Genomic DNA, 115,343 nt, shown 5'->3' with positions numbered 1-115,343 from the left:
AGCAAGGCGTTGCGGACCCGCGGCGTCAGTTCGTTCGGGTCGACGGGCTTCGCCAGAAAGTCGGTTGCGCCGAGGTTCAGCGCTTGCGCTTTGGTCGCGCTGTCGCAACTGGCGGTTAGGATCAGCACCGGCATCGGGTCGAGCGCCCGGTCCGTGCGGATGGTCTCGAGGATCTCAAGGCCGCTAACCTGCGGCATCATGAGGTCGAGCAGGAGGATGTCGGGCGGGTTGGCGTAGATCTTCGCGATCGCTTGCGTCGCGTCGGTAACCTCTTCGAACCGCTGATACCCGGCCCGCTGTAGGAACTTCCGCACCACGGTGACGTTGAGCGGCTCGTCGTCGACGATCATCACCCGCGGTTCAGTCATGACCCGCGCGTCGGTAGCGACGGCTGCCAGCGGGGCGGCAGGGGACGCGGTGACGGGGGGAGGGCTGAGCGTTGTCATGTGGATTGGCTTCTAGAGTCGATCTGGTTAAGCAGGGACGCCATCAAGTTTCACAACCAGCCGACGGCGCAGTTGGCGGAGAGCGTCGATCTTCACCCGGACTAGCGCGATGGTTGGCGAACCCTTCAGCGAGTCTTCGAGGTCGCGGGCCGCGTTCGATACGGCCGTGTAGCCGGCGGTGCCGCCCGACCCCTTAAACCAGTGAGCCACTTTGCGCAGCTCTTGCCAATCGCTGGCGTCGACGAGCTTGGCCATCCGCGCGAGCTCGTCGGAGTACTTCGCCAGGAAGGCCGCCGCGACGTCGCAGAACTCTTCGTCGTCGGTCGGCAGCAGGCTGGGGATCGGCTCGTTCGATTCCGGCGCCGCCTCCAGCACTGGCGCTTCGACGGCGATTTCACCGCGCAGTGCGGCCAGCTTCGCCATCAAGCGGGGCGCCTCGATCGGCTTGGTCAAGTAGTCGCTGCATCCCGAGTCGAGACAGCGCTGCTCGTCACCCATCATGGCGTGAGCAGTTAGCGCGATGATCGGACCACCGTAGTTGGCTTCGCGGAGCCGGCTTGCCGCGGTGTAGCCGTCCATGACCGGCATCTGCATGTCCATCAGAATGGCGTCGAAGTCGCACGCCAGGGCGGCGTCGACCCCTTCCTGGCCGTTGTTGGCCATCTCGACCTCGGCGCCGGCCCGGCGGAGCACTAGGCTGATTAGCCGCCGGTTCGTCTCGCCGTCTTCGACGACGAGCACCCGCAGGCCTTCGAGCCCGACTTGGCCGTGTGACTTGCTGTCCGCAGAACGGGTTAGGTGCGAATCGACCGCGTCGCAGACCGGGCGAGAATTCGAGGCGACGCCGGAGAGGTCTCCCGCCGGCAGCCGCAGAGTGAAGCAACTCCCTTGGCCCGGCTTGCTCGTGACCGAGATCGATCCCCCCATCGCCTCGGTGAGCCGTCGGCAGATCGCCAGGCCGAGGCCCGTGCCGCCGAACCGTCGTGTCACCGACGCGTCCGCCTGGACGAACGGGTTGAAGATTTCGCCCAGCTTGTCTTCCGCGATGCCGACGCCGGTGTCGGTGACATCGAGTCGCAGCGTCGCGTCGTCGCCGTGCGCCTCGATCGCGGCGACGACGCGGACGCCCCCGTGTTCCGTGAACTTGACCGCGTTGCCGACGAGATTCACCAACAGTTGCCGCAACCGGGCGCCGTCCGTATGGACGACCGTCGGAGCCGGGGTCCGCCACTCGCAGTCGAGGGTGATCCCCTTCTGGACGGCTTTCACCCGCAGCAGCGACATCACCTCGGCCAGCACCCGATTGGGATCGGTCGGTTCTTTTTCAACGCGGACTTCAACGGCTTCGATCTTCGAGAGATCGAGCACGTCGTTGATCAGTTCTAGCAGGTGCTTCCCGCTGGTTGAGATGGTCTCGATCTGACCGCGCCGCTCGGCGTCGAGTTCGTTGCTGTCGCTCAGCAGCAGATCGGCGAAGCCGAGGATGGCGTTCAGAGGGGTGCGGATCTCGTGGCTCATGTTGGCGAGGAACTCGCTCTTCGAGCGGTTCGCTTCGGTCGCCTTGTGCATGGCCGCTTTGATCGCCTTCTCTCCGTTGCGTTGCTCGATAGCGAGGCTGGCGAGGGAGCCGGCCGACAACAAGAGCCCGAGCTCGTCGTCGTTCGGCTCTCGGCTGTGCTTGTAAAACAGGGTCAGCACCGCCAGCAGACGACCGTCAGCGGTAACGACCGGGATCGCCCAACAGGCGCCGCCGTGGGCCGTCGATTCAAAGCCCGAGGCGTCAACCACAGCGGATCGTTGGTTGTGGAGGTCGAACTCCGGCTGGAGCGTGACGGCCGCTCGCGCCGGGGCGGCGCCGAGTTTGCTGTAGGGGAGCTGACGCAGTCCCTCGCGTTGCTGGCCGCTGATCTGCAGGCCGATCGCGTCGCCGAACCATTCGCTGTTGGCTTCGACAGCCGAGATCGCGACGGTGGTGTTGCCGATGTGGCGTTCGACCTCGCCGATCAGGGCGCCGAGCACTTCGGGCAATGGGGCCCCGCTGGCCAGCAGCTGGAGCACTCTTGTCTGTCCCGAGGCGACCGACTCCGCGTGGCGCCGCTCAAGGACTTCGCGATGCAACTCACGGGTCCGGTCGCGGACCCGGCCATTCAGTTTGTCGTGGGCCTCCTGCAGGTTCCGGTCGGCGGTCTCAACCCGGTCGAGCATGGCGTCGAACACCGCGCAGAGCTTGCCGAGCTGTCCGAGGGGGCGCTCGCCAACGCGGACCGAATAGTCTCCCTCCGAAGAGACGCGTTCGGCGGTCTTCGCGAGCAGGTCGATCGGCCCCGAGATGCGCCGCTGCATCCGCGCCGCCAAAGTCGCCGCTACGGCCAGCGAGATCGTGAAGACCAGGCCAACAATGAACGGATAGTTCGCCTGTTGCTCGTGCAGGTCGTCGTTCGTGGCTTGCAAGTAGAGCGAGCCGACGCGCTGCCCCCGGTGGTGGATCGGTTGAAAGAGTTGCGTCTGGTCGTCGTTGGTCCTCTGTAGCCACGCGCTATCACCGGGCTCGGGGAACTCGTCACCGAACATCTCGTCGCGTAAGTATTCGGCGACGACCCGTCCCTGCGGGTCGTAGAGGCAAGCCGAGGTAACCGTCGGCTCGAGCCGCAACGCGCCCAGATGGAGGTCCGCTTCTTCCCAGGACTCGGCGGCCATCTCGGGGCCGGCGTTGCGCGCCACGACCGCCGCGTAGCGGTAGAGCTGCTGCTGCTTGCTCGTCATCATCACGCGGAGGTCGTTCAGCGTGAACGCCGCGCAGGCGACCGCCAGCGCCGTCGCTGCCGAGAGGGCGGCGAGCAATTGGACTTGGTTGCGGATGCTCCCTAGGCGGTCGCGTAACATCACAGGGACGGCGGAAGAGATACTGGCGGGGTCGGCTTCTCACGCAAAAGCGCATAAGAACCACGAAAGTCTAGCCCGCTCCGCTGGGGGCTTCGTTCGGTCGATCGGGAGCGACCCGCCCCAATCGACCTGCCGCCGTCACGACCCCTTCAATTGTCGTTATCGTCGTCGAAAGTCCCGAAGAGCCGCGCCGCGTCGCGGGGGTCGTCGAGGCTGGCGGCCATCTTCGCCAGGGCCTCGGTTTCGATCTGACGGACCCGCTCGCGGGTCAGCCCCAGTTGCTCGCCAATCTCTTTGAGGGTCTTGGGATCGACGCCCCCGAGCCCGAACCGCAAGCGGAGGATCGTCGCCTCGCGGTCGTCCATCCGCTCAAGCATTTTCAGCACATGGCGGAGCGAGTCGCTCTCGACCATCCGCTCGTCCGGGGAGAGCTGCGATTCGTCCATGACCATGTCGCCCAGGGTCCAGCCCGCCTCGGTCTGGTCGGTCTGCGGCGTGGCGTTGTAGATCTTGATCGCTTTCTTGATGATCGGCAGCTTCTTCTTCGGGAGCCCCAGCACGCGGGCGATCTCTTCGGGGGTCGGCGTGCGGTCGAGCTCTTCGGTCAGCCGGGCCGACGCGCGACGCCACTTGCTCAGCAGTTCCACCATGTAGGCGGGGATGCGGATCGTCTTGCCCGTGTTGATCAGGGCCCGCTTGATCGACTGCTTGATCCAGTAACTGGCGTAGGTGCTGAACCGCGTGCCGACGGCGGGGTCGAAGCCCTCCACGGCGCGGAGCAAGCCGAGGTTGCCCTCTTCGATCAGGTCCTGCAACCCGAGCCCCTTGCCGGCGTAGCCGCGGGCGATATTCACCACCAGGCGGAGGTTGGCGCGGACCATCCGGTCACGCGACGCGAGGTCGCCATTGCCGATGTTGACGGCCAGCTCCTTCTCTTCCGCCGCGGTGAGCAGGCGCGTCTCGTTGATTTCGCGGAGGTACGTCTCCAGCGGCGTCTGGACGGCCGAGTCGGAAAGGGTGCGTTTCTTGGTGGCGGCTGTCATGGGCGGTCGGCTGGCGGGGGCGTGGTGCGCCGGTGCATGGGGGCCGGGAGAGACCGGTACCTCCTCGCCGCGGGGCGAGACGGGTGCTTACAGAGGGGTATCGTCCCCGCCGGTGCGAAGGCTGCACGCGTAGGCAAACCGCGCGTGGTGCGCCGTTTGTGCCGGTCCCCCGATCGAGTCAGTTTTTCCGTCAGGACGAAAGCCACCGGCGCGTGCCTAACAAAAAACGGCGCCGCGTCCCCGGGGGGGCGCGGCGCCGTCGTGTTATCGCAATCGCAGCGGTCGCAACGGCTTTGGTTGGCCGTTGGCGACCGGTCGTCATTTTTCCTCTTCGGAAGCGTCGCTTGCCTCGGCCCCGTCGTCCGACGCCTCGGCCGAAACTTCGGCGGCAGGGGCTTCGGCGGTCGGCGACTTGAACAACGGCCCGTCGCCGGAACCGATGCCACCCTTGAGGTTCTCGCTGCCGGCGGCCGACGCGGACCCGACGGTGACGGCCTCGGGCTCGCCCTCGCCGCCCGCTTCTTCTTCGGCCCAATCGACGCGTTTGCGCGAGAGTCCGATCTTCCGCTCGTCGATGTCGACGCGGAGGACCTTGACCTCCATCTCGTCACCGACCTTGCAGATCTCTTCGGGGTTCTCGATCTTCTGGTCCGACAGTTCAGAGACGTGCAGCAGCCCCTCGAGGCCGTCTTCCAGGCCGATGAAGACACCGAAGTTGGTGATCTTCGTGACGGCGCCCTTCACGAGGTCGCCCGGCTGGTAGCGGTTGGGGATGTCGCTGGACCACGGGTCCTCGTCGAGCTGCTTCATGCCCAGGGCGATCCGGCGCCGTTCGGTGTCGACCGACAGGATCTTGCACTTGAGCAGTTGGCCCTTCTCGACGACCTCGCTGGGGTGGCTGACCTTGCGGGTCCAGCTCATGTCCGAGACGTGGAGCAAACCATCGATGCCTTCCTCGATCTCGATAAAGGCGCCGTAGTTGGTGAGGTTGCGGACGCGGCCCTCGACGTCGGCGCCGGGCGGGTAGCGATCGGCGACCTTGTCCCAGGGGTTGTCCTGGGTCTGCTTCATGCCGAGCGAGATCTCTTGCTTGTCTTGGTTGATGCCCAAGACCACCACCTCGACCTCGTCGTCGACCTGCACCAGCTCGCTGGGGTGGCTGATCCGCTTGGTCCAGCTCATCTCGGAAATGTGCACCAGGCCCTCGATGCCGTCCTCGAGCTTGACGAAGGCGCCGTAGCTCATGACGTTGACGACGTGGCCCTTCACGCGGGTGCCGACGGGATAGGTCGACGGGACCTTTTCCCACGGGCTGGGGCTCTTCTGCTTCAGGCCCAGGGCGATCTTCTCACGCTCGTAGTCGATATGGAGGACCATCACCTCCAGCTCGTCCTCGATCTTCACCATCTCGCTGGGGTGATTGATGCGGCCCCAACTCATGTCGGTGATGTGCAGCAGGCCGTCGATGCCACCCAGGTCGACGAACGCGCCGAAGTCGGCGATGTTCTTCACGACGCCCGTGCGGATGTCGCCGATCGAGAGGGTCTTGAGCAGATCGGCCTTCTTCGAGGCGCGCTCTTGCTCGATCAGGCTGCGGCGGCTGACGACGATGTTGCGGCGTTCTTCGTCGATCTTGAGAACCATGCACTGGATCTCTTTGCCGATGTACTCGCCGATGTCGTGCGGACGGCGGATGTCGACCTGGCTCGCCGGCAAGAAGACGTTGACGCCGATATCGACCAGCAGGCCGCCCTTTATCTTGCGGATCACGGTGCCGGAAACGACGTCCCCTTCGTTGACGTCGGACATGACGCCCAACCACTGCTCGATCCGCTCGGCCTTCCGCTTCGAGAGGACCAGCATGCCACGCTCGTCGTGGCGACCGGCGACGTCCTCGACGTCCTCGACGAGCACGCGGATGATGTCGCCCGGCTTGGGCGGCTCCTCCGGCTCGGGGACTTCGAGGGGCTCGATTTCCGTGGCCTCGGGGTCGTGCCCGTAGGGGTCTTCCTCGATCTCCGGCTCCCACTCGGAGAGGGGGATCAACCCTTCGCTCTTGTAGCCGACGTCGACGACAACAAACTCGTTGTCGATCCGGATGACCCGGCCCTCGACGATCTGATTGATCGAGACGTCTTCGCCTTCTAGCCAGGCGGTTTCGTCGATGAGCTCCTGATCGCCCATCACGGCGACGAGGTCTTCGTCGGTGACGTCGTACTGATTGAGCAGGTTACGGTTGACCATGAAATCCTTACTTAGGCGCCGATCACGGCGGCGGTCTTCAGAGGCGGGCGACCCATGCCAACGGGGAGAAATGGGGTCGCAGGACGGTCGTCGGGCGAGAGAAACTCGTCCCGGACTGGCGCCGCATAGAAGACTGCGCGGGCGGCGACACAGGGGGTTAAGGGTAAAGAAACTGCCCGGGGTTTGCCTCGGCGCCCACGGCCGAGCCCCAAAAGCGGGCGTTAAGCTCCGCAGAATAGCGGTTTGTGCGGGTTGCGGCAACCGCAACACGGCGGATGAATGCCGGCGCAGGGCCTCAACGCCGGGAGTTCAGCGCCCGGGCCTGCTCTACGCACGCGCGGACGCTCGCTTCGGCCAGTCGCACCAGTTCGTCGTCGCTGAGATGGGCGTAGGCGTCGTAGGGCAGGGGCTCGCCGTAGTGCATGGCGACCCGCCCGGTAAGGCGTGGACGGCTCGCGCCTTTCGGCCAAACCTCGTGGACGCCGGCGAAACCGAGCGGCACGATCGTCGCCCGCGATCGGCGGACGAGGGCGACAAACCCCGGTTTGAAGGTCTTGAGCTCGCCCGCGTCGGAGCGCGTCCCCTCGGGAAAGAGGAGCATCGCCCCGCCCTGTTTCAGCCGCTTGAGCATCGCCTTGATGCCGGCAATCCCCGAGCCGTCGCGGTCGACCGGCACCGCGTCGTAGGAGCTGATCAGCCAGCCGAGCGCGCCGACGAACAGGGTGTCGCGTGCCAAGTAACTTAGCTGCCGCCGCGTCGCCCCGCCGACGAGGGGGGGGTCGAAGTGGCTAGTGTGATTGGCGAGCAAGACCACGGGCCCCTCGCTGGGGACCCGATCACGCCCCTCGGTCCGCAACCCATAGAGCAGTTTGGCGACGGCCCAGATTGCCGTGCTGGTGAGCCAGTACCAGAAAGTTTTGACAAGTCCCCGGCGATAGGTCGGGGGAGTCCCCTCCGACGCTTTTGGCGCTTTGCCCAAAGTCACTCCCTCGATCAGTTGGCGGTCGTCCGGCGGCGTTCTTCGACGATCTCCAACAGCCGGTCGACGACTTCCTCGCGGGAAAGCCCATCGGTTGAGACTTCGATGGCGTCCTCCGCCTTGTAGAGCTTGCCCACGGCGCGGGTGCTGTCGCCCTGATCGCGGACCCGCTGTTTTTCCAGCACGTCGGTACGCGTAACGTGCTCGCCACGCTGGACGAGGTCGATAAACCGCCGCTCGGCCCGGACCTCCTCGCTGGCGGTGAGGAAAATCTTGCACTCGGCGTCGGGGAAGACGACGGTCGATTGGTCGCGGCCTTCGGTCACGACATCGACCCCGTCGGCAAGACGCCGTTGGTGATCGACCAACTGGGCGCGGACCCGCGGGCAGTCGGCCGCGTAGCGGGTGGCCGTCGTAATCTCAAGGGTGCGGATCGCCTTGGTGACGTCGCGGCCGTCGAGCAGGACGCGGTCGTCGTCGAGCGAGATCTCGACTTCCTCGGCCACGCCCTCAAGGGCCGCGGTGTCCGTTAGATCGACCCCCCGCTCGAGGGCGGCGAGGGTCACGGCCCGGTACATCGAACCGGTGTCGAGAAAGCGGAAACCCAGCCGGCGGGCCAGCTCGCGGGCGGCGCTGCTCTTTCCGGCCCCGGCGGGACCGTCGATCGTCACGACCATAGCGGGGGCGATCAACGCGGAGCGGGACGGGGGAGCGAAGCCGGTAGGGTCGGCGATGGTCTGGCGGTTGGCCACACCGGAAGTTTAGCAGCATCAGGGCGACGCACACTACCCGCCCGTGCGCGTCGTGTCCGCCGCCTAGCGTAGGCCGGGCGTCCCGTAGCCCGATTGGACCGGAGGGGCGGGTTTTGCAGGCTTTGGAGCGGATCTGCCTACGGGCGCGTCCCGATTGTTTTCACGGAGGGGCCAAAGCGACTAGAATTAGGAATGGACAGAAAGAGGCCAATCTTGCCGCCTCGACCCCGGCCATTGGCTGTGGCGTCGATTAGGATGGGTTCGGCCTGTGTTCAGGCTCTTCCGCAAGAACCCCCGTTGCGTTGTCGGCGATCCGGTCGACGCAGCGTCCCTTAAACCCTAGTCCCTTAAACCCTAGAAGGCGTCCTCCTCCGTGAGGCCGTAAGCAGCGATGGCGAAATCTGGAGCCGTCTGGGGCATCGACATCGGTCAGAGCGCGCTGAAGGCGTTGCGCTGCCGCCCCCACGAGTCGGACGAGGGCCGCCTCGTTGTCGAGGCGTTCGACTACATCGAGTACCCGAAGCTGCTCAGCCAGCCCGACGCCGAGCCGGAGGAGATCGTCCGCGACGCGATCGCGACCTTCCTCGAGCGGAACGAGCTGAAGGGGGACCACGTCGCGATGAGCGTCCCCGGGCAAGCCGGCCTGGCGCGCTTCATCAAGCTGCCGCCGGTCGAGCAGAAGAAGATCCCCGACATCGTCAAGTACGAGGCCCGGCAGCAGATCCCCTTCCAACTGGAAGACGTCGTTTGGGACTACCAGCCGCTGGCGGGCGGCAACCAGGAAGAGGGGTACGCCCTCGAGACCGAGATCGGCCTGTTTGCGATGAAACGCGACCAGGTCGCCCGCTCGCTCGAACCGCTCCGCCGGGCCGGTATCGAGATCGACTACATCCAACTCGCGCCGCTGGCGCTTTACAACTACGTCTGTTTCGACCGGCTCGGTGAGCTGCTGGCCGAGCCCTACGACCCAGAAAACCCGCCGCGGTCGGTTGTCCTGCTGTCGCTCGGCGTCGATACGACCGACCTGGTGGTCACCAACGGGTTCCGGGTCTGGCAGCGCAGCATCCAGATCGGCGGCAGCCACTTCACCAAGGCGCTCACCAAGGAGCTGAAGCTCACCTTCGGCAAAGCCGAGCACCTGAAGAAGAACGCCGCCAAGGCGGAAGACCCCAAGGCGGTCTTCCAGGCGATGCGGCCGGTCTTTAGCGACCTCGTGGCCGAGATCCAGCGTTCGATCGGCTTCTTCATGAGCAACAACCGGGGCGCCGAGCTCTCGGAAGTGATCGCGGTCGGCAACGCCATGAAGTTGCCGGGGTTGCAGCGTTACCTGGCGCAGAATCTCGACATCCCGGTCAAAATGGCCGACGAGTTCGACGCGCTAGCCGGCGGCAGCGTCACGGCCCAGCCCGCCTTCCAGCAGAACCAGCTCAGCTTCCCCGTCGCTTACGGCCTCTGCGTGCAGGGGCTCGGCCGGGCGCAGATGGGCACCAACTTGCTGCCGGACGAGATCGTCATGCAGCGGGTCATCCGGGCCAAGAAGCCTTGGGCCGTTGCGGCCGCCGCGGCCCTGATGGCGGGCCTCGCCATCAACTACAGCGGCTACGTCTCGGCCTACCAAACGGTTGACGTCGAGAACGACTGGAAGCAGGCCCTTAGCCAGTCGCAGCAGGTGGCCCAGCGGACGTCGGGTTGGACCAGTGCGAATCAGGACCAGAAGACGAAGTTCGACGACGTCCTGCAGATCGGCAACAACCTCGCGAGCAACGTCGATGGCCGCCTGCTCTGGCCCGAGCTCTGGTCGGCGATCAACGCGGCGATCCCGCAAGACAAGCGTCCCGAGGAAGAACGCAAGCAGACCGCCGAGGACGTGAGTTCGCGCGAAGAGATCCACATCACGTCGCTCGACTGCAAGCAGTTCGACGATCTCTCGACGTGGTTTGCGACGGTCAGCCCGATCTGGGAAGAGGCCCAGCAAAGCCGCGACCGCGACGCCGCGGCGACGCCCACAACCGACCCCGCCGCCGAGGTCGATCCCGCGGCGGAAGGGGCCGAAGCCGCAGCTCCGGTGGAACCGCCGGTCGATGAGTACGGCGGCGGCGCCGAGTATGCCGAGGCGGGCGGGGCTGGCGCCGGCCCCACGGGACCCGGCTGGGTGATCCAGCTCCGTGGGCACCACTTCCACAACAGCCGTGGCGGGCTTATCGGTCAGCAGTTCGTCCGCGAGACGCTGATAGAGAACCTCATCTCGGGCAAGATTCAGCTCCCCGACGGCGAAATCGGTCCCGACGGCAAGCCCGAACTGATCGACGTGACTTTCGAAGAGTTGGGCATTGGCTACCCCGTGGTGGTCACGAAACGCCGAACCGTTTCGGTCGAGTACGATCCCGAAGCGCTCGAGGGCGAAGAGGCCGGGCGAGGACGCCGAACGGCGCTTGCCGAGTCGAGTCCCCGCCTCGGGGGGCGGCCCGGCGCCGACGCGCCCGCCGTTCCCGAGCTTTGGAAGCTGCAGCGATACGATTTTGTCGTGCAGTTCTCCTGGAAACCGACACTAAGGCACTCGCGCGATTTGGCCCGCAAGGGCCTGGTCGATGGCGCCGCCGAAGCGGAAGGCTACTAGCGAAGTCAGCGACCCCAGCACGCTCCACTCCCCCGTTCACCGTCAACCGATTCAGCCAACGGCCCTCCCATGGACCAGGTTAAAGTCGCCCTCGCTTGGCTCCAGAAGCACCACTTCTGGGTGCTGTCGCTCGTCGTCGTCATCGCCACGCTCGGCGTCTGGTACACGTCGTCGTCGTCGGTCGCCAGCCAGACCAAGGCCGCCCGCACCAAGATCGACGGCGAGTTTAGCGCGGTCGGCTCCATCCAGAATCAGCCCTTCAAGCCGAACGACGACATCAACCGCAAGCAGCAGATCGAGACGCAGAAGCTTGCCGCGGACGTGCTCCGCGAGTGGGAAGACCTCTACCGGGTGCAGAAAGAAAACGTCCTGATCTGGCCGCCCGAACTTGGCGACCGATTCGTCGAAGCGGTAAAGGATGCGAAGTTCGGCGACTCGATCTCTTCGAAACGGCGCGAGGAGTACCTCAACTACATCAAAGAGACCTTTCCCTCGCTGGTGGAGATCGTCGACGCCGAGCTCTACGCCGAAGAGGGCGGAGGCGGTCAGCGGGGCGGTCGCGGCGGAGGCGGCGAGTTCGGCGGGGGCGAGTACAGCGGCGCCGTCGGCGACGACGGCGAGCCGCTCGAAACGCATCTCGTGCAATGGCTTGATCAGGGCGAGTTGAGGGCCCGACTGGTCCCCGAAACAGTCCCCTCGCCCATCGAGATCTGGCTGCTCCAGGAAGACCTGTGGGTCTATCGGACCTTGCTACAAGCGATCGCCGACACGAACGAATCGACCGGCGCCAGCCGACGCGACCGCGCCGCCGTGCAAACGATTGTCGAGATGAAAGTCGGCCAAGCCGCCGGCGGCGGCGACGCCACGGGTCGCACCCTCGTCGCGCCCGACGCCAGCGAGTCGACGAGTGCGGGCGGCTACGGCGGTGAATTCAACGGCGGTGGCTACGGCAGCGAGCTAGGCGCCGAAGGGGGCGGCTACGGCGGTGAATTCAGCCGCGGTGGCTACGGCGGCGAGTTCGGCGCCGAAGGCGGGGGCGGCGGCGCCAACGCCCTGTTGGCCGGCCGCTACATCGACGACACCGGCGCCCCCATCCCGGACGTCCCCGAGGACTTCAAGTTCGGCCGCGAGTTCAAGCGACTGCCGGTCCGGATGACCCTCGAGATGGACACCCGCTACCTAGCGAAGCTCATGTGGGAACTGGCGAACGCCCCGCTGCAGGTCGAGGTCGATCAGGTCCGCTTCAACCCCGAAGGGGAGGGGGGCCGTGCGAGCGGGTCGAGTGTCGGTTCGGGCGAGGTCGCGGTGTTCGACCGCCAGCCGACGAAGGGAACCGTGGTCCTGCAGGGGATTGTTTATATCTTCAATCCACCCGACCCCTCGATCGTCCAGTCCGACGACGCCGGGGCCGTTGAATAAGTTTCGTTGTATCCCTACGGAACGGCGCCTGACCGGTGACGCCTGACGCGTCGCCACCTACCAGCAACTTCACCTCAATCCAACGGAAGACGGCCATGGCCGGCAACCACAAAGGCGGCGGCGTCAAGCAGCTCGTGCTCCAGCACGTCGAAAAGGTCGTCGCGCTGCTGCTGGTCGCGGCGGCCGGCTACCTGGCTTACTCGTCACTCGGCGTGGAGACGCTCAAGAAGTCGCCCGGCGACCTGAGCTCCCAGTCCCAGGCGGCCCTCGCTGCGTGGGAGCGGTCGACACTCGCCGAGGTTCCGAAAGGCGATTTCAAGCCCGCCATTCCGGTTGTCTCCTACAAGCTCGACGAGCTGCCGTTCGCTCCCTACGACCCCGAGAACCCCATCAACCCGCCCGTCGTTCCGCCGACGGTCGATCGGGTCGATCCGAAGCTCCTTGCCGCGACCGATCTGGAAGGGACCGCCGTGACAGCGATCTTTGCTTTTGAGAGCGAAGAGGAACGCAAGGCTCGGTTGTTGGAAGAGCGGCGTAAGGCGGAGCAACTCCGTAAGGAACAGGAAGCGGAACGCGAGAGGGGATCGACCGAATTGCTCGGCGGCGGCCCGGCCGTCGGCGCCGATGGCGAACGCACCGTCGACGACCAGGGACGCAAGATCCGTCCGATTCCCGGCGGCAATCGGCAAGAAGGGGTCCCGACCACCGGCTACGAGCGCTTCCGCGCCTTGTCGGCGGCCTGCGTGCTGGCCAAGGCCCCGATCCTCGATCAAGCCAAGATCTTTGAAGACGCCCTCCGCGACGCCCGCGGCTACAACCCCTCAAGCGATATCCCCTACTACATCGGGCTCTTCGCGGAGCGCGCCGAGGTGACCGGCGAAGAGGGTGAGCTGAAATGGGAGACCGTGAAGTTCGGCGACCTCTCTGGCAAGAAGCCCCGCCCCGCTCTGTCGGAGCGCTTCCTGCTCGAAACGATCGCCGACTGGATCCCCTATCCCGACGCCTTGGTTGACGCCCGCTACGAGCACCCGATCTTGACGATGCCGTTGGCGCCGTTGGTGCAACAAAACTGGGGACCGGATGTCGTCCACAACGACGCCCCGCTCCAGACCGAGACCGACGCGATCGAGGCCGCCAAGGCCCGCGACGGCGATGAAGCCGACCTTCCCGTCGAGCCAGAAGATGGGAACGTGTTCGGCCGTGTCGGCGACCGCGCCGAACGGGGCGGCGGCGAGTACGGCGGACGCGGCGCCGTGTCGCGGCGCGGCGGCGGCGAGTTTGGTGGTGAGTACGGCGGTGGCGGCGGACGCGGCGGCTATGGCGGCGGCGAATACGGTGGAGGCGGACGGGGGGGCTCGGCCCGTGGGGCGACCGGCGAGTTCACAATCAACCCCGACGTCCCATTTGCGATGGTCCGCTTCTGGGACTTCGAGGTCCAGCCAGGCCGGCAGTACCGCTACCGCGTTAAGCTCGTGCTGGAAGATGTCAACAACTTCGTCACCAACCGCTCACTCGACCGCTCCTGGTTGTCGCCCGAGGTGCTGGCGCGGCTCGAGAAGAACAACGCTCGGCCCACCACCGAATGGAGCGAGCCGAGCTCGATCATCTCGGTGCCGATGGCGGGCGACGCTTTCATCGCGGGCGCCAAGCTCCCCAGCGGACGCAGCGCCTACGCCGAGGGAAGCGTCGACCTGCTCGTCCAGTCGTACAGCATCGACGAAGACCGGCGGGCCATTAAGGCGGGGATCGAAGATTCGTTCCCCATCGGCGCGGTGCTGAACCTAGTCGAAGACGCCGAAGTGATCAGCCCGGACGGTCGCTACCTGGTCGAGATGGACTCGTTCAAGTTCCGCACCGGTCTGACGCTGTGCGACTTCAGCGGGGGCGAAGAGCTCCCCGGCAAGATGAAGGCGCCCGCCAAGGCGTTGTTCATGGACGCGTCGGGCCGGTTGCTGGTCCACGACGAGCTCGACGACCGGGCCACCGTGAAGGGCTTCCGCGACACCTTCGACGAGTCGGCGGCGGGCGCCGGCGGCTTTGGAGGCGGTTTCGGGGGCGGAGAATTCGGTGGCGGTCGCAGGCCGTGATAGCTTGACGCCGAGGGGGGCCTGCCGGCCCGGCCTTTGAGGCGGCCACGGCGAAAAACTTTTCGGACTGGTGTTGACCGGTTCCGCTGTAGCGGTTAATCACCCGCCGCTCTTCTACCTCACCGCTCTCCGACAGGTCTGCGTGCGCAAGGTGCGTCACGTGGGCGGGGCGTTCGCGCCCACGGCGAGTGGCTGATAGAGCACGCCAACCGACCCGATCGGGATGCGCTCGGCGCTCGCCGGAGGGTCATTTTGACCACCGCGCGCTTCGCCCGAAGCGATCCAACGCAACAAGGAGAGTTGAGTTGAACGCGACACGGAAGTTCGCCGCCCTAGCGGCCGCCTTGGCGGCCCTAGCGAGCGGCCCGGCCCTCGCCCAGCAAACGACCAATGGGTCGCAGCCCCGTGCGTTGCCCAAGCCAACCGGCGCGACGCCGGCCTCGGGACAGCGATACGCGCTCGCCCCCACGACGCCCGCCCCAACGGCGGGTGACGAAGCCAAGCTCGCGTGTCAGCGCCTGCTCCGAGACGCCCGCGCCGCGATCACCGCGGGCGACACGGCTCGGGCGCAGCAGCTGGTGGCCCGCGCCAGCCAACTCGAGGTCCCGGCCTCGGCGTTCGGCAAGGGTGAGGACACCCCGGCGACGCTCGCCCTCGCGCTGCGTCAGCCGACCCGGTACTACGACCCGGCCGTGACGAACGCCGGCGCCGAATGGTCGCAGGGGTACGACAACTTCGCCCACCAGGCGTTGCACGTCCCCGGGCAAGACGACGTTGGCGTCCAGCCCGCCGCCGCCCTCGTAGCGCCAGACACCCCGCCGGCCCGACTCGCGCAACTGCCGCTGCCGTCCGAACGGGTCCAGGCCGAGCCGACCGCCGGCCCGCGTCTGCTCGCCGAGGGTGAGCAGAAGCTCCGCGAGAAAGACTACGACGGCGCCTTCGAGCGCTTCCAAGCCGCCAGCGAAGTCCGTGGCTCGCTCGACTCCGGCGCCCAGCGTCGCCTCGACGACCACCTGCGGATGCTGGGCGGCACGCCTTCGAGCGAGCCCGCCCCGCTCGCCGGGCACGCGGTCGACGCCTCGATGATCGACGAGGCCGACAAGGACCAACAGGTCCTCGCACGCAAGCTCGCCAGCACGGTGGGCCAGGCCCAGGTCGAGTCGCGTGAGATCCGCGAGTCGGACCCGCGCCGTTCGCTGGAGATTCTCGAAGCGGCCCGCAAGGAAGTTGAGGACTCGGGCGTCAGCCAAGAGTACCGCGACCAACTCGTCCGCCGCGTCGCCCGATCGATCAGCGACACGCAGGACTACATCGAGAGCAACAAGGCTCAGATCGAGCTCGACGAGACGAACGCCGCCATCATTGGCGACATCGACCGTAAGAACGCTTCTGAGCAGCGGAAGCGTCAGAAGATGCAGGAGTTGATCGCCGAGTACAACGGCTTGCGGGACGAGTACAAGCTGGAAGAGGCCGAGGTGGTCGCCCGGCGGCTCAAGGAGCTCGCCCCTGACGATCCGGTCGCGATGCAGGTGTGGGAGAACGCCAAGTTCTTCCGCCGCAGCGTGATCAACTCGGACATCCGCGAGCAGAAGGACCAGGAGTTCTGGAACGCCCTCGCCAAGGTCGACGAGGCGTCGATTCCGTTGGTCGGTGGCGGGAAGGACATTGTCTACGGCAAGAACTGGGGCGACATCAAAGAGCGGTCCAGCATCTCCCGTGAGCGGGGACGCATGTCGCCGCGTGAAGTCGAGATCAAGAACCGTCTGAAGACGCCGGTGCAACTCCGCTACACCGACCGGCCGCTGGCCGAGGTGATGGACGCCCTGGCGAAGATGACCGGCGTCGATATCTACCTCGACCCGCGTGGTCTCAACCAAGAAGGCGTCTCGAGCGACACGCCGGTGACGATCAACATCAACAGCGAGATCTCGCTAGAGAGCGCGTTGAACCTGATCCTCGATCCGCTCCACCTGGGCTACACGATCAAGGACGAGGTGCTGAAGATCACGAGCGAGTCGCTCCGCGACGGCGAGGTCTTCAAGGAGGTCTACTACGTCGCGGACCTCGTGATCCCCATCCCGAACTTCGTGCCGAGCAACAACATCGGCCTGCAGGGGCTGATCAACGACGCTCTGGCGGTCACCAACGCGGGCGCCGGCGGACTGGGCGGCCGTGGACCGATCTCGTTGGCCAACGGACCCGGCGGACCGGGCAACCCGGACGTGCTCGCGCAGAACTTCGCCCCCTCGGGGCAGATCGGTTCGTCTCCGCAGCAGATGACCTCGGGCCCCGGCGGCCTGGGTGGCGCCGCGTCGGCCGACTTCGACTCGCTCATCGAGTTGATCACGTCGACCGTCGCGTCCGACACGTGGGCGGAAAACGGTGGCGGCGAGGCGGAGATCCGTCCTTTCGCGACGAACCTCAGCCTGGTCGTGAGCCAGACGCAGTCGGTCCACGAAGAGATCGCCGACCTGCTCGAGCAGTTGCGCCGACTGCAAGACCTGCAGGTGACGATCGAGGTCCGCTTTATCCGCCTCAGCGACGACTTCTTCGAGCGGATCGGCATCGACTTCGATATGAACATCAACGACCGGATCCTTGGAACCAACGAGCTGACGCAGACCTCCACGCCGATCGCGACCTCGTCGTTCGGCGAGTCGGTCAACAACGGCATCCGTCGCACGCAGAGCGGCGCCACGGTCGGTGTGCAGGCGCCTCTGGTGGGTGACTTGGCGACGGTGACCGCGGACCTCGACCTGCCTTTCCGGCAGGGGAGTTTCCCGATCGCCCAGCCACAGTTCGGCGGGTTCAACCCGACCTCGGCCGCGACGTTTGGCTTCGCCATCCTCAGCGACATCGAGGCCTACTTCTTGATCAACGCCGCCCAAGGGGACACCCGCACCAACGTGCTGAACGCCCCGAAGGTGACGCTGTTCAACGGCCAGCAAGCGTTCGTGTCGGACACGTCGCAGTCGCCGTTTGTGATCAGCGTGGTGCCGGTCGTCGGCGAATTCGCCGCCGCCCAGCAGCCGGTGATCGTGGTGCTGAACGAAGGGACGCTGATGTCGATCCAAGCGGTCGTTTCCGAAGACCGGCGTTACGTCCGACTGACGGTCGTGCCGTTCTTCAGCGAGATCGGCGACGTCGACGTCTTTACGTTCGACGGCTCGACGACGACCAACGCGTCGGCCTCGAGCAGTGCGACCGACGCAAACGACGACGGCACGAACGAGCAGGCGAACGCCTCGCAGAACCAGCAGATCACCACCGCTGGCACCACGGTGCAGCTGCCGACCTTCCAGTTCGTGTCGGTGACAACGACAGTCAGCGTGCCGGACGGCGGTACGGTCTTGCTGGGCGGCATCAAGCGGCTCAGCGAAGGCCGCCGCGAGTTTGGCGTGCCGCTGCTCTCCAAGGTCCCCTACATCAACCGTCTGTTCCGTAACGTCGGCATCGGCCGCGAGACGGACAGCCTGATGATGATGGTGACCCCCCGGATCATCATCCAGGAAGAGGAAGAGCAACGGCTCGGCTTGGCCGGCAACTAATAGCGAGCGTTCGCGGGCGGGAACCCTGATTCCGCCGCGCGAAAGAGAGAACCTGGGCCGTCGGCGAGCAATCGCCGGCGGCCCTTTTTCGTTGGCGGTGGTGAAGCGGCGCCCCCTTCGCGCCTTCGCCCCTTTGCGTGAGGCTTTGTCCATTGGTCTCACGCAAAGGCGCCCCGGCGCGAAGGAACGAGATGCAGCGACTACTCTTGACGGCCGGCTTGTTGGGCGCGACGGCGGTTGGCTTTGGCGCCTACGCGGCGCACGGGCTTGAAGGCGCCCTCGTGGACCTCGGCTACGGAGGCGACGAGCTCGCCCACCGGGTCGATAACTTCGTCACCGGCTCGCGTTACCAACTCGCGACGGCGGCCGCCGTGCTGGCGATCGCCTTGCTGGCGGAGAAGAAGCCCCTGCTGGCGAAGGCGGGTTGGCTGCTAGTCGCCGGCGTGGTCGTCTTCTCCGGTTTGCTCTACGTGCTGGCGTTTGCCGGCGAGGGGTGGCGGTGGCTCGGCGCCATCGTGCCGCTGGGGGGGCTGGCGATGATGGCGGGCTGGGGCGTGGTCGCCTTCGCCGCGATGACGGCGCCCGCGAGAATCGACGACGGCCCCGCCGACGAGCAAAATCTCGCCGACGAAGTGGTGCGACTCGAGGAGGTCATCACCCACCAGCAGCAGCTCGTGCAGGACCTCAACGAAGCCGTCACCGCGATGCGGAACGCCGCCGACCAGACCGCCCGTCGGCAGAACAATATCGAGCAGACGGTCAAACGGCTGGTCGATGTGCAGACGTCAGCGGAGGACCTGCCCGACGAAAAGCCGCCCCACTATTGAAGTTAGGCCTTCTTGCGTCGGGTTTTGGGGGCGGCGGCTTCTTCGGCGTCGTCCTTGACCCGCAGTAGCGTGTTGGCCCAGAAGCCGTCGTACTTGCTGATCCAACGCTCGACGACCTTGCGGAGTGGCGCCGCGTTGAGCGAGTTGATCCGCTTGCGTCCCTCCTCACGCGTCAGCACGAGCCCCGCCTCGCGGAGCACGTCGAGGTGCTTCATCACGCCGAAGCGTGAGAGGTGCGGAAATCGCTCGACAATCTCGCCGGTGAGCTTCGGGCCGTCGCGCAGCGCATCCAGCACCTCGCGCCGGGTGGGATCGGCGAGCGCTTTCCAGATGGCGTCGTTGTCTTGCATTCTTTTTTTGAACCGCCAAGACGCTAAGGACGCCAAGGGTCACTGCGGGGAAGCCTAGGGGGCTAGGTGGATTTCGACGATCGGACAGCCCCTATCGATTCGCCGCCATGTCGTTTGGCTAGTTAGCTTGCTATCGGGTTAATTCTCCGCCATCGCTTTGACGCCATTCAGCAGATGCTCCCAGCCGAAGACGACGCCGCGGCGGTGCTCTTCTTCGACCGGCCCCACGACGCGGTGCCGCATCGCTAGTTCGACGCCGCCGGAGATGGGGGTGAGCCGGAATTGAATGTGCCCGGCGACCGCGTACGACATGAACATCGGCCCGTTGACCTCAAGCAGCGTCGGCGGCTTGATCACCTGGACAAAGCCCCAAAGGTGCCCTTGGCCCCCGTCAAGATCGCGGAACCAGCGCCCACCGGGCCACTCTTCGAGGACCATCGGCATCGGCCGGTTGTCGGGCGTGTTGTTCTCACTCGTTAGGCGGCGGAGCAGCGCGCGGTAGGCGTCGCCGGGAGCGGCGTCGATCTCAATCGCTTGGCTAATGTCGAGCAGCAGGTCGGTGGCGTCGGGCATGGCCGAGTCCTCGGAGGGGGGGCAGCGATGGAAGAAATGGGAACCTCCAGGCGGTTCTTAATATGTTGCTTGACAGTCACGTATTCTAGGGGTAATACTCGGAAAACTCTCAGCATCGAGTCGATCGGCGGTTCCTCTAGCGGTTCCTCTACGTACGTGACCGTTTTTCCCGTGCTCGCGTTCCCCCAAACCGAGCCTTTCGTTCCCCCCGACAGTGGAGTGAAGCGATGCGTAGTTTGTGCTTAGCTGTGGTGCTGATGCTTGCGATCGCGACGACGACGGTCGCCGCCGAGTGGTTTGACGAAGCGTGTGTCTGCTGCAAGCCGATGCACGAGAACCCGACCCTCAAGGCCGGCATGAAGTGGGAGACCCACAAACTGGCGAACGGCTTGATGATGGTGGCGGCGGCGCCGGAGGGGATGCAGGACGAGTTCGAAGCGACTTGCGAGAAAATGCATACGCTCGCGATGGAGGCGTCGCCCTCGGACCTGAAGTGCGGTTTCTGTGAGTCCTTCGGCGCGCTGATGCAGGCGGGCGCCAAGACCGAAGAGGTCTCGACCGGCATCGGAAATGTGACGCTGCTCACGTCCGACGACCCGGCCGTCGTCAAAAAGATCCATGCCCACTCCGATCGGACCCAGCAGGAGATGGACAAGATGGCGGCGGCGACGCGCTGAGCGACTACGGCGCCGGCGGGGCCGGGTCCCAAGCGACGAGGGGGACCCGCCCCAGCGGCGAGTCGTCGCGCGCGAAGAACAACACGTGCTGCCACGGCAAATCGTCGTACTGGCCGACCAGCTTGTAGCCGTTGGCGGCGAACTCCTTGACGCACTGCGCCTGCGTCATCTTATGGAGCGGCTTGATCGGCACGTCGGGGTCCTCGGCGCGGAACTCGACCAGGGCGACGCGGCCTGCGGGACGGAGGCTCGCGTGGATCGCCGCGAGCATCTCCGGCGGATGCGAGAACTCGTGGTAGACATCGACCAGCAAGACTAAATCCACAGCCGCCGGCGGCAGCCGGGGGTCGTCCACGGCGCCCTCGATCGTCTCGACGTTGGGGACGCTCCGCGCCTCGGCGCGCTGGCCGAGCATCTGCAGCATTTCGGGCTGGATATCGACCGCCAGCACTCTCCCCGCGGGTTGGACCAGCTCCGCGAGCCGTAGGGTGTAGAACCCGTTGCCGCAGCCGAGGTCGCAGACGGTCTGTCCGGGCTTCACCCCCAGCGAAGCCAGCAGCCTGGCGGGCTCTTCCTCCCGGTCGCGCGATTCGCGCACCAGCCACGGCGCGCCGAGGTAGTGCATCGTCTGGGCGATCGGTCGGCCCAGATACTCCGTACGGCCCGGCTCGGCGCGCTGCGCTTCGGCGCTGCTCAAGAGAAGGGAACCACAAAGGAACAAAGGAACGACGTAGCGGTCGGCGCCAAAGCCCTTGGTTCCTTCGTTCCTTTGTGGTTCCCGACTCATGCCAGCAAGTTTACCACGCCGTCCGAGTTGGCGTCTCTCGTCGCGTGACGCATAATCGGGTCTCGATCGCCCCGACACCTCCCACCGAGACGCTGCCGTGATCCGCGCCCTCTGGTTGTTGCTTTGCCTCCCCGTTTACGCCGTCGCCGATGAGATCGACCACTGGATCGACGCCGCGGCGCCATCGATGGTGGACCTCTACAAAGACCTGCACGCCTCGCCGGAGCTGTCGCTTGAAGAGCACAAGACCGCAGCGAAGGTCGCCCAAGCCTGGGAACAGGCCGGATTCACGGTGACTCAGGGGGTCGGCGGCACGGGCGTTGTCGCGGTGCTTGAGAATGGCGCGGGACCGACCGTGATGCTCCGGACCGATCTCGACGCGTTGCCGGTCGTGGAAGAGACCGGACTTGAGTACGCCTCGAAAGTCCGCACCACCGACAAGCGGGGCGCCACGGTTGGCGTCATGCATGCCTGCGGCCACGACATCCATATGACCAACTTGGTCGGCGTCGCTCGCTGCTTGGCGGAGAATAAGGATCGCTGGAAGGGGACACTGGTTTGTATCGCTCAGCCGGCCGAGGAATTGGGCGCCGGCGCCGAGGCGATGCTCGCCGACGGTCTCTTCGCCCGCTTCCCGCGGCCCGATTACGCCATCGCCTTGCACGCGGCCAACGACATGCGGGCGGGGCACGTCGGCGTCTGTGCGGGTTACTTCGGCGCGAACGTCGACTCGGTCGACATCACGGTCCGCGGACGCGGCGGCCACGGCGCGGCGCCCCACACGACCATCGACCCCGTCGTGCTCGCGGCGAAGCTCGTGCTCGACCTCCAGACGATCGTTTCGCGCGAGTTGAAGCCGACCGAGCCGGCAGTCGTCACGGTCGGCTCCATCCACGGCGGCACGAAGCACAACATCATCGGTGACGAGGTCAAACTCCAGCTCACGGTCCGCACCTACTCGGCCGACATCCGCAAGCAAATCGCCGAGGCGATCCAGCGGAAGGCGAAGGCGGCCGCGATGAGCGCTGGGGCCCCTGAACCGGAGATCGTCTACAGCGAAGGGACGCCTTCCCTCTATAACGACCCCGACCTGACCGCTCGGGTTGAAGGCGTCTTGAAAGCCACGCTCGGCGACGACGCTGTCGAGGCGGCCGAGCCGATGATGGGCGCCGAGGACTTCAGCCGCTACGGGCGCGCGGGCGTGCCGATCTGTATGTTCCGCCTCGGGACCATCTCCGCCGAGCGGCTCGCCGAATGGAAAGCCGCCGACGTGACTCCGCCATCAATGCACTCGGCCCTGTACTGGCCGAACGCCGAGCCAGCCTTACGGACCGGCGTGCGGGCGATGACAGCGATCGTCATCGATCTGATGCCTCGCTGATTTGGTTTGGCGACGCCTACGGTTGGCGTCACGCTCGTTCGATCTGCTCCACGACGTGGACGGCGCGGCTCTTCAGTCGCGCCGCCCGGCCGCCGCGTTGTGCGAAGACCTGCGTCGCCTCGGCGCCCAGCAGCAAGATCATCGACGAGTAGTAGACCCAGATGAAGATCGCCGCGAGCGACGCGGCCGCCTCACTCACCCGGCCGGCGGGACTGCTGAAGGCGAAGTACTGCTGCATCGCGATGCGGCCGGCGAAGAAGAGGGCCGTTGTAATCAGAGCGCCGACCGCAACGTCACGCCACGCGACACGGACGTCCGGCAGCACCCTGAAAACCGCGGCGAAGGCCACCAACGCGACGAGCGTCTGGACCCCGTAATTGATCGCGGCCGCGGGCGCCCCCTCGATGCCGGTGAGCGTCTTCATCTGGGCGCCCAGATAGGCGATCACGCCAGAGACCAAGATCGACGCGAGCAGCAACGCCCCCAGCCCAATCACCAACAAGAAGGAGACAAGCCGCTTACGGAAGAGATACCTCACGGCGGAGCGATCGGGATCGGGCCGGACCTGCCAGACTCGGTTGAGCGACCTCTGCAGCGCGCCCATGAGCCCCGTGACCGCGATCAAAACCCCAACCACACTGATCGCGGTCTTCCACCATGAGTCGGGGTCGTGGCGGCTCCGCCGGATCATGTCATTGATCGCGTCGGCGGCGGAGAGGTCGCCGACCAACTGGGCCGTCTGCTGCTCCAACGCATCCTGCGCTTTCTCTTCCGCTTCTTGCGAGTCGTACGCGACCGAGAGCCCCGCCGTGACGACCGTCAGCAGCAGGTAGAGCAGGGGCGGGAGCGCAAAGACCGTGTAGTAGGAGAGGGCCGCCGCGAGCGTCGTGCAGTCGTCTTTGAAGAACTCGACGACGACTTGTTTGAGGTAGGTCATGGCGGCGCCTGGTTGGAGAGACCCCTAACTGCGGGGCAATCTTTGTACCAAGCGGCCGGATCGAGGCCAGCTCAGCCGGCGGCGTGCCTCCAACGGCTACTTCTCGCCGAGGAGCCGGGCGACGTGAGGCTCGATCGCGTCGGCCCAAAGCTGGTAGCCCTCGGTGTTGGGGTGGAGCAGGTCGGGCATAACGCTCTTCGGCAGCGTCCCGTCATCGTCGAGGAAGACGTCGTTGATGTCGAGGAACTCGACTCGGTCGCGGTCGCCCAGTTCGGCGATCAACTCGTTGACGCCGTCATTGATCACGCGAAGCGGGTCGTCGGCGTTCTCTCCCCGCGCGAAGATCGCGAGCAGCAGCACCTTGCTGTCGGGAGCCACTTCGAGCAGCCGGTCGACGATCTGCTCGATCCCTTCGGCGATCGCCTCGGGCGGGTCCTGGCGGTGGCCCGTGTTGTTGGTGCCGATCATCACGACGAACAGCTTGGGCGTGAGGCCGGCGATCTCGTTGTTGTTCTTGCCCGACTCGACGCCTAGCCGCCACAGGACGTGCTCGGTGCGGTCGCCGCTGAAGCCGATGTTGAAGGCGCCCCGCGGTCCGAAACGCTCGGCCCAGATCGACTTGCCGCCGTTCTCCCAGCCGTGCGTGATCGAGTCGCCGACAAAGACCAGCTGCAGCGGCCGACCTTCACCGACAATCGCGTCGCGCTCCGTCAGTTTGTCGGCGTGCCGGTGCGGCCACCAACCGGCCCATTCGGAGTCCTGCACGCAGGGGGTCGTGGCGAGTTTGAGCGCTTCGGCGGGCGACTCTTTGGCAAGCACGTACGAGGCGGTGTTCGTGGCGACCAGAGCGAGGGCGATCGATCGGAGCATGATGGAAAGCGATGAGGAGTTTCGGATATCGAGACAGGATTTACAGGATAAACAAGATGAGAATCAGGAATCCTGTCGATCCTGTAAATCTTGTCAAAACTTTATCGGCCCTTCATCCGCGGATCGAACGCGTCACGAAGGCCGTCGCCGAGGAAATTAAGGGCGAACAGCGTCGAACCGATCGCCAGGCTCGGGAAGACGATCAGCCACCAGTAGGTTTTGACCGGCGTGATGACCTGAATCCCCTCGTTCGCCAGCAGGCCCCACGACACGTCGGGCGGCTCGACCCCGAGGCCGAGGAACGACAAGAACGCCTCGAACAAGATCACCCGCGGGATCGTCAGCGTCAGGTACACCAACACGATGCTCAGCAGGTTCGGCACGATGTGGCGGAAGACGATCGCCCCCTGCGACACGCCGAGCGACCGGGCCGCCTCGACGTACTGCTCGTTGCGTAACGAGACAACCTGCCCCCGCACGACGCGGGCCATCGTCAGCCAGTAAATGGCGCCGACGACAAAGTAAAAAATGGTGATCCGGTCAATGCCGTAGCCGGCCAGCCATTCTTTGACCGAGTCCTCGCTGAGGACCGAGATGATGAAGATCACTAAGAACACGAAGGGGATGCTGTAGAGCACGTCGACGATGCGCATCATCAGGTTGTCGATCCAACCTCCGGCGTAGCCCGAGATGGCGCCGTAGCTGACGCCGATCACGAGCGACACGAGCGTCGCGACGATGCCGACGATCAACGAGACCCGCGCGCCCCAGAAGATGCGGCTCAGCAAGTCGCGGCCCAGCTTGTCGCGGCCGCAGACGCTGGCGAGCTGCCACTCACCGAATACCGCGTAACGGGCCCGCACCATCGCCCGGGCGAGGGGGCCGAGCTTTGGGAATCCGGCGTCGGCGTAAGGGCGTTGGATGAGCGAGTCGACATTGGCCCGGGCGCGTCGGACCGTGCGGGCGGCCTCTTCGATTGCCTCCGGCGAAGCTTCCGGTGGACGGAGCTGGTTGAACTCTTCTCGTTGGGCGGTGAACTCGCTACGCGCCTCCGTGATCTCCGCGTCGAGTTGGTCAACCAACTCGGCTTCGAACGCAAACGTGTCTTCCCATATCGGCGACAAGGTTGGCTCGGCGAACATCTGCCGGGTCAAGTCACGGTCGGGGGGCTGTAGCGGCAACAGCGGCGTGAAGAACGCTAGCACCACCACGGCGACCAGCGTCCACAAGGCCGTCATCGCGGCCCAGCTCTTCTTGAGCCGCCGCCAGGCGTCTTGCGTGAGCGAGACGCCGATTTCCTTCGTTCGAGAAGGGGTGGTCGTCATCGGGCCTCCCTCTTAGAGACGAAGTGGGAAGTGGGAAGTTGGAAGTTGGAATCACGGCGTGCCAACCGCGCGAGCGATTCCTTCCCACTTCCGACTTCCCACTTTCTACTTTCCATCACTTCCACTCCACCCGCGGATCGAGCACGCCGTACAGCAGGTCGACGATCAGGTTCATCGAGTACAGCAGGGTCGTGTAGAGCAGCACGAGGCCCATCGCGATCGGGTAATCCTTATCGATCGCTGACTGGACGAAGTGCCAGCCGAGACCGGGGATCGCGAAGATCTGCTCGATCACCGGCGACCCGGTCAGGATGCCCGCCACCGCGGGGCCGAGGAACGACACGACCGGCAGCAGCGCCGTCGGCAACGCGTGTTTGACGACCACTGAGAAGGGCGAGGCGCCTTTGGCCCGTGCGGTGCGGATAAAGTCCTGCCCCAGCACGTCGAGCATGCCGGTCCGCGAGATCCGCGCCACGTAGGCCGCGTAAGGCGCGCCAAGACAGAGGGCGGGCAGCACCAACTGGTCGAGCGACCCCCACCCCGCCGCCGGCAGCCAGCGGAGCGTGAAAACGAACAGGATGATCGCGAATCCCGCGACGACAAAGTTCGGTAGGGCGATGCCGATCGTCGCGATCGACATCAGCGACACGTCGGCGACACTCCCACGGAAGACGGCCGAGACGATCCCCGCGACGAGGCCCACGCTGAACGCGAACGCGAGCGCCAGCAGCCCCAGGGCGGCAGACACCGGCAAGCCCTCGCGCACCAGTCGGTTGACCGTGTAGTCCTTCTTCATCGAGGAACCGAGCTCGCCGCTGGCCATCCCCTTCATCCGCAGCCAGTACTGCTCATGAACTGGCAAGTCGAGGTTGTACTGCCGTTTGATGTTGGCTTCGATCTCGGGCTCAAGCGCGCGCTCCGAGTCGTACGGCCCACCGGGGACCGCGCGCATCAGGAAGAACGACACCGTGAACACTACCCAGAGGGTGATGAGCATCCAGCCGAGCCGGCGGAGGATGAATGAGATCATTGCTCGGCGCCCTCTGGCTCGCGGCGGTTGAGCTTGATCTCACGCACCGGCTCGGAGGACATAAAGTCGTTCGGGCCGGTCGCGGTGCGGTCGATCGAGAGGGCCCACAGCGGGTGGCGGTCTTCGAGGTTGTTGTACCAGCCGTAGACGTAGGGCTTCACCATGCTCCGCGACACGTAGTAATAGATCGGCATGATCGGCACTTCTCGCATTAGGATCCGCTCGGCCTCGGCGAGCATCTCGATCCGCACCTCGGGGTCGGCCTCCGCCTTCGCTTCGCGGATCAGCCGGTCGTACTCGGGATCGCCCCAGCCGGTCGCGTTGTTCTCGCCGTCGGTGACAAACAGGTCGAGGAACGTGTTGGGGTCGAGGTAGTCGCCGATCCAGGCCCGCCGCATGACGTCGTACTTTTGCTGCCGTTGGCTCGAGAGGAAGCTGCCCCATTCTTCGTTGCGGGTCGAGACATCGATCCCCAGGTTTCGCCGCCACTGCTTGCGGATCAGCTCGGCGATCGTTTGGTGCTGTTGCTCGTAGTTGTAGAGGATCTCGATCTTCGGGAAGCCGGTCCCGTCCGGATAGCCGGCCTCGGCCAGCAGTTCCTTCGCCCGCTCGACGTTGGTGTCGGGACATTCCGGTGCGTCGTAATTGGGCAGCCCCGGCGGCGTAAACGACCGCGCCGGTAATTCTCCCGCGCAGGCGGTGGTGACAATCTCTTCACGGTCGAGGGCTAAGACCAAGGCCTGACGGACGCGCGGGTCGTCGAACGGCTTACGCGTCACGTTGAACGCGTAGAAGTAGGTGCCGAACTGCGCGTCGGGGTTGAAGTCGTCACGCGGCGGTTCGGCCTCGAACAACTCGCGGGCGATCAGCGGCGTCACTTTCGTGATCCAATCGACCTTGCCGGTCTCGTAGAGATTGAACGACGTGGTGAGCGATTGCACCGCGAGCGCGTCGATCGTCTCGAGGGCGACGCCGTCGCGGTTCCAGTAGTGGGGGTTCTTCCGCAGGCGGATGCGGTCGCGGAGCCGGCGGAACTCTAATCGGAACGGCCCGTTCGTGACGAGGTTCTCGGCTTCGGTCCACTTCGCCGGGCCGTGGGTCTCGATGCAACGCTGGTTGACCGGCGCCAGTGGGTAGAACCCCAACAGGTTCAACCAGTACGGCGTCGGCGATTCGAGCACCGTCTCGACCGTGTAGTCGTCGATTGCACGGAAGCCGACCTCGGCGAAGTCGAGCGTCAACTGGCGGCACGGTTTGGCGCCGGTGGGGGCTCGCGCGGGGACCCGGTCGCCGATCCGGAACCGTTGTTCCTCTCCGTCGATCGAGACAACGAACGTCCGGTAGTCGATGAACTTGGCCGGGTCGTCGAGCATCTCGGCGGCGACGCCTGGGTCGGTCTCGACTCCCACGAGTTCGCCCCGCAGCACCTCGCCGCGGGCGAAGGGGAGGGCGTCCGCCGACGGCTCGAGCAACTCGACCTCGACGCGGTCGCCGATCTCAACGCCGCGGGCCGCGCGGCTGTAGCGCTTGGCGTTCTTGAGGTACCAAGCCTGATAGGCGTACTCGGCGAGCGTCAGCGGGTCGAGGAACCGCCGCATGCTGTAGACGAAGTCCCGGGCCGTCACGGGCGAGCCATCGCTCCACTTGGCGTCGCGGCGCAGGTGGAACGTGTAGGTGAGGCCATCGTCGGAGACCTCCCAACGCTCGGCGACGCCCGGCATCGGCTTGCGGTCCTTCGGGCCGAGCTTCACCAGCCCCTCGTAGAGCTCGTCGATGATCCGCCCCTCGGGCTGCCCGGTGACGACGGCCGGGTCGAGCGACTCGATCTCGGTGTCGTTGTTGAACGTAAAGTCGGCCGGCGGCAGCTGCCCCTGCTTCACGACAGCAACGACCCCGCCGAGCATCGCGACGAGACAGACGAGGGCAAAGGCGAGGCGGGGCGGCATACGTCCAGCTTAGGAACGCAACCGCTATCACGCCAGGAGTGGGCAGCTTGCGGGAGCGGGCTCGCCTTGTGGGAGCGGGCTCGCTTTGTGGGAGGCGTCTCCCGACGCCGATGACGCGCACCAAGCCATTGCGGAGTGGATACCGCAATCGGCGTCTGGAGACGCCTCCCACAAGACGGACCGTCATCGGCGTCGCCTCCCAGAGGACGAGTGCGATCGTCCTTGGCGGCCCTGGCGGTTACCTTAACGGCATGGAGCACACCCGCCACCGCCCGCCGCGCGAGTTGACCCGACCGCGCGAGCTGGTCGTCGTTTGCGCGCCGTTGCGCAGCAATGTCAACCTGTCGCGCATCGCCCGGGCCGCCGGCTGCTGTGGCGTGACGCGGATCATCGCCACCGGGCGGCCGATGAAGCTCGACCCCGAGGTGGCCCGCGACGCGGCCGACACGATCACGCTCGAGAACCGCCGGTCGCTCGAGCCGGTGCTCAAGGACCTCCGCAAGGAAGGGTTTCGGTTGGTCGGACTCGAGCAAACGACCGACTCGCACGACCTGCACCACTACGCCTTCGAACGGAAGACCGCTCTGGTGGTGGGGAACGAACGGACCGGCCTTACCGACGACGAGCTCGCCCTATTGGATGAGGCGGTGGAGATCCCGGTCTGGGGCCTGCCGCACAGCTACAACGCGGCGACCGCAACCTGTATGACGCTGTACGAGTACTGCCGGCAATGGCCGGAGGGGTAGGGAACGACCAAGGCTCGAAGGACACGAAGGAGAGAGAACGCACGACGGCGCTTTCAAAGTGCTTCCAGGTGTGCTTCGTGGTCAATTATTGCCCCTGGGGTCTCTCGCCAACGTCACCAGCAGTCAGCTCGTTTCTTCAATGGTCGCCGTCATTGACCCCGCGCAGTTCTTCACCGAGTCGTCTTTGCCGTAAGCCAGGATTTGGTCTCGCTTGAATTCGGCGTGCTCTTTGGTGGTGGTCAAGACCACGGCGCGACCGTCCTCATCGACCGTCTTAGCGATTACGACACATTGCTCGTGGGCGTGGCCAAACAGCTCGCGGAGCATTTTTTCGACGTAGTCGAACGTGTGATCGTCGGTATTCCAGAGCAGGACGTTGTAGCGGGGGATCTTCGGCCGGTCACGGCTTAAGCCGGGGCGCCGTTTGGGCTCGACAACCACGGAGACCGACGCGTCGTCCGGTCGGTTGGGGATTTGCTCATCCATAGCGGGGTGGGAATCCTTACGGGGACCGGCTGGTTACGCTCGGGTGAACCTGGCGCCGCCGGTGGTGAAACGGGGGTTTGAGAAGTATATTCGCCGGCTTTGCTGCCGATCAAACGCCGACCCCCCGCTGGCATGAGCCGATCCGAGACGCCCGCCGACCACGACACCGCCGCGACGCCCGAGAAGACGCGGCACGAGGCGGCCTTGTTCGAGCTGCTGCGGATCCCCAGCGTCAGCGCCGATTCGCGGCACAAGGGCGATGTCGACCGGGCGGCCGACTGGGTCGAAGCCCGACTCACCGGCATGGGGCTGACGGTTGAGCGGCTGGCGACCCCCGGCGCGCCGATTCTTTTTGCCCAGTCGCCCCCGGTCCCCGGCAAGCCGGTCGCCCTGGTTTACGGGCATTACGACGTCCAACCGCCTGATCCGCTCGACGAGTGGCTCTCGCCGCCGTTCGAGCCGACCGTCCGCGACGGCAACGTCTATGCCCGCGGCGCCACCGACGATAAGGGGCAGATGCTGACCCACGTCTTGGGGGTCGAGTCGCTCTTAAACGCGGGCGGAGAGCTCCCCCTCCAGGTCAAGTTCCTCATCGAGGGTGAGGAAGAAGTCGGCAGCGAGCACCTCGACGCCGCTGTCGCCGCGAACCGCGACAAACTCGCTTGCGACGTCGTCGTCGTCAGCGACAGTTCGCAGTTCGCCCCCGGCGTGCCGGCCGTGACGTACGGCCTGCGGGGCATCGCTTACTACGAGTTGTTCGTCGAAGGCCCGAAGCAGGACCTCCACTCCGGCTCGTTCGGCGGCGGCGTCACCAACCCAGCCAACGTGCTGGCCAAACTGTTGGCGGCGCTGGTTGATTCGGAGGGGCGGATCCGGATCCCGGGATTCTACGACGACGTGGCGCCGCTCACCGATCGCGAGCGGGCCGAGTTCGCCCGCCTGCCGTTCGACGAGGAGCGATTTCTGAAGCAACTGAACGTCGACGGCGTCTCGGGCGAGGTGGGCTACACGACGCTCGAACGCCGTTGGGCCCGGCCGACCTGCGACATCAACGGCCTCTGGAGCGGCTACCAGGGCGAGGGCGCCAAGACGGTGCTGCCGGCCCGCGCCGGCGCCAAGGTCAGCTTCCGCCTCGTGCCCGATCAAGAGCCGGAGAAGATCACGGCGGGGCTCCGCGCGTTGCTCGAGCCGCTCGTCCCTCCGGGGGCTAAGCTGACGATCAAGCCGCACCATGGCGCCCCGGGCGTGAAGTTCTCGCTGGAGAGTCCCTACATGGAAGCCGCCGCCGCCGCGATCGAGCAGGGGTTTGGCGCCCGACCGGTCTACATGCGCGAGGGGGGCTCGATTCCGATCGTCGGCACGTTCGCCCGCGAACTCGACGCCGACGTCCTGCTGCTCGGCTGGGGCCTCGACGACGACAACACGCATAGCCCCAACGAGAAGTTCAACCTCGGGGACTTCCATCGGGGCATCCAGGCTTCGGCCGCCCTCTGGAAGCAACTATCCGAATGCGGAATGCGGAGTGCGGATCGCGGAATGTCCTAGCGCAATCCGAAAGCCGCCCCGAAATCGATTCATTCCGTAGTCAGCAATCCGAATTCCGCAATCTCATCATGCTCGACCAACGCTTCGTCCTCGAAAACGTCGAACTCGTCCAACAGAACTGCGTCGACCGCGGCGTGAAGGCCGACGTCGCGCGCTTCGCCGAACTGGAGACCCAGCGTCGGGCTTTGCAGCAAGAGGTCGAGGACCTCAATCGCCAAGCGAATGAGGTCAGCAAGTCGATCGGTAAGGCGAAGGACGACGCCGAACGCGAGGCCCGCAAGGACGAGGGCCGACAGCTCCGCGAAGCGAAGGACGCCAAGCAGGCCGAGGTCGATCGCGTCGGCGTCGAGGCCGACCGCATCCTCCGGGGTCTGCCCAACCTGACGCACGGGGCGACCCCCCGCGGCGACGAGGCCGCGAGCAAAGAGCTCCGCAAGGGCGACACCAAGCCGGCCAAGTTCAACTTCAAGCCGGTCGACCACCTCGCCCTCGCCGAGCAGCACGACCTGGTCGATTTCGAAGGGGGGAGCCGCGTCTCGGGCAACGGCTTCTACTACCTCAAGAACGAAGCGGTGCTGCTGGAGTTCGCCCTGCAGCGGTACGCGGTCGACCTGCTGATGCGGGAAGGTTTCACGCCGATGATGACGCCCGACATGGCGCGGGGCGAGATCATCCAAGGCATCGGGTTCATCCCCCGCGGCCCCGAGACCCAGATCTACAGCGTCGAGAATCACGACCTCAATCTGGTCGCTACGGCCGAGATCACTCTGGGCGGCCTCTACGCCGGCCAGGTCGTCGATGAGGCGGAGCTGCCGATCAAGCTGGCGGGGGTGAGCCACTGCTTCCGCACCGAGGCGGGGGCCGCCGGTCGGGCGAGCCGCGGCCTCTATCGGGTGCACCAGTTCACGAAGGTCGAGATGTTCGCCTTCACGACGCCCGCCCAGAGCGAGGACATGCTCAACCTCTTCCTCGAGCTTGAGTGCGAGATCTTCAACGGCTTGAAGATTCCGTTCCGGGTGCTCGACATCGCTTCGGGTGACCTGGGAGGGCCGGCCTTCCGGAAGTTCGACCTCGAGGCCTGGATGCCCGGCCGGGGCGCCAATGGCGAGTACGGCGAGGTGACCAGCACCAGCAACTGCACCGACTACCAGGCGCGCCGCCTCGATATCCGCTACCGGACGCCGGGCGAGAAGGGCACCAACTTTGTCCACACGCTCAACGGCACCGCCGTGGCGTGCGGGCGGGCGATGATCGCCATACTGGAGAACTACCAACAGGCGGATGGCTCGATCCTCATCCCCGAGGTGCTCCGTCCTTACGTCGGCAAAGAGCGGATCGGCGCCGCCGACGATGCGGACACGGAATAACCCGCCGCCGCGATAAGGCCGAAAGGGTCGAGTTAGCCGTTCGGGTCGTCGTCGAAGCAACCAACGATTGCCCCCGTGTGATTTCGCACGGGGGCAATCTCCGTATTGGGGTCGCGCATCGCCTAGCGGGTTCTTTTTCTCTGCCCCCGCCAATCGGGTCGCGCGTCGGCGCGATCGGCACAGCCGGTACGACCGACCCTGACGGTCAGGAAAGCGGGGAGATTTACCTCGGCTAGCCAAAGGGATTCGGCTGCGTCGTCGATATCGATGGCAGAACCGACCAAGCGAACGCTGTCCGCTAGGTCGCCGTCGGAGCGAGGAACCAGGCCGAGGCCGGTCTCCTCCGAGCGGTCAAAGCTGACGGCGGTCCGCGTGAATCCCCTCCCCCCCCGTTTCGTTAAGGAGTCCTACCATGAACTTGCGTTTTGCTGCGATCGCCCTCTGTATGGGCGCGGCCTTGTCGTCGGGCGCTTCGAGCGCCAACGCCTTCGGCTTTGGCCTGTTGGGTGGCTGCGGCTGCGCCGCCCCCGCTTGCTGTGACGCCGAGCCCTCCTGCGGTTGCGAGCCCTCGTGCTGCGTCGCCGAGCCGGTCTGCTGTGACCCCTGCTGTGCGCCGCGTTGCGGTCTGTTCGGCGGCCTGAAGGGCATGTTCAAGCGTCATCACGGTTGCTGCGAGCCGGTCTGCTGCGAGCCCGTCTGCGAGCCGTCGTGCTGTGCGGTTGAGCCGAGCTGCTGTGCTGCCGAGCCTTCCTGCTGTGCCGCTGAGCCCAGCTGTGGCTGCGAAGCCGATTGCTGCGACCCGTGCTGCGCCCCGCGTCGTTGCTGCCTGTTTGACGGCCTGAAGGGCCTGTTCAAGCGTCACCACTGCTGCGAGCCGTCGTGCTGCGTCGAGCCGTCGTGCGGTTGCGCCGCTGAGCCCAGCTGTGGCTGTGGTGGCTGAGCTTGCTGAATCCCCCGCGGCGACCGGCACACCAACCGGCAGTCGGCGAGGAAGCTGATAACGAAACGCCTCACCGCCGTCGGGCCTCATCTGGCCCGGCGGCGGTTGGTGTTTTTACGGGACGCGAGGAATCTGTTTCGCAACGATTTGAATCCCCCTAAAGTCAAAGGGGAGCCGTTAGCGTCAGCGCCCGGAGTGGCGCCGCGATCGACGCGAGCGTTGTTCAACTCCCGGCGCTCGCGCTTAGGGCTCCCTTTGAAGGGAGCAAGCCCTCTCACGACCTGGGCTAGGTGAGGCGAGGCTCGGTCGCGGTTGGGCCCGCGTTACATGGCGACGTCGTTCGGCTGGTCGCTTGGCGAGGCGACGGCTCCGTTCTTTGAGGGCGGCGCGGGGGTCGGACGTCCCTCGGCGTCGTCTCGGTTGGCGTCGTCGGGGTTGGCCTCAACTCGGTCGGCCTGCTCAAGGGCGGCCTCGTCGGCGTCTTGCTCGGTGATGTCCTCCAACGCCTCGGCCACCTTGGCGGTCTGCTTCTTGTAGAGGAAGTAGACCCCCACGCCCATCAGCCCGAGAATGATGACCGCCGTGGCGACCTCCTCGGCGTCGCGGACGATCTTCGTGATCCCGTTGCCGAAGCGGTACCCGAGCCAGAAGACGATGCCAACGACGGTGGTCGCCCCGATCAGGTCCCACAGCAGGAAGCGGAAGTAGGGGACCTTGGCCGCGCCCGCGGCGTAGTAGACGGGCCCGCGGACCCCGACCAAGAACCGCGTCAGCAGCAGCATCTTGAAGCCGTGCCGGCGGACGGCGTGCTCGAACTTCTCTTCCTTGTCGGCGTCGATGAAGCGCGACACGGTCGGGTGCTTGGTGAGCCAGGCGTGGCCGAACCGGCGGCCGATGGCGTACATGATCGAGTCGCCGAGCAGGGCGCCCAACAAGCACGACGAGAAAGCGAGCCACGGCTCGAGGGTCCCCTGCGAGCTCAGCACCCCGGCGAGCACGAGCGGCGCCTCTTCGGGAATCGGCACCCCGCACCCGCACAACGCCAGGAACAGGACGATGCCCAGGTAGCCCAGATGGTGATCAACAAGGAACTGCAGCACGTCGCTAGTCGTCGTTCGTCGGCCGGGCGGGGGGCGACAGGTTCCGCCTGCGTCGCCCCCACCGCCGGGAGGGCCATGGTGGGAAGTCCGGCATTGTAGCGGCCGGGGTCTCTGGCCAGTAGCGTCAAGCCGACGCAGGCCGCCAAGCGGAGTCTTCGAGGTTGATGGCGTGGACGGCGACCACCCCTTCTTCCTCCGGCGCCAGCAAAAGAGCCCGCAAACCGGGGCGACGCCCGCACAGGCGGCGAGTCCCCTCGACCCCCAGCAGATAGGCCGCCGTCGAGAGGGCGTCCGCTTCGGCGGCTGTCGGCGCGATCACGGTGGCCGAATAGAGCCCCTCCGCCGGCCAGCCGGTCCGCGGATCGATCAGGTGGCCGTAGCGGCGTCCCTCGTGCTCGAAGAACTGCGTCCCCGAGCCGCTGGTGCTGAGCGCCTCGTCCCGCAGGACGAACTCCGCCAGGCGTTGCTGGGGGTGGAGCGGGTTGCGGATAGCCGCGAGCCAGCCCCCTCCCTCCCGCAGATGATCGTCGCCCCGCGCCAGCAGGGTGCTTCGGCCGCCGTGCATCAACGAGTCGTGGACCTCCCTCTCGGCAAGGTCTTCAGCAACCCGATCCAGGGCGTAGCCTTTGCCGATGCTGTTGACGTTGATCTCGACCCCGTCGTGAGTGAACCGGACGGTTTGCTCAGTCGCATCGAGTTCGACGTGGCGCCAGCCGACGCGGCCGAGGGCCGCCCGACGCTCGTCGTCGGACGGCATCCGCCCCTCGCGGCGATGAAACCCCCAGACCCGTGAGAGCGGCCCGCTGGTGGGGTCGAACGCCCCCTCGCTGTCAGTATGGATGCGGCCGCAAAGCTCCAACAGTGAAAACAGCCGCGGTTCGACGGCGACCCGCTCGCTGGCGGCGCGGCGGTTGAGATCGACGAGCTCGCTGTCGTCGCGGTAGACGGTTAGCTGGTCTTCGAGTCGTTCGACCCGATCGAGCGCCGCCATCCCTTGGGCGACGGCGTTCTCATCGGCGAGCATCAGCTCAAAGTCGCACGCCATCGCCCGGCGAGAGAGGGTCACGGTCCGCGGGCCGCGGCGGATCGTTTCGGGCGAAGCGGTCCCGCCGAGTCGGCGATCGATGGCGTCGCCGGCAGTTTCGGTCGCCGCGTCGAGGACCGCCTCGACCGCGTCGGCGGCGGCGGCGAGGGCGGCCCGCCCGCGGAGGAAGTCGCGTCGGCTGTGTTGCGGGTCGGCCATCTCCCCAGTATAGGCGGCGGGACGCTGGCGCGGCGTGGTGGGTGAGGTAGAACAACCGGCAAGCCGCTGCGGCGGTCGACGCCTCCCGGCTCGCTTCTTGACGGAACTCCGACGCGTATGTCTCAACCGATTATCAGTGTTTCTGGCCTACGGGGCGTCATCGGCGAATCGCTGACGCCCGATGTCGCCGCCCGCTACGTGGCCGCGTTTGCCGGGTCGCTGCCGCCGGGCAAGGTGCTCGTCACCCGCGACGGCCGGGCCACGGGGCCGATGGTCGCCGACGCGGTCCGGGCGGCGATTGCCGCGGCGGGGCGGACGCCCCTCGACGCGGGGGTCGCCGCGACGCCGACTGCCGGCGTGCTAGTCCGATCCGAGGGGTGCGTCGGCGGCGTCCAGATCTCCGCCAGCCACAACCCGGCCGAATACAACGGCCTCAAACTGTTCGGCGACGACGGCCGCATCATCCCCGCGCCCCGTGGCGAGGAGGTGAAGCGACGCTACATCGAGGGGCCGATCCCCTGGGCGCCGCACAGCGAGGTGGGCGTCGCGGAGACGCTCGCCGATTCGACCAGCGAACACCTGCGGCTCGTGCTGGCGATCGTTGATGTCGAGCGGATCCGGGGGCGCCGCTTCCGGGTTTTGCTCGACGCGAACCACGGTTCGGGGGCCGTCCTCGGGCGCCAACTCCTCGAGGAACTCAGTTGCGACGTGACCGTCCTCGGCGAGGCGCCGACGGGGTTGTTCCAACATCTCCCCGAGCCGACCGAAACCAACCTGACCGGCGTGGCGGGGCGGGGAGCCGCGGGGGGCTTCGACGCGGTCTTCTGCCAAGACCCTGACGCCGACCGCTTGGCGATCATCGACGCCGCGGGCCGCTACTTGGGCGAGGAGCTGACGCTCGCCCTATGTGTCGAGCACCAGTTGCGACAAACGCCGGGGCCGATCGTCTCGAACTGCTCGTCGAGCCGTGTGACGCAGGACCTCGCCGAGCGGCATGGCGTGCCATTCCACCGCTCGGCCGTCGGCGAGGCGAACGTCGTCGACGCGATGCTCGCCAACGGCGCCGTTCTGGGTGGCGAGGGCGCCGGCGGCGTGATCCACCCCTCGGTGGTGCTGGTGCGCGACAGCTTCGTCGGCATGGCGATGGTGCTCGACGCGATGGCGTCCCGCGGCAAGACGCTGGCCGAACTCGCCGACGAACTGCCCCGCTACGCGATCCATAAGACGAAGGCGACGCTCGACCCGGCGCAGCTCGCGGCGACGCTCGAGCGGATGGAGAAGCACTTCGCGGACGCGACCGTTGATAAGATGGACGGCCTGCGCCTCGACTGGCCGGCCGAGCGAAAATGGCTGCTGGTTCGCGCCAGCAACACCGAGCCGATCGTCCGCCTCATCGCCGAGGCGCCCGAGAGGCCGGCCGCTGTGGCGGTGTGCGAAGAAGCGAGTTCGCTGATCGGATGATCGTTGAATCAACTGGAACGTACCGGGGGGCAAGCCCCCGCCTCGCAATCCACCCGCGCCCAAAGCCGACATGATCCCGCGCGACAGCTCGATGAATACGCGTCGATTGGCGATCGTCGTGGCCCTCGTTTTTGCAGCCACCTCGGGCGTCGCCGGAGCTCCTCGGCCCGATTGGCCTGCGGAGCCGGGTTGGACGCCCCAGTTCGTCGGCGTCGACTCGGCGGCGATTACGATCACTGAGCCCCGGCCGCTGCGTGCTTTTGTCTTGCGGGTTGATCTCGACGCCGACGGCTTGTCGCTCGTTACGGACGACGACAACGGCGACCGGCCCGAGGAAGTCGATGGTCTGAAGACGAGCACCTTCCTTCTCCAGAAAAAGTGCCAGGCCGCGATCAACGCCACGGGCTTCTGGCCCGGTCAGAAGGAGGAAGAGCGGCCGCAGAACGTGGCGGGCCTCGTTGTTTCGGCCGGCAAGCTGGTGTCGCCGGTCGATACGGACAAACCACGTGCGGCGCTCGTCGTGCGTGAGAACCGGCGGGCTGCGATCGTGCGGCCGCCGGTCGACCTCAGCGGCGTCGTCACCGCGATCGGCGGCTACGGCGTGATCGTCGAAGGGGGCGCGGTGGTGCGGCCCAAAAACGAGATTGCCTCGTTCATCGATTCGCTCCATCCGCGCACGGCGGTCGGCGTGGGGGATGGCGGTCGGCTGCTTTACCTAGTCGTCGTCGATGGCCGTCAGCCGGGCTACAGCGAGGGAGTCGACCTCAACGAACTCGGTGAGCTACTCCGCCGACTCGGCGCCGACGACGCGGTGAACCTCGACGGGGGGGGCTCAACCACCTTGGTGGTCGAAACAACCGGCGGCGCTTTCCGCTTGGTCAATCAGCCGATCGACGGGAAGGTCCCCGGCACAGAGCGTGTCTCGGCGTGTCATCTGGGCGTGTATGCGTCACCACTTCCGAAGATATCGCCGCAGCCGCCGCAGAGCCCCTAAATTGCCTGTCGGCCATAATTCCGCACCGAAGGTAGGTTTAGCGAAGTCCGCGGCCTGTGACGACCTTGGCAATCGTGCGGGGCAGGGATAGCTTCGGCAGTTTGCGCCCCTTTTGCGGAGGAGCCCTCACGGTCGTGGGGCCGTTCCGTCTTACCTTGTTTACCGCGTCATGCTCGCCAAGCGGTTTGCATCGCTGATCAACCGCCACTGGCTGTGGTTGCTCGTTGGTTGGATCGTGCTGGCGGTCGGGCTGAAGATGATCGCCCCCACCTGGGAAGATATCGCTAAGGACGGGGACCTCGAGTACCTGCCGGCGAGCGTGCCGAGCCTCCGCGGCGAGCGCTTGTTGCAAGAGGCCTTCCCCAACGAGAAGGCCCACAGCCAGGTGAGCGTCGTGCTGTCGCGCGGCGGCGATCCGCTGACGCCCGACGACCGCCGGTTCGGGCTAAAAATCGCCGAGGCGATCCGCACCGACAAACGCCTGCCGCTGGTCGATGTGTGGGACGAAACCACGCAAGTCGTGGGCGACATGCTGCAGGCGAAGGATGGGAAGGCGACCATGGTCGTCGCCCGGCTCACGAGCGGCCTGATGGACGTGGCGAACGTCGCCCTGCTGAGGCGGATGGAGCAGCTCACCGCCGACTTTCGGAGCGAGCAGCCCGAGGGCCTGCGCGTCGACCTCACCGGCTCGGCGATGATCGGCGGCGACATGCGGGCGTCGATCGCCGAGAGCCTCGCCAGCACCGAGGCGACCACCGTGCTGCTGGTGCTCGGCTGTTTGGTCGTCATCTATCGGGCGCCGGTATTGGTGCTGATCCCACTGGCGACGATCGCCGTCTCGATGTCGGTGGCGACCAACGCGGTGGCGCTTCTGGCGCAGCACTTCGGCCCCGAGGCGTACGAGTGGTCCGACTTCAAGATCTTCACGACGACGAAGATCTTTGTGGTCGTAATCCTGTTCGGCGCGGGGACCGACTACTGCCTGTTCTTGATCGCCCGCTATAAAGAAGAGCTGTCGCGGGGCGTTCCCCGCGGTGAGGCGGCCGGGCTCGCCCTGGCGAACGTCGCCGACGCGTTGCTGGGGAGCGCCCTCACGACGATTCTTGGCTTGGCGACGATGGTCTTCGCCCAGTATGGCAAGTTTGTCAGCTCGGGACCGATCGTCGCGGTCTGCCTCTTCATCGCGCTGCTGGCGTGCGTGACGTTCGCCCCGGCACTGCTGCGGGCGCTCGGGCCGCTGGTCTTCTGGCCCTTCGGCAGTCGATTGATCGAGGCGGAGCTCAACGCCGACGGTCAGCCGACCGACGCCCCGCTCTGGGGTTGGATCGCCGACGCCGTGATGAAACGGCCCGCGACGATCTTGGCCGTCACGGTCTGGCTCTCGGCGCCGCTCGTTTACTACGGGGCAGGCGTCGGCGTGACGCACGACTTTATGGCCGACCTCGCCCCCGACCGCGTCTCGGTCGTCGGCGCCGAGACGGTCGGTCGTTACTACGGCAAGGGGACCATCGCCCCGATGAAGGTGGTGGCCAAGCTTGGCGACAGCGTCGCGGCCGACGATGGCGAACCGCTCGACCTGCGGACGCCCGACGGCCGGTTTGCGCTCGCCCCATTGCACTCGATGCTGCACGACCTTGCGCCCGTCGCCGACGTCCGCAGCCTCTACCTGCCAACCGGGGGCGACCCGCGCAACCGCAGCTTCATCGGCAGCTCGGCGTTCCGCGACCTGGCGGCCGCGGGGAGCCCCATCACGGCCGACACGTTTGTTTCGCACACGGCGCCGTACAAGGGCCGGGTGACGCAGCTGGCGGTCGTCCTGGCGGAGAACCCCTTTAGCAAGACGGCCCGCGACCAGATCCCATCGATCCAAGAGGCCCTGGCCGAGTTCGCGAAGCAGCCCACCCTCGACGGCGCGCCGAACCCCTGGCTTGGCGCGACCTTCGAACTGGTCGGCACCACGCCCGGCATGCGCGACCTGGAGGTGGTCACCAACAGCGACCGCATCCGCATCCAGGTGCTGACCGTCACGGCCGTCTACCTCGTGCTGGTTTTGCTTCTCCGCCGCCCGCTGGCGTGTGCGTTCTTGATCGCCACGGTGCTGGTGAGCTATTGGGTGACGCTCGGCGCGACGAGCCTCTTCTTCGAATGGCTGTACGGCGACACCTTCCGCGGCATCGACTGGAAGGTGCCGGTCTTCTTGTTCGTGATCCTCATCGCGGTGGGGCAAGACTACAACATCTACCTCGTGACCCGCGTCTTCGAAGAGCAGCGGACGCTTGGCCTTCGCAAGGGCCTCCGGCGGGCGATCGTCCAGACGGGCGGCATTATCACCAGCTGCGGCGTCATCATGGCCGGCACCTTTATCGCCATGGCGACCGGCACGCTCCGCGGCATGGTCGAGCTAGGCTTCGCGCTGGCGTTCGGCGTGCTGCTCGACACGTTCTTCGTCCGGACGGTGGTCGTGCCGTGCTACTTCGCGCTGCTGGCCCGTCGGGAGCCGGTCGATACGCCGCCGGCCGAAACGATTGAAGCGTCTTCGCCTTCCCCTCGCCGGATCACCGCCGGCGCCGGCGTTTCTTGACGTAGTGGCGGACCGTCGCCGGTTGAAGGAGTCACTTGGATTCGCCTACGGCCCAAGCCTCAAAGGCAGTTCGGGAGCAAGGTCGGCGATACCTAATGCAACTATTAACTTTGGAGTGGCGGAATCCGCGTCGAAGTTTCACGCCGAGGCGTCGAGAGTGGTGGGGTTAATTCGCTGAACTGGCTGTCACTGCCAGGGTCAAGCTTCTATTCGATGGCCCACTGCTCGTAGTCAAGAAATCCATCTATAAACGTGACAAAATCATCTGCGAGCTTGCGAACCGATGGAGGGTGATCTTCATGATCGTAGTACATCACTGGGTATTCGCCGTTCGTCATTCCTTTGGTGACGTCGAATAGAACTTGGTCACCATCAGCCTCCATAAAGAACTCGGCGAAACACAGCATCCCTTGACTTGGGGGCGGCCACGCACCTCCGCTCTTACGTTTAACAACCTGTTTCTGCTGAGGCGTTAGCGCTTCGTACGTTTGAAAATCGTGAAAGAATGGGTGCTGGAAACTGAACTGGATGGATCCGCCGAACAACCAAAACTCCCGACCACATCGGAGCAGCGTCTTGTAGCTCTCCGGCAGCTGGATTCCGAGACGGGATTCCAGCTCAGCCAAATCCAGACTGCTCGCTCCCGCCGCAACGTTCCCAATGTCTGCATCTGAACGTGCGAGCAGTTTTTCAGCGAACTGGGGGAAGTGCTTCGTCAATTCGGTAAGAAATGCGTCGTTCATAGACTCTCGAAGAGCGGGAATGACTTGCGCGGACAGAAGCGATTATGGAGCCTCGGCGAGACAACAAATCAGCCTCGGCTTCATCGTCCGACATATCTTATTGAAGCTTCGTAGCGACACCTCTGGTCACAGCGACAGCGCATGTTCTGAGTGGCGCCGAGGTAGGGTCGCCATTTTCTTGAGCCGTAGGCGCTAGCCTCGGGCAGCCCCTGTTTATCATCTCAGCTCAAGCCGACTCAATATGCCGTGGCGTCATCAAAGACACCACGACGAGAGTCAGGAACGACAGCGGAATCGTCACCAACCCCGGCTGGCTAAACGGCATCGGGGCGTCGCTTGCCGGCAGGCCATAGACCTTCGAGAAGGTGTCGGCCGACAGCAGGATCCACGTCAGCGAGCTGACCATGCCTACCGCCACGCTGGCGATGATCCCTTGCTTGGTGACACGGGGCCAGAAGAGCAGCATCACCAGCGCCGGCAGGTTGGCCGACGCCGCCACGCTAAAGGCCCAGCCAACCAGGTAGCTGACGTTCATCCCCTTGAAGAGGATGCCGAGGGCGACGGCGATCACACCCACCACGACCGAGGCGATCTTGGCGACCGCGACTTTCTTGTCGTCGGCGAGCGGCTCGCTGCGGAAGCTGTCGATCAGGTCGTGCGTCACCGCGCCGGCCGACGCCAGGATCAGGCCGCTCACGGTGCCGAGCACCGTGGTGAAGGCGATCGCCGAGATCACCGCGAAGAGGGTCTCGCTGACGCTCCGCGCCAGCAGCGGCGCCGCCATGTTGCTGTCGGTGACGTCCATCGCGCCGCTCGTCATGGCCCCGAGGCCCAGATAGAGCGTCAGCACATAGAAGAATCCGATGCAGGCGATGCCGACGATCGTGCTCTTCCGCGCGGCCGCCTCGTCCTTCACCGTGTAGTAGCGGATGAGGATGTGTGGCAGCGACGCCGTTCCGCCGAAGAGGGCCAGCATCAGCGACAGGAAGTTCAGCCGGTCGAACCAACTGCCGCCGCGGATGCCGGCGAAGGCCGGGTGCTCACCCGGACGGAGGATTTTGTCGCCCGACGTTGGCTGGGGGTAATAGACCGTGCTAACGCCGCCGTCCGCTTCGTCGACGCGTTGGTTCCGCCAGAGACGCACCTCGCTGCCGCCCACCGTGCGGAAGAACTCGAGCGGGCCGAGCGGGCCGGTCTTGGTCTCTCCCTCGGGCAACCGATCGATACTGCCAACCGGCAGAAGCGTTGCCTCACCCTCGCCCGTCCCCCGCGGCAAGCCCGCGACGAGGGTCTTGCCGTCGGCGGCCTGCGTCACAACCTGGCATTCGTCGAGGTAATGCAGCCCGTCGCTCGCCTGACGCGGCAGCCAGACGTTGATCCGCCCGGTAGCGGTGACGCGGGTCCGGAGGAACGGCGTCCCGTCCCAGCCCCCGGTGGGCTGAAGAACCTCTTCCCCCTCCAAGTCAGGCAGGGCGGAACGGGTCGAGGAGAGCGAGGGGCCTTCGTCGTTGTCGTTGGCCGGGAGCGGGCCGAGCGTCCGCAACGTGGCCGTTTCGGTGGTCGGGTTCGCCTCCAGACCCCGGTTGAGAACGATCATCGACAGCACGGCGCTGAAGATCACCAGCAGCGCGCCCTTGAGGAACTGCACCCACGTCGTCGACACCATGCCGGCCGTGACGACGATCAGGATCACCACCACGCCGACCAGCACCACGCCCGCCCAGTGCGGCAGGCCGAGCAGCGGTTGCACGAGCACGCCGGCGCCGACCATCTGCGGGATCAGGTAGAAGACGCTCACCGCCAGCGTGCTCACGCCGGCGATGATCCGGATGCCACGCGACTGGAACTTGTAGTTCAGAGCGTCGGCGAACGTATAGCGGCCCAGCCGCCGCATCGGCTCGGCGACGACGAAGAGCGCCACGATCCAGCCGGCCAGATAGCCGATCGAGTAGAGAAAGCCGTCGTACCCGTAGAACGCGATCATCCCGCAGATGCCGAGAAACGACGCGGCCGACAGGTAGTCGCCGGCGAACGCGACGCCGTTGACGAACCAGGGGATCTGTCCGTGCGCCGCAAAGTACCCCGCCGACGAGGTGGCGCTGCGGCCCATGTAGAAACTGATGCCGAGCGTGAGGGCGACAAACGCGGCAAACACCGCGATCGCCAGCGGCGAGACTTCGTAAATCATCGCCCCTCCCCGTTCTGCATGTCGCTCGGGGCGCTGCTCGCGGTCACCCCATAGAAGAGCGCCAGCACGAGCGCCAAGACGATTAACCCGAATCCGCTCAGCACGGCCGCGTTGAGTCCCGCCAACGGTTTGGCGTCCATCCAGTCGGCCGCGAAGGCGTTGACCAGCACAAAGGCCGCGTAAAAAACCGCGTAGACGGTAAACAGCACCAAGCCCAATCGGGCGTTCCGGCCAGCCATCGGCGAGAGCCTCAAGGGGAGCAAGAAGAGTCCAGGCGTCACAGAGCAAACGCCCCGCCGCCGCCGGCGACAGGGTAACGGCCCGTCGCGGTCAAGAGAACCGGGGCGGCGCCCCCCGCGACGATTCCGCCACTCCGTTGAGCCCGCCCGCCGGTTAAGCCATATTGGCTGCGACACGACTCGGCCCGGTAGCTCAGTTGGTTAGAGCAGGGAACTCATAATTCCTTGGTCGGGGGTTCAAGTCCCTCCCGGGCTATCTTCAATCAGCGATAAACCCCGCGAAACAAGGTGTTTCGCGGGGTTTTCCGTTTGGAGGGGGCCGGCCCTGGTGCGTTTGACTCTCGAGGCGTGGCCGGACTAGCGAGGTGTGGCCGGACTAGAAAGTCGGCTCGAGGATCCGTCGTGGGTCTGTGCCGATGGCGCCGGAGCTTTCTTCGGTCTCGTCGTTCGAGGGTTGACGCCCTAGCGAGTAATCCTCCCCGTCGCGCTGTGGTGTTGAACGCCCCCCCTGGTCAGCGGCCGAGAGTAGCAACAAGGCGGGCCTGGTCGGAACCGTCCCGGTGCTCAGCCGCGGACGACTCACTCGGGTTTGCGCTGCGAGTGGGTGTCGGGTGGCGGGTTGGAAGGGCGCTCGTAAGTCCGCAAACGCCCGCTCCCGCGGCGCCACTTCGCGACCCTGGTCGGGATCGACAACGGTTGGCTCGCTAGCCGGCACGTGATCTCTCCATATCGAGTAGTCCGCTGTGTCAACGACGCCATCTTGATTCGCGTCGGCGTCGAGCGGTTGCGTCAACGACCAGTCTCCGTAGGCGTTCCGCCAGACTTCGGCGTCGTCATCGTTGACGAGTCCGTCGCCATTGAAGTCGCCCCGCGTCGCGGTTGAGGGACCGATCGAAGGCGCCCGGACCGCGTTCCAAACCTCTGAGTTGGGGTCGATGGCGTAGGCCGGCGTGGCCGGCTCGAAGCGGCCGTTCGCGCCAATCCGATAGAGATAAGCGACGCCGGCGACCTGAAAGACGGCGGTGTCGCCACCGCCCGGCGCCGTGGGGGTGCGCTCAACGGTCACCAACAGCGGTTCTCCTTCAGCGACACCGAGACGGGCCGCCAAATGCTCTCGCGCTGCCGAGAGGGTTTGGCGACGACGGTCTCCCGTCGATACATCGATGGGAGTGGGGAGCGTCGGCGCCGCCACCAGAACGAGGTCGGCGCTGGTAAAGTTCGTTAGATCGAAGTCGGGGATATGCGCGGCAGGTAGCTCGGCCGATGCGATGACGACGCCCGGGTTCGCCACGTCGACCACCTTCACGGCGTCGCGGCCAATCGAGTAGAGCTTGTCGCCGATGTAGCCGCTCCGCTGGACGGTTGCGTCGTGTTCGATCGCAGCGGTGAACTGTAGGCGGTCCGCGGGGACGGCGGCCGTGATGTCGATGGTAAAGATGGCGAGCTCATTCGAATGGACCACCTCGCGGGTTTCGTTGTACCCGTCGCCGTCGAGGTCGACACGTTCGATGGATGTTCCGGCAACGGGGATCGCCAGCAAGCCGTGCTCGTCGAAGTACCCGAAGGCGTGGTGGTCGACCTGCGCCTCGCTGGTTGTGAACCTTGGGAAGGTGTACTCACCGATGCGAAGTGGTTGCAGCAAGTCCGAGATATCGAACAGCGAGACCTGTGTCGGCCCGCCATGGCCGGTCGGCGTATTCATCCCGACGGTCAGCAGGTGGTTCTCGTCCACCAGGTGCATGTAGCTGCTGAACCCGGGCAGCGTCACGTGACCGACCGCCTCGGGGCGTGACGGGTCGGAGAGGTCCAGTGCGAACAGCGGGTCCACCGTGCGGAACGTGGTGACGAACGCCCGGTCGCCGAGGAATCGCACCGAGCGGATGTCTTCGTCCAACGCCCAATTCTTTACCGAACCGACCGCCTCCATAACGCCGTCGTCCTCACGGAGCACGAACAACAGATTCTCGTCGCGGCCCGACCAGTTTCCTGAACCCGTGTTGGTGACGGTCGTGGCGATCCGCAGCAGGCCGTCGGTTTCGTCGACCGCGAACTGGTTGACAATGGTTCCTGGAACGGTGGCGCTCGTAGCGAAGTCGACGCCGCCGCTCGCCGGGTCCCAGTTGAACTTAGCGATCCGCGTCGATTGGCCATCCTCGGCAGACGATTCCGAATCGAGGACATAGAGGCTATCGCGAGTCGCGTAGATCGTCCCGGCGCCGGTGCTGTAGACGGCCGTCGTGTCGGTCAGACCGGGCGTGTCCGAGGTGGCGTCGATCGACACGATCGAGATCAACGTATTGGCCCCATCGACAAGCGGCCTATGGACGGTGTCCGGTGTGTTGAGCAGGCCGGTCCGGACTGTTTCGCCATCGGCTCCCGACGTGGTGTAGCTAGGCAACGCCGCTTCCACGGAGGCGCCGCGGTTGGCCGAGACCCGCGCGACAAACTCTTCCTGGGTCTCGTAGCGATTGGTTGTTTGGGGGTCGTCGTCTTCATCGATAACCCGCAGATCGAACGGCGACGTCGGCGTGTTGCTGACAATGGCGTACACCTGCCCGTCAATCGATCGTGAATCGACGTAGCGACCGTCGAGGGTCGTGGACTGGACGACCTGCGGCGCGTGCCGATCGGACACGTCGATCACGGTGATGACGGTCTGGGACGGGGTCGCCGGGTAGCCCGGCCAGCCGAAACTATCGGAGAACGAGTCGGCAAAGTCGGAGACAACGACCCCACGCGGGTAGTTGAGCAAGTAGGGATTCTGGTTGCCGATTTCTGAAATGACGGTTAGCCGATCGCCATAAAGAAACTCCGCGACGGGGCGGCCCGTGACGTCGATGTTGGAAACGACCGACAATTCGTCGGCGGGCCAAGCGTCGAGGATCGCGACGCCCGAGTCGGTCAGCACATAGCTGTAGTCCGAATCGAACTCGACGACGTCCCCTTCATCGACGCCGGCGACCTGCACGTTCGTCTCGGAGTGCGAGCGAGTAGCGGTCAAACTGTCGCTGTCGTAAGCGAACAGGACTCCTGTCGAGTTCAAGTAAACGGTATTCCAAGCTGCCGCACCAAAAGCGTTGCCGTACCGCTCTAAAGCGCCAGCCAGCAAAAAGTCAAAATAGTCATCGACGCCAGCAAACGTTTCGGCGGAACCCGGCGCGCCGGTGTCGACCACCACCTGGACGGTCGCCTTCAAAACGCCATCAACGGTGTAGCCGAACGAATCGACCCCCGTGAATCCTGGCGCCGGGGTGTAGACGATCGATTGCCCATCAGGACCGATCGAGAGTGACGCCCCCGAAGCCGCGGCCGTGACCCCCGTAATCTGTCCAACGCCGGAATAATTCGCGCCGAAGAGGTCGTTGACGAGCACCGGCAACGTCTGGGCGCCGTCCGCGGCATCGACGCGGAACTTATCGTCGCGAACGCGGCGGATCACATTGACCACGACGGTCTCGGTCCAGACGTCGTCGACCGTGTAGGTGAACGTGTCGCGGCCGTAGAAGTCGGCAGGGGGCGTGTAAAGAACGGTTCGCCCGTCGGAGTCGATCGACACCCCTCCGCCGTTGGTCGACGCCGAGACGGCGGTGACTTTGCGAGGTCCGCTATAGGATTGGCGGTAGTTTTTGAAGTCGTTGGTAAGAACCGAGAGGGCGTGCTCGCCGGAGTTCTGGTCGAAGACGAAGGCGTCCCCCGTCGTCTGTCGCGGGACAGAGAAACTCAACATCGCTTCGTACTTGCCATCGACCGTGTAGCGGATCGACACCCAAGGGCTGTGCGGCGTGATCGAGAGGCGTCCCGAGGCGGTGTACGTGAAGTCGGCCGAGCCGGTGACCAGCTCAACCGCCGTTACCTGTCCGGCTCCCTGGTAGCCGAATTGGAACTTGTCGTTCGCCAGCAGGTCGACGACGAAGCTCTGCCCAAGCGTGTAGTAGCGGATCGTCTCCGAATCGTTGACGGCCAGGGCATGGACGGTCAACTCGGCCGTCGCCGTGAGCGCGCCATCGACGGTGTACTCGAAACGGTCGGGGCCGGTGTAGCCGGCGGCTGGCGTGTAGAAGAGCGTTTTGCCGTCCGACCCAATCCGCAAAGTTCCGCCGTTCTCGGTGGCGCCGAAAGAGGTGATGATCTTGGCGCCCGCGTATCCGTTGCCGAGAAAGTCGTTCGCCAGGACCGCGAGCGCCTGATCGGGCGTGTCCTGGTAGAGGGCGCCAAACTGGTCGTCACGCACGGGTTGGGTGACGTTGACTCGGACGGTCGCCTCGTGCTTCCCGTCGGCGAGGTAGGTGAAGGTGTCGACGCCCGAGAAGCCCGGCGCCGGCGAGTACACGACGCCACGCCCGTCGTCCGAGATGGCCACCGTTCCGCCGCTGTCGGGCTGCGTTACGGCGGTGACGAAATCGACCACGTCCCGATAGCTGCCGCCAGCGTTCCGAAAGCGGTCGTTCTCTGTGACGTTGTACACAAAGCCGGTGCTGTTCTCGTCAACGTCGAACGTGTCATCCACGACGGGGCGGTAGACGATGACGGTCGCTCGTTCTTCATAGAGCCCGTCGACCACGTACGTCACGGTGTCGTACCACCCGGAAGAAGTTTTCGCCGTATCGGGGGTGTAGATCAGCGACTTGCCGTCGGGCGCGATCACGACGGCGCCCTCCGAGCGGCCGGCGACGACGTTCGTGATCCGTCGTTCGCCCGTGTACCCGGTCCAGAAGGGGTCATTCGCCAGCACGTCGAGCCGCGTCGCCGGATCGTGCTGGATCAGCTCGTACCGGTCAGGCTCTAGCGGGTCGGGGATTTCGATCGTCACCGTCGCCGAGTAGAGGTCGTCGATGACATAGATGAAGGTCTCCGATTTGACAGCGTCCAGCGGCGCCGTGTAGCGGATCGACTTACCGTCGTCGGCGACTTCAATCAGGCCGCCAAGGCTCCCGACGCTCACCGAGGTGATCCGCCGTGCGCCGCCGTAGCCCGTCCAGAACGGGTCGTTCTCGAGCACCGGCAGCAACACGCTCTGGCCCGTCGGGAGCACGTTGTAGGTGTCGTCCCCGAGCGGCGAAGTGATGTTCACCCGAACGGTGGCGGTGTGCGCGCCATCGACGGCGTAGTCGAAGGTTTCGACTCCGTCAAAGTCAGCGGGCGGGGTGTACCGCAACCGACTGCCGTCGGGGGCGATCTCGAGGCGTCCCCCTTCGCTGCCAAAGCTGACCGACGTGATTAGACGGCCGCCGACGTAGTCGGCGTCGAAGAGGTCGTTCGCCAGCACATCGAGCTCGACTTGCGGGCCGTTCTCACTCGTTGAGAAGACGTCGTCGCCGAGCGTGGCGCCCTGCACATCGAAGGCCAAGCGGCTCTCAAGTTTTTCGAGCCCGAGACCCCGCCGCTTCTTCCGTTGTTCCACAGCGGCGCGACGCCAGTTCTTTTTCATAACGCGAAACGGTTGAAGCGGAAAAGGCGGCGACCCCAGCTGATCGTTGGAACACCAACGAGAGCCAGACGGGGGGCAGGGACATCCTGGAAACTGATGCACCGACCAGCCCGGCAGGATTGTTCCGGCCCGGCAGGCATCATTGAAAACAGCCCATGCGACTTGTGCTATAGGCCGAGCCGCTGCGGTGGCGCAACGTAAATTGTCGGAATTAGTCGTCGGCAACGATTTTGGCTATTTTGCCTCGGTTTGGAAGGCGACTGGAAGGCCCTGTCGGTATCCTCGGGGCCGCTCAATGCCCCTCGCCGCCCCACGGCTAGGCCCCGCGGCTAGGGGGTTGAAACAACCACGACCCGCGGCCAGCCCTACGTGTCGTTGCTCGCTGAATACCTCCCGATGCGAATGACGGAGGTCTACCAGTTTAACGTTGGTCCCCGAAACCCAAGGCCGCTGCCCGACCTAAGCCCAACTTCTTGGTCCTCACGGCCTCGACCCTCGGGTAAAACCTGCTGTTGAGCTGTCAGACAGAATCGGGAGAGGGATGACCCATTTTCGACACGGCGTGACGCCGGGGCCCTACATCGAGTCTGTCTCGCTCGAGCGGGACCGAATCGTCAATCCCGCGCATTATCCGTTTCAGCTGCCGGCGCTGCGTGAGTTCTCCTCGCTCGATCTGCACCCTCAGGTCACGTTCTTCGTTGGAGAAAACGGGTCGGGCAAATCAACACTGCTCGAAGCGATCGCGATCGCCAACGGACTCTGTGCGGAGGGAGGCAGCCGTAATCTGCGATTTGGTACGCGCGACAGCCATTCCGACTTGCACCAGGCGCTCCGGCTGCGTCGCTACACGGCCCTGGTTCCCGACGCGTGGTTCTTGCGGGCCGAGAGCCTTTATAACGTGGCCACGGAGATCGAACGTGTCGGCTCGCTGGATGGATACAGTGATCGGTCGCTGCATGAGCAGTCCCACGGCGAGGCGTTTCTGTCGCTGGCCGAAAATCGATTCGGGCAGGGGCTCTACCTGCTCGACGAGCCCGAGGCGGCGCTTTCGCCCCAGCGGCAACTGTCGTTTCTGGTGCTGCTCGACGATCTAGTGAAGAAGGGGTCGCAGCTGGTGATCGCGACCCACTCGCCCCTCCTGATGAGCTATCCGACGGCGCGGATCTACGAGTTCAACGGCCGCGGTATCGAACCGATCGACTACGAGCAGACCGAGCACTACCGCGTTACGAGGGCGCTTCTCGAATCACCCGAACGCATGCTACGCCAATTGCTCGGCGACGATTCGGTGTAGTCGTTACGCTTCAGCGCCGATCCGGTTCGAAGGGCTGGTCACGCTGCGCCGTCGCCGAGGAGCCTTCGACGAGGGGCAACTCGACCTCCGACAGTGGGGGCGCCTCTTCGGGGGCGGGCAACGCCGTGGGGGGCGGCGCCGTGCCGGTGACCACAATCACTTCGGGTTGGTTACTCGGCTTCTCGCCGGCCGGGGCGCGCGTCGTGTAGCTATCGAAGTCTTCGTTGCTGGCTTGTTCGACCGGCTCGGCCGACCGCGAGCCGTTGATGACCGCGATGCCGACCGCCAGCACAGCAATCGTGACGATCGACAGGGCGGCGCCGGCGCGGCCCGAATCGGTGGCGTACCAGGGACGGGGGGCGGGTTTGGCGGGGGCGGTCTGCATGGGGCGTCGCTTTTCGCAGCCCCCTTCCTCGGCGTCAACGCCATTGAAGCCGCTAAACGATCCGTTGGGCGACCCGCAGCTTGGCGCTCCGCGAACGCGGGTTTACCGCCACCTCGTCGTCGGTCGGTCGGAGCGGCTTGTTGGTCAGCACCTGGAGGCTTTCGTCGCCGCGGAACGCCTCCTTAACGAGCCGGTCCTCCAGCGAGTGAAAGCTGATGATGACGATCCGCCCCCCCGGCGCCAGCAACGCCGGCAACCGACGCAGCGCAAGCTCGAGTTGGTCGAGCTCGTTGTTGACGGCGATCCGCAAGGCCTGAAACGTCCGTGTCGCGGGGTCGATCCGGGCGTCGTAATTGCGGGGGACGGCGCGACGGATTACGGCAGCGAGGTCACCGGCGGTCTGGATCGGCGCGATGCTGCGGCGTTCGACGATGGCGCGCGCGATGCGACGGCTGCAGCGCTCCTCGCCGTAGCGGTAGATGACGTCCGCCAGGTGTTCGGCCGAGAGCCGGGCGATGAGCTGCGCAGCGGGCTTCCCTTCGGTGGGGTCGAACCGCAGGTCGAGCGGCCCGTCGGCGTGGAAGCTAAAGCCCCGCTCGCGGTCCTCGAGCTGGTCGCTCGAGAGGCCCAGGTCGAGCAGAATGCCGTCGAGCGGCCCGACGCCCGCCTCGGCGAGAACCTCGGGCGCCTCGGCGTAGCTGGCGCAAGCGACGGCGATTGGCAGGCCGCGGAGAGCGGTCTCGGCCCGTTCGACCGCCCCCGGGTCGCGATCGACCGCGACGACGCGGCCATCCGGTGCGACCCGCTCGGCGAGCATCCGGGTGTGCCCCCCTCCGCCGAGCGTGCCGTCGAACATCTGCATCCCTGGCTGAGGAGCAAGTTGCTCAATCACCTCCGCCGGCATGACGGGAATGTGGATCGTGTGGCTCATACGTCGGGGCTGGGGAGACGGTCAGATTGCCCCCGATCGTAGCCGCCCGCCGGCCGGGCGTCGCCGGCCGGGCGACAGGCCGGTGGTCCTGATGACGCCCGAAGGGGCCTACCGACAGATTCACCGTCGTCTTGAGGTGCGGCGGCGTCTACGATGGTTCGCCTTGCACCTTCCCGAAGTCTCCCTCCCGCCAGTATCCGTGTCAGAGAGTGACCCCCTCCTGTTCGACTACGAGCTGCCGCGCGAGTTGATCGCGCAGGAGCCGCTCGCCAACCGAGCCGACGCACGCCTGATGCTGGTCGATCGCCAGAAGCAGTCGATCACCCACTGGCATGTCCGCGACCTCCCCGACTTTGTCGGCGGTGGGGACCGGATGGTCCTCAACGACACGAAGGTCCTCCCCGCGACGCTGACCGGCAAACGCCTCAAGACCGGGGGCGCCTGGCGCGGATTGTTCCTGTCGGCCGAGCCGAGCGGCGACTGGCGGATCGTCTGCAAAACACGCGGCACGCTCGAGCCGTTTGAGAAGGTGGTCTTACTGGACCGCGAGAATCGTGAGGCCGAGCGCCTGTGGCTGGTTGAAAAGCTCAGCGAGGGGCAGTGGGTCGCCCGGCCCGAGAGCGGCGCCAGCGTCGACGAGGTGCTGACGCGGGTCGGCCGCGTGCCGCTGCCCCACTACATCCGCGACGGAAAGATGGTCGATGACGACATCGCCCGCTACCAGACCGTTTTCGCCCGTAAGCCGGGCGCGGTAGCGGCCCCCACCGCGGGGCTGCATTTCACCCAGAGCCTGCTCCGGCAGATCGAGGCGCGGGGCGTCGAGTTCACGGCGGTGACGCTCCACGTCGGCTTGGGGACGTTCAGGCCAATCAAGGCCGACACCTCGGACGGGCACCAGATGCACGCCGAATGGGGAGAGTTGCTCCCCTCCGCTGCCGACGCGATCAACCAGACCCGGGCCACTGACGGCAGGATCATCGCGGTGGGGACCACGTCGGTCCGGACGCTGGAGACCGCTGCGGCGACCGCGCCGGCAGGTCAAGCGGTCGCCCCTTGGAGCGGCGACACCACGCTCTTCCTGAGACCTCCCCATCAATTCAGGGCGGTCGACGCCTTGATGACCAACTTCCATTTCCCCCGCACCACGCTGTTGCTGCTGGTGCAGGCGTTCGGAGGGGTCGAACTGATCCGGGCCGCGTATCGGGAGGCAATCGCCGAACGCTACCGCTTCTACAGCTACGGCGACACGATGTTGATCGTGTAAAAAAAAGCGTGACCCTCGCGCGAGGGACAGAGGGCAGACTGTCCCGGCACGCGAAAGGGTCACGCTGTAAACGCTAGATAGTCTTTAATGGACCGACAGCGGAATCTGCGTTGGGTCTCCTTGCGACGGTATCCGTATCGGCCGGTCCCAATAGAGCCTTAAGTTGTCCTTCTGGGAAAGCCGCAAAACAGGTTGCGGCCCGGGAATCTTTGGACAAATCACCCACTTCGAGACGGTAACCCGCACGAACTCTTTCGTGACGCGCATGCCGTAATCGCGGAGTTGCTCACGAGCCCAGGGCGCTGGTCAACTGCGACGCGGAGTCGTCAAAGCTTTGACCCGCAGCGTTGGACATGACCAAAACCGATCCGATGCAAACGCCGGCAATCAGCGAAAGCATCACCGCGTACTCGACGGCGGTAGCCCCGTCCTCAGAACGCAGCAGGTGGCGTATGACGCTTCGCATGGCGGTCAGAGGGGGGTGGACGAGGGGAATTGGCAGACAAGAGGAACAGGGCCAGAAGCCCGTTCATCTGAAAGCTAACACGCATCCCGCCCGTACGCAGCGAAGGAGTGGCTCCTTGCCGACGAACCGACCGTCTCGCGACCGGCTGGGCCGGTTCTAGCGGTTGAATGAGCCCTTTTCGGCGGGGCCCGCTTTTCGACTAGGCCTGGAACGAACTGCCGCAGCCGCACGATTTCACGGCGTTCGGGTTCTCGAACGTAAAGCCACGCTTCTCGATACCGTCGTAGAAGTCGACCGTCGTGCCATCAAGGTAGAGGGCCGACTTTTTGTCGACAACGACATCGACGCCGTGGCAAGACGCCTTGCTGTCGGCCTTTTCGTCGAAGGTATTGTCGAATCCGAGCGAGTAGCTAAACCCGCTGCAGCCGCCGCCCGTGACGCCGACCCGCAGGAAAGCGCCCTCTTCGAGCTTCTGCTGCTCAACAATCCGCCGGACTTCCTCGGCGGCGCGTTCGGTCAGTACCAAAGACATCGTCTCTCAGCTCCGATTTTCGGGAGGGGGGCGAACGGCGACCCGTCCGCGGCTGCATTCGATTCTCCCAAGTATACCCATCCGCCGGTCGGTGGAAACGCGTTCTTTCTGCGGTGGGGGCAAGAGGACCCCCTCGGCGCGCCGTTTGGGGGAATTCGGCGGGCTACGTGAACGTCCGCTTCGAGGCGGCCTCGCCGCGGTTCCGGATCGCCCCCGCCACCCGCTCGGCGAGGTCGGCTGATAGCGCGAGACGCATGGCGGCGGCCGTTTCGCGGATCTGTTCGGGTCGTTTGGCCCCGCAGAGGACGCTCGTCACGCCGGGTTGGCTGAGCGTCCAGTGGACCGCTAGCTGGGCGACCGTGACGTCGGCGGCCTCGGCGACCGCGCGGAGGGCGTCGAGAAAGTCTTGGTTACGCCGCCACTCGTCCCCCTGGTACATCGGGTACTTGCGGCGGCTGTCCCGCTCGTCGAGCGTGGCGTCACGACCCAGCTTGCCGGCAAGCAGGCCCTTCATCAGCGGCCAGTAGACCATCGCCGCCACGCCCTGCTCCTGACACCAGGGGAGCGTCCGCTCTTCGATGTCGCGTTGCAGCATGTTGTAGGGGAGCTGCACCGCGCTGAGGGGGCAGGCCGCCGCGAACTCCTTCGTCTGCTCCAGCTGTGTGTTCGAGACGCCGACGCTCCGCGTCTTCCCCTCCGACATCAATTCGGCCAAGGCCCCGGCCGAATCGGCGAGGGGGACCTCCGGGTCGGGCGAGTGGAGGTAGAGCAGATCGACCCGATCGGTGTTGAGTCGCTGGAGCAGCTCCTCGCACTCTTGCCGCAACTGCTCGGGATGGCCGCAGGTGACCATCTCGGGCTCGCCGCCGCTGTCGGTCGTGGCGTAATGGACCCCCACCTTTGACGCGAGGACGACCTCATCGCGGCGACCCGCGAGCGCCTCGGCGAGGATGCGGTCGCTCTCGCCATTGGGGCCGTAAACGTAGGCCGTGTCGAGATGATTGATCCCGCTGTCGATCGCGGCCAGCACCGTGGCGACGCCGTCGGCGTGCGTCGCTTCGAGGGTCGTCACCCCCGCCAGCGGCCAGCAGCCCAGAGCAACGGGCGTGACTTCGAGTTCTGTCTTACCCAGCGGTCGCTTCATGGTCGACTTCCTCCCGCGGCGCCGGCGGGGCGCCCGCCGGGCCGCTGGGGCGTGTAGAGGCAGCAGTCTTTCGGGCAAACGTCATGATTCGCCGGGAACCGTCCCACCGCAGGCCGGTCGGGCTTGGCGCCCCGCTCGGTCGCGATCCGCTCTTCGATCAACTCGCGGATCATCCGCACAGCGCGGGGGTGGGTTCCCATCGTCGAAGCCCGCACCAGTCCGACCCCCAGTTTCTCACAGAGTTGCCGCGCCTCGGTGTCGAGATCGAACAGCACTTCCATATGGTCCGAGACGAAGCCGATCGGCAGGATCACCACGTCGGTCAGCCCCCCTTCGGCGTGCAGCGATTCGATTCGGTCACACACGTCGGGCTCGAGCCACGGCTGCTGCGGCGGGCCGCTGCGGCTCTGATAGACGAGTTCCCAGTGGTTGGCGCTGACCGCCTCGGCGGTGAGCCGGCTTGCTTCCAGCAGTTGCCGCTCGTAGGCGCAGTTCTCCGCCATCCCCAGCGGGATGCTGTGGGCCGTGAACAGGACCTTGGCCGCTTCGCGCCGCTCGGCGGGGAATTGGGCGAGGGCGTCGCGCAAGTGCTCGGCGCACGTCTCGATGAAGCCGGGATGGTTGTAGGGCATCCGCAGTTTGTCGATTTGCGGCGCCCCGTCACCGACGGCCTCTTGCGCCGCGGCGAGGTTTTCGCGGTACTGCCGGCATCCCGAGTAACTGCTGAAGGTGCTGGTGAAGAAGGCGATCGCTCGGCGGACGCCGTCATCCCGCATCTGCCGCAGCGTGTCGGGCAGCATCGGCGCCCAGTTGCGGTTTCCCCAATAGACCGGCAGGTGCGGCCCGTGCTCCGCCAACTCCGCTTCGAGCGCCCCAATCAGCTTCCGGCACTGCTCGTTGATGGGGCTCACGCCCCCGAAGTGCTGGTAATGCTCGGCGACCTCGAGCATCCGCTCCCGCGGGACGTTTTTGCCGCGCAGCACGTTCTCGAGGAACGGCATCACGTCGTCGGGCCCCTCGGGCCCACCGAAGGAGACGATCAGGACGGCCTCGTAGGGGAGCGTTTCGCTTGCGGTGGTCATCGATAAGGTGGGCTGAGTCGGGGCTAACCGCCCACTCTAGTAGAGCTCCCCGGTTCGACGAACCCTCCCCTCCTTCAGTTTTCAGCCTCGGGTTTATCTGCGGCGGACAGTCGCGGCGCCGACACCGACGAGGGCGAGCAATGCCCCGACGGGCTCAGGGATCTCTACGATCGTCAGATTGAAGAACCGACGGTTCGTCCCCGTATCGGGTGAAAAGTAAAACTGCCGCGACGTGATAGCACTAAGCGACAGGAAGTCGAGCCCTGTCGGCAGCAGGCCGGGGATCTCCATCACACCATCGAAGCCTTCCGGGTCGTTGTAGTCGACGGAGATCCGGCTCGTCCTCAGCACTTCGGTGGTGGGCGTTACGACGCCGTCAATCACGACGTTCGCAGGGACGTTGATGGCGTCGAGTTGGTTCACCGAGAGGTTGAAGATCGATACGACGCCGCCGGGCGCCTGGCGGGCGTCGATACGAACCGTACCGGTGTTGGGGTCGTACTGCCAATCGACCAGTTTGGGCGCCACCCCATCGAAGACCCAGTCATAGAGTTCGCCGTTGGGATCGTCATAGACCGGCGTCCAGATGCCATGCCCGCCGAGCACTTCGGTGTAGAGAGGGTCACCGCCGGCGTCGCGGATCGCCTGGACGGTCTGCCGCTTCGGCACAACCGGGACGGTGCCGTCCCCCGATCCGTGGAAGGTCCAGACCGGCGTCTGGAGGTAATCGTTGGCGCGGGACGGGTCTCCGTAGCCCGATAGCGGGAAGGCCTTGCTGAACAAGCTCGGCATTTTGCCGATCAGGTCCCACGTGCCGAAGCCGCCCAGCGAGAGCCCGGTCGCGTAACGACGCGACGTATCGACCGCGTACTGCTGCTCGATCTGGGCGATGAGGTCGACGGTCATCTGTGATGGCAGCGACAGGTTCGGGCTGCCGAAGGCGTCCCAGCGCGTGTTGAGCGGCGCCTGTGGGACGAGCAGGAAGGCGGGGTGTTCGGTGCGTGTCGCTTCGATCAAACCGTTGATGTAAGCCAGCTGCGACGAGTTGTTGGAGCCACGCTCCCCCGAGCCGTGCAGGTGCAACACCAGGGGAAAGCTCGCATCCGGAGCGTCGTGCCCCGGCGGCAAGAAGAGGCGGTACGGCAGCGTGTTCCCGAGGCCGTCGCTGTACGTAAGCGCCACCGAGTTCGACCAGTCCTGCGCATCGGCACGGTGATGGACTGCCGCGAGGACGGCGACGATCGCCAAGAATCGGATCGACCTGTGCATATCGACGCCTATGCAATGAAGAGAAGAAGAGTGGATTGAAAGCGCTTGCAGTCGACTGGCGTTATCCTCCCCATGCGGCATCTGGTCAACCAAAAAAATCGAACGGCGCGGCGAGTGCCACGCCGATCGCTATCGCTCTTCAGCCCCATTCGCCCGCGCCTGCCCAGCCCATTGCGGAGCGTGCGGCGCCATTTCGTTTGGATGGCTGATCAGCGAAGACGTTCGACTCGGTTCAGCCAAAGGAGGAGCCATCCTCGCGCTCGTGGGTCGCCTCGCAGCCGGTGAATCGAGTGCAAGCGAGTTCCGGCGGCTGGCGGGCGCTGACCTGCTGGAGGCTGACCTGCTTGAGAAAGGCGACCGAGTCCCGATTCGGATGTCGCTGAGCTCACGTTTTGATCAAAGCCCCTACTTCCCTCGTCGAAGGCTGTGCGGACGTCGAAGGCTGCGGGCCGTGTCGCCGTCCCGCTTTCAATCCGGTCCGGATCTTAAGGACTTGCGCTCATTCGGCCGCCAGCAACGACGACCTGTCCCGGGGGGGACGCCCCAACAAAAAAGGCTCTCCCCACTGAATCATGGGGAGAGCCTTAAGTGACCCCAACGGGGTTCGAACCCGTGTTGCCGCCGTGAAAGGGCGGAGTCCTAGACCACTAGACGATGGGGCCGTGGTTGCCCTGGTGGGGCGAGGACGCTCCTCCCTTCGGTGTGGAAACCTGCAGGGGAGCAGCGGCACGTTTGCTGCCGCAGCGAAGGAAGCTAAGAGCGGCGGGCCGCCGGGTCAACCCGCTAACGACCGATCACCGAATCTTCGTCAAAAAAACGAGGCGATTGGCGACGCAAAGCCGCGAGAAATGGCGCGACCGGACCCTTGGACCCAATTCAAGCCTCGTCTGACACAATCGCCAGAATGCCCAGCGTCAGACAGAAAGCCCAACGCCGGACACTGTCCTCGCAATTGGAGTTTAGGTCTCGGCGGCTTGCGTCTCGTCGGCGGCGGACCCGGGAGCCGATTCCGACTCCTGGCTCTTGCGGATTGCTTCGTAGACTTCATTACGATGCACCGGCACCTCTTTCGGGGCTTCGATGCCGAGGCGCACCTTGTCACCGCGGATTTCTACCACCACGATGGTGATGTCGTCGTTGATGACGATGCTCTCGTTCTTTTTACGAGAGAGGACCAACATTTCGATTCCTTCGCTTGTCGGGAGGGACTTCCTGGCAGCCGCTCGGACTTTCAGATTGGGTATGGCGAGCCGGCTTCATGCTCCTTTGAAGGAGCGTGCTCTTAGCAAGAGCGGTCGGCCTAACTCGCTGGTTCGTTGGGTAGGGCTAGATTCAATGTCGCGTTGTGGGCGGCTCCCTCAACTCCTCACACGCCTGTCGCCGCCAAGCAGACGCCCGGCGGTAACGTATTGCGCATGAGTTCGGACACCACTAATCTACGGTCAGGGGCTTGACAGTCAAGAATCAGGAGGCCTGAAACGGCCATAACGGTCATGCTGGCGGGCCCGATTCACCCAATGAACACCAATTCGGGCCGGTTTTTCGTCTTGGCGAGCTGAGAAAACTTCCTAAAAACCGGCCCCGCTAGCATGTCGAACCGCTCCATCCGCCCGATTTGGCCCTGGTTTACGAATCTCGTCACCGCGGTGACGACGGTCGCCCGCGGCATGTTGGTCACGTTGCGGACCTGGCTAGGGACCCATCAGGCGGGCCGGCAGACCTTCACCGAGGAGTTCGAGTACCCCGAACTTGGCGCCCCCGTGGCGGCCCGCTACCGGGGTTACCACCGCTTTGATCTGACGACTTGCATCGCCTGCGACCAATGCGCCAAGGCGTGTCCCGTCGACTGCATCTACATCGGTAAGGAACGGGCCGAGGGAGCGAAGGGATTCCGCGTCACCGGCTACACCATCGACTACACCAAGTGCATGTTCTGCGCGCTGTGCGTCGAGCCGTGCCCCGTCGATTGCATCTTCATGGGCGCGACGCACGACCTGTCGAGCTACAGCCGCGACGGAGCGGTGGTCGATTTTTCGCGTCTCCCCCTTGAGGTGGCGTGGGGCAAGGCGACACTCAATCCGACCGCAGTCGCCGCCTCGAAGACCGCGACCCGGCCCGCGCCGGGTGGTCTGAACGCTTCGGTTTGATCGTCTCCCCAAGCTCGTACGTTATGGCCACGCCAAGCTCTATCGCCGCCTACCTTGTGCTATTCGCCGCGGCGGCGGTCTTGTTCGTGCTCGTCAACTTGACGCTCGGCCGACTGCTGCGGCCGAAGAACCCCAGCGTCGAGAAGGGGGAAATCTACGAATGTGGCGAGCCGGTGATCGGTTCGAGCTTCGTGCAGTTCGACATCCGTTTCTATGTCGTCGCGTTGCTGTTCATTGTCTTCGACGTCGAGGTGGCGTTCTTCTTTCCGTGGGCGGTGGTCTTCGGCAAGGCGACGCACCTCACGGCGACAGCCGACGCGGCGGTCCACGCCGAAGGCCCCGCGGCCGAGGTGTTGAACCAAGCCCTCGCCGCGCAGCTGAACGAGCTGGGGATGTCGGACGCCGCGGCTTCGGCGGGCGACATTGCCGTCGCTGCCCAGTCGCTGAGTTGGGCGCTGTGTGCGGAGATCTTCGTCTTTTTCGCGGTGCTGATGGTGGGGTTCGCTTACGTCTGGAGCCGGGGCGACCTCAACTGGGTCCGCACCACCGTCAACGCCGCCCCGGGCCGCCAAGACAACGCCGCCGCGCCGCAAGCCGCCTGATCCGCGACCAATCCCCTCGAAAAAGCCATGACGCACGACGACGAAGAAGCGCTGTCGCGACTGCAGGCCAAGTTCGGCGACGGGGTGACGGCGCCCGCCCCGCGCGAGAAGGCGAGCCCGACCTCGGATCCTTGGCTCCTCGTCGAGACGCCGCGTCTCGCGGAAGTGGCGAGATTCCTCCGCAACGACCCGGCGTCGGTGTTTGACTGTCTCAACAGCGTGACGGTCGTTGACTATCTGCCGATCGACAAGAAGCTCGCCGCCGCTGTCGGGGAGGAACGCCTCGAAGTGGTTTACCACCTCACGAGCCTGTCGCGTCGCAAGCGGCTGACGCTCAAGGTGGTGACGCCGCGATCGGTCGACGGCGGGCTCCCCGAGGTCCCTTCGGTGGCGGGCATTTGGAAGACGGCTGATTGGCAGGAGTGCGAGGCGTACGACCTGTCGGGCGTCCGCTTCACGGGCCACCCCAACCTACGCCGCCTGCTTTGCCCCGAGGACTGGGAAGGCCACCCGCTCCGCAAGGACTACGCGATGCCGCTGGAGTACCACGGCATTCGGGGACGCTGAGATCGATTGTGGAATTCGGATTGCGGATTGCGGATTCCTTTCGACTTGCCTTGATCTGGCTTTAATCCGCAATCCAAATTTCGCATTCAGCCTTCCGCAATGCCCACTACGGTAGAAGACCCCCGCACCGTCGAGTTCGACGTCCGTACGGACGAGATGCTCGTCAACATGGGGCCGCAGCATCCGAGCACGCACGGCGTGCTGCGGCTGGTGCTGCGGACGGACGGCGAGGTGGTGTCGGAGGTGACGCCCCACATTGGCTACCTGCACCGCTGCGCGGAGAAGATTGGCGAGAACCTCGCCGTGCGGCAGTGGATCCCGTACACCGACCGGATGGATTATTTGGCGGCGATGAACATGAACCTCGGCTGGTCGCTGACCGTCGAGAAACTCCTCGGGTACGAGCCGCCCGAACGGGGCCGGCACCTGCGGGTGATCATCGCCGAGATGGGCCGCATCGCGAGCCACCTCGTGGGGATGGGCGCCTACGGCCTCGACCTGGGGTCGTTCAGCCCCTTCCTGTACGCGTTCCGTGAGCGAGAACGGATCCTCGACCTCTTCGAGGCCGCCTGCGGCGCGCGGCTGACGTACAGCTACTTGACGCCCGGCGGGGCGACCGCCGATTTGCCGCCCGGCTGGACCGACCGCTGTTTGAAGGTCCTTGAGAACTTCGAGCCGGTCATCGCCGACTATCACACGCTGCTCACTAGCAACGCGATCTTTGTAAAACGGACTGCGGGTGTCGGCGTCTTGTCGCGGGCGAACGCGATCTCCTACGGCACCAGCGGGCCGGTGCTCCGCGCCAGCGGCGTCGATTGGGACCTCCGCCGCGACGGCGAGGCGTGCTACACCCGGATGTACGACGGGTACGACTTCAAGGTCGTCTGCCAACGCGACGGCGCCTACGCCGCTCCGCCGAGCGCGCCGGCGCCCCCTTACGACGCGGTCCTCGGCGATTGTTGGCATCGGTTCTATGTGCGGATGCTCGAGGTGGTCGAGTCGATCTGGCTCGTGCGTCAGGCGATCGACCGCTACCACTCGACCGACAACGACCTGCCCCGCGACCACGGCGTGCCTTTCAAGCTCACCGACAAATTGCCGGCGGGCGAGGCGTACCTCGAGACCGAGTCGCCCCGCGGGCAGATGGGCTTTTACCTGGTGAGCCTCGGCGGCACGCCGATCCCGTGGCGGACGCGGGCCCGCAGCAGCTGCTTCAGCAACCTGTCGACAATCGGCGAAATCGGCCGCGGCTGCCTGATCGCCGACATCCCCGCGATCGTCGGCTCGCTCGACATCGTGATGGGCGAGATCGACCGGTAGCCCCCGCTGAACCAGCCCCAACGCTGTACCGGCACTACAGAAGAGACCTGAGCCGGGGGCGCGAGCCCTCGGAGCTGCGCCGGCTACCCACTTCACTCCGAGGGCTCGCGCCCCCGGCTCAGGGTCCGTCGGTTGGCGATTCGACGGTGCGTCGTTAGCTTTAAGGGCGCTTGCTCAATACCTGCCTGGAAAGGAGTCCCCGATGCCCGCTGTCGCCGAAGAACAGATCCTGGTCGTCCCCGCCGAGGTGCTCGATGAGTTGGGCCGCTTCCAGGGCTTTTCGGCCGACGTCGACCGGTACCTCCAGCCGCTGCTGCGGTGCGAACGGCTCGCTTACAAGCCGCGTGGAGCCATGGAAGAGGACCCGTCCTTCAAGCAATTGATCCCTTACGTGCTCATGGAGCACACCGACGCCGACGGCGTCGTGACGGTGTTCTCCTACACCCGTGGCGGTGGCGGGGGCGAGAAGCGGCTACACGCCAAGCGGAGCGTCGGCGTCGGCGGCCACATTTCGACCGAGGACGCGTCCCACGACGACGCCTGCGCGGACGAAGGGCTCTATCGCCGTGGCCTTGAGCGTGAGCTTTCTGAGGAGGTCCGCATCGAGTCGGCCTTCACCGAGCGGCTGGTGGGGCTGATCAACGACGACGAAACCGCCGTTGGCCGGGTTCATCTGGGCGTGGTCCACGTCTTTGAGCTGCAGGAACCCCGCGTCTCGTCGGCCGAGGCGGACCTTGCCGAAGGGCGGTTCTTGCCCGCCGAGCAACTCGTCGCGGAGATCGACGCCTACGAGTCGTGGTCGCAGATCGCGATCCGGGCGCGCTACGGCGCCGGCGGTTAGGCTGGAGGGCAGGTCCCGCTGCCTACCGAGACTCCCGAGATGATCTACCTTGACAACCACGCCACGACGCGCGTCGATCCTCGAGTTGTCGAGGCGATGCTGCCGTGGTTCACCGAGGAGTACGGCAACCCGGGGAGCGTGGTCCATCCCTTCGGCGAGGCGGCCCGTGAAGCGGTCGCCGAGAGCCGCTCGACGATTGCCGCCGTGATCGACGCCGATCCCGAGGAGATCGTCTTCACGAGCGGCGCCACCGAGAGCAACAACCTGGCGATCCGAGGCGTGGTCGAACGGCCCCGCCAGCGGGGCGACCACTTGGTGAGCGTCGCGACCGAGCACCGGGCGGTGCTTGACCCGCTCAACAAGCTCCGCCAGCGTGGCTATGCCGTGACGCTGCTCGGCGTCGAATCGCACGGCTCGCCTCGGGCCGGCCGTCTCGACCCACAGCAGGTGGCCGACGCCCTCACCGATAAGACGTGCCTCGTCTCGGTGATGTTGGCCAACAACGAGATTGGCGTCCTTCAGCCGATCCGCGAAGTCGCCGAAGCCTGCCGCGAGCGCGGCGTGCTGCTGCACTGCGACGCGACCCAGGCGGTTGGCAAACGGCCGGTTTCGGTCCGCGACCTCGGCGTCGACTTGATGAGTTTCACCGCCCACAAGCTGTACGGGCCAAAAGGAATCGGCGCCCTCTACGTGCGCCGGAGCAACCCCATTGTCCGGCTCGAAGGCCAAATCAATGGCGGCGGCCAAGAGCGGGGTCGGCGGAGCGGCACCCTCAACGTCCCGGGCATTGTCGGGTTCGCCAAGGCGGTTTCGCTGTGCCAAGCGGAGCAACCGGCCGAGGCGGAGCGGCTCGGCGGTCTCCGCGACCAGTTGTTTAGCCGGCTGCGGGATGGAATCGCGGGCCTCGCCTTGGTGGGGCCCGGCCTCGACACGGTCGACGCCTCGGGCCAGCCGTTGCGGCTGGCCCACAACCTGAACGTGTCGCTGCCCGGGATCGACGGCGAGACGCTCATGCTGCAGACGCCTGAGATTGCCCTGAGCAGCGGGGCGGCATGCTCGGCGTCGGACCCCGAGCCGAGCCACGTGCTGCAGGCCCTGGGGATGTCGCCCGACGAGGCCCGCTGCACGCTGCGGATCGGCCTAGGGCGGTTTACGACGGCTGGAGAGGTAGAGGCCGCCGCCGATCGGATCGTCGCGGCGGCGACGGCGCTGCGTGGGCTAAGCTCTCGGTAGAGCCCCCCCGCCCGCAGATCGCTGGCGATTGCCCCCCCGCCTGCGATCGACTCCAATCGTCCCATGCTGCGAATCCTGCTCACCGCGTTCCGGCCGTTCGACGACTGGGACCAGAACGCCAGTTGGCTGGCCCTGCAGGCGCTGACGCGCGACCTGCCGCCGCAACTCTCCGAGGCGGTCGAGATCACGACGCGTCTATACCCCGTCGATTACAAAGAGCTACGGCCCCGTCTAGCGATGGACCTCCAGGCGTCTTACGACGTCGTGCTCCTTATCGGCCAAGCGGCCGGCTCGGCGGCGGTGCGGCTCGAGCAGTTCGCCCTCAACGCCTGCCGCCAACGTGGCGACACGCCGGAGACGGTGCGAAGTCTCGAAGCAGAGGGCCCACCGGCTTACCGCAGTGACTTGCCGCTGGGCGATTGGACCCGTCGGTTACGCGAATGCGGCGTCCCGACGGAACTGTCGCTGCATGCGGGCGACTACCTCTGCAATGCGGCGATGTACTGGTCGCACTACCTGCTCGAGTCGGCAGGCCGGCGCCCGCTCGTCGCGTTCGTTCACTTGCCGCTCGATGTCTCGCAGACGGCGCGCCTCGAACGGCCCCTGCCGAGCCTGCCCAGCGAGATCAGCGCGCACGCCCTCCGGCTGCTGGTCACTTGGGCCGCCGAGACCGTCTCACCGTCGGCTGCGATTGTCTCGGCGATTCCGGCAAAGCGAGGCGAAGCGTGAGCAAGTTTGCTGTGCTCGTACTCGCTGCGGGACGGAGTTCCCGTTTCGGCGACGCCACCGACAAGAAACCGTTCGTGACGCTCGATGGCCGGGCCGTGTGGATGCACTCGGTCGAGCGGTTCGTCGCCCGCACCGACGTCTGCCAGACGATTGTGGTGGTTTCGTCCGAAGACCGCGAGGATTTCCATCGCAACTTTGGCGCGAACCTGCTGTTCATGGGCGCTGACCTTTGCGAAGGGGGCGCCGAGCGGGCCGACTCGGTCCGGGCGGGGCTCGCCAAGGTCTCAGGCGACGCGACACACATTGCCATCCACGACGCGGCCCGGCCGCTGGTGACCGTCGACGAGGTCGATCGCGTCTTCGCCGCCGCCGTCGAGACCGGCGCCGCGATCCTCGCCACACCGGTCACCGCCACGCTGAAACGGGTCGCCGACAACCGAGTCACCGAGACAGCGCCGCGTGACGGGCTGTGGGCCGCCCAAACGCCCCAGGCGTTCGAGCTGGGCCTGTTCCGCCGAGCGGTCGCCGCCGCCGAAGGCGCCGTCGTGACCGACGACGCCCAACTGATCGAACGGCTCGGCGAGCCGGTCGCGATCGTCGAGGGCTCGCCGCAAAACCTCAAAATCACGACACAAGACGACCTGAAGCTCGCCGCCGCGATCTTCGCCGACAAGACGCGCTCGGCTGCAAAAAAGCCGGGTCGGTTAGTCGAGGACGATGATTTCTGGTCGTGACCAGTCCCGAGAGGCGATTGCTCGACGGGACGAAGGGAGCGGATCGACACCGATCGGTTGAGGGCTCAAAATCAGCGGCCAGCCGCTGCCGCCTCGGCGTCGTATCGCGTTCCTTTCTTCTGTTGAGACTATGGACTTCTTCGCCGACCTCCAGGCTCGTGGCCTCGTCCACCAAGCGACCGACCCGAAGCTCGGCGAGTGGCTCGCCGCGAAGCCTCGGACCGTTTACGCCGGTTTCGATCCCACGGCCGACAGCCTGCACGTCGGCAGTTTGCTGGGACTGATTGTGCTGCGGCGCTACCAGAAGGCGGGCCACCGGCCGATCGCGGTCGTGGGCGGCGCGACCGGCATGATCGGCGACCCGAGCGGCAAGAGCGCCGAGCGCAAACTGCTCGACAAGGAGACGCTCGAGCGAAACGTCGACGGTCTCGCCCGACAGATGCGGCGGTTCCTCGACTTCGACCCCGCCGTCACGCACAACGGGCAGGGGCCCGCGCTGGTCGCCAACAACCATGACTGGACCGGCGGTTGGAGTTACCTCGAGTTCTTGCGCGACATCGGCAAGAACTTCCCGGTCAACGTCATGCTCGGCAAGGACTCGGTGAAGAGCCGCTTGGGCGGAGACGCCGGGATGAGCTACACCGAGTTCAGCTACATGCTGCTGCAGGCGTACGACTTCGTTTACCTCGCCGAAGAGTACGGCTGTGAGCTCCAGGCCGGCGGCAGCGACCAGTGGGGCAACATCACTGCCGGGATCGACCTGGCCCGCCGGATGCACTCGCGGCAAGTCTATGGCATGACGTGGCCGCTGCTCACCAAGAGCGACGGCACGAAGATGGGCAAGACCGAGTCGGGCGCCATCTGGCTCGACGCCGATCGCACCAGCCCGTACGAATTCTTCCAGTACTGGGTGAACACCGACGACGCCGACGTAGGGGGCTGCCTGCGGATGCTCACGGAGCTGTCGCACGAAGAAATCGCCTCGCTCGACGCGGCCCGCTCGGAAAACGCCTCAGCAAGAGAGAGCCAGAAACGGCTCGCCGAGGAGCTGACACGGCTGGTGCACGGCGACGCGGGGCTCGCCACCGCCCAGCAGGCGACGGAAATCTTCTTCGGCGCCGAGATCGACGGCCTCGACGACCGCACGCTGGGGCAGATCTTCGCCGACGTGCCGGCTGGCGAAATGCCCAAGTCGCAGCTGGCCGGCGAGGGACTGGCGATCGTCGACGCCCTGGTCGCCGCCGGGCTCGCCAAGAGCAAGGGAGACGCCCGCCGCACGGTCGAGCAGGGGGGGGCATACGTCAACAATCGCCGTGTTGACGGACTCGACCGCACGCTCACCGCGGCCGATTTAGCGAGCGAGTCGGTCATCGTCCTCCGCAGCGGGCGGAAGAAATACGCGTTGCTGCGGATGGTGTAGCCGCGGGTCGCTTGTAAGCCCGCCCCGGCCCCGCGTATAGTGTGAGGCTCGGCGAGGCCGCCTTAACCGATCGATAACATTAGGCGCCCAACCGACTTACAGCTCGCTACCCGCCACCGCTCATCCACCGAGGAACTCGGATGTCAGGCACCTCGCCAGGCACTGCCGTCATCGAGACCCGCGCCCTTTCGAAGGTCTATCGAGACTTTTGGGGCCGGCAAAAGGTCCGTGCTCTGAAGGCGCTCGATCTGGAGGTCTACCAGGGCGAGATCTTCGGCCTGCTCGGGCCCAACGGCTCCGGCAAGTCGACGACGATCAAGCTCTTGCTGGGCTTGCTCTTCCCGACCGACGGCCAGGCGCTCGTCTTCGGCAAAGAGGCGACCGACGTCTCGAAGAACGAGCGGATCGGCTATCTCCCCGAGGAGTCGTACCTTTACAAGTTCCTCAACGCCGAGGAAACGCTCGACTTCTACGGCCGGCTCTTCGACATCCCGGCCGAAGTCCGCAAGGAGCGGATCGAGAAGCTGCTGAAGCTCGTCGGCATCGACCGGGCCCGCAAGCGACAGCTCCGCGAGTACTCCAAGGGCATGACGCGCCGTATCGGCCTCGCCCAAGCGCTGATCAACGACCCCGAGCTGATCCTCCTCGACGAGCCGACCAGCGGCCTCGACCCGATCGGCACGCGTGAGATGAAGGACATGATCCTCCAGCTCCGCGACCAAGGGAAAACCGTCGTCATGTGCAGCCACCTGCTGGCCGACGTGCAGGACGTCTGCGACCGGATCGCCATCCTCCACCAGGGGGAGCTCAAAGAGCTGGGCCGTGTCGACTCGTTGCTGACCGTCGAGGACGTCACCCAGGTGCGGGCCCGCAACCTGAGCGACGACTGCAAGAACGAGCTGCGGGACGTCATTCAGCGGCACGGCGGCGATCTGTTAGAGATGGACAACCCGACAACGACGCTCGAGGACCTCTTCCTCTCGATCGTCCGCGACAGCGAGGAGCGGCCCGGCCGCCGGGTCGTCGGTCCTCAATCAACCGCGGGAGGCGACACCCCCGCCCCCCCCGCTACGGCGAACTGACGCCCCGTTGTCTCACGGTGAACTGATCCCCAGTCGGCTGACCGCCGACAGCCGATAGCTGGCAGCCCCTCCCCATGGTCGTCGAGAACGAAGTCCTCCCCTACCTACAGTGGCTCTGGCGTGGCGACGGCGCCTCGTTTGTCGACGGCAAGGGCGCGCTTGTTCAGTTTGCGATTATCGCGCTGACGATCTTCGTCCTCGGGCTGGTGGGCGGTTTCCTCGTGGCCCTCGTGCGGCAAGGCCCCGTCCGGGCGGGCGAGATCACCTACCGGACGCTGGTGGGCGGCTTCGGCGACCTGTTCCGGCTGTCGTTCCGCCGGATCGCCGCGCTCGCATCGCTGGCGATCAAGGAGTCGCTCCGCCGCCGGGTGTGGGTCGCCCTGGTCGTGTTCGCGATGATCTTGCTCTTTGCGAGCTGGTACCTGGGCGTCAACAACCGCGAGCCGGCCCGTCTCTACCTGAGCTTCGTCACCGCGGCGACCAGCTACCTGATGCTGTTGCTGTCACTGGTGCTGGCGGCGTTCAGCCTGCCGACCGACATCAAGAACAAGACCCTCTACACCGTCACGACCAAGCCGGTTCGCTCCGGCGACATCGTCCTCGGACGGATCTTAGGCTTTACCGTTCTCGGCACCGCGCTGCTGGCGATCATGGCGGCGGCGAGCTGGTTCTTCGTCAACGGCGCGCTCGCCCATACGCACACGGTTGATACGCGGTCGCTCGAAGCGATCCGCGGCGCCGACGGCGAGACGATCGGCAAAGAGGGCGAGACCTCGCGCGACGCCTTCCACACCCACCCCTTCAGCGTGGACGCCGAAGGTTACGGTTTCACCGATCAGGTGAGCGAGCACTCGCACGCCCTCACAGCGGATGGCGACGCGATCGTCGTCGGCCCGGCGGAAGGCTACCTGCGGGCCCGGGTGCCGCTGCGGGGCAAGATCAGCTTCCTGAACCCCCAAGGCGTGCCGGTCGCCAAGGGCATCAGCGTCGGCAACGAGTGGTCCTACCGCAGCTTCATCCAGGGCTCGACCCAGGCGGCGGCGGTCTGGACCTTCGACGGCGTTAACGAGTCGACCTTGATGGAGTACGAGGACGGCTCGAAGTACCTGCCGGTCGCCGCCATCGTCCGCGTCTACCGCTCTTACAAGGGGATCATCGAGCAGGCGATCCAGGGGAGCATCCAGCTCCGCAATCCCGAGACAGGCGTCAAGTCGACGCTGCGGGTCTTCCCGGCGAAGGACTTCGCGATTGACTCGTTCGAATTCGCCAACGAGCAGACCGACACCGACCAAAACGACATCACGATCCTCGACGACCTCGTCACGGAGGACGGCCGGATCGAGGTGATCATCCAGTGCCTCGACCGCGGCCAGTACTTCGGCTTCGCCCAGGCGGATTGCTTTATCCGGCTGCCCGAGGGTTCGCCGCTCTGGAACTTCGTGAAAGGCTTCCTCTCGATCTGGATGCAGATGGTGATCGTCATCGCCGTGGCGGTGATGATGAGCACGTTCCTCAGCGGCCCGATCGCGATGGTGACCGCCATCACCTTTATCGTGCTCGGCTTCTTCCGGACCTTCTTCCTGCAGATCGCCTTGGGCGAATCCTACGGCGGCGGACCGGTCGAGTCCCTGGTGCGGCTCGTGACGCAGATGAACGTGATGAGTCCCTTCGAACGGACCCCCTCGGTCGACGCCATGAAGGCGATTGACGGCGTTCTCAAGGGGGCGATGCGGGCCGTCTCGAACGTGCTGCCCGACTTCAGCACCTACCTCGACCGGGTGCGTTACGTGGCCGAGGGCTTCTCGATCCCGACCGACGCGGTCCTGCACGACCTGACCGTTAGCCTCGCCTACGTCGTCGGCATGGCGATCGTCGGTTATTTCTGCCTGCGAACCCGCGAAGTCGCTAAGTCGTAAGCAAGTAGACGCCCTAACTTTTCCGCTCGTCCGCCCGATCTCGCGACCTCCGTTATGAACCGACGCAGCAGCTTCTATCGCAAAGTCACCTACGGCGTGGTGATCGCTGCGCTCCTGTTCCCGCTGTCGCTGCTGAGCGCGCCGGCGACGGTCGACTCGAAGGGGGGCAAGCTTGCCCAGCTTCGCGCCGAGAACGGCCTCAGCCAAGCCGGCTTGGGCGAGATCGACCCCGCTAGCGAGACGATCAAGCTGGCGACGCTCGGCCTGCGGGGCTTGGCCGTGCAGTTCCTCTGGAACAACGCCAACCACTACAAGAAGGTCGAGGACTGGACCAACCTCACCGCGACCCTCGAGCAGCTCGCGAAGCTCCAGCCGAACTTCATCACGTTCTGGAAGTTCCAAAGTTGGAACCTCAGCTACAACGTCTCGGTCGAGTTCGACGACTATCACGACCGCTACTACTGGGTCCGCCGCGGCATCCAGTTCCTCGAAGAGGGGCTTAATTACAACCGCGACAATCCGACGCTCCAATGGGAGCACGGCTGGGTCCTCGGCCAGAAGATCGGTCGCGCCGACGAGAAGGTGCAGTACCGCCGCCTCTTTAAGACCGACGACGAATACCACCCGGTCGACCGTCCGCCCGCGGAGCGCGACAACTGGTTGGTCAGCAAGAAGGCGTACCTCGACAGCGTCCGCTCGGTCGACGAACTGGGCAAGAGTCTCGGGAAGAAGAGCCCCGCGATCTTCTATTCCAGCGCGCCGAAGTCGCAGATGAACTACGCCGAGGCGATCGAGGACGAAGGCCTCTTCGACACGGCGGTCGCCGCCTGGAAGCTCGCCGGCCAAGATTGGCGCGAGTTCGGCAACATCCCCATCGAGCACTCGACCGGCAAGATCCTGGTCTTTAACGACGAGGAGTACCTGCAGGGTGAGGTCGAGCGGCTGCGCGCCGAACTCGAAGGGATCGCCGACGGGCTCCGCGCGGAGGTCGAAGCGGAAGCCCGCGCCCAACTCACCGAAGAGCAGAAGGTCGCCTCTGAGACGGATCCTAGCAAGCTGACCGAGGAGCAGACCGAAGCCTATTACGAGGCCAAGCAGATCCTGGAGGTGACGCCCGCCAAGCTCGCCGCGAAGGCGGCCGAGCTAGCGCCCGAGAAGGCCCGCGAAGCCAAGGAAATCGCCGCGGAGCTGATGGAGAAAGAGCTGCTCACCCGCTACATCCACAACTACAAAGACACCACGAACTACGACTATTGGGCGCTGCGTTGTGCGTTCGAGCAGTCGAAGCCCGCCGTCGCGGCGCGGTCGCTGCTCTATCGGGCGCGGCGTCAGTTCCTCGAGGAGGCCGACCCGGTCGCTGCGAAGGCCCTCTACGAAGAGGCGTTCGACCGCTGGGCCGAGGTCTTCGAAGAGTTCCCCAAGCTGAAGGACGGCGAGGGGACAACCGGCGACGACGTGATGGTCTTCATCACCGAGTACAACGACGTGCTCGAGCAACTTGACGAAGAGGTCCCCGAGGACTTCCCCCTCTGGGAGATCATCGAGAACTTTGACAGCGAACAGGTCTTCCAGCTGCAGCTCAGGGAACGTCGCCAGAGGCTCGGGGCCATCGAGCAAGAAGACGCTGCCGAGTCGGTCGATCCCTCCACGCAATCCGTCGATCCAGAGGCGTCGGACGATGGCGCCGAGCAAGCCGACCAAGATGACGCGGCCGAAGCGGACGAGGTCGATTAACCACAAAGGAACCGAGGAGTGCTATGAAGGGAATCGATCCCTTGGTTCCGTCGTTCCTTAGTGGTTCGCCTTCTTAGAGCCACTGCCGGCTGTGCTAGCACGGCGAAGCGGCCTTCTCTCGCCAATTCTGTCAGGCGACGGCGACCCCCGCGACGATACCGGAAAGGACTCTGTCTTTTCGGTTGACCTTGCGGGAGATAACGCCGTGCGAATTCCGTCGACCCGAGCCGCCACGATGCTGGCGCTCGTGCTCTGCACGCTGGCGCTCGTGCTCTGCGCTGGCGCTACGCTGGCGTCGTCGCCGGCCGAGAGGCTGGTGCTGCGGATGCGCGGCGCGGAAGCCGACGACAACCGCCCGACGGTCGTCACGGCGGTCGCGATTTCTGGCGACGGACAGCGGATCGCCGCCGGCGGAGACGACCACCACGTCCGCATCTGGAACGCCGCCGATGGCGTCGCGCTCAACAACCTGACCGCCCACGGCGATTGGGTCCGCGGGGCCCGCTTCGCCGCCGACGGCCGCCGGCTCGCGACGGTGTCGGCCGACCATACGGTCTGCCTCTGGAGCCTCGGCGTTGGTTCGCCCGAGTTGGTCGTACGCCGACTGGCTGGCGGCGCGCTGCAAGCGGTCGCTTGGCGCCCGGACGGGCAGGCGGTCGCCACCGCTGGGTTCGGTGATTCGCTGCGGGTGTTCGACCTCGACGCGGCGGACGACGCGGCGCCGGAAGAGCAGGGCTGCGCCTGCGAAGACACCCGGGCGGTGGCGTTCTCACCGGACGGTCGCTGGGTCGCCGCGGCGGGCCGCAACGGGGTCGTGCGGATGTGGGATCAGGTGGCGTCGGGCGGACCACGCGACTTGCCGAGCGATGGCCGCCGCGTCCGCGCGCTGGCGTTCTCGCCGGACGGAGAGACGCTCGCCGCCGGCGGCGACAGCCCCGCGGTGCGGCTCTGGCGTCGCGACCGAGACGGCTTCGGCGGCGTCCCGGACGAACTGCTGGTCCGGCCCGGCAAGGTCCACTCGTTGGCGTTTCTTGACGAGCGGGTGCTAGCGGTCGGCGACACGCAGAACGAAATCACGCTGTGGGACGCCGAGACCCGGGCCGAGCGGACCGTGCTCCGGGGCCACACCGGGACGGTGGCGGCGCTGGCGGTCAGCGACGATGGCCGTCGACTCGTGTCGGGCTCATTTGATACGACGGTCCGGGTCTGGGACCTCGACCCCGCCAATCTGCCCGTCGCGACGACCGCCGCCAAAACGGCGCCAAAAACACGCTGAAGTCGGTCCCTCGGCAAGGACGCCGAGCCCGCACCAGAAACAACCGTACTCACCGCCGGTTTCAAGGACGAAAACCCGTGGGACTATTCACCAAGCTACTCGGCCGCCCCTCGCGTCAGGCGCTACGCGCCCCCCGACGCACGCGCTTCGAGCAGGTGGAGGACCGCCGTATGATGGCGGCCGACGTGCTGCTGGGCTCGGTCTACTTCGAGGAGGCCACCGGTGACGACAGCCGCCCCGACACGATCCAGGTGTCGTTCGTCGGCGGCGCCGCGGGGACGACGCTCGACCGCCTCGTCATCGACGGCGACAAGCTGGGCGACGGCCTGACCGCCGGCGACATCTTCTTCGACACCCTGCCGGCGACCCCGGGCTCGTTCGGCTCGGTCGGCTACGCGGAGGTCGAGAGCGACGGCTTCACGGTGACCAGCGTCGAGGTGCTCGACGGCGGCATGACGATCGTCTTCAACTTCAGCGGCTTCGAGGCGGGCGAGAAGCTGGTCTTCTCGATCGACGTCGACGAGTGGGGCGTCACCAAGCTCGGCCCGAACCCGAACCCGCTCGCCGAGGGCGCCGAGTTCGAAGGGACGACCCTCACCGGCGACTTCAGCGCGCCGGGCTTTGTCGATCTGACGATGGAGGCGTTGTACTTCGACGCGTTCGACGCCAACTTCGCCGCCGAGGAGGCCGCCGCCGGGGCGACGCTTAGCAGGCTACCCAACGACGCCTACGACACGAGCGTCAACTACGTCGACCGCACCGCCGGCGCCGTCGCGCGGGCGCAGCAGGTCGAGCTTGCGCGGATCTCGGGCTACGTCTACCACGACCGCGACGACGACGGCGCCCGTGACGCCGGCGAAGAGGCGATCTCTGGCGTGACGGTCGAGCTGCTCGACGCCGCGGGGCAGGGGACCGGCGTCTACACGACCACCAACGCCCAAGGCTACTACGAGTTCCGCGACTTGGTCGCTGGCACGTACGGCGTCCGCGAGACGCAGCCCACCGGCTGGTTCGACGGCAAGGACACGATCGGCTCGAACGGCGGCGCCGTCGCCAACGACCTGCTGAGCGGCGCCGTCCTCAACTGGGGCGACCGCGCGGTCAACTACAACTTCGGCGAGCTGCTGGCCGGTTCGATCGCGGGCCGTGTCACCGGCCACAACCGTCCCGACTGCGACCCGGACGATCCCGACTTTGTCATTGAAGGCGTTACGATTCAGCTGCTCTCGCCTCAAGGCGTGGTGCTGCAGACGACCACGACCGACGAGGAAGGCCGCTACTCGTTTACCGGCTTGCGTCCCGGCGAATACCAAGTCCGCGAACTGCAGCCGACCGGCTGGTACGACGGCGACGAGCACGTCGGCTCGGCGGGCGGCGTGGTCTCGAGCGACGACCTGATCTCCGGCATCGCCATCGGGTCGGACGAGGACGCCGTCGAGTACGACTTCTGCGAGCACGTCGGCGCGATGCTCTCGGGCTACGTCTATCACGACCGCTCGAACGACGGCTCGCGCGACCCGGGCGAGGAGCCGATCGCCGGCGTGACGGTCAAATTGCTCCGCGCCGACGGGACGGACACCGGCCTCCGGGCGGTGACCGACTCCACGGGCCTCTACAAGTTCAACAACCTCGACCGCGGCACGTACTGTGTCATGGAGGTCCATCCCGAAAACTGGATCGACGGCCTCGACACGGCCGGCACGCTCGGCGGCGACGCGACCAATCCGGGCGACATGATCTGCGAGATCACGCTCGACTTCGGCGACGACGCCCGCGAGTACAACTTCGGCGAATTGCAGCCCGGCTCCATCGCGGGCCGAGTGACGGGGCACAACACGCCCGACTGCGACCCGGACGACCCCGACTTCGTGATCCCGAACGTCACGATCCAACTGCTCGACGCGCAGGGGAACCTCCTGCGGACGACCCAGACCAATGCGGCGGGCGAGTACAAGTTCGACAACCTGCCGCCCGGCGTTTACCAGGTTCGTGAGCTGCAGCCCGCGGGCTACTACGACGGCGACGAGCACATTGGCTCGGTGGGTGGCGTCTTGGCAACCAACGACGTGATCGCCTCGATCGACCTCGGCTCGGACATCGACGCGGTCCGTTACGACTTTTGCGAGCACGTCGGCGCTAGCCTCTCGGGCTACGTCTATCACGACCAGTCGGACGACGGCGTGAAGGACGCGAGCGAGGACCCGATCGCGGGGGTGACGCTCGAACTGCTCGATGCGGCGGGGCAAGGGACCGGCGTTTTTGCGACGACCGACGCGCTGGGCTACTACGAGTTCACGAACCTCGACGCGGGGACCTACGGCGTCCGCGAGACGCAGCCCGCCGGCTGGTTCGACGGCAAGGACACGATCGGCTCGAAGGGGGGCGCGGTCGCCAACGACCTGCTGACCGGCGCGGTGCTGCAGTACGGCGACAACGCGGTCAACTACAACTTCGGCGAGCTGCTGGCCGGGTCGATCGCCGGGCGCGTGCACGCCTCGACCGACGGCGACTGCAGCTTCGATGACCCGGAGATCTTGCTGTCGGGCGTGACGATTCAGCTGCTGTCGCCGCAGGGCGCGGTGCTGCAGACCACGACGACCGACTCGCTGGGCCGCTATTCGTTCACCGGCCTGAAGCCGGGCGAGTACCAGGTGCGCGAGCTGCAGCCGACCGGCTACTACGACGGCGATGAGCACGTCGGCACCGCCGGCGGCGTCGCGACCGACGACCTGCTGTCGAACGTCGTGATCGGCTCGGACGTCCACGCCACCGAGTACGACTTCTGCGAGCATGTCGGCGTTAACTTGTCGGGCTACGTCTACCACGACCGCAGCAACGACGGCGTCCGCGATCCGGGCGAAGAGCCGATCCCGCAGGTGACTCTCAAGCTGCTCCGTGGCGATGGCACGGACACCGGCCTGCGGGCGGTGACCGACAGCCGCGGCTTCTATCAGTTCACGAACCTCGACGCGGGCACTTACTGCGTCATGGAGGTTCAGCCGACCGGCTGGCTCGACGGCCTCGATACGGCCGGCACCGAGGGGGGCGACGCGACCAACCCGGGCGATATGATCTGTGAGATCACGCTCGAGTTTGGCGACGACGCCCGTGAGTACAACTTCGGCGAGCTGCTGCCCGGCTCGATCGCGGGCCGCGTCACCAGCTCGCCCACCGGCGACTGCATGGACGGCAGCCCGCAGACGCCGATCCTGGGAGTCGTGATCCAGCTGCTCGACGCCAGTGGCGCCGTGATCCGCACGACGACAACCGACGCGTCTGGCGCTTATCGCTTCGACAATCTCGCGCCGGGCGTCTACTCGGTCCGCGAGGTGCAGCCAGCGGGTTACTTCGACGGCGTCGAGATGGCGGGGTCGGTCGGCGGCGTCGTCACAAACGACCTTGTAAGCCAGATCACGATTGGCTCGGACATCCATGGCGTCCATTACGACTTCTGCGAGGCCCCTCCGGCGGCGCTGTCGGGCTACGTCTTCGTAGACGGCGGCGCGATCCTGTCGAACAACGGCGCCCTGCCGGACAGTATCTACAACCTGAAGGACGGCCAGCGGACCGCTGACGATACGCCACTGGCGGGCGTTGTGGTGCGGCTCGTTAACGGGACGACGGGCGCCCCGCTCTATCAGCTCAAGCCGGGCGAGACCGAGCTCGACGCGCCGCTTGGCGCCGCCTTGATCGTCGCTTTGCCGGGGACCTACACCGACGGGGTTTTCGAGACCGTCACCGACGCCAACGGCTACTACGAGTTCCTCGGGCTGCCGGCCGGTTCGTACGGCGTTGTCGAGGTGCAGCCGAGCGGCTTCCTCGACGGCCTCGACACGGCGGGGACCACCGGCGGCGACGCCCGCAACCCGACCGACCCCAGCGTGCCGCAGAATCCGATCCCGTTTGGGCTCGATTATGGCGACGACTTTATCGCGCGGATCGACATCACCGCCGGCGATTTCTCTCGAGAAAACAACTTCAGCGAGGTGACGACCTACCGTGGTTGGCTCCCGCCCGACACACCGACGCCCGAGCCGCCCTACACCCCGCCGACAGCGCTGACGCCCGGCACGCCGTTGCCACTACGGCCCTTGCCGCCGCCGCCACGGCCGGGCGAAGAGATCTACGGCGGCTCAAGCCAGGCGGTCGGCTACACGTGGCACCTTAGCGTCGTCAACGCGGGCCAGCCCCGCGCGTACGCTTCGGAGAACACCCCGATGCGGTTTGCGTCGCAATCGACGGACGACCTCTGGCAGGGCTCCGAGCGGAGCGAGTCGCAACTCAGCCAGGCCAAGTGGCGGCTGCTTGCCAACGACGTCGAGGGGACCGAACTGAGCGACCTGCTCTTCGGCTTAGAGGATGCGATCCCCGTGGCGGGCGATTGGGACGGCGACGGCGTCACCGATGTCGGCGTCTTTATCGACGGCGACTGGTACCTCGACCTCGACGGCGATGGCCGGTGGGGCGTCGGCGACCTGTGGGCGCAGCTCGGTTCGCGGGACGACCTGCCGGTCACCGGTGACTGGGACGGCGACGGCAAGACCGACATCGGCATCTACGGCCCCGCTTGGCCCCGCGACCCGCACGCGATCGAGCGCGAGCCCGGCATGCCCGACGTCGCCAACTACCCTGGATCGCACGCCGATCTCGCGAAGAACATGCCGCCGACGCAAGAGAACGCCACCAGCGGCGCCCGCTTACTGGCGCGACTCCGTGAGAAGATTCAGGGCCGGCGCGCCGACCTGATCGACCACGTCTTCCACTACGGCGCCCCGGGTGACGCCCCGGTGGTCGGCGACTGGAACGGCGACGGCGTCCGCACGATCGGCGTCTTCCGCGATGGCTCGTGGAACCTCGACACGAACGGCGACGGCCGGCTCGACGAGCACGACCGCGCGGTCACGCTCGGCCAGGCGGGCGACACCCCGTTGGTGGGCGACTTCAACGGCGACGGCGTCGACGACCTGGGCGTCTATCGCCACGGCCGCTGGCTGGTCGACGCGGACGGCGATGGCGAGCTCGAAGAGATGGAGCTCGCAGCGACCGACCAGGCGCTCGCCGACGGAACGGACGGCAAGCCGGTCGTGGGCGACTGGGACGGCGACGGCCGCGACGAGCCGGCGCTCTACAGCCCGGCCGAGGGCGCTGGTGCGGAGGGCCCGGAGGTGCGCGTGTCGCTCCGCAAAGCGGGGTGAAAGTTGGCGGGGGGGCGCACTCCGCTTACTACGTGCGCGGCTCTAAACAACTTCGCTGACAAATCGGCATAGAGCCGCGCACGAAGTAAGCGGAGAGAGCCCGACTGCGCCGCCGCGTTCAACTCGCCTTCAACTGCGTCAGCTCCGCCTTCAGCGATCCGATCTCGCGCTCGAGCTGGGCGACCTCGTCGGGGTCGTCCATCTGCTGCTTGGCGCCGTTGAGCTGTTGCTGCAAGGTGTCGAGCTTCTTGCGGATGACTTCAACGCGTTTCTTGGCTTTCTTATCCATGCGGCGCCTCCGGGCGGCTTATTCAGGGTCGACAATGAGGGGGTCGCCGAACGCCGGCGCTTCGTCCATCAAGGGCGTCGCGACGCGGGCGTCGGGCAGGTCGCGGAACGACCGGAGCATCGCCCCCGTGACATAGGTCGCCAGGCACAGGACCAGCGCCACGTTGAGCCACAGCTTCAAGGAACCCCGCATGCGTTCCGCCAATGAGGTTTTGCCGGCGACGAGGGCCATGATCACCATGACGCCCAGCGCGAGCAAGAACTTCACACCGAACAACGGATGGTAGAGCGCCGGCAGGTTCTCGTAGGCGCCCACGACGAAGATCAGGTTGTAGAAACCGCTGAGCAGGAGCAGCCCGGTGCAGGCCGCGACGCAGCGGGCCCAGGTCTTGCGGCGATCGGCGAAGAGGGCGGCCTCGGCGCCGTCCGCGGGCGCTGCGGGGGCGAGCACAAACCGCAAGTAGATGAGCCCTCCCAGCAGCGTGCCGGCGCAGGTCGTGTGAACCACGCGTGAAAGCAGGCTGGCGAGGTAGCCGGCGTCGTAAGTCGGCGTCGCAGCGGCGAGGATCGCGGTGATATCCATAGAACGAGCTTCCGTCAGGCGAGGGGCGTGTGAGGGGATCGTAGGGCCCCCGAAGCCGAGCGTCCACGGCCCCCGGGGCGGCGTTTCATGACAGACCTAGCAATCGGAGCGACTGTTGTTTGTCGGTGACCTCGCCATCGAGCTGAGCCGCCCTCGCTTTCTGCAGCAGGGAGCCGAAATCAGGCCCGGGTCGTTTGCCGGCCGCGATCAGGTCGGCGCCGACCAGCAGGGGCGCCGGGTCCAATAAATCGGGCCGCCAGGCCAGGCGCTCCTCGCAGAAACGCTGCGCCGCGTCTTCGGCGCCGGCGGCGCGACGCAGGGAGACCAATGCCGGCCCCCCCTCAGCGGCGAGCAACGGCTGAACCTGCGACCAGGGCGACGACTCGGCTCCGTCTAGTCGGTCGTGATGCTCAACGAGCCAAGCGCCAAGGTCGATCTCTCTATTCGTCCAACGCAGCGAGCGCCCGACCTTTGCAACTTGAGCGGGCTCGGCCGCGTCGAGGAGCGTCGCCGCCAAGGCAAGCGGCGCCGAGGGGCTCTCAAGCCGCCCCAGTCGCTCTTCGGCGTCGGCGATCATTGCTTCACCCGCCGCGGCAAGTGGGGGCAACACCCACGGCAGCAGGCCCGTCGCCGTCAGCAGTCGCACCGCGCGCGGTGGGTCGGTCTCGGTCAGCATCCGCCGCACCTCGACGCCGATGCGTTCGGCGCTGACGTCGCGGATCGCCTCGGCGTGCCGGCGGATGGCGTCGGCGGTCTCCCGGTCGAGCGCAAAGCGGAGCGACGCCGCGAACCGTACCGCGCGGAGCATCCGCAGGCGGTCCTCGGCGAAGCGCTCGTCGGCGTCGCCGATCGCGCGCACGACGCCCGCCGCCAAGTCGACTTGGCCACCAACGAAGTCGATCACCAGCTCGGTCGTCGGATCGTAGAACATGCCGTTGATCGTGAAGTCACGCCGCTTGGCGTCTTCCTCGGCGCTGGTGAACTCGACCGAGTCGGGCCGGCGTCCGTCGCTGTAGCCGCCGTCGTTGCGGAACGTGGCGACTTCGATCGGATCGGCGTCCTTCGGGCCGAGCACGGTGATCACGCCAAACGCGGCGCCGACGGCCAAGGTGCGTCGCTTGCCGAATAACGCGCGAACCACGTCGGGCGGGGCGTCGGTAGCGACGTCGTAGTCCTTCGGCGTCTTGCCGAGGAGCTGGTCGCGGACGCACCCCCCCGCCCACAGCGCCTCGTGGCCCGCGTCGCGGAGGCGGCGGACCACCTCGACGGCGAAGTCGCGTTGCGGGGATTCAACGGTCACGGGCCAGTCCAGGCACAAGGTAGTCCGGTCACAAGGTAGTCACGGTCGCGGCTTGTCGGGCATCGGCGATGGCGCCCGAAATCGCTCCAACCGACGCGGCCCGGGCGGCGTCGTCCCACGTGATCGCGTGCGAGACACCAGGCGCCAGGAACACGAGCGTCAGCGACGCGGGGCGGGCGCCGGTCGCCGCCTCGATAGCGTGAGCATACACGGCCATCTGCAAGGCGTATTCCTTCGCCAGAGCAGGGACCCCCTTGGCGTCGACCGAGTTCGTTTTGTAATCGACCAAATGCCAGCCGCCCGCGGCGTCTTGGTAGAGGGCGTCCAAGTAGCCCCGAATCATGGCGGGATTCGCCGCGCTCGCCTCGGGGGGCCAGCGGAGCAGGAACTCCGTTTCACGATCGAGCCGGGCCGCCGACCGCATCGCCGCCCATTCGGGCGTCGCGATGAACCGCCGCACGAGCCGCTTCGCTTCGCGGGCGCCCTCTGGCGCCGCACGGCGCAGCTCGCGCGGCGCCAGCGCGTCGGACCAGCGGTCGATCGCACTCTCCCAGGAGTCGGCCGCCGGGTCGAGCCGTTCGATGACGGCATGCACGAGCGTCCCCAGCCGACGCGGATCGACGCCCTTGGCCGCCGTCGGTTCTTCGGAGGTCTCGCCGCTCGCTCCGCGGTGTAGTTTGCCCGAAAGCCGCGAGACGCTGAAAGTGACGAGGTCCTCGGGGAGGATCGCGATCGGGGCGGCGTCTCCCACCGGCGCCGCCGGCGTGGCGCCCGCGTCGAAGGCCTCGAGCGCGTGGTGCAACTGGCGGCGCGTGGTCTCTCCCCGTCCCGCGACCGCGGCTGGCGGTGGGACGACCTCAACCAACGGCGGAGCTGGCTCATCGTCGAGCAACTTGCCGGTCGTCAGGTCGAAGCGCTCGGCCAACCGTTTCAACCAGGGCCCTTCTAGTTTGATTTCGCCGTCGTAGCAACTCGACAGGATCAATCGATCCGCAGCGCGGGTGCAGGCGACGTAGAACAAGCGATCGCGTTCCTCCTCGTCGAGCGGCTTCTCGGTCGCCCGCCAGAAGTCGAGGCCGATCGGTGGGCCCTTTTCTTTGTCGTCATCGCGTCGTGGCGCTGGGCGCACCAACGGACCGAGCCGCGGGTCGAAGACCGCTTGGGCCGACTCGCTGCGGGTTCTCCGGTTGAGGTCGGGGAGCACCACCACGGGGAACTCGAGCCCCTTCGAGGCATGGACCGTCATCAGCCGCACGACGTCGGCGTCGCCTTCGGTCGTCGCGGCGAGCGCTTCCTTGGGGGGCGTGTTCACAAACTCGGTAAGCCGCGCCGTGAGGCCTCGTACTCCCGTCCCGGTGGCGTCCGATTGGCGGGCTTGCTCGTGGAGTTTCTCGAGGTTGGCCAACTTCCGCTCGCCGAGGAAATCGGCCAACAGCGTGGCGTCGTAGCTGGTCGCGTCCCATGCTTGGCGGAGCAACTCGGCGGCGCCGACGCGGTCCTTCTCACGCCGCAACCGCACGAGGGTGTCGCGGGCGTGGCGAGCGATCCGCTTCTCGTCGGCCGAGAGCTCGGGTGGCAGCGACCCCGCCGCCAGCCCCGCGTTGAGACCCCCCCGTTGCGCCAGCCAGAAGAGGGCGTTATCAGGCAGACCGAACATCGGGCTGCGGAGCACGCCGGCCAGGGCGATCTCGTCGCTCTCGCTGAGGAGCGTCCGCAGCAGGTTGAGAACGTCGTAGACCTCTTGCTGGGCGTAGAACGCGTGGCCGCCCACCAAGTAGTACTCAAGCCCCGCCTCACGCAGAGCCTGCTCGTACTCGGCGACGTCGCTCAACGCGCGGAGCAGGATGGTGAAGTCCCCCTGCCGCACGGGGCGGGCCGCGTCGGCGGCCTTGTCGTAGACGAGCGGCGCCCCTTCGTCGATCAGCTGCCGGATCCGCGCCGCGACGGTCGCCGCCTCGGCGCTCCGCTGCGCCGACACGCCTTGCTCTTCGGGCGGCGGAGTCCAGAGCATCTCAACGGCCGGCGCCGGGCCGACCTGCGGGCGGTTCGCCGACAGCTTGGCGTAACCCGCGACGAACAGCGGCTCGAACAACGTGTTGACAAAATCCAGCACCGCCGGCTGGCTGCGGAAGTTCTTCGAGAGGGTGAGCCGCCCCGCCTCGGGAGCGGCCGCTCGCAAATCTTGGAAGACCTGCGGCACGGCGCCGCGGAAGCGGTAGATCGATTGCTTGAAGTCGCCGACGAAAAATAGCGTCCGCTCGCCTTCGAGGCCGTCGAGCGGCGCCGCGTCACTCGGGGTCCCGGCGACGATCGCCCGCACGAGTTCGGCCTGCAGCGGATCGGTGTCTTGGAACTCATCGACCAGCAGCACCCGCACCTGCCCCGCAATGCGGCCGCGGGCGTCGGCGAGCGCCGGGTCGGTCAACAAGCGGTGCGCCTCGGTGAGCAGGTCGTCGTTGTCGAGCACGCCGCGGTCGCGCTTGAGGCGGTCGTACCGCTTCGCCGTATCGTGCGCCAGGTGGAGCACCTGCAGCCCGAGTTCCGCGGCACGTCGCATCGACTCCGGATTGCCGGGGCGGCGTTGCTTGTCGAGAACCTCGCGGAGCGACTTCAGAAGCGCCGTGAATTGCTGTTTGGACGCTTTGTCGGGCCAGTCCTTAACGCCGCACAGGTCCTTGCCGGTCGCGGGGTTCCGGAAATTCAAGTAGGGGCGCAACTGCCGGATCGCGTCGTCTTGGTCGTCTGCGTCGGGGATTTGCTGAAGAGCGGTGCGGACGTCGATGATCCAGTCGGCAAAACCCTCTTTAACGGGTGTCGCCGACGCCGTGAGGTCGAGGAGTTCTTCGACCAGCGGATTCGTAAGGAACTCTCGCGCATACCGAGGCGCCACTTCCGTGACGTAAAACTGGCGCCAGGAAGCTATCAGGTCGTCGGCCGTCGCCTTCCGCCACTTAGCAAACTCGGGCGTCTTCGAGCTTTCGGCCAGCGCGCGGATGTGATTACGGAGGCCGTTGAGATCGAACTCGGCGGCTGTCGCGATCAGGTCCTCGTCGAGCTCGCCGTCGCGCGGCGCGAGCCGGGCCCGCAGCGTCGCGTCGACCGCGGATGACTTGAGCACCGCCGCCGCGGCGGGATCGAGCACCGTAAACGCCGGGTCGACGCCCAACTCGATCGCATGGTTGCGGATCAGGGTGCTGGCGAACGAGTGAATCGTCGAGACCCGCGCCGTGTCGAGCTTCCGCAGCAGGGTCCGCCAGAACGGCGCGTCGGCGGCGTCCGCCGTCAGCAACCGCTCGCGGCACCGCGCGCGGATCCGGCCACGCATCTCGCGGGCGGCGGCGTCGGTGAAGGTGATCGCAACCAGGTGATCGAGGTCGGCGACGGTCGCCACTTCTTCGCGCGACGGGTCAAGGTGCGACAGGAACCGCTCGGTCAATACAAACGTCTTGCCACAGCCCGCGCCTGCGTCGACGGCGATCGACGGGACCGTCGCCTTCAGCGCCTTGTCTTGTTCTTCGGTGTACTCGAGTTGACTCATGACGACCCCTCCGCTTCGGCGGGTTTCGTCTTGCCGAGCGCCCGCGTCTGGCCGACACGGCAGATGGTGCGGAACTCGCAGCTTTTGCCGCAGTCCTCGTCGTCGTTCAGCATCGGGAAATCGCCACTCCGGATCTCACCGACGAGCGACTCGCAGCGCCGCAGCACCGTGCCGACGGTGGCCTGCCATTCGTCGGAGGGTCGCGCGACGCCGTCTTCGAACACGACAAGCGGCAGCTCCTTCGGCGCCGGCGCGACGAAGCCGTTGCGCTGCAGCACCCAGTAGCCGGCGCCGACGGGGATCGCGCCCGCGTCGAGTAGCAGCTCTTGCGCCGCCAGCGCGTAGAGGACCGGCTGCAGTTGCTTGCCCGACTCGATGTGTTCCACCTTGACGGTGTACTGCTTGGCCGTCTTGTAGTCGATGACGACAAAGAGCGTCCGGTCGCCCATCTTGGCGGTGTCGATGCGGTCGATGCGGCCGGTCACCTGGAGCGTCTCGCCCGAAGGCAACGACAGCGCGAGCGGTTGGTCGACGCTGTGTGGGTCCTCCGGTTCCTCCGTCGATTTCCCCGGGCCGAAGCGGGCCTCGAACAACGCCGGCCGCATCGCGACGCCGGCGTCGCTCCAACGCTTGTCGTTCTCGAAGCGTTCCTGCTGGTCGGCGTAGTTCTGGGCCCATTCGGTCGCTTGGCGGGCTTCGATGCGGGCAAGCGCCGCCTCGTGCGCGGGGAGCTTGCCACTCTCGACGGCGGCGTTGATCCGGTCGACGATCCGTTCGGTGAGCCGCCCGGCGAACTCCGAGCTCAGACGCTTGCCCTCGGGCAACTCGGCGAGAAGCTCCGCCAAGCTCTCGGCCAACGCGTCGTGCATCAGCAGCCCCCGGCGGCGATAGTCGACGCCGAGCGTCAACTCCCCAGCGGGCTGCATCCGCAGCACCTGGCGGGAGAAGAACTTGAACGGGCAGGTCGCCATCAGCTCGAGCTGGCTGGCGCTCCAGAGGTGATCGGTTCCGAAACGTTCCTTCAGAGCGGCGGCCGCGGCGTCGCTCTCGAGCGCCCCTTCCCAAGGGCCAAACGAGTCGCCCCGGGCGCGGGCGTCGACAGATCGCAACGCGTCAACAAGCGAAAGGTCTCCCGCCGCGGCAACGGTCGCGAGGCCCTGGGCGTCGCCCGCGACGGCCCGCTGCACCGCCGCCTGGCGCGCTTCGCGTCGCGAATGCGGCTCGCCCTCGGCGACTGCCACGCTGAGCAGCGGCGGCTCACCACCACGCAGGGCGCCGGGCTCGAAAAGACGTTCGACGTCGGTCAGGTAGGGGCTGGCAAACAACGGCTGGGCCGCGTCGTCGAGCGCCGCGTAGGCAAACGTCAGGCTCGCCGACGGCGTCGCGCACAGCTCGTAGAACAGCAGCATCGCTTCGTCCGCGCCCTCGGCGTCGGACGCCGCGAGGGCGCTCTCGCCCGCCTCGACCACCAGCAGATGCTCGCACGGAAGCCCGATCGCGGTCGTCAGACCGACGACCCGCACCGTTCCTTCGCTGTCGCTCCGCTTGGACAGCCGCAATCGGGTCGCCCAACATCGCACCAGCCACGCCCAATCCTTGAGCGACACCGCGCGCGGCTCGCGACCACGCCAGCGGGCGAGCGATTCAACCGCCGCGGCGGCTTCTTCGAGGGCGTCGCCCGCTTGACGATTGACCGCGTCGGCCCCGTCGCGGAGGCCGGCGTGGCCGAGCCGGCGCAGCACGGCGTCGGTCGCGTCGAGCCATTCGAGCGGCGTCGCCTCGTCGGGGAGCGTGTCGCAAGCGTCGGCAAGCGTCTGCAACGCCTGCGACGCGGACCGCGCCGCTTCCGCCAGCCGCCGCACCGTCGAGGTGGTCGCTTCGCGGGCGGCGAGCTGTTCGATCTGGTGGAGGACGTAGCCACGCCGTTGGGGGATCTGCAGCTCGCGGATCAACCACTCCGTGGCGGCGCGGACCGAGGCGAAGCCTTCGCCGGGGCCGGGCGCCGACCACGCCGTCAGGTCGCTGCGTGAAACGAAATCGACCAGCGGGCCGAACGCCCAATCGCTGGTGACCACCTCTAGCAGCGCCGTCGCCGCCGCGACACACGGCGCCACACTGAGCCGGTCCGCCGCATCGACCGACACGGGGACGCCATACTCCCGCAAGGCCTCGGCGTAGCGGGGCGCCGCCGAGTCGATCTGCGGGGCCGCAACGAGGATCTCGGCCGGCTTCACGCCCGAGACCAGCAGCGCCTTGACCCGCCGTGCGACCCGGCGGGCCGTGTCTTGCGCGCTGCCGCCCGCGACGATGGCGACCCCCTCATGGCCGCCGTGGCTTGCCGAATCGTCATCAAACAGTCCGCGACGTAACCGCTCCAGCCCGGACGGCGGCAGCGAGTCTTCCGTGGCAAGCGACGGCGACAACTCATCAACTCGCAGGGTCTTGAGCCAACGCTCGCGGAGCGTCACCGCCCCCGCGAGCGACGCTGCCGCCGGCAGGTCGGGCGTTGGTCCCGCGACCGCGACGAAGACCTCGTCCGCCAATTCGGCGAGGGCGGCGATCAGCTGTTCTTCGATCGGCGTGATCGACAGCGGCAGGTCGAGGATCAACCGCCGTGGCGTGTTGGAGCGATCCGCCTGCTGCATCGCGACGAGCAGCGCTTCTTCGTCGTCCAGCAGCTGGTCGCGGTCGATAGCGGCGAGGTAGTCGCGGTAGATTCGCGCGATGGCGCCCCCCGCCTCCTCGCCGTCGAGCTTCCGCAAGGCGCTGCCGGCTTGTTCGGGGCCGACCCCTTGGCGACGGAGCTGGCGGAACCGCGAGCCGAGAAACTCGACCAAGCCGGGCGATTCGAGCAGCGACTCCAAAGGCCCCAGACCCGCCCGGTGTTTCACCGCGGCGGCGAGCTCGCCGATCAGCGTCGACCGGGCGGCCGGTCCGAGCGGCAACCGCTCCGCGAGCCGCGTCAGGGCGTTCGCGGCTTGCCGGAGCGTCATGACGCCCGGCGCGAGTCGGCCGGCGGCGCCTGACGACGCCATTTCTCGGCGGACGGCCGCCGCCGCGGCGGGGGTGGCGACGATCCACCAGGCCGGGGGGCCTTCGTCAATCACCCGCAGCAACGCCGAACGCCGTGCGACGGGGGAACCGGCGACCGCCTGGATCGAGCGAGGCGGCACGGCGGCTCCTGTGGCGGGAACGGAGAAAGAGGGGCGTTGCGGAGGCGGCCGATCGCTCGGTGGCCGAAGGGGCAATTACAGCGGGGTTAGCCCCGCCGGCGTATACCTCGCAGGAGGGGTTTTTCACGCAATTGTTGACAGCAAGCAGCCACAGTGCTTTACTTCTTAACGGAACAGTGTAGCGGGAGATTCCTTCCGCCAAGACTGACGGGGCCCGTTCGCTGGCGCCTCGTTCTGAATTAGGGGAGCTTTCTGCTCTTCTCAGGGTCCACTGCGAGCTTGCTGTTGAGCGGTTCAATTGAGGGTTCTACCGCCCGTTCGGGCGGAGATCTTATTCCTATTTTTCTTTCTTTCGACGGAGGTTCCCATGAGGACCAACACACGACTTCCACGGGGTTTTACCCTCGTGGAGCTGCTGGTGGTGATCGCCATCATCGGCATCTTGGTGGCGCTGTTGCTGCCGGCGGTTCAGGCGGCCCGTGAGGCGGCCCGCCGCAACTCCTGCTTGAACAACATCAAGCAGCTCGGCTTGGCTCTTCACAATAGCCACGACACGAAGCAGTACTTCCCGCTCGCCGGCTCGCGGGCCATGTTCGCTGGCACCGGCAACGCCGGGCAATTTGTTAGCGTGGGAACGGCCTCGGCCACGGCCCCGAACGGCACCGCTGTAGCAAACAACCTGGATAGCTTCAGCTGGATCGTCCAGGTGCTCCCCTTCATCGAGGAGAACACCCTCTACGACAAGATCGCCGATGCGTCGAACAACCTCCGAGGTGACGCGTTCGTGACCGCCAATACGGCGCCGAACTACACACTGACCGGCGGGACGACTGCGCGCGTCGCGAAGACCAACCCCTACTTCTGGGAAGTTCAGCTCGACGCCGTAAAGTGCCCCAGCTTCGATGGTGACGACACGGCCGGTCAAGCCGGACCCGGTAGCTCGGAAATGGCTTCGGGCAACTACGTGGCGATTCCGTCGACCCACTACGACGTCCAAGGGGGCTCGCTCGGGAGCTCGTTGGCGACCTCGTCACCCGCCGCCCCGGGCGGTGACGACTGCCGGACCGGCGCCTACTGTGGCAACGGCATCCTCTCGTTCCCCGGAATCGTGAACAACCAGTTCACACGCAAGGGCCGCAACTTCGCGGCGATGCGTGACGGCACGGCCAAGACCGTCGTCTTCACCGAATCCCGCGAGCAAAACTTCTCCGCTTGGTACAGCGCCGCGGCCTCGTACGTCGTCGGCATTTGGCCGAACCGCCCCGCCAACGCCTTCCCGGCCGCGGCGACCAACCCGCAGATCACCGCCGGGACCGCGACCGGCCCGGTCGGCACCTGGACGTTGAACAGCAACAAGGGGGTTGCTTTGAACCAGGGCTCCAACAAGTCGACGACCACCCCGACCAACGAAACCGCCAAGTGGTACGCCTCGGCGGCAGTGTTTCCTCACTTCAACAAGGAGCGTCGTTGGGGACCGAGCTCGAACCACCCCGGCGTCACGCTGCACGCCTACGGTGACGGGCACTCGGGCGCCGTGAAGGACGACATCGTCGGTGACGTCTACATGCACCTGATCACGATGTCCGGCAACGAGCCGGTCAACCAGTAGTGATCGCCTAGGCGTCCCAACGCCGACTGTTGTGAAACGATCGACCGTCGCGGCGACCCCGAGTCGCCGCGACGGTTTTTTCATTGGAACCCTGATCAATCTGGATGACGGAGCGTTGCAGTGAACGAGTTGCCGCTTGAAGTCTCTTGTGCCGAACTGAAGGGGCGTCTCGACGACGGCGTCGAGCTAATGCTCGTCGATTGCCGCGAACCGTTCGAGCATGAGGTAGTGCGACTGCCAGACGCCTGCCTGATGCCGATGGGGACGATCCCGTCCCGGGTCGCCGAACTGGCGGCTGTCGAGGGGCCCCTGGTCGTCTACTGCCACCACGGGATGCGCAGCGCCCAGACCGCCGCGTGGCTGCGCGAGAACGGCGTCCCGCAGGCCCAGAGCCTCGCCGGCGGCGTCGACGCTTGGGCGACCGAAATCGACCCGACGCTGCCGCGGTACTGAGGCCGTCGAGTCTTTTGGAAGACGTTGTGGTAGCGCTGCCCGAGGCTAGCGCCGACGGCTCAAAAAAGTGGGCCGGCGCTTGAGCCGTTGGCGCTAGCCTCGGGCAGAAGCAAAGCAAGGGGCCGTTGCGTTACGATCCCCTTGCGGAAGTGGCGAACGGTTGGCACTATAGGGGGCTCGCGTCGCGAGACGCGGGATAATTCCACACGCCGCCGTGGCGGAATTGGCAGACGCGCATGGTTCAGGTCCATGTGCCCGCAAGGGCGTGGAGGTTCGACTCCTCTCGGCGGTATTGGTTTTTTTGTGCGGTCTCGGCTTGGCTATCGCCAAGACCTCGCCGCGCAGTGTTTTCGGCGCGGTCTCGGATTGGCTTTGCCAAGACCTCGTCGCGCGGGGGGTTTCGGTGGGAATCGGCTGGGCGGTCGCCACGATCTTTTCGCCGACATCTCCTGGAGTTCTATCCGCGGCTAGCGCCGACGGCTCACGGTCTATGAGCCGTCGGCGCTAGCCGCGGGTGGCGCCAAGTTGGGTGGTTTAGCCTGGCTGCTTTCCTATTTAATTGGCGAGCCGCCCGACGGCGGTCGGCGGAGGATCCATGCGAATCGTCCGCTACAAGGTCTCGAGCGACACCCCGAGTGCTGTCCCCACGGACCATCGCGCTCACTGGGGCCTCCAGCTCCCCAACGGCATGGTGAACGTCGCGTCGGGTGATCCCTTCGACGGCGGGCTGGCCGACACGGGCGAACCGGCCGAAGTCGCCGAGCTGCTCGCCCCGGTCCAGCCGACATCGATCCTCTGCATCGGCCTGAACTACGCCGCCCACGCCGCCGAAGGGGGCAAGTCGGCGCCCGAACGGCCCGTGCTGTTCATGAAGACGCCCACGGCTGTCCAACGGCCCGGCGGCTCGATCCTCCTGCCGCGGCGGCTCCTCAGCACCCGTGTCGATTACGAGGCCGAACTCGTCGTCGTCATCGGCAAGCCTTGCAAGAACGTTTCGCGCGCCGACGCGCTCGACTACGTGTTGGGCTACACCTGTGGCAACGACGTTTCGGCCCGCGATTGGCAGCGTGGCGGCGGCGGGGGCCAGTTCTGCCGCGGCAAGACGTTCGACACGTTCGCCCCGCTTGGCCCGGCGATCGTGACGACCGACGAGCTCGGCGACGCCGGCGACCTGCGGATCACGACGACCCTCGGCGGCGAACTTCTTCAAGACTCGCGCACCAGCGACCTGATTTTCGACGTGCCGACGCTCGTCGAGTTCCTTAGCGCGAGCACGACGCTCGCCGCCGGGACGGTGATCTTCACCGGCACGCCGTCAGGCGTCGGCTTCGCCCGCACCCCGCCGCGGTGGCTGCTGCCCGGCGACGAGGTGACGGTCGAGATCGAGGGCATTGGCAAACTCACCAACCCGGTCGTCGAGGAAGAGGCCGACGGGCTGACGCATTGGACCCTCCCCGCCGAGTAGGTCAGTTGTTTTCGCTGACGCGGGGCTTCTGAGCGGACGGCGCTAGCCGCGGGTTGAGCAACCTCCGCCGCAACCCGCGGCTAGCGCCGTCGGCTCACGTAAGAACGAAATGCTTTACCCCTTCGTTAGCGTTAGCAGCGCCACTTCCGGCGGGCAGTTGTACCGCAGCGGGAAGAGCGAACCGCTCCCGCGTCCGACATGCATCACCGTCCGTCCGCGGCGGAACGTCCCGGCGGCGTAACGGACCCCGTGGCGGCTCGGGCAGAGCAGGGGGCCGATCGCCGGGAAGCAGACCTGCCCGCCGTGGTTGTGACCCGCAAGAACGAGATCGACGCTTTGCCGAACCGCCCATCCGAAGCGATCGGGTGTATGGGCTAGGCAGAGCACCAACGATTCGGCGCCGGTGAGCGGCGGCTCGGCGACGAACCAAGGCCGTTCGTCGCCACAGAGCGTGATCGTTTCGCCCTGTCGCTCGACCGCAGCGAGCAAGCCCCCGACGTCGACGAGTCCGGCTTCGGCGAGCCGTCGCCGGAGCTCGGCGGCGTCGATCTTGGCGTCGTGGTTGCCGAGCACGAAGTAACTGCCGAGCGTTGATTCGAGCCGCCCGAGCGTTGTGTCGACCCACTCGAGCTGAGGCGTGTGCTCGACGATGTCGCCCGTGACGCAGACGAGATCGGGCCGCCAGGCGTTGACCTCATCCACCAACTCGGCGAAGTACGCCTCGGTGAGCCGTCCCGACATGTGCAGGTCGGTGAGGTGGGCGACCCGGAGGCCCTCGAGCGGCTTGGGCAGTCGCTCTAGCGGAACGGTGAGGTGCTCGAGTTGCGGCCGCAGCAGCGTGTTGCCGGGCAGCGTCGCGATGCGATCGAGTGTGCGATCACGCGTCGCCCCGCGGCCCAGTTTGGCGTGCAATTCGACCGGGACGACCCGGGTGATCTTGGTTCGTCGGTCGCGGGATGGATCCCAATGCAGGCCGACCCGCGTCACGGCGACGACCGCCAGGGCGGCGATCGACAACCAGGCGTAGGCGACGAGCCAGCTCGGCGCCGCCTCGCCGGGCGAACGCAATAGCAAGATGGCGGCCGCGACGAGCGGCAGCCCACAGCAGGCCGCCCCGCAGAGCTGCGTGAAGAAGTCGATCAGCTTGCGATTCCAGCCGAGGCCGTGCAGCCGATTGACCAGTTCAACCCAGAGGGCGCCATGGCCGATGAAAGCGAGAAACCAGAACACCGATTGCATGGACGAACTCGGAGGTCGTGCGCCGCGTCGGGCGCAGCCGAGCGACCCACGAGGCTAAGCGACGGGCGTTTCGTCGCCCCGGTGCGCCCCGACGGCTCTTTCGACCGTCTCGAGGAGTTGATCGAGCCGGAAAGGCTTGAAGAGAACCGCCTTGAGACCCGCCTGCCGCGCCTTGACGATCACGTGGCCCGGATCATAGCCGAATCCGGTCATCAGGATCAGCGGCGGCGTTTCTTGCAGCTCTTTGAGCTGCACGAGCAACTCGTAACCGCTGCAGTCGGGCAGGCGGATGTCGGCGAGGATCGCGTCGTAGAGCTTACAGCCCGACTCTTCCGAGGCGTGCCGGGCCATCGACAAAGCCTCTTTGCCGTCGTGAGCCGTCTCGACGACACAGCCGTAGCGTTCCAGCAGGTCGTGGGCGGCCGACCGGACGGTGTCGTCGGCGTCCGCCACCAAGACGCGAGCGCCGAACAGCAAAGGCCGCTCCTCGACCCGCACGCAGGCGGGACGGGCCTCGGTCGGCGCCATCGAGCGGCCGACGTCCTGGATCACCTGCTTGATGTCGCGGGCGTTGCGGAGGATCTTCTGCAGCCGTTCCACCACGTCGGGGTCGTGCCCGATGTAGCGTTCCATGACGTTGACGGCGTCGTTCAGGATGTCATCGACCGGCATCGCGACGGCTGAATGGATCGCCTCGACGCTTGCGACGGCGGTCGTCGCCTTCTCGGCGGCGAGCAGCTCCATCGTGTTGAGGGCGGCCGCGACATCGCGGGCGAAGATCTCAAGGAACTGCCGGTCGCTCTCGGTGAAGGCGCCCGCCTCGGGCGACTCGACGTTGAAGGTGCCGATCACGCGCTCGTGCAGCAAGAGCGGCACCGTGAGCGAACTGCGGGCCCCCTGGGCGCCCTCGATGTAGAGGGGGTCTTCGCCGGTGTCTTCGCAGAGGTAGCTCTTGCCGGTGGCGGCGACGAAACCGGTCACCCCGTTGCCGGTGGTGGCGCTCTGCAACGCCCGGCCTTCGGCTTCGGGGATAATTCCAAAGGCTAAGAGCGGGAGAAGCTCGTTGGTCTCTTCGTCGAGCGTGCGGACCTCGACGACATCGTACTGCAGCACGTCTTGGGTGCAGTGGAGGATGTTCGACTTGAGCAGTTCGATACGCTCGTCGAACTCCATCTCGGCGACCTCCTCGGGCGTGAGGTCGGCCAATTCGATGCCCGCTTGGTGAATCGCCGCCAGCTTCTGCTGCTCGAGCTGTTCGGAGGTGACGTCGCGGATCGTCACGATTAGATGGTCGGCGGCCTCGCCATCGAAGCACTCAACGGGGGCGGCGTTGACGCGGTAATAGCGGTTGTCGTCGCACCGCAGCGTCGAAGCGGCCGACTTGCCGGACGAGAACGCGGCGTCGAACGGCTTGAATTCGGGGCCGAGGATCTCGGGGGCGCCGAGCACGCTGTAGAAGCTGTCGCCGACGACTTCGCTGCGGCCGGTCCATTCACACAGGCGGCCATTGCCCCAAACGATGCGATTTTCCCTGTCCAGCAGCACAACACCGTCCGGCATGCCCCGTAGCATCTGGACGTTGAGGATCATCTGCGTCGCGTCAGCGGCGACTCCCAGGCCTTCCGCTTCGGCGTAGACGCCCTCGTACTCGCCTGTCGCCAGCCGGCTCACGGCCCGGGCAAGGGATCGGACGGGGGTCACTTCGTAGTGGGGACCGAGCTGCTGGGCGAGCTCGTCCGACGCCTTCCGCTCGCTACAGAGGCACAGGATGCGATGCATAGACGCTGAGCAGTCGCCCGCAGGGGCTTCGTTGAGCGTCTTGGTCGATTCGCAGCCAGGGGCTTGCGACTCGGCGCGGGTGGTCGTGCCGGGATGGGACACGCGGGCGCCTGCGTAAGTTGTGGTGGGGCCGAAAACTTCGGGAGGGCAGTTCGAGGTTGCCAACACCCCCCCTCCAGCCGCGTTAATCGGGTGTGAAAACCTTAAAAAAGGCCTTCTTCAGCGATTCAGGCGACTGGCCGGCGAGGTTAGGGCGACCTCCGGCGGGATAGCTACAGCAGGAGAGTCGGCGGCCACGCCGGCTCTTCCTATTCTTCAAAGTATAGGGACCCCGCTGCTGGGGAACAACACAACTGCTGTCAGTACTTACGAAACATCGGTCCCGTTGGGTCTACCGATTGAGAGCTCTTGGCGGTTTACGCGAGGGTTGCGGGCTCATGGGGGCGGGTTACACCGCTTTGCTCCGTTTACAGCGGTAACGACCGCGCAGACGCGGAGGCCTCCGCCCCGTAGACTGTTGTGCTGCGCCCGGCTCGCGGGCCCCCACGAAGTAGCGAGACGCCCTCCCCGACCCCCCGCCCCATGTCTTCCCCCTCCCGCGGCGGCCAGCCCGCCCTTCGTAACGTCGCGATCATTGCCCACGTTGACCACGGCAAAACAACGCTGGTTGACCAGCTGTTGTACCAATCCGGCCGCTACCGCGACGCCGAACTGGACAAGCTGGCCGGCGGCCAGCACGGCCTGGTTTTCGACTCCAACGACTTGGAGCGCGAACGGGGCATCACGATCTTCAGCAAAAACTGCGCGATCGGCTACGAGTCGCTCGCCGGGGATCGGTACCGGATCAATCTGATCGACACCCCGGGCCACGCCGACTTCGGCGGCGAAGTCGAGCGGGTGCTGATGATGGCCGACGGCGCCCTGCTGGTGGTCGACGCCTTCGACGGCCCGATGCCGCAAACTCGATTCGTTCTACAGAAGGCCCTCGCACAGGGTCTGCAGCCGATCATCGTGGTCAACAAAATCGACCGCCCCGACGCCCGACCGGACGAGGTGGTCACCGAGATCTTCGACTTGTTGGTGGACCTGGGCGCCGACGACCACGTGCTCGACTTCCCGGTGGTGTTCGCCTCCGCCAAGCAGGGCTACGCCGGCCTGCGGCCCGACGAGCGGCCGGCCGACATGCGGGCGCTGCTTGAGAAAATCGTCACCGAGGTTCCGGCGCCGCGTGGCGAGCCCGACGAGCCGACCCAAGTGCTCATCACCACGATCGACTACTCCGACTATGTCGGTCGGATCGCCGTCGGCCGCGTCCTGGCCGGAGCGGTGGTCGACCGACAGCGTGTCGCCGTGCTCAACCGTGACGGCGACATCACCCAGCAGCAGATCGGGCAGCTCTTCACGTTCGACGGACTCGGAAAGGTCCAGGCCGAACGGGTCGAGTGCGGCGACTTGTGCGCGATTGTCGGCCTCGACCCGATTGGGATGGGCTACACGGTCGCCGCCCCCGAGGCGCCCCGCGTCGCCGCGGCGGTGACCATCGACGAGCCGACGCTCCACATGATGTTCCGGGTCAACGACGGCCCCTTCGCCGGCAAGGAAGGGGACCACGTCACCAGCCGCAAGATCGGCGAGCGTCTGGAGCGCGAGCTCCGTTCGGACGTCGCCCTCCGCGTCTCACCGGGCGACACCATGGAGCAGTACCGCGTCGCGGGACGCGGATTGATGCACCTGGGCATTCTGATTGAGAACTTCCGGCGGGAAGGCTTCGAGCTCTGCGTCGGCAAGCCACAGGTCGTTTCGAAGTTCGAGGACGGCAAACGGCTCGAGCCGGTCGAGTTGCTCGTCGTCGACGTGCCCGAGGAGTTCGAGAACGCCGTCATGTCACTGGTCGGCGACCGCCGGGCGCAAGTGCTCAAGATGGGCAAAAAGACCAGCGGGGCGTCGTTCACCCACCTCGAGTTTTCAATCCCCTCCCGCTCCCTGATCGGGCTGCGGACCCGCCTCTTGGCCGCGACCCAGGGGAACGCCGTGGTGCACCATACGGTGCTCGGTTTCGAGCCGCCGCGTGGCTCCGTGACGCTCCGCGCCAACGGCGTGATGATCGCCAGCGAGCCGGGCCAAGCCACCGCCTACGCGATGGACGCCCTCGACGACCGGGGCGTCTTCTTCGTCCGTCCCGGCGATCAGGTCTACGAGGGCCAGATTGTCGGCGAGAACTGCAAGTCCGACGACATCGTCGTGAACGTCGTCAAGGGCAAAAAGCTCACCAACATGCGGGCCTCCGGCAAGGACGACAATTCGCAGGTCCGGCCGCCCCGCGATATGTCGCTCGAAGCGTGCCTGGAGTACATCGACGACGACGAGCTGGTCGAGGTGACCCCGACTTCTATCCGGATGCGGAAAGTCATCCTCAATGAGTCCTCGCGGCGCCGCGAGTCGCGCCGAGCCGCTGCGGTGACGACCGCGTAACCGGCGCAGCCGTTACAACGGGCTTCTGCGGGTTCGCACCGAGAGACGCTTGGGCGTGAGCTAGCCTTGCGCGGAAGCGCTGCGGCCGCCTACGCCGCACGCCATGCCCGCCGTGCAGAGGCCCGCCCATGTCGACCCCGTCTTTGTCTTTCCCGTCCTCCGCCCCGGTTCGCAAGAACCGCCGCGGGTTGTCGTACTTCGAGACGCTCGGCTGCTTGGTCGGTGTCGCCGGGGGCCTGTGGATCGGCGCGCAGTATTTCAATGTCGATCTCAACGGGGCCGCCTACCAGGCGCTCAATGAGACCGAGATGCTCGATCAGATCCCTGCCGAGTGGCGCCCCGCCAACCCCGACTGCCCCGACGGCGATTGTCCCGACCCGGCCGAGGCGCGTGCCGCTGAACAGTCGCGGCTGAACGCCAAGCTTGAGGAACTCCGTTTCGAGGTGGCTCGTCTGTCGGGCGGCGTTGACGAGACGCCCGCGTCGGTCGACGAGTCAACCTCGCTGACGCCCGCCGATGTCGCCGTCCGCGACCGGACACACGTTTACTGGCAGAAACTCTCGCGGATCGTCTTCGAGGTGACCGCCATCCAGAACTTGGTGGAGCCCTACGCCGGCACCGAGCAGCAGCCGCGGGCCCTGGCGGTCCGCCGGCGCTCGATGGAGTACGGTCACGAAGCGACCAGCCTGCTCGACGTCGAGGGGGTCGATCCGGAGGCGATCGCCACTGGCGTACGGGTTTCCGAGTGGTTCACCCACAGCGCCGAACAACTGCAAACCGCCCTCGAACTGAAGACCCGCCAGCCCGTCGGGGGCCGCTCGGTCTCGGGGGCGGAGCTCTGGGCCCAGACCGAGGCCGAGGTCAGCAAACGAACCGAGTTGGTGCGACGCAAGTCGCAGGAGACGTCGGCTTACCTCACGTCGAAGTACTTCGCGGAATTCCCCCCCCTGGGGCTGTGACCGTTCCCCGGGGGACGTGGGCCGCTGTTTGTTGCTGGCGTCCGTATCCCTAGCTAGGATGCATAGTCTCGCCTAACGCCCCGACCGCCCCGGCGGCCGGGATAGCCGTCGCGCCAGCGGGCGCGCCTGAAACGCACCGGAACGATGAAGAAGACCGCCTTCCGCTACCTGTCGGCGTCGCTCGCCGTGCTGCTCGCCCTAGACACCGCCGCGGCGGGCCGTTGGCTCCGCTCGTGCTGGACGCCGCCGACCGAATGGGTCGAATGCTGCCCCGAGCCGTGCTGCCCACCGCCGGTTGATTGCGGGTGCGTGATGGAGCCCGTCTCGTGCGATCCGTGCTGCGGCGAGGCCATGGCGCCGACCTCCCCGGTGGCGAGCGACTGTGGCTGCGAAGGTGAGACGAGCAGCTCGACCTCCGTTGAGGTTTACGAGCACCCGTCGCCGCAGCCGACCCCAGCCGTTCCGCAGGAACCGATGGTCGTCGAAGAGGACGGCGCTGAGCTGGCTCCCGTCCAGCCCTTTGGACAGGGCTTCCGCAGCGACACGCCGACCCCCGCGCCGGTCCCGAACGAGCCGCCGAGCAACGACTGGAACGCCGGCTTCGAGGAGCCCGTCGACGAGCCGATGGACGCCGCGGAGCCGATGGAAGACGCCGAGCCGATGGACGAACCGGCCCCGGCGCCGATCCCGCCCGAAGACGACCTCTTCAGCCCACCGGCCGAAGAGCCCGCCGAAGAACCCGCCGCGGAGCCCGTCCCGGCCGATGACTTGTTCAACGAGCCGGCTGTCGAAGAGCCTGCGGACCTCTTCGGCGAAGACCCGGTGGCCGACGAGCCCATGGCCGACGAGCCCGAGATCGACGAGCAGCCGGCCCCGGCAGACGACCTGTTCGGCGAGCCCATGGAAGAACCCGCCGCCGACCAGCCGGCCGACGACCTGTTTGGCGACGCTCCGGCAGCCGATGAGCCGATGAGCGAGGAGCCTACCGACCTTTTCGGCGACGAGCCCGCCAACGATGAGCCCGCCAACGACGAGCCAGCCGTCGAGGCGCCCGCTGACGACCTGTTCGGCGAAGAGCCGATGGCCGAGGAGCCGGCCGACGACTTGTTTGGCGACGAGCCCGCTGCCGAAGCGCCCGCTGACGATCTGTTTGGTGACGAACCGATGGCTGAGGAGCCCGCCGACGACCTGTTTGGCGATGAACCCGCCGCCGAGGCGCCTGCTGACGACCTGTTCGGTGAGGAGCCGATGGCCGAGGAGCCTGCCGACGACTTGTTTGGCGAAGAGCCCGCCGCCGACGAGCCAGCGGCCGACGAGGCGCCGATGGAAGAGGCGCCCGCCGAGGAGGAGGCCCCTGCGACGGAAGAGGACGACTTCGGCGACCTGTTCGGTAGCTTTGGCGCCATCCTCCGGGAGCCGGGCGGGGTTGAGAGCTCTCGCGATCGGACATGGGTCGATAATTCCGGCCGCTTCTCGACGATCGGCCGCCTGATCGCGATCGACGACGGCGCCATCCGTCTCGCCAAGCAGGGGGGCGGTTTCGCCTCGGTGCCGCTGTCGCGACTCAGCCAAGCCGACCTCGTGTTCGTCAGCCGTCAGTCGCTCGCCCAGAGCCAGGCGAGCGATGCGATGATCGCCCGCGGCGGCCGAAAGGCAGCCGAGCCGAAGCAAGCCCGCTCTGAGAACGCTCCGGCCAAGAACGTCCTGACGCTCCGCACCGCTCAGCTCTGAGGCGAGGCGACGGCGAGCCGGGTGAGAATCCGCTCGGCGGCTTGCTCGCCCGAGTGGACGCATTGCGGCACGCCAACGCCCCGGTAGGCGGCGCCCGCCAGCTCGACGCCGAGCCGTTCGGCGGCGGCGTCGATCGTAGCGACGCGGTCGAGGTGTCCCACGTGGTACTGCGGCATCCGTTGGGGCCACCGCGCCGTGAAGGCGAATTCGGGCGCGCCGCGGAGCCCGACGAGCGACGCCAGTTCTTCGCAAGCGATCTGCGTGAGTTGATCGTCGTCGAGTTCGGCCAGTTCTGGCTGCAGCGCTCCGCCAATAAAGACGCGGATCAACGTCCGGCCCTCGGGCGCACGGCCCGGGAACTTGTAGCTCGAGAAGCTGGCGGCAATGAGCCGGCGCCGCTCGACCGTCGGCACGACGAAGCCGAAGCCGGCAACCGGTCGGCCGATCTGAGCCGCTTCGACGCCGAGGCAGACGACCGAGCAACCGGCGTACTCGATCTCAGTGAGGGTTTCGCCCAACTTCTCATCCAGCGGCCGCAGCAGCCGGCCGGCAGCCGGGGCGGGTAGCGTGACAATCAGCTCGTCGAAATCGCCGAGCGCCGCGTCGTCCGCTCCGGTGGTCAGCCGCCAGAAACCGGTGGGAAGCCGGGCGATCGCTTCGACGGCGCAGCCCGTTCGCAAGCGATCCTGGGGCAGCTTGGCGACGACCGCTTCGACGAGTTGCTGCATCCCGCCTTGCGGAGCGACAAACAGCCCGTAACGGGCGCCACTCTCGGTCCGGTCGGTTGGCGTTGTCCGCCGGAGGGCGGCGCGGGTGAGGCTGCCATGCTCGCGTTCTTGGCGGACGAACTGCGGCATCGTGGCCGCCATGCTGAGCCGTTCGGGGTCGGCGGTATAGATGCCGGCCACCAGCGGCTGCACCAGGCGCTGGAACGCCTCGCGGCCGAGCCGCCGTCGGGCGAACGCCGCGACGCTCTCGTCGGCGCCATCGCGGCTGGTCGGCACGAACGCCTCGCAAGCGAGTCGCGCCTTGCCGGCGAGGCTGAGGATGGGCGAGGCGAGCACCGGCCAAGCCCGCTGCGGCGCTATGAGGACAAATCCCTCGGGGACACGCTCGATCTTGCCGCGGCTGACGACGAGCGCTCGGCGCCTTGTGGGATCAGTCGGCAGCAGCTGCTCGGTGAGGCCGACCCGCTCGCAGAGGTCGGTCGCCCACGGGTCGCGCGTCAGAAAGTTGTCGGCGCTCCGCTCGACGAGGTAGCCGTTGTGCTCGACGGTCTCGAGGACGCCGCCGAGCCGTGGCGTCGCTTCAAATAGCCGCCAATCGACGCCCGCCTCTTGCAACCTTAGCGCAGCGGCGAGGCCCGTGATGCCGCCGCCGAGGATGGCGACACGCGCAGAGCGGTCTGGGGCGGGATCGGGCACGCAGGGGCACGCTGGGGAGAGTCGGTGGCTTCCCGTCCAAACTACCAGCCGCCGGTACGCGGGGCCCAGGCCCAGTACCCGGGGGGCGGGCCGCCGAGCCGCCACTCGAGGCCGGTGGTGATCGTCAGATTGTTGAGCGTGCTCGTCTCATTCTGCCCGATGGCGATGTTGTCGGCGAACTCCAGCCGCCAGGCGATCTTCGGGTTGATCTGGTACTTCAGACCGACCGCCAGCGGCATCGTGTAGAGCGAGTCGTTCTGCTTCAAGCCAAAGTCGTTGGTGTAAGCGACGTCGGTCAGGCCGACGCCCACACGGTAGTAGGGCCGCAACCGCGAGTCGCCCCACGGGTAATACAGCAGGCTGAAGTCGCTGATGAACAGAGTGTTATCGGTGACGAGCGCCGTCTGGGTCGTGTTGAGCAGCTCGGGGCTCGACCACGCGACACGGACCTGGGCGCCCCAGTAGTGATCGAAGTCCCAGCCGAGGCCAACAGCGGCGAGCAGGTCGTTGTTGGCCCGCACATTGGCCGCGACGCGGTTGCCCATCAGCAGGGCGCCGCCGTCGAGCGAGAGTGCCACGGGGCGATTACTCCAGCTGGTGCCGCGGAGCGGCTCGCCCGGGCCCATCGCCCGGCCGTGGGTCGAGCTGTGTCGCAAGTCGAGCTGCCGATAGATCCAAGGCCGCGGCTCGGGGCCGCTCTGCCAGGGGCCGACGCCCGCCTCGGTGGGGGGGCTCAGGAACGGGGGGACGGCGGTCTGGCAGCCGACACAACCAGCGTCGCCGGCCGGCGCCGCGAAGACGGGGTTTGGCGCCGCCATCGGCGGCGGACCCCCGCCAGGCGCCTGTCCCACGGCCGACGTGGCGAGCGCGCAGAGCACCACCAAACAGGCGAGCAGGTGGCGCGGCGTTTGACAGGCTCCGACCATAGGCGGGCGGAGGTTAGTGGCCCGCCGCTGTGCCGGCAAGATCGCCAGACGCTGGCGCCGACGGCCCCGTCGCTGCTAGCAGCTACAGCGCCTGAGCCGTGTGGCTCGCCGGCTCCGACGCGGCGGAGGCGCCCTCGTCGATCGCCGTGGTGGTCGCCGCCGTGATGGTGGCGTAGACGTCGCACGTGGCGACGAACGATTCGCCCAAGTCGGTCGCGATCGTCACGGGGACTTTGACCCGTCGAGCGTCCCCCTTGGCGGTGAAGCGGACCGTCACGATTTGCTTGATGTCCTCGGTGTCGCTCTTCTCGAACGCAAAGCCATCGTCGTCGCAGCGAACTTCGGTGATCCGGAACGGCCGCTTGCCCCGGACGAGCAGCTTCTTGGTGACCGTTTCGCCCTGTGGGACGTCCCCCAGGACAATCGTGTCGGGGGCGATCGAGAGCTCGGGACGCACATTCGCCGAGATCTCGAGCGGGATCCGCGGATTGGCGCCGTCGTTGGTCACGAGCACCAGCTGTGTTTTCAGGTAACCGGCCGGCGCCGTATCGAGCAGGCGAACAATCAAGTCGTAGATCACCCGGCCGCCGTTCCGCTCGCGCTGGACGAGATCGGCTTCGAGGTAGTCGTTCGAGGAGCGGACGTCGTCGATACTCCAGCCGCTGCGGCCGGCGAAGCTGACCGAAACGGTCTTCTCCTGCGGCGTCCCCTGATCAATCTGCCCAAAATCGACCGAGCCCGGCTCGAAAACCACGTCGCCGCGGATATTGCCGTGGACCCGCACCTGGACCTGAGCCGGGTAGGGTTGGCGGATCTGCACCGTGAGGGTCGCGCTGTGCAGACCGGTGAAGGTCCGGGTGTTGAACGTCGCAACGACGTAGCCGGTCTCGAAGGACTTGATGATCGGGTGCTCGAGGTCGGCCGAGGTGCAACCGCAGCTCGAGCGGACGCTCTCGAGGACGACGTCTTCTTTGTAGATATTCTTGACGGGGAACTTGAAGACGGTGTCCGAGCCGCGGGCGACGACGCCGAAATCGTGGTCGGTCTCGTCGAACATCTTCCGCGCCCAGTCCTGGGCCGACGCCGGTCCAGCAGTAGCGAGGGCCAGCAAGGCAAGAGCCAAACGGCGACGGACGGGGCGGATCATGGCGGCAAACCCTCGTAGCGACTTCGTTGAACGACGGAAACGCACGCGCGTACCTACAGCTTGTGGAAAAGCACCCCGTCCGGCAATCCGCATCGACGGTTTTACAGGGGTTGCTTGTCATGAAACCGGCGTTTTACCCGGGTTGTGATACGGATTGAAACGATTGGGTCGTGTCGGGCGCACGCGCCAACTGGCGATTTTTGTTTGCTAGCGCCCAGCAGCAGAAACACCTGGACCGCGGGGGGCGGTGCGACCGAAGCGGCGGCCGCGTATAACCGGCGGCTGACCGACCTCTCCCGCCACCTTCCGCCACCGCTCCTCTGCCCAAGCCGCCTGTGCCCAAGCCGCCCTACCGACGTGTCGCCGTGATCGGCGTCGGCCTGATCGGCGGCTCCGTTGCGCTGGCGCTCCGCCAGCGGGGCCTTGCGAAGCGGGTCATCGGCGTCGTGCGATCGGCGGACCGCGTCCAGCGGGTGCTCGACTGTGGCGTGGTCGACGAAGCGACCGCCGACCTGGAGTCCGCCTGCGGCGGGGCCGACCTTGTTGTCGTAACGACTCCCGTCGACTCGATCGCACGCATGGCCGTCGAAGCGGCCCAGCACGCCGCGCCGGACGCCCTCGTGACCGACGGCGGCAGCACCAAGGCCGCGATCGTCGCGGCGATCGACGCCCACTGGCCGACGGACGGCGACGGGCTGGCGTTTGTCGGCGCCCACCCGCTAGCGGGGGGGCACCTCAGCGGGCCCGACGCGGCGCGGGCCGACTTGTTCGAGGCCGCCGTCACGGTCCTAACCCCTTCGGCAGCGACGCCCGCCGCGGCGCTTCGTAGGGCCCGCCAGTTCTGGGAGGGGCTCGGCTCGACGGTCGTCGAGATGTCTCCTGAACGTCATGACCAGCTTGTCGCACTCACCAGTCATGTGCCGCACGTTGCCGCGGCGGCGGTGGCGGCCACCACGCCCGCTGAAGCGCTCGCCCTGGCGGCGACCGGCTGGGCCGACACGACCCGCGTTGCCGCGGGGTCGCCCGAACTGTGGCGTGAGATCTTGCTGGCCAACGCCGCCCCGATCGCCGACGGCTTGCGTCGGCTGGGTCAAGAATTAGAAGCTTACGCAGCCGCACTGGACGCCGGCGACGGCGACGCCATTCAGCGGCTCCTCGAAGAAGGGAGACAACGCCGCGATGCTTTGGGAAGTTGATGTGCTGCCGGCCGAGGGCCGCCCCGACCGCGCCGCCGAGCGCCTTGTCGACGCCGCCGCCCACGCGGGGTTCGAGGGGCTGTCGGTCGCGACCGCGCGCGGATTCCTCGTCGAGGGCGACGCGCTCGACGCGGCGGCCGCCGAGCGGATCGCCAACGGCGTCTTTACCGATTCGGTCGTCGAGGAGCGTCGTGTCGGCTCGGTCGATTGCGATTCTCTTTCGGCGGCGCCGTCCCGCGTCGCCGCGTCCGCGGCATTGGTGCAGGTGCTGCCGAAGGTGGGCGTCATGGACCCCACCGCGCAGAGCGCCGAGCGGGCGATCGCCGACCTGGGTCTCGACGGTGTCCGAGTCAGGACGCTGCACAAGTACTGGATCGCCGGCCTCGACGGCGAGCGGCTCGGCGAGCTAGGGCGTCGCCTGTTGGCCAACGACGCCATCGAACAGCTGGTGGTCGGTCCCTTAGGAATCGAGCACTTGCCGAGCGGGGCGCCGTACCAATTTGAGCTAAAGCACGTCACGCTCGCGGGCCTCGATGACGACGCGCTGATGCGGCTCAGCAAGACTCAGCAGCTCTACTTGCAGCTGGCGGAGATGCAGACCATTCAGAAGTGGTTTGCCGACCAAGGCCGCGAGCCGACCGATATCGAGCTCGAGACGCTCGCCCAAACCTGGAGCGAGCACTGCAGCCATAAAACGCTAGCCGGCCGAATCGCCTACCGCGACGAGAACGGCGAGCGTCATTTCGAGAGCATGCTCAAGGAGACGATCTTCGCCGCCACGAAGCAGCTGCAGGCCCAGTGGGGCGCGGAGGATTGGTGCGTCAGTGTCTTCAAAGACAACGCGGGCATCGTCCGCTTCGACGAGACCGACAACGTCTGCTTTAAGGTCGAGACCCACAACCACCCCTCTGCCTTGGAGCCGTACGGCGGCGCCAACACGGGCCTCGGCGGCGTGATCCGCGACACGCTCGGCACCGGCCTCGGCGCCAAGCCGATCGCCTCGACCGACGTTTTCTGCTTCGCCCCGCCCGACACGGCCGACGACACGCTGCCGCCCGGCGTCTTGGCGCCGCGGCGGGTGATGCGCGGCGTCGTCGAGGGCGTGCGCGACTACGGCAACCGGATGGGCATCCCGACGGTGAACGGCGCCATCTGTTTCGACGAGCGTTACCTAGGGAACCCCTTGGTCTTCTGCGGCAATGTCGGTCTCATCCCGCACGACAAGTCGTTCGGCCAGCCCCAGCCGGGCGACTTGGCGGTCTCGATCGGTGGCCGCACCGGCCGCGATGGCATCCACGGCGCGACGTTCAGCAGCGCCGAACTCACCAGCGAAAGCGAATCACTCTCGGGCGGCGCCGTGCAGATCGGCAACGCGGTCGAAGAGAAGAAAGTTGCCGATGTGCTGCTTGAAGCCCGCGACCGCGGTCTCTACACCGCGGTGACCGACTGTGGCGCCGGCGGCTTCTCGAGCGCGATTGGCGAGATGGGCGAAGAGATTGGCGCCGAGGTCTGGCTCGAGAAGGCGCCGCTCAAGTACGACGGGCTCTCGTACACCGAGATCTGGATCTCCGAGGCCCAAGAGCGGATGGTCGTCTCGGTGCCCGACGACCGTTGGGACGAGCTCCGCGAGCTTTGCGAATCGGAAGGGGTCGAGGCGACGGCGATCGCCCGCTTCACACCGACCGGCAACCTCAAGCTCACCTACCACGGCGAGACGGTTGGCGAGCTGCCGATGGCGTTGCTCCACGAGGGGCGTCCGCCGGTCGTCCGCGAAGCGACCTACACGCCCCCCGCCGTCACGCCCTTCACGGCGCCGAAGAAGAACGACTTCACCGAGGACCTGCACAAGATTCTCGGCTCGCTGAATGTCGCCAGCAAAGAGTGGGTCATCCGCCAGTACGACCACGAGGTGCAGGCCGGCAGTGTCGTGAAGCCCTTGGTGGGAGTCGCGTCCGACGGCCCCGGCGACGCCGCTGTCGTCCGCCCCAAACTGTCCAGCCATCGCGGCCTCGTGATCGGTTGCGGCATCAACCCGCGTTACGGCGACCTCGACACCTACCGCATGGCGGCCAGCGCCATCGACGAGGCGATCCGCAACTGTGTCGCGGTCGGGGCCGACCCCTCGCGGATTGCGCTGCTAGACAACTTCTGCTGGGGCGACTGCGAGCGCTCCGAGACGCTCGGCTCGTTGGTCCGCGCCGCGCTGGCGTGCCACGACCTGTCGATCGCCTTCGAGGCGCCCTTCGTCAGCGGCAAGGACAGCCTGAACAACGAGTTCAGCTTCTTCGACGCCGACGGCGCTAAGCAGACGATCGCGATCCCGCCGACGTTGCTCATCAGCGCGATGGGACAGATCGACGACGTCGCCAAGTCGGTGACGATGGACCTCAAGCGGGCGGGCAGCCAGCTGTTCGTTGTCGGCGAAACCCACAACGAGATGGGCGGTTCGCACTTTGCCTTGGTGAACGAGCTGACGGGCGGCGCCGCTCCGACGGTCAATCCCGTCGTCGCCAAAGCGACCTTCGCCGCGATGCACACCGCCATCCATGAGGGGCTTGCTCTGTCGTGCCACGACCTCAGCGAAGGGGGCCTGGCGGTCGCCCTCGCCGAGATGGCCTTTGCCGGCGGGTTCGGTGTCGAAGCCGACGCTTCGAGCACGCCGCTCACAGGCGACTACGCCAACGACTACGACCGTATGGCGGCCGCCCTGTTCAGCGAGTCGAACACCCGCTTCGTCTGCGAAGTCGCCGACGAGCACGCCGATCGTTTCGCCGCGTGTCTTGAGGGCGTCCCGCACGCGCTGATCGGCCATACCTTCGACGAGGACGGCCTGCGGCTGAAGTGGAACGGCGCCCGCGTCGTCGAGACGGGCCTCGCTTCGCTAAAAGAGGCCTGGCAGGCCCCGCTCCGGATGGCTTAGCCACCGCGACTCCCCGGACTGACGTCTCGGGGCTCCCTTACCAAACCGATTCGAATCATTCCCACTTCCTACTTCCCCCTTCCCACTTCGAATGCCTTCCCCCCGTGTTCTTGTGCTCCGTTCGCCTGGGGCGAACTGTGATGAAGAAACCGCCGAGGCGTTCCGGCTCGCCGGCGCCGTCGCGGAGCGGGTGCATGTGAACCGTCTGCTCGAGAATCCGGCGCTGCTGGAAGACTTTCAGGCGCTCTGCGTGCCGGGTGGCTTTAGCTACGGCGACGACATCTCCGCAGGCCGCGTGCTCGGGAATCAAGTGCGGCTCAAGCTGTCCGACCCGCTGAAGCGATTCCGCGACGACGGCAAGCTGGTGCTAGGCGTCTGCAACGGTTTTCAAGTCCTCGTGAAGACGGGCCTCTTGGACCTCGACGACGACGCCGGCCCGCTGGCGACGCTCACCTGGAACGACCACGGCCGCTACGAGGCGCGGTGGGTCCACGTCAAAGCGACGCCCGGCGATTGCGTTTTCTTGAAAGGGATCGAACAGATCGAGATGCCGATCGCCCACGCCGAGGGGAACATCGCGGTCCGCGACGCCGCGGCGCTCGACACGCTCACCAGCGGCGGCCGCATCGTGCTGCGCTACACCGGCGCCGACGGCGGCGAGCCAAACGGCTTCCCCGAGAACCCCAACGGCGCCACCGCCAACGCCGCGGGCCTCACCGACTCGACAGGCCGGGTGCTCGGTTTAATGCCGCACCCCGAGCGCTTCCTCTTCGCGACGCAGCACCCACAGTGGACGCGGAAGAAGGCGGCCGGCGGCTTCGACCCGCACGGCGACGGCGACGGGCTCCGGCTATTTCGCAACGCGGTGGCGTACTTCGGCTAGCCGAGTAAAGCCGAGGGCGCGAACCGCACTCGTTACTTCGCTGCAACCCCGGCTACCCGTCGAGATTGGCGGCTCAGGTTGGCTGCCGCCAACCCCGCAGCGGCGATGACGAGCGTGCCCGGCTCTGGAATGAGCCGCGCGATGACCCAGGGAGAGCCGCCGAGCCCGTCGATACCCGGGTCCGCGCTCCACGGAATAAACGAGGAGGAACCATCACCGATACTTGCCGAGAAAATCGTTCTTTGGTTGTTGAATACATAAAACAAATAGCTGGCCTTTTCGATCTGGCCTCCCGTCCTCAGAACTTCACCGAGGGTGAGCGAAGGGGGTCTGGAAGTTTGGCCCGGAAGGCCTAGTAGGATGCTACTCTCTGTGGCGTAGACGTCTGTTGGGTAGAAGTCCTCGAAAGAGGTGACAGGCCCCGTGGAGAAAGTCTGGCCGTCGCTCGTTGTGATTGAAAACTCGTATGCCTCGACCGCATCAAGAGGGAGCAAAGAAAGTGGCCTCCCTTCAGCCGCGGCGGCGGCGAACGCTGCTTCATTTACCGTGATCGTGCCGCGTAGCGTGGCGCCGTTCTGATACGTGGGGTAGTCGATCAGCTCATAGATCCGTCCCCCCTGGACCGACACACCCGCTACGAGACACGTGACGCAGGCGAGGAGGTGGCAGCTCTTTGAAATCATGAGTCTTGTCCCTACGGAAAGGAGCCATCTGGTTCACGATAATTCACCGGAGGCCACGCTTCGCTACGACCCTGCCAACCAATCGCAAAGCGGTCGCCTACTTCGGTTGAGCGCCGCCGCGCGCCGCCACGCCGAGCGGCTCGATGGTGCGGACCATTACGCCGTCGATGTCGGCCGTCACGGCGCCGTCGATTGTCAGTGAGACTCGGAGCGTCGTGGCGGCGCTGGTTGCTCGCAAGAGATGGAACGGCCGCCACTCGCCGGCGGTGTCGTCGATCGAGAGGGCGAGCTCGTCGCCGCCGAGGGTGTCGGTGATCGTGAGCTTGCCGCCGAGGGGCGTTGCTGCGACCCGCGCCCAACCGGTGACTTCGACGGTGTCGCCGGCTTGGAGTTCAATCGTCGGCGAGACGATCCGCGACGACGCGTCACGCCGCTCGCCGCGTAGCCGCAAAACCCGCTCGCCGTGCATGGGGCTGGCGGTGGCGAGTTCAACCTCGACCGCCGCTTCAGAGCCGTCGACCGACGGGTGGCGCCAGCCGACGCGACGGAGCTCCTCGATGTCCTCGAAGCTGCCGCCATGCAGCCGGTTGGGTCCCCGCGGGCTGGCGGCGAGGAGTTGGCTCATGCGGAAGCTGTCGGTGAGCGTCGCGGGGAGGACCGAGAGGGGCGAGCTGGTCGCCCAAGTCCCTTGCTGGGCGATGTCGCGGCGCTGCCGCTCCGCCGCCGAGACCAAGGCGAGGGCCGCATGGGCGGCGTCGTACGCGGCGGCGTGATCGCGGCGTGACATCGCGAGCCGCGCCTCGCTGAGCCGGCGTAGCGCCGACTGCCGGTCGGCCGCGGGGAGCGCTTCGGTCAGGCGGACGTGTTTCTCGGCGACTTGCAGCAGGTTGGCGGCGGCGCGGGCCGCCGTCTGGCGGGTGTAGTCTTGCAGCGATTTCACGACGCGGGAGTCGTTGCAGACGAGCAGATCGCCGGGCGACTCGCCGCCGGGGGGACGGACGCCGACGCCGCCCGCCATCCGTTCCAACGGCCACGGCGCCAGCCCGGCGGGCGAGAGCCGGTAGACGCGCGCCGTCTCGTCGACGCCAGGCAGCAAGAGCTTGGCGCCGTCGACCGGGGCTGCGGCGATCAGCGGGGTCGTCGCCAAGCGGACGCCGCCCCGATTGAGCAGCACCGCGGCGTCGCTAACGGGGTGAGTCGATCGGGGGCCGGTGAGCCACGGCTCGACGAGCCGCAGTCGCCGGTTGACCGCTTCGAGCCATCCCGCGGCGGCGATCGTCGCGTCGTCCGCCTCGTCGAGGCGTTCGTTCGCGGTGAACGCGACGCCGATCGCTCCCTCGGTCAGCGCGCCGTCGACGCCGGCGGCGACATCGGCCGGCGGCAGCCAGACGGTCGCCAAGCCATCGCCGAGCAAGGCGTCGAGCTGGGCGGTGAGTTGGGGGCCGATGTCGAGCCGCACGACGCGCAGGGCCGGCGTGCCGGGCGGGACGACGCGGGCATGGTGGATGTCGACGACAAGCCCGTCGGCGACCCGCGACCATTCGTCGGCGGCTTCGGTGATCGAGGCGAGAATCGGCCGCCGCGCCGCCGGCGGCAACAACCGCGCGTCTTCGGCTCGGACGAGGCCCGTGTCGAGGTCGCGTGCTCCCAACGTGCCGGGCAAGACCCAGGCGAGGACCCGGTCCCAAGTCTCGACAGCGGCCGCCTCGTCGCTGCTGGCCGGGGCGGGGCAAACGAGCCGCAGGCGGTGGTGAGCGGCCTCCACCAGTTGCTGTGGCGTCGCCGTTGTTTCGAGCCAGAGCGTGTTGACGCCCATCGCCGCGAGCTGGGCCATCGGTTCGCCACGCCACCGCCACGCGCGGGGATAGAACAGCTCGCCATCGATCCGGAACCCGTCGCTACGCAGCGTGACTTCCGTCGGGCGGAGCGTTCCGCTCTCGATGACGGTGGTGACCGTCGCCTCGGGGGCTTCCTCGACAGGATCGAAGGGAGCCACCAGCCCCTGTAGCCGCAGCTCACAGATTAGGGCCTCCGCGGGGCGGCCGACGCTGGGAAGCCCCACGCCGACCCGGCGGACATAGGCGCCGCGGACGTCGATGGGCTCGTCCGGGTGCGAGACCCGCCACACCCGGGCTTCGCGCTGCAGCCTAAGCGGCAGCTGGTCGAGGCGCAGTTCGTTGGCGACGCCGGCCAGGGGCGTCGAGCGGAGACGCAACGCCAAGGGTTGCCCCTCGGCGTTGGTGACACGCGGCAACACCACCTCGACGGCGAGGAGCGTCCCCGGAATCTTGGTGCGGATGTCGGCCTCGACGACCAGTTCGGCGATGACGGCGGCCTCGGGAACGCGGCGCCACGCCCAGGCCGGTATTCCGGGGGGCGACGCGTAGGCGATCCGCTCGGCACCGATCTCGGCGGCTTTGAGCCCGCCGGATGTGCGGACCCGCTCACGGGCCACCAGTTGGGCGCCGGCAGAGGTCTCGAGCTCCCAAGCGGGGGTGGGCTCGTCGTGGGTGTCGATCCAGGTGTCCGCCGCCGCCCGCTCGTGGGAGAACCCGCACAATCCGACCGCCAGCGCCGTGAGGGCGAATCGGAGGACCGTCTGGCGGGGGGGGAGCGAGGGCATTTGGGGTCGGCAGGTGGGGGTTGGGGCGTGGCGTTCGTGCCGCGCCACAGCGGCTCGTAGCAGGATTTTCGCGACAACGCGAGACGTTGTGTTGCCAAGACACCACGTTGGGGGGCGGCGGAGGAGATTTGGCGCCAACTGCTTGAAGCATCGTAAGTGCTTTGCGTAGAATTGGTTGCGACGGGTTGGAAGGTCGTTTAGCCGGTGTGCTGGCACGCCGGCTGCTTACCAAGGCGTACATCCCCCCCTCACCTGGAGATTCGCCCCCATGCCCAACTCGCACGCCTCAGCGACCGCCACCGGCGCCGATCTTCCTGCCGATTTGGTCCAATTGATCGCCGCCATCGGCGAACTCCCCACGGAGCAGTCGCGGGCCCTCGCCCCGCTGTTGGATCGTGTGGTGGAAAGCACCGGACGCCGTCGCCGGATCCTGTCGCTGGTGCAAGACGCCCTCGGGCAGCTGCGACTCGATATGAAGTACCTGATGTTCGATCTCGAAGCGACGCGACGCGAGCGGGACGAGGCCCACGCCCGCCTCGAAGACCTGACGGGCGAATCGGACGCCGACAACCTCGGCTGAGCCTGTCCCCCCTGACGTGGCCGGCAAGACGAGGCCGTCGCCTCGTGTGCGACGTGGCTAACACCGGCGGCTGACTTCGTGGTCGGCGCCAAGGAACGTGCGGAACCGCCACCCCCCACTCGATGCAAGTCCCCGCCACCGCTGAAGACCTCGCGCAGTCCGCAATCGATGTGGGCGTTGTCACCGATTCTCAACTCCAGCCGGTCTGGAGCGAGCTCGGATCGAGCAACGTCGCCCTCGCGGATTTCTCGCAGACGCTCGTCCGCAAGGGGCTGGTCACCAACTACCAGCTCGACCGACTGCAACGCGGCCTCCGCGACGGGTACGTCTACGGCGACTACCGGGTGCTTTACTGTGTCGGCTCGGGGACCTTCGCCCGGGTGTTCCGCGCCGCCCACCGCGAGACGGGGCAGATCCACGCCGTCAAAGTCCTACGGTCGCGGCACACCGGCACCCCTAAGGCGGACTTCTTCCGCCGCGAGGGCGAGCTCGGCAAGAAGCTGAAGCACCCCAACATCGTCGCGATTCACGACGTGGTGACCCGCCCCGGGCTCAGCTACATCGTGATGGACTTTATCGAGGGGCAAAACCTTCGCGACCTCTACCGGGTGCGGAAGAAGTTTGATTGGGAGAACGCCGCCGACATCGTCGCCGACGCGCTGGCCGGACTCCACTACGCTTTCCAGCAGGGCGTCACGCACCGCGACCTGAAGATGTCCAATGTGCTCGTCACGGCGGGCGGCGCGGGCATGCTCGTCGACTTTGGGCTGGCAGCCCTCGATGGCGTCGCCGGCGAGGACTCGGGCGTCGATCGCACCGTCGAGTACGCGGCGCTAGAGAAAATGACCGGCGTCCGCAAAGACGACACCCGCAGCGACGTTTATTTCGCCGGATACATACTGCACCAGATGCTCTCGGGTGTGTCATGCCTGCCCGAAGGCCGCAACCGCGCTCAGCGGTACGCCCGTGGCGAGGCGTTCAAAGACATCCGGCCGATTCTTGAGCTCGCGCCCGAGACGCCGATGCCCTTGGCGATGGTTCTCAGCAAAGCGCTCGAGATGGACCCGGAACGCCGCTTCCAGACGCCGGGCGACATGCTGGCGGAGCTCAAGCTCGCGGTGCGGCGGGCCAAAGGCGCCGAATCCAACACCACCGCGCGCGGCCCCGAAGAGCAGGAAGGCGTCGGCCCCGACGGCAAACCGCGGCGGATCCTCGTCGTCGAATCGGACACCAAACGCCAAGACGTCTTGCGCGAGTTGTTCAAGCGAAATGGTTACCGCGTGCTGGTCGCGACCGATGGCCCGCGCGCCCTGTCCCGGTTCACCGGCGACCCAACGGCGGCGGACGTCGTTGTCTTCTGTGGCGCGTCGATCGGCGCCGACGCGGTCCGGGCTTTCAACCAATTCGGCGAAGAGCGGGCGACCGCCGGCATCCCGACGATCCTCCTGCTCGAAGAGGCCCAGGGGGAGTGGGCCGCTTCGGCCAAGACGGCCGACCACCGCGGCGTGATTGTCATGCCGGTCAAACTCCGCCGCCTCCGCGAGGCGGTCCTCTCGGCCGTCACGGCGCGCGAGAGCGTCTCCAAGGCGTAATGACTCTACCAAGGTAAGCAAGGATGCAATCCGTTCTAGGCCACGACGACGCGAAGGACCGCTTCCGGCGCACCCTCGCAAACGGCCGGCTGGCGAGCACCTACCTTTTTGTTGGGCCCGCCGGTGTCGGCAAACGGTACTTCGCCGAGCGTCTCGCCGCGGCGCTGCTTTGCCCCCGTCGTGACGGCGCGTCGCTCGAAGCGTGCGGCGTTTGCGAAAACTGCCGACTGACCGCGGCGGGGACCCACCCCGATCTGCTCCGCGTCGCGCGGCCGGAGGGCAAAACGACCCTGCCGGTCGATCTCTTCATCGGCCCGGCCGACAGGCGGAACCGCGAAGGGCTTTGCCACGACATCGCGCTGCGGCCGCTGGTGGCCGACCGCCGGGTGGCGATCATCGACGACGCCGATGATTTCAGCGTCGAGACGGCCAACTGCCTGCTGAAAACGCTGGAAGAACCGCCGCCCGGTTCGCTGTTGATCTTGATCGGCACGAGTCTCGCCCGGCAGCTGTCAACCATCCGCTCTCGCTCGCAGATCGTCCGGTTCGGCCGGCTGGAGGCGACGGAGGTCGCGTCGATTTTGTGTCGCCAGCCCGACCCTCTCGAGCCCGCCGACGCTGAACGGCTTGCCGCGATCGCCGAGGGGAGCGTCTCGCGGGCGCTCGAGCTGGCGGAGGGGCAGCTTGATCAAGCCCGCGAAACTTTGCTGCGTCGCCTGGCGTCTCCCCGGCTCGACGCCAACGACCTGGCCCGGGTCTTCGAAGAAGAGACCAAAGCGGTCGCCACCGAACCCCGCATCCGCCGCCGGGCGATGCGCGAGTTGCTTGCCGCGACGATCGCCACGCTGCATGCCCGCCTGAGCACGGCGGCCGACGACCCCGCGAGCGTTGATGCGCTGTTGCGGCAACTGGAGGCTTGTTTCGAAGCGGAGTCCGCGCTGGGCCGCAACGCCAACCAATCGGCGGTGGTGCAGTCGCTTGCGCAACAGCTCGCGCGGCGAGCCGGCTAGGCTCAGCACTCAACAGGTCCCCGTTCAACAGGTCCGCGACGCCGCATCGACCGGCGGCGGCCGGTGGCGAGTCCGCCGCTCGCCAACAACGCGATTGAAGTCGGCTCAGGAATGGCCTCGACCGTTACGTCGAAGAACAAATCGGTTAGGGGGCCAAATCCGAAAGGGGAGTCTCCGGTGCGTCCACCGAGGGCTCCATCGGGGTACCCGAGATTCCCGCCCAGGATAAAAAAGCTGTCCGTGAATCTTTCTGCGCTGAAGACCATCGCGTAGGTGACCCCTGACGTGAGCACCACCGACGCCGCATCGAACGTCGCGGTCGCTTGGAGCACGTCCGGTTGCGTAAACGGCCCACCGAATCCCGCCAGCAGCTCGACGTTATCCACCGGGGCGGTAGCGAGCACGTCGCCGATCATGCCCGCTGTGAACTCGGTGAGCGTGACCCTCAGGCCCTGGCCGTCCTGGTTGGCGAGGCCACCGCGGGCGCCGGCGGTGACCGAAATACTCTGCAGCACGCCGCCGTTAACGGTCAGGAACGTCTGCGCGATCTGGCGATCGATCGGCGCCGCCGCCGTGCCCAATCGCTCGACGACAGCGGCGGCGCTTGCGTCGCCGGGAGCGGTGGCCCGATTGCTCGCCGCAGTGAGGGGGGCCGCCACCGCTTGGCAGGCGAAAGACCAAGCAACGGTGAGAGTGAGCACACCGCAGGGGAGGGCATTCGGCATGGAACTCGTCCTGGCGTACGGTAGGGTTCGACCGACGGGAATTGACATCCTAATGCACCAAGGCGCCGACCCGGGGATAGAGGGTTCGTCAAACTGCCGA

At 66.5% G+C, this 115,343-nt stretch carries 83 protein-coding genes, 3 tRNA genes and 1 pseudogene (1 of these 87 only partly in view); 44 read left to right on the top strand and 43 right to left on the bottom strand.

From position 1 onward, the window contains the following. The 6 genes from Pla108_RS15455 to cmk all read right to left on the bottom strand — a co-directional run. Positions 1–446 carry the 5' end (the start) of an HD-GYP domain-containing protein gene (locus Pla108_RS15455; protein WP_146445859.1) on the bottom strand. The gene continues 724 nt to the left of window position 1, outside the view, so the window shows 446 of its 1,170 coding nt (coding positions 1–446); its start codon is at positions 444–446; its stop codon lies beyond the left edge, outside the window. Positions 447–473: 27 nt separating this feature from the next. Beyond that, entirely contained in the window at positions 474–3,329 is a 2,856-nt protein-coding gene (locus tag Pla108_RS15450; protein ID WP_146445858.1) for an ATP-binding protein, read from the bottom strand. 149 nt (positions 3,330–3,478) lie between these two features. Further along, positions 3,479–4,372, bottom strand: a complete 894-nt coding sequence (locus tag Pla108_RS15445; protein WP_146445857.1) for a sigma-70 family RNA polymerase sigma factor — start codon at positions 4,370–4,372, stop codon at positions 3,479–3,481. Between the two features lie 318 nt (positions 4,373–4,690). Then, a complete protein-coding gene (locus tag Pla108_RS15440; RefSeq protein WP_449240201.1) occupies positions 4,691–6,556 on the bottom strand; it encodes a 30S ribosomal protein S1 in 1,866 nt (621 codons plus the stop codon). A gap of 355 nt (positions 6,557–6,911) precedes the next feature. Next, a complete protein-coding gene (locus tag Pla108_RS15435; protein ID WP_197526605.1) occupies positions 6,912–7,595 on the bottom strand; it encodes a lysophospholipid acyltransferase family protein in 684 nt (227 codons plus the stop codon). Between the two features lie 14 nt (positions 7,596–7,609). Further along, a complete protein-coding gene (gene cmk, locus Pla108_RS15430; protein WP_231934528.1) occupies positions 7,610–8,347 on the bottom strand; it encodes a (d)CMP kinase in 738 nt (245 codons plus the stop codon). 391 nt (positions 8,348–8,738) lie between these two features. Between cmk and pilM the strand changes: the two genes are divergently transcribed. The 5 genes from pilM to Pla108_RS15405 all read left to right on the top strand — a co-directional run bounded on the left by pilM (position 8,739) and on the right by Pla108_RS15405 (position 18,845). Then, on the top strand, positions 8,739–10,964 hold the full coding sequence (pilM, locus tag Pla108_RS15425; RefSeq protein WP_146445854.1) for a type IV pilus assembly protein PilM: 2,226 nt from the start codon (positions 8,739–8,741) through the stop codon (positions 10,962–10,964). A gap of 69 nt (positions 10,965–11,033) precedes the next feature. Further along, on the top strand, positions 11,034–12,383 hold the full coding sequence (locus Pla108_RS15420) for a hypothetical protein (RefSeq protein ID WP_146445853.1): 1,350 nt from the start codon (positions 11,034–11,036) through the stop codon (positions 12,381–12,383). A 95-nt stretch (positions 12,384–12,478) separates the two neighbouring features. Further along, complete coding sequence (locus tag Pla108_RS21035; RefSeq protein ID WP_197526604.1) at positions 12,479–14,470, top strand: hypothetical protein; 1,992 nt, start codon at positions 12,479–12,481, stop codon at positions 14,468–14,470. 305 nt (positions 14,471–14,775) lie between these two features. Further along, positions 14,776–18,018, top strand: a complete 3,243-nt coding sequence (locus Pla108_RS15410; protein ID WP_146445852.1) for a general secretion pathway protein GspD — start codon at positions 14,776–14,778, stop codon at positions 18,016–18,018. A 191-nt stretch (positions 18,019–18,209) separates the two neighbouring features. Beyond that, entirely contained in the window at positions 18,210–18,845 is a 636-nt protein-coding gene (locus tag Pla108_RS15405; RefSeq protein WP_146445851.1) for a SlyX family protein, read from the top strand. 2 nt (positions 18,846–18,847) lie between these two features. Here the strand turns inward: Pla108_RS15405 and Pla108_RS15400 are convergent, their stop codons facing one another. Both Pla108_RS15400 and Pla108_RS15395 read right to left on the bottom strand, forming a co-directional pair. Beyond that, complete coding sequence (locus Pla108_RS15400; protein ID WP_146445850.1) at positions 18,848–19,195, bottom strand: ArsR/SmtB family transcription factor; 348 nt, start codon at positions 19,193–19,195, stop codon at positions 18,848–18,850. A gap of 138 nt (positions 19,196–19,333) precedes the next feature. Continuing rightward, positions 19,334–19,768, bottom strand: a complete 435-nt coding sequence (locus Pla108_RS15395) for an SRPBCC family protein (protein ID WP_146445849.1) — start codon at positions 19,766–19,768, stop codon at positions 19,334–19,336. Between the two features lie 227 nt (positions 19,769–19,995). On the opposite strand from Pla108_RS15395, the gene Pla108_RS15390 reads away from it, so the two are divergent. Continuing rightward, a complete protein-coding gene (locus tag Pla108_RS15390; protein ID WP_146445848.1) occupies positions 19,996–20,445 on the top strand; it encodes a hypothetical protein in 450 nt (149 codons plus the stop codon). Positions 20,446–20,449: 4 nt separating this feature from the next. Here Pla108_RS15390 and Pla108_RS15385 read toward each other — a convergent pair whose 3' ends face one another. Further along, on the bottom strand, positions 20,450–21,232 hold the full coding sequence (locus tag Pla108_RS15385) for a class I SAM-dependent methyltransferase (protein WP_146445847.1): 783 nt from the start codon (positions 21,230–21,232) through the stop codon (positions 20,450–20,452). A gap of 97 nt (positions 21,233–21,329) precedes the next feature. On the opposite strand from Pla108_RS15385, the gene Pla108_RS15380 reads away from it, so the two are divergent. Next, positions 21,330–22,613: an amidohydrolase gene (locus Pla108_RS15380; RefSeq protein WP_197526603.1), complete on the top strand. Its 1,284-nt coding sequence runs from the start codon at positions 21,330–21,332 to the stop codon at positions 22,611–22,613. A 28-nt stretch (positions 22,614–22,641) separates the two neighbouring features. On the opposite strand, the gene Pla108_RS15375 is transcribed toward Pla108_RS15380, so the two are convergent. The 5 genes from Pla108_RS15375 to Pla108_RS15355 all read right to left on the bottom strand — a co-directional run bounded on the left by Pla108_RS15375 (position 22,642) and on the right by Pla108_RS15355 (position 28,721). Continuing rightward, the gene (locus Pla108_RS15375; protein ID WP_146445846.1) at positions 22,642–23,550 is read right to left on the bottom strand and encodes a YihY/virulence factor BrkB family protein; all 909 of its coding nucleotides are present in this window, start codon (positions 23,548–23,550) and stop codon (positions 22,642–22,644) included. Between the two features lie 96 nt (positions 23,551–23,646). Continuing rightward, complete coding sequence (locus Pla108_RS15370; RefSeq protein WP_146445845.1) at positions 23,647–24,420, bottom strand: GDSL-type esterase/lipase family protein; 774 nt, start codon at positions 24,418–24,420, stop codon at positions 23,647–23,649. 101 nt (positions 24,421–24,521) lie between these two features. Then, on the bottom strand, positions 24,522–25,745 hold the full coding sequence (locus tag Pla108_RS15365) for an ABC transporter permease (RefSeq protein ID WP_146445844.1): 1,224 nt from the start codon (positions 25,743–25,745) through the stop codon (positions 24,522–24,524). 115 nt (positions 25,746–25,860) lie between these two features. After that, on the bottom strand, positions 25,861–26,775 hold the full coding sequence (locus Pla108_RS15360; RefSeq protein ID WP_146445843.1) for an ABC transporter permease: 915 nt from the start codon (positions 26,773–26,775) through the stop codon (positions 25,861–25,863). Continuing rightward, positions 26,772–28,721, bottom strand: a complete 1,950-nt coding sequence (locus Pla108_RS15355) for a peptide ABC transporter substrate-binding protein (protein WP_146445842.1) — start codon at positions 28,719–28,721, stop codon at positions 26,772–26,774. The genes Pla108_RS15360 and Pla108_RS15355 overlap by 4 nt, the downstream gene beginning before the upstream one ends. 110 nt (positions 28,722–28,831) lie before the next feature. Between Pla108_RS15355 and Pla108_RS15350 the strand changes: the two genes are divergently transcribed. Next, positions 28,832–29,467, top strand: a complete 636-nt coding sequence (locus Pla108_RS15350) for a TrmH family RNA methyltransferase (RefSeq protein ID WP_231934527.1) — start codon at positions 28,832–28,834, stop codon at positions 29,465–29,467. Between the two features lie 123 nt (positions 29,468–29,590). Here the strand turns inward: Pla108_RS15350 and Pla108_RS15345 are convergent, their stop codons facing one another. Continuing rightward, positions 29,591–29,953 carry an ATP-dependent Clp protease adaptor ClpS gene (locus Pla108_RS15345; protein ID WP_146445841.1) on the bottom strand — a complete coding sequence of 121 codons (363 nt, stop codon included), beginning with the start codon at positions 29,951–29,953 and terminating at the stop codon, positions 29,591–29,593. A gap of 132 nt (positions 29,954–30,085) precedes the next feature. Here Pla108_RS15345 and Pla108_RS15340 point away from each other — a divergent pair, with 132 nt between their 5' ends. The 3 genes from Pla108_RS15340 (at position 30,086) to Pla108_RS15330 (ending at position 33,805) form a co-directional block, all read left to right on the top strand. After that, the gene (locus Pla108_RS15340) at positions 30,086–31,498 is read left to right on the top strand and encodes a dipeptidase (protein ID WP_146445840.1); all 1,413 of its coding nucleotides are present in this window, start codon (positions 30,086–30,088) and stop codon (positions 31,496–31,498) included. Positions 31,499–31,566: 68 nt separating this feature from the next. Next, the gene (serS, locus tag Pla108_RS15335) at positions 31,567–32,865 is read left to right on the top strand and encodes a serine--tRNA ligase (protein ID WP_146445839.1); all 1,299 of its coding nucleotides are present in this window, start codon (positions 31,567–31,569) and stop codon (positions 32,863–32,865) included. A 412-nt stretch (positions 32,866–33,277) separates the two neighbouring features. Beyond that, positions 33,278–33,805, top strand: coding sequence for a keratin-like protein (locus Pla108_RS15330; RefSeq protein WP_146445838.1), 528 nt, complete (start codon positions 33,278–33,280; stop codon positions 33,803–33,805). Between the two features lie 323 nt (positions 33,806–34,128). Here the strand turns inward: Pla108_RS15330 and Pla108_RS15325 are convergent, their stop codons facing one another. Continuing rightward, positions 34,129–34,905, bottom strand: coding sequence for a DedA family protein (locus Pla108_RS15325; protein ID WP_197526602.1), 777 nt, complete (start codon positions 34,903–34,905; stop codon positions 34,129–34,131). A gap of 124 nt (positions 34,906–35,029) precedes the next feature. Then, a complete protein-coding gene (locus Pla108_RS15320) occupies positions 35,030–36,148 on the bottom strand; it encodes an FAD:protein FMN transferase (protein WP_146445836.1) in 1,119 nt (372 codons plus the stop codon). Positions 36,149–36,265: 117 nt separating this feature from the next. Between Pla108_RS15320 and Pla108_RS15315 the strand changes: the two genes are divergently transcribed. The 3 genes from Pla108_RS15315 (at position 36,266) to Pla108_RS15305 (ending at position 41,184) form a co-directional block, all read left to right on the top strand. Next, positions 36,266–37,609: a phosphoglucosamine mutase gene (locus Pla108_RS15315; RefSeq protein WP_146445835.1), complete on the top strand. Its 1,344-nt coding sequence runs from the start codon at positions 36,266–36,268 to the stop codon at positions 37,607–37,609. Positions 37,610–37,700: 91 nt separating this feature from the next. Continuing rightward, positions 37,701–38,603 (top strand): phosphodiester glycosidase family protein, encoded by a 903-nt coding sequence (locus tag Pla108_RS15310; protein ID WP_231934526.1) that lies wholly within the window; start codon positions 37,701–37,703, stop codon positions 38,601–38,603. A gap of 169 nt (positions 38,604–38,772) precedes the next feature. Beyond that, positions 38,773–41,184, top strand: a complete 2,412-nt coding sequence (locus tag Pla108_RS15305; RefSeq protein ID WP_146445833.1) for an MMPL family transporter — start codon at positions 38,773–38,775, stop codon at positions 41,182–41,184. A 206-nt stretch (positions 41,185–41,390) separates the two neighbouring features. On the opposite strand, the gene Pla108_RS15300 is transcribed toward Pla108_RS15305, so the two are convergent. From Pla108_RS15300 to Pla108_RS15290, 3 genes are all read right to left on the bottom strand, one after another. Continuing rightward, positions 41,391–41,927 (bottom strand): SMI1/KNR4 family protein, encoded by a 537-nt coding sequence (locus Pla108_RS15300; protein ID WP_146445832.1) that lies wholly within the window; start codon positions 41,925–41,927, stop codon positions 41,391–41,393. Between the two features lie 226 nt (positions 41,928–42,153). Further along, complete coding sequence (locus Pla108_RS15295; protein WP_146445831.1) at positions 42,154–44,115, bottom strand: sodium/solute symporter; 1,962 nt, start codon at positions 44,113–44,115, stop codon at positions 42,154–42,156. Beyond that, positions 44,112–44,354, bottom strand: a complete 243-nt coding sequence (locus Pla108_RS15290) for a DUF485 domain-containing protein (protein WP_146445830.1) — start codon at positions 44,352–44,354, stop codon at positions 44,112–44,114. The genes Pla108_RS15295 and Pla108_RS15290 overlap by 4 nt, the downstream gene beginning before the upstream one ends. Before the next feature lie 182 nt (positions 44,355–44,536). Between Pla108_RS15290 and Pla108_RS15285 the strand changes: the two genes are divergently transcribed. Further along, positions 44,537–44,610 (top strand) — tRNA-Ile (locus Pla108_RS15285). A 120-nt stretch (positions 44,611–44,730) separates the two neighbouring features. Here Pla108_RS15285 and Pla108_RS15280 read toward each other — a convergent pair. Further along, positions 44,731–49,782, bottom strand: coding sequence for a beta-propeller domain-containing protein (locus Pla108_RS15280; protein WP_146445829.1), 5,052 nt, complete (start codon positions 49,780–49,782; stop codon positions 44,731–44,733). A 541-nt stretch (positions 49,783–50,323) separates the two neighbouring features. Between Pla108_RS15280 and Pla108_RS15275 the strand changes: the two genes are divergently transcribed. Then, positions 50,324–51,076, top strand: coding sequence for an AAA family ATPase (locus Pla108_RS15275; RefSeq protein ID WP_146445828.1), 753 nt, complete (start codon positions 50,324–50,326; stop codon positions 51,074–51,076). A gap of 10 nt (positions 51,077–51,086) precedes the next feature. On the opposite strand, the gene Pla108_RS15270 is transcribed toward Pla108_RS15275, so the two are convergent. Then, positions 51,087–51,461, bottom strand: coding sequence for a hypothetical protein (locus Pla108_RS15270; RefSeq protein ID WP_146445827.1), 375 nt, complete (start codon positions 51,459–51,461; stop codon positions 51,087–51,089). Between the two features lie 52 nt (positions 51,462–51,513). After that, positions 51,514–52,395: pseudogene (gene rsmH, locus Pla108_RS15265) on the bottom strand (16S rRNA (cytosine(1402)-N(4))-methyltransferase RsmH); the annotation flags it as partial. Positions 52,396–52,591: 196 nt separating this feature from the next. On the opposite strand from rsmH, the gene queA reads away from it, so the two are divergent. Then, positions 52,592–53,656 carry a tRNA preQ1(34) S-adenosylmethionine ribosyltransferase-isomerase QueA gene (queA, locus tag Pla108_RS15260; protein WP_231934525.1) on the top strand — a complete coding sequence of 355 codons (1,065 nt, stop codon included), beginning with the start codon at positions 52,592–52,594 and terminating at the stop codon, positions 53,654–53,656. A gap of 286 nt (positions 53,657–53,942) precedes the next feature. On the opposite strand, the gene Pla108_RS15255 is transcribed toward queA, so the two are convergent. From Pla108_RS15255 to csrA, 7 genes are all read right to left on the bottom strand, one after another. Further along, entirely contained in the window at positions 53,943–54,122 is a 180-nt protein-coding gene (locus tag Pla108_RS15255) for a Flp family type IVb pilin (protein WP_146445824.1), read from the bottom strand. 199 nt (positions 54,123–54,321) lie between these two features. Next, positions 54,322–54,654, bottom strand: coding sequence for a HesB/IscA family protein (locus Pla108_RS15250; protein WP_146445823.1), 333 nt, complete (start codon positions 54,652–54,654; stop codon positions 54,322–54,324). Positions 54,655–54,817: 163 nt separating this feature from the next. Continuing rightward, positions 54,818–55,798 carry an aldo/keto reductase gene (locus Pla108_RS15245; protein ID WP_146445822.1) on the bottom strand — a complete coding sequence of 327 codons (981 nt, stop codon included), beginning with the start codon at positions 55,796–55,798 and terminating at the stop codon, positions 54,818–54,820. After that, complete coding sequence (locus Pla108_RS15240) at positions 55,795–56,880, bottom strand: ferrochelatase (protein ID WP_146445821.1); 1,086 nt, start codon at positions 56,878–56,880, stop codon at positions 55,795–55,797. Before Pla108_RS15240 ends, Pla108_RS15245 begins: the two co-directional genes overlap by 4 nt. A gap of 93 nt (positions 56,881–56,973) precedes the next feature. Then, entirely contained in the window at positions 56,974–58,149 is a 1,176-nt protein-coding gene (locus Pla108_RS15235; RefSeq protein WP_197526601.1) for a carboxylesterase family protein, read from the bottom strand. A gap of 589 nt (positions 58,150–58,738) precedes the next feature. Continuing rightward, positions 58,739–58,811: transfer RNA gene (locus Pla108_RS15230), tRNA-Glu, on the bottom strand. 297 nt (positions 58,812–59,108) lie between these two features. Next, positions 59,109–59,330, bottom strand: a complete 222-nt coding sequence (csrA, locus tag Pla108_RS15225; RefSeq protein ID WP_146445819.1) for a carbon storage regulator CsrA — start codon at positions 59,328–59,330, stop codon at positions 59,109–59,111. Positions 59,331–59,738: 408 nt separating this feature from the next. Here csrA and Pla108_RS15220 point away from each other — a divergent pair, with 408 nt between their 5' ends. From Pla108_RS15220 to Pla108_RS15155, 14 genes are all read left to right on the top strand, one after another. After that, entirely contained in the window at positions 59,739–60,296 is a 558-nt protein-coding gene (locus Pla108_RS15220) for a 4Fe-4S binding protein (RefSeq protein ID WP_146445818.1), read from the top strand. A gap of 23 nt (positions 60,297–60,319) precedes the next feature. Next, a complete protein-coding gene (locus Pla108_RS21645) occupies positions 60,320–60,898 on the top strand; it encodes an NADH-quinone oxidoreductase subunit A (protein ID WP_146445817.1) in 579 nt (192 codons plus the stop codon). 27 nt (positions 60,899–60,925) lie between these two features. Further along, positions 60,926–61,465 (top strand): NADH-quinone oxidoreductase subunit C, encoded by a 540-nt coding sequence (locus Pla108_RS15210; RefSeq protein ID WP_146445816.1) that lies wholly within the window; start codon positions 60,926–60,928, stop codon positions 61,463–61,465. A gap of 99 nt (positions 61,466–61,564) precedes the next feature. Then, positions 61,565–62,785, top strand: coding sequence for an NADH-quinone oxidoreductase subunit D (locus Pla108_RS15205; protein WP_146445815.1), 1,221 nt, complete (start codon positions 61,565–61,567; stop codon positions 62,783–62,785). Positions 62,786–62,987: 202 nt separating this feature from the next. Continuing rightward, on the top strand, positions 62,988–63,626 hold the full coding sequence (locus Pla108_RS15200) for a phosphoesterase (RefSeq protein ID WP_146445814.1): 639 nt from the start codon (positions 62,988–62,990) through the stop codon (positions 63,624–63,626). 39 nt (positions 63,627–63,665) lie between these two features. Beyond that, complete coding sequence (locus tag Pla108_RS15195; RefSeq protein ID WP_146445813.1) at positions 63,666–64,859, top strand: cysteine desulfurase family protein; 1,194 nt, start codon at positions 63,666–63,668, stop codon at positions 64,857–64,859. Positions 64,860–64,922: 63 nt separating this feature from the next. Continuing rightward, positions 64,923–65,588: a pyroglutamyl-peptidase I family protein gene (locus Pla108_RS15190; RefSeq protein WP_146445812.1), complete on the top strand. Its 666-nt coding sequence runs from the start codon at positions 64,923–64,925 to the stop codon at positions 65,586–65,588. Continuing rightward, positions 65,585–66,322: a 2-C-methyl-D-erythritol 4-phosphate cytidylyltransferase gene (gene ispD, locus Pla108_RS15185; RefSeq protein WP_146445811.1), complete on the top strand. Its 738-nt coding sequence runs from the start codon at positions 65,585–65,587 to the stop codon at positions 66,320–66,322. Before Pla108_RS15190 ends, ispD begins: the two co-directional genes overlap by 4 nt. A gap of 130 nt (positions 66,323–66,452) precedes the next feature. Beyond that, complete coding sequence (gene tyrS / locus Pla108_RS15180; protein WP_146445810.1) at positions 66,453–67,742, top strand: tyrosine--tRNA ligase; 1,290 nt, start codon at positions 66,453–66,455, stop codon at positions 67,740–67,742. Positions 67,743–67,882: 140 nt separating this feature from the next. Continuing rightward, positions 67,883–68,824, top strand: a complete 942-nt coding sequence (locus Pla108_RS15175) for an ABC transporter ATP-binding protein (RefSeq protein ID WP_146445809.1) — start codon at positions 67,883–67,885, stop codon at positions 68,822–68,824. Between the two features lie 74 nt (positions 68,825–68,898). Beyond that, positions 68,899–70,740, top strand: coding sequence for a hypothetical protein (locus Pla108_RS15170; RefSeq protein ID WP_146445808.1), 1,842 nt, complete (start codon positions 68,899–68,901; stop codon positions 70,738–70,740). A 54-nt stretch (positions 70,741–70,794) separates the two neighbouring features. Further along, positions 70,795–72,474, top strand: a complete 1,680-nt coding sequence (locus tag Pla108_RS15165) for a hypothetical protein (RefSeq protein WP_146445807.1) — start codon at positions 70,795–70,797, stop codon at positions 72,472–72,474. Positions 72,475–72,679: 205 nt separating this feature from the next. Next, positions 72,680–73,750: a WD40 repeat domain-containing protein gene (locus Pla108_RS15160; protein ID WP_146445806.1), complete on the top strand. Its 1,071-nt coding sequence runs from the start codon at positions 72,680–72,682 to the stop codon at positions 73,748–73,750. A gap of 77 nt (positions 73,751–73,827) precedes the next feature. Next, positions 73,828–78,945, top strand: coding sequence for an SdrD B-like domain-containing protein (locus tag Pla108_RS15155; RefSeq protein ID WP_146445805.1), 5,118 nt, complete (start codon positions 73,828–73,830; stop codon positions 78,943–78,945). 118 nt (positions 78,946–79,063) lie between these two features. Here the strand turns inward: Pla108_RS15155 and Pla108_RS21030 are convergent, their stop codons facing one another. The 5 genes from Pla108_RS21030 to Pla108_RS15135 all read right to left on the bottom strand — a co-directional run bounded on the left by Pla108_RS21030 (position 79,064) and on the right by Pla108_RS15135 (position 87,827). After that, positions 79,064–79,234 carry a hypothetical protein gene (locus Pla108_RS21030; protein WP_197526600.1) on the bottom strand — a complete coding sequence of 57 codons (171 nt, stop codon included), beginning with the start codon at positions 79,232–79,234 and terminating at the stop codon, positions 79,064–79,066. An 18-nt stretch (positions 79,235–79,252) separates the two neighbouring features. Then, positions 79,253–79,816: a hypothetical protein gene (locus tag Pla108_RS15150; protein ID WP_146445804.1), complete on the bottom strand. Its 564-nt coding sequence runs from the start codon at positions 79,814–79,816 to the stop codon at positions 79,253–79,255. An 85-nt stretch (positions 79,817–79,901) separates the two neighbouring features. Continuing rightward, the gene (locus tag Pla108_RS15145) at positions 79,902–81,116 is read right to left on the bottom strand and encodes a CCA tRNA nucleotidyltransferase (protein ID WP_146445803.1); all 1,215 of its coding nucleotides are present in this window, start codon (positions 81,114–81,116) and stop codon (positions 79,902–79,904) included. Between the two features lie 28 nt (positions 81,117–81,144). Then, positions 81,145–84,654, bottom strand: a complete 3,510-nt coding sequence (locus Pla108_RS15140) for a UvrD-helicase domain-containing protein (RefSeq protein ID WP_146445802.1) — start codon at positions 84,652–84,654, stop codon at positions 81,145–81,147. Continuing rightward, on the bottom strand, positions 84,651–87,827 hold the full coding sequence (locus Pla108_RS15135) for a PD-(D/E)XK nuclease family protein (RefSeq protein ID WP_146445801.1): 3,177 nt from the start codon (positions 87,825–87,827) through the stop codon (positions 84,651–84,653). Before Pla108_RS15135 ends, Pla108_RS15140 begins: the two co-directional genes overlap by 4 nt. 367 nt (positions 87,828–88,194) lie before the next feature. On the opposite strand from Pla108_RS15135, the gene Pla108_RS15130 reads away from it, so the two are divergent. The 4 genes from Pla108_RS15130 to Pla108_RS15115 all read left to right on the top strand — a co-directional run bounded on the left by Pla108_RS15130 (position 88,195) and on the right by Pla108_RS15115 (position 91,354). Then, complete coding sequence (locus Pla108_RS15130; RefSeq protein ID WP_146445800.1) at positions 88,195–89,436, top strand: DUF1559 family PulG-like putative transporter; 1,242 nt, start codon at positions 88,195–88,197, stop codon at positions 89,434–89,436. A 120-nt stretch (positions 89,437–89,556) separates the two neighbouring features. Further along, positions 89,557–89,889, top strand: coding sequence for a rhodanese-like domain-containing protein (locus Pla108_RS15125; protein WP_197526599.1), 333 nt, complete (start codon positions 89,557–89,559; stop codon positions 89,887–89,889). 208 nt (positions 89,890–90,097) lie between these two features. After that, positions 90,098–90,181: transfer RNA gene (locus Pla108_RS15120), tRNA-Leu, on the top strand. Between the two features lie 303 nt (positions 90,182–90,484). Then, complete coding sequence (locus tag Pla108_RS15115) at positions 90,485–91,354, top strand: fumarylacetoacetate hydrolase family protein (protein WP_146445799.1); 870 nt, start codon at positions 90,485–90,487, stop codon at positions 91,352–91,354. Between the two features lie 114 nt (positions 91,355–91,468). Here Pla108_RS15115 and Pla108_RS15110 read toward each other — a convergent pair whose 3' ends face one another. Together Pla108_RS15110 and Pla108_RS15105 are read right to left on the bottom strand one after the other, a co-directional pair. After that, positions 91,469–92,593 (bottom strand): metallophosphoesterase, encoded by a 1,125-nt coding sequence (locus tag Pla108_RS15110; RefSeq protein WP_146445798.1) that lies wholly within the window; start codon positions 92,591–92,593, stop codon positions 91,469–91,471. Positions 92,594–92,647: 54 nt separating this feature from the next. Further along, positions 92,648–94,372, bottom strand: a complete 1,725-nt coding sequence (locus Pla108_RS15105; protein WP_146445797.1) for a hybrid sensor histidine kinase/response regulator — start codon at positions 94,370–94,372, stop codon at positions 92,648–92,650. A 582-nt stretch (positions 94,373–94,954) separates the two neighbouring features. Between Pla108_RS15105 and typA the strand changes: the two genes are divergently transcribed. The 3 genes from typA to Pla108_RS15090 all read left to right on the top strand — a co-directional run bounded on the left by typA (position 94,955) and on the right by Pla108_RS15090 (position 99,534). Continuing rightward, complete coding sequence (typA, locus tag Pla108_RS15100) at positions 94,955–96,844, top strand: translational GTPase TypA (protein WP_146445796.1); 1,890 nt, start codon at positions 94,955–94,957, stop codon at positions 96,842–96,844. Positions 96,845–96,972: 128 nt separating this feature from the next. Further along, complete coding sequence (locus Pla108_RS15095; protein WP_146445795.1) at positions 96,973–97,803, top strand: hypothetical protein; 831 nt, start codon at positions 96,973–96,975, stop codon at positions 97,801–97,803. Positions 97,804–97,947: 144 nt separating this feature from the next. Continuing rightward, positions 97,948–99,534 (top strand): nucleoporin, encoded by a 1,587-nt coding sequence (locus tag Pla108_RS15090; protein WP_146445794.1) that lies wholly within the window; start codon positions 97,948–97,950, stop codon positions 99,532–99,534. On the opposite strand, the gene hemG is transcribed toward Pla108_RS15090, so the two are convergent. The 3 genes from hemG to Pla108_RS15075 all read right to left on the bottom strand — a co-directional run bounded on the left by hemG (position 99,525) and on the right by Pla108_RS15075 (position 103,031). Continuing rightward, on the bottom strand, positions 99,525–100,958 hold the full coding sequence (hemG, locus tag Pla108_RS15085) for a protoporphyrinogen oxidase (protein ID WP_197526598.1): 1,434 nt from the start codon (positions 100,956–100,958) through the stop codon (positions 99,525–99,527). The genes Pla108_RS15090 and hemG overlap by 10 nt on opposite strands. 41 nt (positions 100,959–100,999) lie before the next feature. After that, entirely contained in the window at positions 101,000–101,884 is an 885-nt protein-coding gene (locus Pla108_RS15080) for an outer membrane beta-barrel protein (RefSeq protein ID WP_146445792.1), read from the bottom strand. Between the two features lie 82 nt (positions 101,885–101,966). Further along, complete coding sequence (locus tag Pla108_RS15075; RefSeq protein ID WP_197526597.1) at positions 101,967–103,031, bottom strand: DUF1573 domain-containing protein; 1,065 nt, start codon at positions 103,029–103,031, stop codon at positions 101,967–101,969. A 335-nt stretch (positions 103,032–103,366) separates the two neighbouring features. Between Pla108_RS15075 and Pla108_RS15070 the strand changes: the two genes are divergently transcribed. The 3 genes from Pla108_RS15070 to purQ all read left to right on the top strand — a co-directional run bounded on the left by Pla108_RS15070 (position 103,367) and on the right by purQ (position 108,030). Continuing rightward, positions 103,367–104,227, top strand: a complete 861-nt coding sequence (locus Pla108_RS15070; protein WP_197526596.1) for a prephenate dehydrogenase — start codon at positions 103,367–103,369, stop codon at positions 104,225–104,227. Then, entirely contained in the window at positions 104,211–107,147 is a 2,937-nt protein-coding gene (purL, locus tag Pla108_RS15065) for a phosphoribosylformylglycinamidine synthase subunit PurL (RefSeq protein ID WP_146445789.1), read from the top strand. Before Pla108_RS15070 ends, purL begins: the two co-directional genes overlap by 17 nt. Positions 107,148–107,238: 91 nt before the next feature. Next, a complete protein-coding gene (purQ, locus tag Pla108_RS15060; protein ID WP_146445788.1) occupies positions 107,239–108,030 on the top strand; it encodes a phosphoribosylformylglycinamidine synthase I in 792 nt (263 codons plus the stop codon). Between the two features lie 32 nt (positions 108,031–108,062). Here the strand turns inward: purQ and Pla108_RS15055 are convergent, their stop codons facing one another. Both Pla108_RS15055 and Pla108_RS15050 read right to left on the bottom strand, forming a co-directional pair. Continuing rightward, positions 108,063–108,713, bottom strand: a complete 651-nt coding sequence (locus Pla108_RS15055; protein WP_146445787.1) for a PEP-CTERM sorting domain-containing protein — start codon at positions 108,711–108,713, stop codon at positions 108,063–108,065. 97 nt (positions 108,714–108,810) lie between these two features. Further along, complete coding sequence (locus Pla108_RS15050; protein WP_146445786.1) at positions 108,811–111,336, bottom strand: hypothetical protein; 2,526 nt, start codon at positions 111,334–111,336, stop codon at positions 108,811–108,813. 268 nt (positions 111,337–111,604) lie between these two features. Here Pla108_RS15050 and Pla108_RS15045 point away from each other — a divergent pair, with 268 nt between their 5' ends. The 3 genes from Pla108_RS15045 (at position 111,605) to Pla108_RS15035 (ending at position 114,518) form a co-directional block, all read left to right on the top strand. Then, complete coding sequence (locus Pla108_RS15045; RefSeq protein ID WP_146445785.1) at positions 111,605–111,916, top strand: transcriptional regulator; 312 nt, start codon at positions 111,605–111,607, stop codon at positions 111,914–111,916. Between the two features lie 122 nt (positions 111,917–112,038). Next, positions 112,039–113,508, top strand: a complete 1,470-nt coding sequence (locus Pla108_RS15040; protein WP_146445784.1) for a protein kinase domain-containing protein — start codon at positions 112,039–112,041, stop codon at positions 113,506–113,508. Between the two features lie 23 nt (positions 113,509–113,531). Then, positions 113,532–114,518: a DNA polymerase III subunit gene (locus Pla108_RS15035; protein WP_146445783.1), complete on the top strand. Its 987-nt coding sequence runs from the start codon at positions 113,532–113,534 to the stop codon at positions 114,516–114,518. A 2-nt stretch (positions 114,519–114,520) separates the two neighbouring features. Here Pla108_RS15035 and Pla108_RS15030 read toward each other — a convergent pair whose 3' ends face one another. Then, a complete protein-coding gene (locus Pla108_RS15030; protein ID WP_197526595.1) occupies positions 114,521–115,243 on the bottom strand; it encodes a PEP-CTERM sorting domain-containing protein in 723 nt (240 codons plus the stop codon). Positions 115,244–115,343: the final 100 nt, after the last annotated feature.

The organism is Botrimarina colliarenosi (assembly GCF_007859955.1).
Taxonomy (GTDB): Bacteria; Planctomycetota; Planctomycetia; order Pirellulales; family Lacipirellulaceae; genus Botrimarina; species Botrimarina colliarenosi.
Note: the sequence above shows the minus strand (reverse complement) of the source record. Positions and strands in the feature narration are given on the sequence as shown.

Coding starts and splice junctions, on each gene's coding strand:
- Pla108_RS15450 (WP_146445858.1), bottom strand. CDS start 3,329: ATGTTACGCGACCGCCTAGGGAGCATCCGCAACCAAGTCCAATTGCTC.
- Pla108_RS15445 (WP_146445857.1), bottom strand. CDS start 4,372: ATGACAGCCGCCACCAAGAAACGCACCCTTTCCGACTCGGCCGTCCAG.
- Pla108_RS15440 (WP_449240201.1), bottom strand. CDS start 6,556: ATGGGCGATCAGGAGCTCATCGACGAAACCGCCTGGCTAGAAGGCGAA.
- pilM (WP_146445854.1), top strand. CDS start 8,739: ATGGCGAAATCTGGAGCCGTCTGGGGCATCGACATCGGTCAGAGCGCG.
- Pla108_RS15420 (WP_146445853.1), top strand. CDS start 11,034: ATGGACCAGGTTAAAGTCGCCCTCGCTTGGCTCCAGAAGCACCACTTC.
- Pla108_RS21035 (WP_197526604.1), top strand. CDS start 12,479: ATGGCCGGCAACCACAAAGGCGGCGGCGTCAAGCAGCTCGTGCTCCAG.
- Pla108_RS15405 (WP_146445851.1), top strand. CDS start 18,210: ATGCAGCGACTACTCTTGACGGCCGGCTTGTTGGGCGCGACGGCGGTT.
- Pla108_RS15400 (WP_146445850.1), bottom strand. CDS start 19,195: ATGCAAGACAACGACGCCATCTGGAAAGCGCTCGCCGATCCCACCCGG.
- Pla108_RS15395 (WP_146445849.1), bottom strand. CDS start 19,768: ATGCCCGACGCCACCGACCTGCTGCTCGACATTAGCCAAGCGATTGAG.
- Pla108_RS15390 (WP_146445848.1), top strand. CDS start 19,996: ATGCGTAGTTTGTGCTTAGCTGTGGTGCTGATGCTTGCGATCGCGACG.
- Pla108_RS15385 (WP_146445847.1), bottom strand. CDS start 21,232: ATGAGTCGGGAACCACAAAGGAACGAAGGAACCAAGGGCTTTGGCGCC.
- Pla108_RS15375 (WP_146445846.1), bottom strand. CDS start 23,550: ATGACCTACCTCAAACAAGTCGTCGTCGAGTTCTTCAAAGACGACTGC.
- Pla108_RS15370 (WP_146445845.1), bottom strand. CDS start 24,420: ATGCTCCGATCGATCGCCCTCGCTCTGGTCGCCACGAACACCGCCTCG.
- Pla108_RS15365 (WP_146445844.1), bottom strand. CDS start 25,745: ATGACGACCACCCCTTCTCGAACGAAGGAAATCGGCGTCTCGCTCACG.
- Pla108_RS15360 (WP_146445843.1), bottom strand. CDS start 26,775: ATGATCTCATTCATCCTCCGCCGGCTCGGCTGGATGCTCATCACCCTC.
- Pla108_RS15355 (WP_146445842.1), bottom strand. CDS start 28,721: ATGCCGCCCCGCCTCGCCTTTGCCCTCGTCTGTCTCGTCGCGATGCTC.
- Pla108_RS15350 (WP_231934527.1), top strand. CDS start 28,832: ATGACGCGCACCAAGCCATTGCGGAGTGGATACCGCAATCGGCGTCTG.
- Pla108_RS15345 (WP_146445841.1), bottom strand. CDS start 29,953: ATGGATGAGCAAATCCCCAACCGACCGGACGACGCGTCGGTCTCCGTG.
- Pla108_RS15340 (WP_146445840.1), top strand. CDS start 30,086: ATGAGCCGATCCGAGACGCCCGCCGACCACGACACCGCCGCGACGCCC.
- serS (WP_146445839.1), top strand. CDS start 31,567: ATGCTCGACCAACGCTTCGTCCTCGAAAACGTCGAACTCGTCCAACAG.
- Pla108_RS15330 (WP_146445838.1), top strand. CDS start 33,278: ATGAACTTGCGTTTTGCTGCGATCGCCCTCTGTATGGGCGCGGCCTTG.
- Pla108_RS15320 (WP_146445836.1), bottom strand. CDS start 36,148: ATGGCCGACCCGCAACACAGCCGACGCGACTTCCTCCGCGGGCGGGCC.
- Pla108_RS15315 (WP_146445835.1), top strand. CDS start 36,266: ATGTCTCAACCGATTATCAGTGTTTCTGGCCTACGGGGCGTCATCGGC.
- Pla108_RS15310 (WP_231934526.1), top strand. CDS start 37,701: ATGAATACGCGTCGATTGGCGATCGTCGTGGCCCTCGTTTTTGCAGCC.
- Pla108_RS15305 (WP_146445833.1), top strand. CDS start 38,773: ATGCTCGCCAAGCGGTTTGCATCGCTGATCAACCGCCACTGGCTGTGG.
- Pla108_RS15300 (WP_146445832.1), bottom strand. CDS start 41,927: ATGAACGACGCATTTCTTACCGAATTGACGAAGCACTTCCCCCAGTTC.
- Pla108_RS15295 (WP_146445831.1), bottom strand. CDS start 44,115: ATGATTTACGAAGTCTCGCCGCTGGCGATCGCGGTGTTTGCCGCGTTT.
- Pla108_RS15290 (WP_146445830.1), bottom strand. CDS start 44,354: ATGGCTGGCCGGAACGCCCGATTGGGCTTGGTGCTGTTTACCGTCTAC.
- Pla108_RS15280 (WP_146445829.1), bottom strand. CDS start 49,782: ATGAAAAAGAACTGGCGTCGCGCCGCTGTGGAACAACGGAAGAAGCGG.
- Pla108_RS15275 (WP_146445828.1), top strand. CDS start 50,324: ATGACCCATTTTCGACACGGCGTGACGCCGGGGCCCTACATCGAGTCT.
- Pla108_RS15270 (WP_146445827.1), bottom strand. CDS start 51,461: ATGCAGACCGCCCCCGCCAAACCCGCCCCCCGTCCCTGGTACGCCACC.
- Pla108_RS15255 (WP_146445824.1), bottom strand. CDS start 54,122: ATGCGAAGCGTCATACGCCACCTGCTGCGTTCTGAGGACGGGGCTACC.
- Pla108_RS15250 (WP_146445823.1), bottom strand. CDS start 54,654: ATGTCTTTGGTACTGACCGAACGCGCCGCCGAGGAAGTCCGGCGGATT.
- Pla108_RS15245 (WP_146445822.1), bottom strand. CDS start 55,798: ATGAAGCGACCGCTGGGTAAGACAGAACTCGAAGTCACGCCCGTTGCT.
- Pla108_RS15240 (WP_146445821.1), bottom strand. CDS start 56,880: ATGACCACCGCAAGCGAAACGCTCCCCTACGAGGCCGTCCTGATCGTC.
- Pla108_RS15235 (WP_197526601.1), bottom strand. CDS start 58,149: ATGCACAGGTCGATCCGATTCTTGGCGATCGTCGCCGTCCTCGCGGCA.
- csrA (WP_146445819.1), bottom strand. CDS start 59,330: ATGTTGGTCCTCTCTCGTAAAAAGAACGAGAGCATCGTCATCAACGAC.
- Pla108_RS15220 (WP_146445818.1), top strand. CDS start 59,739: ATGTCGAACCGCTCCATCCGCCCGATTTGGCCCTGGTTTACGAATCTC.
- Pla108_RS21645 (WP_146445817.1), top strand. CDS start 60,320: ATGGCCACGCCAAGCTCTATCGCCGCCTACCTTGTGCTATTCGCCGCG.
- Pla108_RS15210 (WP_146445816.1), top strand. CDS start 60,926: ATGACGCACGACGACGAAGAAGCGCTGTCGCGACTGCAGGCCAAGTTC.
- Pla108_RS15205 (WP_146445815.1), top strand. CDS start 61,565: ATGCCCACTACGGTAGAAGACCCCCGCACCGTCGAGTTCGACGTCCGT.
- Pla108_RS15200 (WP_146445814.1), top strand. CDS start 62,988: ATGCCCGCTGTCGCCGAAGAACAGATCCTGGTCGTCCCCGCCGAGGTG.
- Pla108_RS15195 (WP_146445813.1), top strand. CDS start 63,666: ATGATCTACCTTGACAACCACGCCACGACGCGCGTCGATCCTCGAGTT.
- Pla108_RS15190 (WP_146445812.1), top strand. CDS start 64,923: ATGCTGCGAATCCTGCTCACCGCGTTCCGGCCGTTCGACGACTGGGAC.
- tyrS (WP_146445810.1), top strand. CDS start 66,453: ATGGACTTCTTCGCCGACCTCCAGGCTCGTGGCCTCGTCCACCAAGCG.
- Pla108_RS15175 (WP_146445809.1), top strand. CDS start 67,883: ATGTCAGGCACCTCGCCAGGCACTGCCGTCATCGAGACCCGCGCCCTT.
- Pla108_RS15170 (WP_146445808.1), top strand. CDS start 68,899: ATGGTCGTCGAGAACGAAGTCCTCCCCTACCTACAGTGGCTCTGGCGT.
- Pla108_RS15165 (WP_146445807.1), top strand. CDS start 70,795: ATGAACCGACGCAGCAGCTTCTATCGCAAAGTCACCTACGGCGTGGTG.
- Pla108_RS21030 (WP_197526600.1), bottom strand. CDS start 79,234: ATGGATAAGAAAGCCAAGAAACGCGTTGAAGTCATCCGCAAGAAGCTC.
- Pla108_RS15150 (WP_146445804.1), bottom strand. CDS start 79,816: ATGGATATCACCGCGATCCTCGCCGCTGCGACGCCGACTTACGACGCC.
- Pla108_RS15140 (WP_146445802.1), bottom strand. CDS start 84,654: ATGAGTCAACTCGAGTACACCGAAGAACAAGACAAGGCGCTGAAGGCG.
- Pla108_RS15130 (WP_146445800.1), top strand. CDS start 88,195: ATGAGGACCAACACACGACTTCCACGGGGTTTTACCCTCGTGGAGCTG.
- Pla108_RS15115 (WP_146445799.1), top strand. CDS start 90,485: ATGCGAATCGTCCGCTACAAGGTCTCGAGCGACACCCCGAGTGCTGTC.
- Pla108_RS15110 (WP_146445798.1), bottom strand. CDS start 92,593: ATGCAATCGGTGTTCTGGTTTCTCGCTTTCATCGGCCATGGCGCCCTC.
- Pla108_RS15105 (WP_146445797.1), bottom strand. CDS start 94,372: ATGCATCGCATCCTGTGCCTCTGTAGCGAGCGGAAGGCGTCGGACGAG.
- typA (WP_146445796.1), top strand. CDS start 94,955: ATGTCTTCCCCCTCCCGCGGCGGCCAGCCCGCCCTTCGTAACGTCGCG.
- Pla108_RS15095 (WP_146445795.1), top strand. CDS start 96,973: ATGTCGACCCCGTCTTTGTCTTTCCCGTCCTCCGCCCCGGTTCGCAAG.
- Pla108_RS15090 (WP_146445794.1), top strand. CDS start 97,948: ATGAAGAAGACCGCCTTCCGCTACCTGTCGGCGTCGCTCGCCGTGCTG.
- Pla108_RS15080 (WP_146445792.1), bottom strand. CDS start 101,884: ATGGTCGGAGCCTGTCAAACGCCGCGCCACCTGCTCGCCTGTTTGGTG.
- Pla108_RS15075 (WP_197526597.1), bottom strand. CDS start 103,031: ATGATCCGCCCCGTCCGTCGCCGTTTGGCTCTTGCCTTGCTGGCCCTC.
- purL (WP_146445789.1), top strand. CDS start 104,211: ATGCTTTGGGAAGTTGATGTGCTGCCGGCCGAGGGCCGCCCCGACCGC.
- purQ (WP_146445788.1), top strand. CDS start 107,239: ATGCCTTCCCCCCGTGTTCTTGTGCTCCGTTCGCCTGGGGCGAACTGT.
- Pla108_RS15055 (WP_146445787.1), bottom strand. CDS start 108,713: ATGATTTCAAAGAGCTGCCACCTCCTCGCCTGCGTCACGTGTCTCGTA.
- Pla108_RS15050 (WP_146445786.1), bottom strand. CDS start 111,336: ATGCCCTCGCTCCCCCCCCGCCAGACGGTCCTCCGATTCGCCCTCACG.
- Pla108_RS15045 (WP_146445785.1), top strand. CDS start 111,605: ATGCCCAACTCGCACGCCTCAGCGACCGCCACCGGCGCCGATCTTCCT.
- Pla108_RS15040 (WP_146445784.1), top strand. CDS start 112,039: ATGCAAGTCCCCGCCACCGCTGAAGACCTCGCGCAGTCCGCAATCGAT.
- Pla108_RS15035 (WP_146445783.1), top strand. CDS start 113,532: ATGCAATCCGTTCTAGGCCACGACGACGCGAAGGACCGCTTCCGGCGC.
- Pla108_RS15030 (WP_197526595.1), bottom strand. CDS start 115,243: ATGCCGAATGCCCTCCCCTGCGGTGTGCTCACTCTCACCGTTGCTTGG.